Annotated in this window: 104 protein-coding genes and 3 pseudogenes (2 of these 107 running past the window's edge); 51 read left to right on the plus strand and 56 right to left on the minus strand. The window is 56.8% G+C overall.

Going from position 1 to position 115,343, the window contains the following annotated elements:
• From CPY51_RS06615 to CPY51_RS06655, 9 genes are all read left to right on the plus strand, one after another.
• Positions 1-1,016, plus strand: the 3' portion of a protein-coding gene (locus tag CPY51_RS06615; protein WP_111159497.1) for an MFS transporter. The gene continues 493 nt to the left of window position 1, outside the view; 1,016 of the gene's 1,509 nt are visible here — the last part of the coding sequence; its start codon lies off the left edge, out of view; the stop codon is at positions 1,014-1,016.
• 350 nt (positions 1,017-1,366) lie between these two features.
• Positions 1,367-2,395, plus strand: coding sequence for an ABC transporter substrate-binding protein (locus CPY51_RS06620; protein ID WP_111159598.1), 1,029 nt, complete (start codon positions 1,367-1,369; stop codon positions 2,393-2,395).
• A gap of 10 nt (positions 2,396-2,405) precedes the next feature.
• Positions 2,406-3,416 (plus strand): ABC transporter permease, encoded by a 1,011-nt coding sequence (locus CPY51_RS06625; RefSeq protein WP_111159498.1) that lies wholly within the window; start codon positions 2,406-2,408, stop codon positions 3,414-3,416.
• The gene (locus CPY51_RS06630) at positions 3,416-4,210 is read left to right on the plus strand and encodes an ABC transporter ATP-binding protein (RefSeq protein WP_111159499.1); all 795 of its coding nucleotides are present in this window, start codon (positions 3,416-3,418) and stop codon (positions 4,208-4,210) included. The genes CPY51_RS06625 and CPY51_RS06630 overlap by 1 nt, the downstream gene beginning before the upstream one ends.
• The gene (locus CPY51_RS06635; protein WP_111159500.1) at positions 4,200-4,496 is read left to right on the plus strand and encodes a hypothetical protein; all 297 of its coding nucleotides are present in this window, start codon (positions 4,200-4,202) and stop codon (positions 4,494-4,496) included. Before CPY51_RS06630 ends, CPY51_RS06635 begins: the two co-directional genes overlap by 11 nt.
• Before the next feature lie 44 nt (positions 4,497-4,540).
• Positions 4,541-5,575, plus strand: a complete 1,035-nt coding sequence (locus tag CPY51_RS06640) for an isopenicillin N synthase family dioxygenase (RefSeq protein ID WP_111159501.1) — start codon at positions 4,541-4,543, stop codon at positions 5,573-5,575.
• 57 nt (positions 5,576-5,632) lie between these two features.
• The gene (locus tag CPY51_RS06645) at positions 5,633-6,994 is read left to right on the plus strand and encodes an O-acetylhomoserine aminocarboxypropyltransferase/cysteine synthase family protein (RefSeq protein ID WP_111159502.1); all 1,362 of its coding nucleotides are present in this window, start codon (positions 5,633-5,635) and stop codon (positions 6,992-6,994) included.
• 152 nt (positions 6,995-7,146) lie between these two features.
• Positions 7,147-7,332, plus strand: coding sequence for a hypothetical protein (locus CPY51_RS06650; protein ID WP_111159599.1), 186 nt, complete (start codon positions 7,147-7,149; stop codon positions 7,330-7,332).
• Positions 7,322-7,942, plus strand: a complete 621-nt coding sequence (locus tag CPY51_RS06655) for a helix-turn-helix domain-containing protein (RefSeq protein WP_111159503.1) — start codon at positions 7,322-7,324, stop codon at positions 7,940-7,942. Before CPY51_RS06650 ends, CPY51_RS06655 begins: the two co-directional genes overlap by 11 nt.
• A gap of 53 nt (positions 7,943-7,995) precedes the next feature.
• On the opposite strand, the gene CPY51_RS32465 is transcribed toward CPY51_RS06655, so the two are convergent.
• A complete protein-coding gene (locus tag CPY51_RS32465) occupies positions 7,996-8,352 on the minus strand; it encodes a hypothetical protein (RefSeq protein WP_154677718.1) in 357 nt (118 codons plus the stop codon).
• Positions 8,353-8,791: 439 nt separating this feature from the next.
• Here CPY51_RS32465 and cysE point away from each other — a divergent pair, with 439 nt between their 5' ends.
• Complete coding sequence (cysE, locus tag CPY51_RS06665; RefSeq protein WP_111159505.1) at positions 8,792-9,637, plus strand: serine O-acetyltransferase; 846 nt, start codon at positions 8,792-8,794, stop codon at positions 9,635-9,637.
• Between the two features lie 25 nt (positions 9,638-9,662).
• Here cysE and CPY51_RS06670 read toward each other — a convergent pair whose 3' ends face one another.
• Positions 9,663-10,067 (minus strand): RidA family protein, encoded by a 405-nt coding sequence (locus CPY51_RS06670; RefSeq protein ID WP_111159506.1) that lies wholly within the window; start codon positions 10,065-10,067, stop codon positions 9,663-9,665.
• Between the two features lie 2 nt (positions 10,068-10,069).
• Positions 10,070-11,452, minus strand: coding sequence for an FAD/NAD(P)-binding protein (locus CPY51_RS06675; RefSeq protein WP_111159507.1), 1,383 nt, complete (start codon positions 11,450-11,452; stop codon positions 10,070-10,072).
• A 300-nt stretch (positions 11,453-11,752) separates the two neighbouring features.
• Between CPY51_RS06675 and CPY51_RS32735 the strand changes: the two genes are divergently transcribed.
• Both CPY51_RS32735 and CPY51_RS06680 read left to right on the plus strand, forming a co-directional pair.
• Positions 11,753-11,929 carry a hypothetical protein gene (locus CPY51_RS32735; RefSeq protein WP_195909441.1) on the plus strand — a complete coding sequence of 59 codons (177 nt, stop codon included), beginning with the start codon at positions 11,753-11,755 and terminating at the stop codon, positions 11,927-11,929.
• Positions 11,930-12,040: 111 nt separating this feature from the next.
• The gene (locus tag CPY51_RS06680) at positions 12,041-13,111 is read left to right on the plus strand and encodes an LLM class flavin-dependent oxidoreductase (protein ID WP_111159508.1); all 1,071 of its coding nucleotides are present in this window, start codon (positions 12,041-12,043) and stop codon (positions 13,109-13,111) included.
• Between the two features lie 211 nt (positions 13,112-13,322).
• Here the strand turns inward: CPY51_RS06680 and CPY51_RS06685 are convergent, their stop codons facing one another.
• Positions 13,323-13,964 carry a GntR family transcriptional regulator gene (locus CPY51_RS06685; RefSeq protein ID WP_111159509.1) on the minus strand — a complete coding sequence of 214 codons (642 nt, stop codon included), beginning with the start codon at positions 13,962-13,964 and terminating at the stop codon, positions 13,323-13,325.
• 187 nt (positions 13,965-14,151) lie between these two features.
• Between CPY51_RS06685 and CPY51_RS06690 the strand changes: the two genes are divergently transcribed.
• The 7 genes from CPY51_RS06690 (at position 14,152) to CPY51_RS06720 (ending at position 21,386) form a co-directional block, all read left to right on the plus strand.
• On the plus strand, positions 14,152-15,576 hold the full coding sequence (locus CPY51_RS06690; RefSeq protein ID WP_111159510.1) for a M20 family metallopeptidase: 1,425 nt from the start codon (positions 14,152-14,154) through the stop codon (positions 15,574-15,576).
• Positions 15,569-17,254: a M28 family peptidase gene (locus CPY51_RS06695; RefSeq protein WP_111159511.1), complete on the plus strand. Its 1,686-nt coding sequence runs from the start codon at positions 15,569-15,571 to the stop codon at positions 17,252-17,254. Before CPY51_RS06690 ends, CPY51_RS06695 begins: the two co-directional genes overlap by 8 nt.
• A 74-nt stretch (positions 17,255-17,328) precedes the next feature.
• Positions 17,329-18,183, plus strand: coding sequence for a transporter substrate-binding domain-containing protein (locus CPY51_RS06700; protein WP_111159512.1), 855 nt, complete (start codon positions 17,329-17,331; stop codon positions 18,181-18,183).
• Positions 18,184-18,277: 94 nt separating this feature from the next.
• Positions 18,278-18,997 (plus strand): ABC transporter permease, encoded by a 720-nt coding sequence (locus tag CPY51_RS06705; protein WP_111159600.1) that lies wholly within the window; start codon positions 18,278-18,280, stop codon positions 18,995-18,997.
• A complete protein-coding gene (locus tag CPY51_RS06710) occupies positions 18,997-19,722 on the plus strand; it encodes an ABC transporter permease (protein ID WP_111159513.1) in 726 nt (241 codons plus the stop codon). The genes CPY51_RS06705 and CPY51_RS06710 overlap by 1 nt, the downstream gene beginning before the upstream one ends.
• Positions 19,723-19,727: 5 nt before the next feature.
• Positions 19,728-20,495 carry an ABC transporter ATP-binding protein gene (locus CPY51_RS06715; RefSeq protein ID WP_244598508.1) on the plus strand — a complete coding sequence of 256 codons (768 nt, stop codon included), beginning with the start codon at positions 19,728-19,730 and terminating at the stop codon, positions 20,493-20,495.
• Positions 20,496-20,528: 33 nt separating this feature from the next.
• Positions 20,529-21,386: a transporter substrate-binding domain-containing protein gene (locus tag CPY51_RS06720; RefSeq protein WP_111159515.1), complete on the plus strand. Its 858-nt coding sequence runs from the start codon at positions 20,529-20,531 to the stop codon at positions 21,384-21,386.
• 147 nt (positions 21,387-21,533) lie between these two features.
• On the opposite strand, the gene CPY51_RS06725 is transcribed toward CPY51_RS06720, so the two are convergent.
• The 4 genes from CPY51_RS06725 to CPY51_RS06740 form a co-directional block, all read right to left on the minus strand.
• Complete coding sequence (locus CPY51_RS06725) at positions 21,534-22,646, minus strand: 3-deoxy-7-phosphoheptulonate synthase (RefSeq protein ID WP_111159516.1); 1,113 nt, start codon at positions 22,644-22,646, stop codon at positions 21,534-21,536.
• Positions 22,646-23,173: a hypothetical protein gene (locus tag CPY51_RS06730; RefSeq protein WP_111159517.1), complete on the minus strand. Its 528-nt coding sequence runs from the start codon at positions 23,171-23,173 to the stop codon at positions 22,646-22,648. Before CPY51_RS06730 ends, CPY51_RS06725 begins: the two co-directional genes overlap by 1 nt.
• A gap of 290 nt (positions 23,174-23,463) precedes the next feature.
• Positions 23,464-24,741, minus strand: a complete 1,278-nt coding sequence (locus CPY51_RS06735) for a type II toxin-antitoxin system HipA family toxin (RefSeq protein ID WP_111159518.1) — start codon at positions 24,739-24,741, stop codon at positions 23,464-23,466.
• A complete protein-coding gene (locus CPY51_RS06740) occupies positions 24,738-25,037 on the minus strand; it encodes a helix-turn-helix domain-containing protein (protein ID WP_244598497.1) in 300 nt (99 codons plus the stop codon). The genes CPY51_RS06735 and CPY51_RS06740 overlap by 4 nt, the downstream gene beginning before the upstream one ends.
• Before the next feature lie 495 nt (positions 25,038-25,532).
• Between CPY51_RS06740 and CPY51_RS32470 the strand changes: the two genes are divergently transcribed.
• The 7 genes from CPY51_RS32470 (at position 25,533) to CPY51_RS06775 (ending at position 32,326) form a co-directional block, all read left to right on the plus strand.
• A complete protein-coding gene (locus tag CPY51_RS32470) occupies positions 25,533-25,700 on the plus strand; it encodes a hypothetical protein (RefSeq protein ID WP_154677719.1) in 168 nt (55 codons plus the stop codon).
• Between the two features lie 113 nt (positions 25,701-25,813).
• Complete coding sequence (locus tag CPY51_RS06750; RefSeq protein WP_111159520.1) at positions 25,814-26,551, plus strand: dienelactone hydrolase family protein; 738 nt, start codon at positions 25,814-25,816, stop codon at positions 26,549-26,551.
• Positions 26,552-26,794: 243 nt separating this feature from the next.
• On the plus strand, positions 26,795-27,739 hold the full coding sequence (locus tag CPY51_RS06755) for a substrate-binding domain-containing protein (protein WP_111159521.1): 945 nt from the start codon (positions 26,795-26,797) through the stop codon (positions 27,737-27,739).
• 69 nt (positions 27,740-27,808) lie between these two features.
• A complete protein-coding gene (locus tag CPY51_RS06760) occupies positions 27,809-28,795 on the plus strand; it encodes an ABC transporter permease (RefSeq protein ID WP_111159522.1) in 987 nt (328 codons plus the stop codon).
• A gap of 3 nt (positions 28,796-28,798) precedes the next feature.
• A complete protein-coding gene (locus tag CPY51_RS06765; protein WP_111159523.1) occupies positions 28,799-29,566 on the plus strand; it encodes an ATP-binding cassette domain-containing protein in 768 nt (255 codons plus the stop codon).
• A complete protein-coding gene (locus CPY51_RS34195; RefSeq protein ID WP_154677720.1) occupies positions 29,563-30,069 on the plus strand; it encodes a hypothetical protein in 507 nt (168 codons plus the stop codon). The genes CPY51_RS06765 and CPY51_RS34195 overlap by 4 nt, the downstream gene beginning before the upstream one ends.
• 301 nt (positions 30,070-30,370) lie before the next feature.
• Positions 30,371-32,326 (plus strand): oxidoreductase, encoded by a 1,956-nt coding sequence (locus CPY51_RS06775; RefSeq protein ID WP_111159525.1) that lies wholly within the window; start codon positions 30,371-30,373, stop codon positions 32,324-32,326.
• Positions 32,327-32,340: 14 nt separating this feature from the next.
• Here the strand turns inward: CPY51_RS06775 and CPY51_RS06780 are convergent, their stop codons facing one another.
• From CPY51_RS06780 to CPY51_RS06810, 7 genes and pseudogenes are all read right to left on the minus strand, one after another.
• Positions 32,341-33,045, minus strand: a complete 705-nt coding sequence (locus CPY51_RS06780) for a DUF72 domain-containing protein (protein WP_111159526.1) — start codon at positions 33,043-33,045, stop codon at positions 32,341-32,343.
• Between the two features lie 204 nt (positions 33,046-33,249).
• Entirely contained in the window at positions 33,250-34,314 is a 1,065-nt protein-coding gene (locus CPY51_RS06785; protein ID WP_111159527.1) for an adenylate/guanylate cyclase domain-containing protein, read from the minus strand.
• A 290-nt stretch (positions 34,315-34,604) separates the two neighbouring features.
• Positions 34,605-35,051: an SRPBCC family protein gene (locus CPY51_RS06790; RefSeq protein WP_111159528.1), complete on the minus strand. Its 447-nt coding sequence runs from the start codon at positions 35,049-35,051 to the stop codon at positions 34,605-34,607.
• A gap of 241 nt (positions 35,052-35,292) precedes the next feature.
• Positions 35,293-35,671 (minus strand): annotated as a pseudogene (locus CPY51_RS06795) (ester cyclase).
• A gap of 290 nt (positions 35,672-35,961) precedes the next feature.
• Complete coding sequence (locus CPY51_RS06800; protein WP_111159163.1) at positions 35,962-36,108, minus strand: DUF1127 domain-containing protein; 147 nt, start codon at positions 36,106-36,108, stop codon at positions 35,962-35,964.
• Between the two features lie 368 nt (positions 36,109-36,476).
• On the minus strand, positions 36,477-38,423 hold the full coding sequence (locus CPY51_RS06805) for a methyl-accepting chemotaxis protein (protein WP_111159602.1): 1,947 nt from the start codon (positions 38,421-38,423) through the stop codon (positions 36,477-36,479).
• A gap of 721 nt (positions 38,424-39,144) precedes the next feature.
• The gene (locus tag CPY51_RS06810; protein ID WP_111159529.1) at positions 39,145-39,330 is read right to left on the minus strand and encodes a 4-oxalocrotonate tautomerase; all 186 of its coding nucleotides are present in this window, start codon (positions 39,328-39,330) and stop codon (positions 39,145-39,147) included.
• Positions 39,331-39,451: 121 nt separating this feature from the next.
• Here CPY51_RS06810 and CPY51_RS06815 point away from each other — a divergent pair, with 121 nt between their 5' ends.
• A complete protein-coding gene (locus tag CPY51_RS06815; RefSeq protein ID WP_111159530.1) occupies positions 39,452-40,336 on the plus strand; it encodes a LysR family transcriptional regulator in 885 nt (294 codons plus the stop codon).
• A 138-nt stretch (positions 40,337-40,474) separates the two neighbouring features.
• Here the strand turns inward: CPY51_RS06815 and CPY51_RS06820 are convergent, their stop codons facing one another.
• Positions 40,475-42,595 carry a carboxy terminal-processing peptidase gene (locus CPY51_RS06820; protein WP_111159531.1) on the minus strand — a complete coding sequence of 707 codons (2,121 nt, stop codon included), beginning with the start codon at positions 42,593-42,595 and terminating at the stop codon, positions 40,475-40,477.
• A 509-nt stretch (positions 42,596-43,104) separates the two neighbouring features.
• A complete protein-coding gene (katG, locus tag CPY51_RS06825) occupies positions 43,105-45,285 on the minus strand; it encodes a catalase/peroxidase HPI (protein ID WP_111159532.1) in 2,181 nt (726 codons plus the stop codon).
• Between the two features lie 205 nt (positions 45,286-45,490).
• On the opposite strand from katG, the gene CPY51_RS06830 reads away from it, so the two are divergent.
• Complete coding sequence (locus tag CPY51_RS06830; RefSeq protein WP_111159533.1) at positions 45,491-46,405, plus strand: LysR substrate-binding domain-containing protein; 915 nt, start codon at positions 45,491-45,493, stop codon at positions 46,403-46,405.
• A 260-nt stretch (positions 46,406-46,665) separates the two neighbouring features.
• On the opposite strand, the gene CPY51_RS06835 is transcribed toward CPY51_RS06830, so the two are convergent.
• Positions 46,666-47,562 carry a LysR substrate-binding domain-containing protein gene (locus CPY51_RS06835; RefSeq protein WP_111159534.1) on the minus strand — a complete coding sequence of 299 codons (897 nt, stop codon included), beginning with the start codon at positions 47,560-47,562 and terminating at the stop codon, positions 46,666-46,668.
• Positions 47,563-47,701: 139 nt separating this feature from the next.
• On the opposite strand from CPY51_RS06835, the gene CPY51_RS06840 reads away from it, so the two are divergent.
• The 4 genes from CPY51_RS06840 (at position 47,702) to CPY51_RS06855 (ending at position 52,132) form a co-directional block, all read left to right on the plus strand.
• Complete coding sequence (locus CPY51_RS06840; RefSeq protein ID WP_111159535.1) at positions 47,702-48,565, plus strand: urea carboxylase-associated family protein; 864 nt, start codon at positions 47,702-47,704, stop codon at positions 48,563-48,565.
• A 629-nt stretch (positions 48,566-49,194) separates the two neighbouring features.
• On the plus strand, positions 49,195-50,400 hold the full coding sequence (locus CPY51_RS06845) for a hypothetical protein (RefSeq protein ID WP_244598499.1): 1,206 nt from the start codon (positions 49,195-49,197) through the stop codon (positions 50,398-50,400).
• A 274-nt stretch (positions 50,401-50,674) separates the two neighbouring features.
• Positions 50,675-51,226: a carboxymuconolactone decarboxylase family protein gene (locus CPY51_RS06850; protein ID WP_111159536.1), complete on the plus strand. Its 552-nt coding sequence runs from the start codon at positions 50,675-50,677 to the stop codon at positions 51,224-51,226.
• Positions 51,227-51,286: 60 nt separating this feature from the next.
• Positions 51,287-52,132: a helix-turn-helix domain-containing protein gene (locus CPY51_RS06855; RefSeq protein WP_111159604.1), complete on the plus strand. Its 846-nt coding sequence runs from the start codon at positions 51,287-51,289 to the stop codon at positions 52,130-52,132.
• Positions 52,133-52,235: 103 nt separating this feature from the next.
• Here CPY51_RS06855 and CPY51_RS06860 read toward each other — a convergent pair whose 3' ends face one another.
• Positions 52,236-53,177 (minus strand): LysR family transcriptional regulator, encoded by a 942-nt coding sequence (locus CPY51_RS06860; RefSeq protein WP_111159605.1) that lies wholly within the window; start codon positions 53,175-53,177, stop codon positions 52,236-52,238.
• 98 nt (positions 53,178-53,275) lie between these two features.
• Between CPY51_RS06860 and CPY51_RS06865 the strand changes: the two genes are divergently transcribed.
• Together CPY51_RS06865 and CPY51_RS32740 are read left to right on the plus strand one after the other, a co-directional pair.
• Complete coding sequence (locus tag CPY51_RS06865) at positions 53,276-54,160, plus strand: NmrA/HSCARG family protein (RefSeq protein WP_111159537.1); 885 nt, start codon at positions 53,276-53,278, stop codon at positions 54,158-54,160.
• Positions 54,161-54,413: 253 nt separating this feature from the next.
• On the plus strand, positions 54,414-54,566 hold the full coding sequence (locus CPY51_RS32740) for a hypothetical protein (protein WP_195909442.1): 153 nt from the start codon (positions 54,414-54,416) through the stop codon (positions 54,564-54,566).
• A gap of 488 nt (positions 54,567-55,054) precedes the next feature.
• Here CPY51_RS32740 and CPY51_RS06875 read toward each other — a convergent pair whose 3' ends face one another.
• From CPY51_RS06875 to CPY51_RS06885, 3 genes are all read right to left on the minus strand, one after another.
• Positions 55,055-55,876, minus strand: a complete 822-nt coding sequence (locus tag CPY51_RS06875) for a hypothetical protein (RefSeq protein ID WP_111159539.1) — start codon at positions 55,874-55,876, stop codon at positions 55,055-55,057.
• 410 nt (positions 55,877-56,286) lie between these two features.
• The gene (locus CPY51_RS06880; RefSeq protein WP_195909443.1) at positions 56,287-58,215 is read right to left on the minus strand and encodes a diguanylate cyclase; all 1,929 of its coding nucleotides are present in this window, start codon (positions 58,213-58,215) and stop codon (positions 56,287-56,289) included.
• A 709-nt stretch (positions 58,216-58,924) separates the two neighbouring features.
• The gene (locus CPY51_RS06885) at positions 58,925-59,893 is read right to left on the minus strand and encodes an SDR family NAD(P)-dependent oxidoreductase (protein ID WP_111159541.1); all 969 of its coding nucleotides are present in this window, start codon (positions 59,891-59,893) and stop codon (positions 58,925-58,927) included.
• 139 nt (positions 59,894-60,032) lie between these two features.
• On the opposite strand from CPY51_RS06885, the gene CPY51_RS06890 reads away from it, so the two are divergent.
• From CPY51_RS06890 to CPY51_RS06900, 3 genes are all read left to right on the plus strand, one after another.
• Entirely contained in the window at positions 60,033-60,626 is a 594-nt protein-coding gene (locus CPY51_RS06890) for a TetR/AcrR family transcriptional regulator (RefSeq protein ID WP_111159542.1), read from the plus strand.
• Positions 60,627-61,101: 475 nt separating this feature from the next.
• Positions 61,102-61,263: a hypothetical protein gene (locus tag CPY51_RS32480; RefSeq protein ID WP_154677721.1), complete on the plus strand. Its 162-nt coding sequence runs from the start codon at positions 61,102-61,104 to the stop codon at positions 61,261-61,263.
• A gap of 593 nt (positions 61,264-61,856) precedes the next feature.
• Complete coding sequence (locus tag CPY51_RS06900; RefSeq protein ID WP_111159544.1) at positions 61,857-64,205, plus strand: methyl-accepting chemotaxis protein; 2,349 nt, start codon at positions 61,857-61,859, stop codon at positions 64,203-64,205.
• A 278-nt stretch (positions 64,206-64,483) separates the two neighbouring features.
• Here CPY51_RS06900 and CPY51_RS06905 read toward each other — a convergent pair whose 3' ends face one another.
• The 11 genes from CPY51_RS06905 to CPY51_RS06965 form a co-directional block, all read right to left on the minus strand.
• Entirely contained in the window at positions 64,484-64,696 is a 213-nt protein-coding gene (locus tag CPY51_RS06905; RefSeq protein WP_111159545.1) for a hypothetical protein, read from the minus strand.
• A gap of 114 nt (positions 64,697-64,810) precedes the next feature.
• Positions 64,811-65,527 (minus strand): TfuA-like protein, encoded by a 717-nt coding sequence (locus CPY51_RS06910; protein ID WP_111159546.1) that lies wholly within the window; start codon positions 65,525-65,527, stop codon positions 64,811-64,813.
• Positions 65,524-66,708 carry a YcaO-like family protein gene (locus tag CPY51_RS06915; protein ID WP_111159547.1) on the minus strand — a complete coding sequence of 395 codons (1,185 nt, stop codon included), beginning with the start codon at positions 66,706-66,708 and terminating at the stop codon, positions 65,524-65,526. The genes CPY51_RS06910 and CPY51_RS06915 overlap by 4 nt, the downstream gene beginning before the upstream one ends.
• 13 nt (positions 66,709-66,721) lie before the next feature.
• A complete protein-coding gene (locus tag CPY51_RS06920) occupies positions 66,722-66,940 on the minus strand; it encodes a hypothetical protein (RefSeq protein ID WP_111159548.1) in 219 nt (72 codons plus the stop codon).
• 45 nt (positions 66,941-66,985) lie between these two features.
• Entirely contained in the window at positions 66,986-68,848 is a 1,863-nt protein-coding gene (locus CPY51_RS06925; RefSeq protein ID WP_111159549.1) for a hypothetical protein, read from the minus strand.
• A 146-nt stretch (positions 68,849-68,994) separates the two neighbouring features.
• Positions 68,995-69,321, minus strand: coding sequence for a helix-turn-helix domain-containing protein (locus tag CPY51_RS06930; protein WP_195909444.1), 327 nt, complete (start codon positions 69,319-69,321; stop codon positions 68,995-68,997).
• Between the two features lie 360 nt (positions 69,322-69,681).
• Positions 69,682-70,350, minus strand: coding sequence for a glutathione S-transferase family protein (locus CPY51_RS06935; RefSeq protein ID WP_111159551.1), 669 nt, complete (start codon positions 70,348-70,350; stop codon positions 69,682-69,684).
• A 214-nt stretch (positions 70,351-70,564) separates the two neighbouring features.
• Entirely contained in the window at positions 70,565-71,113 is a 549-nt protein-coding gene (locus CPY51_RS06940) for a substrate binding domain-containing protein (protein WP_275540454.1), read from the minus strand.
• Positions 71,114-71,278: 165 nt separating this feature from the next.
• Positions 71,279-73,162 carry an adenylate/guanylate cyclase domain-containing protein gene (locus CPY51_RS06945; RefSeq protein WP_111159553.1) on the minus strand — a complete coding sequence of 628 codons (1,884 nt, stop codon included), beginning with the start codon at positions 73,160-73,162 and terminating at the stop codon, positions 71,279-71,281.
• Positions 73,163-73,350: 188 nt separating this feature from the next.
• Positions 73,351-73,680, minus strand: coding sequence for a LysR family transcriptional regulator (locus CPY51_RS06950; RefSeq protein WP_146260086.1), 330 nt, complete (start codon positions 73,678-73,680; stop codon positions 73,351-73,353).
• 633 nt (positions 73,681-74,313) lie between these two features.
• A complete protein-coding gene (locus tag CPY51_RS06965; protein WP_244598501.1) occupies positions 74,314-74,586 on the minus strand; it encodes an exopolysaccharide production repressor protein in 273 nt (90 codons plus the stop codon).
• A gap of 763 nt (positions 74,587-75,349) precedes the next feature.
• On the opposite strand from CPY51_RS06965, the gene CPY51_RS33735 reads away from it, so the two are divergent.
• The 3 genes from CPY51_RS33735 (at position 75,350) to CPY51_RS32750 (ending at position 76,648) form a co-directional block, all read left to right on the plus strand.
• Positions 75,350-75,475 (plus strand): hypothetical protein, encoded by a 126-nt coding sequence (locus CPY51_RS33735; RefSeq protein ID WP_275540455.1) that lies wholly within the window; start codon positions 75,350-75,352, stop codon positions 75,473-75,475.
• A gap of 696 nt (positions 75,476-76,171) precedes the next feature.
• Positions 76,172-76,375 (plus strand): hypothetical protein, encoded by a 204-nt coding sequence (locus CPY51_RS32745; protein ID WP_195909445.1) that lies wholly within the window; start codon positions 76,172-76,174, stop codon positions 76,373-76,375.
• A gap of 60 nt (positions 76,376-76,435) precedes the next feature.
• Positions 76,436-76,648 carry a hypothetical protein gene (locus tag CPY51_RS32750; RefSeq protein ID WP_195909446.1) on the plus strand — a complete coding sequence of 71 codons (213 nt, stop codon included), beginning with the start codon at positions 76,436-76,438 and terminating at the stop codon, positions 76,646-76,648.
• A 174-nt stretch (positions 76,649-76,822) separates the two neighbouring features.
• Here CPY51_RS32750 and CPY51_RS06975 read toward each other — a convergent pair whose 3' ends face one another.
• From CPY51_RS06975 to CPY51_RS06990, 4 genes are all read right to left on the minus strand, one after another.
• Entirely contained in the window at positions 76,823-78,130 is a 1,308-nt protein-coding gene (locus CPY51_RS06975; RefSeq protein WP_111159559.1) for a UDP-glucose dehydrogenase family protein, read from the minus strand.
• 327 nt (positions 78,131-78,457) lie between these two features.
• On the minus strand, positions 78,458-79,564 hold the full coding sequence (locus CPY51_RS06980) for a glycosyltransferase family 2 protein (protein WP_111159560.1): 1,107 nt from the start codon (positions 79,562-79,564) through the stop codon (positions 78,458-78,460).
• Entirely contained in the window at positions 79,564-81,822 is a 2,259-nt protein-coding gene (locus CPY51_RS06985; protein ID WP_111159561.1) for a polysaccharide biosynthesis tyrosine autokinase, read from the minus strand. Before CPY51_RS06985 ends, CPY51_RS06980 begins: the two co-directional genes overlap by 1 nt.
• Positions 81,823-82,230: 408 nt before the next feature.
• Positions 82,231-83,406, minus strand: coding sequence for a polysaccharide biosynthesis/export family protein (locus tag CPY51_RS06990; protein ID WP_111159562.1), 1,176 nt, complete (start codon positions 83,404-83,406; stop codon positions 82,231-82,233).
• Positions 83,407-84,103: 697 nt separating this feature from the next.
• On the opposite strand from CPY51_RS06990, the gene CPY51_RS06995 reads away from it, so the two are divergent.
• Positions 84,104-86,173 carry an acyltransferase family protein gene (locus CPY51_RS06995; protein ID WP_111159563.1) on the plus strand — a complete coding sequence of 690 codons (2,070 nt, stop codon included), beginning with the start codon at positions 84,104-84,106 and terminating at the stop codon, positions 86,171-86,173.
• A gap of 8 nt (positions 86,174-86,181) precedes the next feature.
• Here the strand turns inward: CPY51_RS06995 and CPY51_RS07000 are convergent, their stop codons facing one another.
• From CPY51_RS07000 to CPY51_RS07035, 8 genes are read right to left on the minus strand one after another with little or no spacing between them, the layout of a single operon-like run.
• Positions 86,182-87,297 (minus strand): acyltransferase family protein, encoded by a 1,116-nt coding sequence (locus CPY51_RS07000; RefSeq protein WP_195909448.1) that lies wholly within the window; start codon positions 87,295-87,297, stop codon positions 86,182-86,184.
• A gap of 11 nt (positions 87,298-87,308) precedes the next feature.
• Positions 87,309-88,421 carry an endo-1,4-beta-xylanase gene (locus tag CPY51_RS07005; protein ID WP_111159565.1) on the minus strand — a complete coding sequence of 371 codons (1,113 nt, stop codon included), beginning with the start codon at positions 88,419-88,421 and terminating at the stop codon, positions 87,309-87,311.
• Positions 88,408-89,355, minus strand: coding sequence for a glycosyltransferase family 2 protein (locus tag CPY51_RS07010; protein ID WP_111159566.1), 948 nt, complete (start codon positions 89,353-89,355; stop codon positions 88,408-88,410). Before CPY51_RS07010 ends, CPY51_RS07005 begins: the two co-directional genes overlap by 14 nt.
• A gap of 43 nt (positions 89,356-89,398) precedes the next feature.
• Positions 89,399-90,307, minus strand: a complete 909-nt coding sequence (locus CPY51_RS07015) for a glycosyltransferase family 2 protein (RefSeq protein ID WP_111159567.1) — start codon at positions 90,305-90,307, stop codon at positions 89,399-89,401.
• 31 nt (positions 90,308-90,338) lie between these two features.
• Positions 90,339-91,709 (minus strand): O-antigen ligase family protein, encoded by a 1,371-nt coding sequence (locus CPY51_RS07020; protein ID WP_111159568.1) that lies wholly within the window; start codon positions 91,707-91,709, stop codon positions 90,339-90,341.
• Between the two features lie 27 nt (positions 91,710-91,736).
• Positions 91,737-93,188 (minus strand): MOP flippase family protein, encoded by a 1,452-nt coding sequence (locus tag CPY51_RS07025; RefSeq protein WP_111159569.1) that lies wholly within the window; start codon positions 93,186-93,188, stop codon positions 91,737-91,739.
• On the minus strand, positions 93,185-94,027 hold the full coding sequence (locus tag CPY51_RS07030) for a glycosyltransferase family 2 protein (RefSeq protein ID WP_111159570.1): 843 nt from the start codon (positions 94,025-94,027) through the stop codon (positions 93,185-93,187). The genes CPY51_RS07025 and CPY51_RS07030 overlap by 4 nt, the downstream gene beginning before the upstream one ends.
• Positions 94,028-94,084: 57 nt before the next feature.
• On the minus strand, positions 94,085-95,353 hold the full coding sequence (locus CPY51_RS07035) for an MATE family efflux transporter (protein ID WP_111159571.1): 1,269 nt from the start codon (positions 95,351-95,353) through the stop codon (positions 94,085-94,087).
• 481 nt (positions 95,354-95,834) lie between these two features.
• Here CPY51_RS07035 and CPY51_RS33740 point away from each other — a divergent pair, with 481 nt between their 5' ends.
• A complete protein-coding gene (locus CPY51_RS33740; RefSeq protein ID WP_275540456.1) occupies positions 95,835-95,957 on the plus strand; it encodes a hypothetical protein in 123 nt (40 codons plus the stop codon).
• A 237-nt stretch (positions 95,958-96,194) separates the two neighbouring features.
• Here the strand turns inward: CPY51_RS33740 and CPY51_RS07045 are convergent, their stop codons facing one another.
• Positions 96,195-96,917 (minus strand): sugar transferase, encoded by a 723-nt coding sequence (locus CPY51_RS07045; protein WP_420820676.1) that lies wholly within the window; start codon positions 96,915-96,917, stop codon positions 96,195-96,197.
• Positions 96,918-97,155: 238 nt separating this feature from the next.
• Positions 97,156-97,941, minus strand: a complete 786-nt coding sequence (locus CPY51_RS07050) for a WecB/TagA/CpsF family glycosyltransferase (protein WP_111159574.1) — start codon at positions 97,939-97,941, stop codon at positions 97,156-97,158.
• Positions 97,942-99,018: 1,077 nt separating this feature from the next.
• On the opposite strand from CPY51_RS07050, the gene CPY51_RS07055 reads away from it, so the two are divergent.
• Positions 99,019-99,798: a glycoside hydrolase family 16 protein gene (locus CPY51_RS07055; RefSeq protein WP_146260087.1), complete on the plus strand. Its 780-nt coding sequence runs from the start codon at positions 99,019-99,021 to the stop codon at positions 99,796-99,798.
• A 1,061-nt stretch (positions 99,799-100,859) separates the two neighbouring features.
• Here CPY51_RS07055 and CPY51_RS07060 read toward each other — a convergent pair.
• Both CPY51_RS07060 and CPY51_RS07065 read right to left on the minus strand, forming a co-directional pair.
• On the minus strand, positions 100,860-101,456 hold the full coding sequence (locus tag CPY51_RS07060; RefSeq protein WP_111159576.1) for a hypothetical protein: 597 nt from the start codon (positions 101,454-101,456) through the stop codon (positions 100,860-100,862).
• 158 nt (positions 101,457-101,614) lie between these two features.
• Entirely contained in the window at positions 101,615-102,082 is a 468-nt protein-coding gene (locus tag CPY51_RS07065) for a transposase (RefSeq protein WP_111159577.1), read from the minus strand.
• Between the two features lie 747 nt (positions 102,083-102,829).
• Here CPY51_RS07065 and CPY51_RS07070 point away from each other — a divergent pair.
• From CPY51_RS07070 to CPY51_RS07085, 5 genes and pseudogenes are all read left to right on the plus strand, one after another.
• Positions 102,830-103,627, plus strand: a complete 798-nt coding sequence (locus CPY51_RS07070) for a metallophosphoesterase (protein WP_111159578.1) — start codon at positions 102,830-102,832, stop codon at positions 103,625-103,627.
• Between the two features lie 64 nt (positions 103,628-103,691).
• A pseudogene (locus CPY51_RS33230) lies at positions 103,692-104,012 on the plus strand (hypothetical protein); the annotation flags it as partial.
• A gap of 97 nt (positions 104,013-104,109) precedes the next feature.
• Positions 104,110-104,235, plus strand: coding sequence for a hypothetical protein (locus CPY51_RS33745; RefSeq protein ID WP_275540457.1), 126 nt, complete (start codon positions 104,110-104,112; stop codon positions 104,233-104,235).
• Positions 104,236-104,381: 146 nt separating this feature from the next.
• Positions 104,382-104,615 (plus strand): hypothetical protein, encoded by a 234-nt coding sequence (locus CPY51_RS07080; protein WP_111159579.1) that lies wholly within the window; start codon positions 104,382-104,384, stop codon positions 104,613-104,615.
• Between the two features lie 591 nt (positions 104,616-105,206).
• Positions 105,207-105,398, plus strand: a complete 192-nt coding sequence (locus tag CPY51_RS07085) for a hypothetical protein (protein WP_111159580.1) — start codon at positions 105,207-105,209, stop codon at positions 105,396-105,398.
• Between the two features lie 106 nt (positions 105,399-105,504).
• On the opposite strand, the gene CPY51_RS34015 is transcribed toward CPY51_RS07085, so the two are convergent.
• Both CPY51_RS34015 and CPY51_RS07095 read right to left on the minus strand, forming a co-directional pair.
• Complete coding sequence (locus tag CPY51_RS34015; RefSeq protein ID WP_420820675.1) at positions 105,505-105,696, minus strand: DUF982 domain-containing protein; 192 nt, start codon at positions 105,694-105,696, stop codon at positions 105,505-105,507.
• Positions 105,697-105,738: 42 nt separating this feature from the next.
• Entirely contained in the window at positions 105,739-106,101 is a 363-nt protein-coding gene (locus CPY51_RS07095) for a DUF982 domain-containing protein (RefSeq protein ID WP_111159582.1), read from the minus strand.
• A 1,357-nt stretch (positions 106,102-107,458) separates the two neighbouring features.
• Here CPY51_RS07095 and CPY51_RS07105 point away from each other — a divergent pair.
• Positions 107,459-107,984 (plus strand): annotated as a pseudogene (locus CPY51_RS07105) (IS6 family transposase); the annotation flags it as partial.
• An 88-nt stretch (positions 107,985-108,072) separates the two neighbouring features.
• Here the strand turns inward: CPY51_RS07105 and CPY51_RS07110 are convergent.
• The 4 genes from CPY51_RS07110 to CPY51_RS07125 all read right to left on the minus strand — a co-directional run bounded on the left by CPY51_RS07110 (position 108,073) and on the right by CPY51_RS07125 (position 112,579).
• Entirely contained in the window at positions 108,073-109,086 is a 1,014-nt protein-coding gene (locus CPY51_RS07110; RefSeq protein ID WP_111159584.1) for an NAD-dependent epimerase/dehydratase family protein, read from the minus strand.
• A 13-nt stretch (positions 109,087-109,099) separates the two neighbouring features.
• On the minus strand, positions 109,100-110,311 hold the full coding sequence (locus CPY51_RS07115; RefSeq protein WP_111159585.1) for a glycosyltransferase family 4 protein: 1,212 nt from the start codon (positions 110,309-110,311) through the stop codon (positions 109,100-109,102).
• Positions 110,312-110,713: 402 nt separating this feature from the next.
• A complete protein-coding gene (locus CPY51_RS07120; RefSeq protein WP_111159606.1) occupies positions 110,714-111,862 on the minus strand; it encodes a flavin-containing monooxygenase in 1,149 nt (382 codons plus the stop codon).
• 144 nt (positions 111,863-112,006) lie between these two features.
• Entirely contained in the window at positions 112,007-112,579 is a 573-nt protein-coding gene (locus CPY51_RS07125) for a TetR/AcrR family transcriptional regulator (RefSeq protein WP_111159586.1), read from the minus strand.
• A gap of 127 nt (positions 112,580-112,706) precedes the next feature.
• Between CPY51_RS07125 and CPY51_RS07130 the strand changes: the two genes are divergently transcribed.
• A complete protein-coding gene (locus CPY51_RS07130) occupies positions 112,707-113,267 on the plus strand; it encodes a DUF308 domain-containing protein (RefSeq protein ID WP_111159587.1) in 561 nt (186 codons plus the stop codon).
• A gap of 157 nt (positions 113,268-113,424) precedes the next feature.
• On the opposite strand, the gene CPY51_RS07135 is transcribed toward CPY51_RS07130, so the two are convergent.
• Positions 113,425-114,705: a serine hydrolase domain-containing protein gene (locus CPY51_RS07135; RefSeq protein WP_111159588.1), complete on the minus strand. Its 1,281-nt coding sequence runs from the start codon at positions 114,703-114,705 to the stop codon at positions 113,425-113,427.
• Between the two features lie 260 nt (positions 114,706-114,965).
• Between CPY51_RS07135 and CPY51_RS07140 the strand changes: the two genes are divergently transcribed.
• Positions 114,966-115,343: the 5' portion of a GNAT family N-acetyltransferase gene (locus CPY51_RS07140; RefSeq protein WP_195909450.1), read on the plus strand. The gene runs 129 nt beyond the window's last position; only the first 378 of its 507 coding nucleotides appear in the window; the start codon lies at positions 114,966-114,968; its stop codon lies beyond the right edge, outside the window.

Raw genomic sequence — 115,343 nt, forward strand, 5'->3', positions numbered from 1 at the left:
AGACGATAGGATGGCAATGGCTGTATTGGCAGGACGCCCTCATTGCACCTGTCATCGGCGTGCTCGTCTTGTTTGGCGCCAAGTCGGTAACGACCGATAAAGGCCTCCTCGAACGCGCCGACTGGGGCGGGATGGCGATCTTGGGCGTCGCGCTGACGATGCTGTTCGTCGCCTTGGACCAGGGCAACAGGCTCGATTGGTTGCAATCCGGCTTCATAGTGTCGATGGCGACCGCTTCGGCGTTCCTGCTCGTCGTGTTCCTGTTAAATGAGCATTTCGTGAGGGAACCCTGGGCGCATATCTCCATATTCACGAGAAACGTCGCCTTAGGTTTCCTGGCAATTTTCTCGTTTATGGCCGCCAGTCTTTCGAGTTCGCTCCTGACCCCGAACTTCCTCATTGCGGTTGCGCACCTGCGTCCGGAGCAAATTGGCAGCTTTTCCGCTCCCCATGCGATCCTGCTTCTGGTTTGCGCAACGGTTGGCGCAGTGCTGCTCGTACGGACGGTTGGACCGCGCGTCACCCTGATCACCGGCTTCAGCTGTTTCGCGTTATCCTCTTGGCTTGGAACGTCGTTGACCAGCCTTTGGTCGCTACCTGAATTCCAATCGATCGTTATCCTGCAGACGATCGCCGAAGAAGTGACCTTCCTTGCAGCCGTCACAACGCTGTTCAGCAACGCGAACCCGGCCCGTGCAACAACCCTCACGGCCTACGTCCAGGTTCTGCGGCTAATTGGCCCTGAGATTGCCGCGACGGTGATGTCGACATGCATACGGCAGCGTGAACAGTTGCATTCATACCTGATCGGATTGCATGTCACTGATGGCACGCTGGGCTTGGATGCCGCGAAGAGGAGCATGGGCACACTGGCAAACGCCGTCCAAAGAGAGGCGAACGTTCTCGCCTACATTGATGGCTTCTGGATTACGTTTTTTGCGGCGATTCTTGGGCTGTGTGCAGTCGCGCTCATGGCACCGTCGCCGCATCATCCACTCACAAAACACCCCGGTTGAGAAGAGAGAGCCGGAGGTTCGAGGTCACATCGGGGCGAGCTCGCCTGCACTCGCTCGCCACTTCGGTCGAGCGAGTTTTAGTGCTATTCAGATAGCGGCTGGGAAGTGTCGACCCAGCAGATCCTCTGTTAAAGCCATCCTCGATTTAACGGGCGTTGAAACGCACCAGTATATCGCTGTCGCATGGAGCAAAGTAACCACCGACGAGGTTTGGAGGCATGGCCCTTTCGCTTTGCAGGCCTGGAGGAAATAAAATTCCCAACAGCCTCCCTCAAATAGTCTATCTAATCTATGGAAAATATCTATTTTAAACTACACTGGCATGGATGAATTTTTGGAAGGGGACCTCCATGACAGACCAAATTCCCACGAACCGCATTTTCTCTCGCCGCAATTTCCTCAAGGCCGCAGGCATTGCGGGAGCCGCGGCTACAGTTGGCGCGATCGGCGCTCGAACGACAAGCTACGCGATCGCCGGCAATCTCGACAAGGTCAAGCTCGAATGGACGGAGGTAGCAGCGTGTCACTCCCCGATCGGCTTTGGTGTTGACAGGGGCTTTTATACGAAACACGGCCTTGACGTGGAGCTGTTCTATCAAGGCGCCAGCGGCCAGACGCTGATCCAGTCGCTCGCCACTCACAAGGCAGAGGCTGGTCCCGGGCTCCTCTACGATTGGCTGAAGCCGATCGAGCAGGGCTTTGACGTCAAGCTCTTCGTAGGTTCACACGGCGGATGCCAGCGGCTTCTTGTCAAGAAAGATTCCGGCATCAAGTCGCTTGCGGACCTGAAGGGCAAGACCATCGGGACCTTCGATGTCGGCTCGCCTTCTCGGGTCGCCTTCTCGGTTGCGCTTGCCAAGGCTGGCATCAATCCGGAGCAGGATGTCACTTGGAAGGTCTTCCCGTTCGACCTGGTGGCAGAAGGCGTGGAGCGTGGCGAGGCGGACGCCGTCGCCCATATGGACCCATGGGCCTTTTCCTATGAGAAGAAATACGACCTCCTGAAGATCTATGACACCCAGACCGGCATCTTCGAAGACCGCGTCTGCTGCGTCCTCGGCGTGAACGGCGAATATTACAATTCCAACAAGGACATCATCCGCCGCGTCGCCGCCGCCAATCTGGATATTCATCAATATACCGGCGAACACCCCGACGAAGTAGCGAAGTGGTATTTCGACAATCTGAAGCCAGGCATATCGGTCGAAGACCTGACCGAAGTCCTCTCAGGGCTCGTCTATCACAAGCACTGGTTCGGCAAGGATCTGACCAGCGAGGTGCAGATCGCCTACGAAAATCTCAAGCTGACAGGTGTAATTGATCCGGGTACCGATCCGGAAGAAATCGCCCATCGCGTAACCCTCGATATCTTCGCGTGAGTTGGCTTCGATGAGCGATGCAGTTCAGGGGAGGATATCCGATCAGGGGAAGGTTTTGGGAAAGGCCTCTCCCGCTTTCTCCAGCAACATCTGGAAGGATGGTCTCTATGCGGCCGCGAGCTGGTTCGCGGCAGCTGGGATCACGTACTTTCTGCCGGATGTTATCGTATGGGGTGACACAGCCCTATTTGCCCTGCTGGTCGCGATCGGCGGCGCGATATTTTTGACACTTGCCGTCGTCGTCCCCAGAACCGGCGGGTCGCGCGGGACGGTCGTCTACTACGGACCATGGTTCATCGCCATCGGCCTGTGGCTTGCCGGCTGGGAACTGGTGACGGCAAAATTCGGGTGGCTGCCAAAGCCATTCTTTTCGCCGCCGCAGGGATTGCTGCATGTTTATCTGACCGACTGGACCCGCATCCTGATCTGCATCGCCTATACCGGGCGGCTCTGGATTCTCGGTTTCACGTCGGGCGTCATTGTCGGCTTTGCAGGCGGCGTGGCGCTTGGATGGTCCAAGCGCTTTGCCTATTGGGGCATGCCTCTTTTGAAACTCATCGGTCCGGTGCCGGCCAGCGCCTGGATACCCTGCGCCTTTTTTATCTTCCCCTCGACGCTCCACGCCAGCATTTTCCTCGTGGCGCTGGCCTCCGGCATTCCGGTCGCCATCCTGACGGCTGCCGGCGTCGGCCAGGTGAACAAGGTTCTTTACGACGTCGCCCGCACCCTGGGCGCCGACAACCGCTACCTCATCTTCAAGGTCGCAATCCCGGCCTCGCTGCCTAACGTGTTCGTCGGCCTGTTCATGGGCCTCTACTATTCCTTTGCTGTGCTGGTCGTTGCCGAAATGCTCGGCTCGAAATATGGCCTCGGCTGGTACCTGCAGTTCAACACCGCCTATTCCGCCTACGCCAATGTTTACGCAGCCCTCGTCGTCATGGCCCTCATCTGTGCGGGTCTGGTCAAACTGCTGTTTGTTGTCCGCGAGCAGCTTCTGGGCTGGCAGAAGGGAATCCTCTGATGGTCGCAGCCCTCGCCCAAAAAATCGCATCCCGGTCCGGCAGCCTGCGGCTCGATATCGAGAATGTCTCCCACGAGTTCGATCTCGGCAACGGTCGGCTGTCCGTGCTCGACAATGTCACGATCCATATCCAGCCCGGCGAATTCGTCGCCTTGCTGGGCCCCTCCGGCTGCGGGAAATCGACCTTGCTTCGGCTTGCCGCCGGTCTTGAAACACCGACGAAGGGCAGGCTTCTCGAAGACGGTTCCCCGATCGAAAATCCAGACCCTTCGCGCATCCTGGTTTTCCAGGAGGCGACGCTGTTCCCTTGGCTGACGGTTCGGAAAAACGTTGCCTCCGGCCTTGATGCACGTGGCCTGCTGAAGCAGGAGGGACATCGCATCGACGAAGTCTTGAAACTGGTCAAGCTCGATGCCTTCGCCGATGCCTATCCGCACCAGCTCTCCGGCGGCATGGCCCAGCGAGCCTCAATCGCGCGCGCACTCGTCAATGACCCGAAGTTGCTGTTGCTCGATGAGCCCTTCGGCAAGCTCGACTCGCTGACACGGCTGAAGATGCAGAACGAACTTCTGGCACTGTGGAAGCGGGAAGGCTTTACCGCACTGCTCGTAACCCACGATGTGGAAGAGGCGATCCTCCTTGCCGACCGCGTCATTTTGTTCAGCGATCGCCCTGCCCGCATCATTGCCGACGTCGCCGTCGCGCAGCCGCATCCGCGCCGGCGCGACGATACCGATCTAGTTCGCTTGCGCCGTACTCTTTTAGAAAAGCTGGGGGTCTCCGATGGCGTCTGACCGACGTTTGCCGATCATTATTTCCGCCGCGGGCGGGCTGGCCATCGCGCTCGGCCTTGCGTGGTGGTGGCTTGTCTTCAGCGAAGTCATCGCCGGCGACTACGTCACCTATCGCCAGGCCGCCTCATGCATCCTTGGCACCAACGATCTATGCAGCCTGGCCCAGGCGCTTTGCAAATCCAATCATTTCCTCGGAATCAAGCGGTACTCATCCGAGTTACTCTGGGTAGGTGTAGCAGTATCGAGTGCTGGGCTTTTCCTCGCGTCGCGGCAGCGGACAGCTTGATCCCTGGACGTCCTAAGAACAAGCCTATTCTAGGAGCTTCTCCCATGTCTGAAACAGCCAGCACGCTACCAATTTTCGACCTTCGTCGTTTTACTCCGGGCCATCCGAAGCGCAACGAGGCGCTTGACGCACTGCGTCAGGTGTCGCGCAGCACCGGTTTCTTCTACCTCACCGGCCATGGCATCGCCCAGGAAGAGATCGATCATCTGACAAGGCTGGCGCGTCGCTTCTTCTCGTTGCCCGCTGAAGAAAAGCTGGAAATCGAAATGCGCAAATCGCCGCATTTTCGCGGCTACAACCGGGCCGGCTTCGAATATACCCGCGGGACGCAGGATTGGCGCGAACAGGTCGATTTTGGTGCCGAACGCGAAAAGCTCCAACTCACATCAGGCGATCCCCCTTGGAAGCGGCTGATCGGGCCAAACCAGTTTCCCACTGCCCTGCCCGAATTGCGTCCCGCCGTACTCAAATGGATCGATGACGTGACCGCGGTCGGCCTGAAGGTGCTGCAGGCATTCTCGGCAGCGCTGGGCCAGAAACCGGACGTCTTTGCGCCCATCTACAGCAAAGGGCCGAACCAGTTGCTCAAGATCGTCCGCTATCCCGGTCGCGACCAGACGGAGAGCGACCAAGGTGTCGGCGCGCATAAAGACGGTGGTTTCGTAACGATCCTGCTGCAAGACGTCGTCGGCGGACTGCAGGTGGACGACGGCCAGGGTGGCTGGATCGATGCGCCGCCGCTGCGGGGCACCTTTGTCGTCAACATAGGCGAACTGCTGGAGCTGGCTTCGAACGGCTATCTCAAGGCCAATATCCACCGGGTTGTGACGCCGCCCGCCGGAGGCGATCGGCTTTCCATTCCGTTTTTCCTCGGCGCCAATCTTTCAGCCAGCATCCCGGTTCTCGATCTGCCGCCGGCCCTTGCGGCGGAGGTTCCCGGCGTTACTCAGGATCCGCTCAATCCGCTCTTTCGCGAGGTCGGCCGCAACGTCCTGAAGTCGCGTCTGCGCTCGCATCCAGACGTCGCCAAGGCCCACCACGCAGATCTGCTGGAGGAAAAGGAAAAAGCACTCTCCTGACCAGCTGTCCCGCGACGCCCCGAAGAACAATGCTCACATTCAAGAGAGGCGAATAGAATGACCATCTACAATCCCCCCGCTCCTGAGGCAGTTGCGCTGCAGCCTGCCGGCACATCCGGGCCCCGTAGCCTCAGGCTGCACCCCGAAACGATTGCGCTGCATGGCGGCAGCTTTCGCTTCGATCCCGCAACCGGCGCGATTGCAGTCCCGATCTACCAGACGACGTCGTTCCAACTGCCGGGTACGGAGGGAGCAGACAAGCTGTTCGCCCTCGAAGCTGCTGGCCATCTCTATACCAGGGTTTCGAACCCGACACAGGACGCCTTCGAGCAGCGTTTGGCCGAACTTGAAGGCGGAGCGGCCGCTCTTGCACTCGGCTCCGGTCAGGCGGCGTCCGCCTTTGCCGTACTCAACCTTGCACGCGCGGGCGACAACATCGTCAGTTCGGTCGGCCTTTACGGCGGCACCTGGGCGCTCTTTGCCTCAACGCTTAAGAATTTTGGCATAGAAGTGCGGTTCGTCGATGCCACCGATCCCGAAGCCTTCGCCAGGGCGACCGATGATCGAACTCGCGCCTACTACGCAGAATCGCTGCCGAACCCGAAGCTCGAGGTCTTCCCGATCGCAGAAGTCGCTGCAATCGGCCGCCGTTTCGGTGTTCCGTTGATCGTCGACAACACGGCAGCACCGCTGATCATCCGGCCACTGGAACATGGAGCCGCCGTCGTCGTCTATTCGACGACCAAGTATATTGGCGGCCATGGCACGGCGATCGGCGGTGCAATCGTTGACGGCGGCAATTTTCCTTGGGCAGATTTGCCAGCTCGCCTACCAACGCTTCATGAGCCGGATCCGAGCTATCAGAACAAGAGCTGGATCGAGAAGGCCGCCCTCATCGATTTCCATCCGTATATCCTGCGCATCCGGGCCGTGCTTCTGCGTGACATCGGTGCCCCTATCAGCCCGCAGAATGCATTTTTGTTCATCCAGGGACTCGAGACGCTTCCGCTGCGTCTGCGCCAGCACAACGAGAATGCCGTCAAGGTCGCAGATTTCCTCCACAGGCATCCGAAGGTATCAAAGGTCATATTTCCCAAGTTCCAGACGGGCATCGCCGCTGAACGGGCGGGGAAATACCTGCGTAACGGTTCCTTCGGGGCGCTGGTCGGTTTCGAATTGAAGCACGGCCGCGAGGCCGGGCGTCGCTTCATCGATTCCCTCCAATTGCTGTATCACGTGGCGAATATCGGAGACGCACGCTCCCTGGCGATCCATCCATCAACGACCACGCATTCCCAGCTTTCGGCCGAGGACCAGCTGGCGGCGGGAGTAACGCCCGGCTATGTCCGTCTGTCGATCGGTATCGAGCATTCCGACGACATCATCGCGGATGTAGCACAGGCGCTCGAGGTGGCGTGAAGCGATAAAAAAGCGGGCCGCAGCCACCTTTGCCGCCGAGTTTGCGATTATTGGTATAAGATTTCCCATTCGACACGACGATTGGATAACGCGCTCTGCCGTTTCGGGGCTGGAAAATATAATCTCTTGCCAAGTGTTACGAGGAGTTGTTCATGCCCGCCCAGACGGCCGATATCGTCGACTTTCAAGCTTACCGGCAATCGCGCAGCAAGTCCGCGAATGTCGAGCACAAAGCAGCCGCGCCAGTGTCGTTCTCGATGCACCCGATGTTGATGTGGATGCCGTTTTGGGGATTTGTGCCGGTTCTGGCAGTGGGCGTTGCGGGATATGGCAGCTGATCAAGCGCTTGATTTCGGCGGCGAAGAAAAAGACTCCGCCGACGGCATCACCGTTCACACGGGCCAGAATTTGCGGCGTATCCGAACCCGCCGCGGCTATTCGCTGGATAGATTGGCGAAAATCGCAGGTGTCAGCCGCGCCATGCTCGGGCAAATCGAAACGGGCAAGAGCAGCCCGACCTTGAGCATCCTCTCGAAGATTGCCATGGCTCTCGGCATACCCTGCGCTGGCCTGATCGCCGAACGCGCAGAAACGTTGATCATCGACGTCCCGCGTTCTAAATCGAAAGTTCTATCCTCTTCCGAAGGGCGGTTTCGGACGCGCGCCCTTTTCCCATTCGAAAGTGATCGGAAGGTGGAATTCTACGAAATCAGGATTTCCCCGCACCACACCGAAAGTGCGGATGCACATCAGCACGGTGCCGTGGAAAATCTTGTCGTAGCCCAGGGGACTGTCGAAGTCATCGCCGGCAAGCAGCCGCCGCATATCCTCGGCGAAGGGGACGCAATCATGTTCGACGCGGCCGTGCCTCATGTTTATCGCAACATGACAGGCACCGAGGCCGTCCTCTATCTAGTGACGACCTATCTCGAGGACATCAGGGTATAAAAAAGCTCCCGTTGCCGGGAGCTCTTGCACCTTCTGTTTGCAGGGCTGACGGCTTAAGCGGCCATCGTGCAGCACATTGTCATGCCGCCGGAAGACATCATCATAGGCATCCCGCCGGACATCATGGACATCATGCGCTTGCAGCATTCCATGAACATGTCCTTGTCCATGCCTTCCATCGGCTTCATTTCGCAGGTCATGCCGTCGGCGGTCATCGTGCAGTTCATCATGCCCATCATCATCGGCATCATCATCATCGGCATGCCGCCCATCTGCATTGGCATTCCGCCCATCATGGGCATCATCATGCCATTCATCATAGGCATTCCGCCCATCATCGGGTTCATTCCCGACATCATTGGGTTCATCATGTTGTTCATCATAGGCATCATGTTCATTGCAGGGTTCATTGTCTCTCTCCGGTCCAATTGCGAGCGTTTCGCCACTTGCTGAATTGGGAGATAAAAGAACTATCCGAGCGAGACAACAGGGAAAAATCTTCTACGTTCTTTTCCTCTGATAGAATGGATCAGTTTCGAAGATACCGTGCAATGTCTGCAATAAAGCGGAATTTCGTCTGCTATAGTGGGCGTCGCAAGGACAGGGATTGCTCACTCAGTGCATCCAGCCGCCTCAGTCGCGACTGAGCGCGAACCGGAGATGACCATATCGGTTTGCCCGATGTGAAAATATTGCTCTCCGCCGTGCGAAGTTGGAATATTTGTGCTCCACAAATCCACATCAAAGAGATGGTATCGCTCGGGAGACTACCGAAGCCGGCTTTCGCCTGTCCCGTCACAAACAAGGCTGCGTACGGGCGAAGAGCCGCGAACCTATGGACATCGGCCGATGCGACTGGAATATCCGACAAGGGAGGAGAGCTCGGAAGACACCGGTAAATCCAGTGTCGGTTTGCTGTGGGACAGGCTTTGCGCCGAGGCTCGCGCCGCTATCGACAATGACCGGGTGCTCGCCCGCTCGATGAATTTGGCTATCCTCGATCATCAGAACTTTGCGAATGCGCTGGCACATCGCATTGCCCAAAAGCTCGCGAGCCCTGACATAAATCAGGCGGAACTGACCTCAATTATCGGGGCCGTCTTTGATAGGGACCGCACGATTGTTACGTGGGCGACGGTTGATCTTCAAGCCGTCCGCGAGCGCGATCCAAGCAACGCGGAAATCCTGACGCCATTCCTGTATTTCAAGGGCTTTTTGGCTTTGCAGGGCCATAGGGTCGGGCACTGGCTCTGGAACCATGACAAGGTCCACATGGCCCGTCACATTCAAAGCCGGATTTCGGAAGTTCTGGGCGTCGACATTCATCCAGCGGCCCGGATGGGTAAAGGGATCATGCTCGATCATGGTAGCGGTCTCGTCATAGGTGAAACCGCGGTTGTCGAAGACGAGGTCTCCATCCTGCAGGACGTGACGCTGGGCGGCACGGGCAAGGAAACCGGAGATCGTCACCCAAAGATTCGTCGCGGTGCGCTGATCGGCGCCGGAGCAAAGATCCTTGGCAACATCGAGATCGGGATAGGCGCCAAGGTTGGCGCAGGCAGCGTCGTCGTATCGCCTGTTGCGGCCCACACTTCCGTCGCTGGCGTGCCCGCTCGGCTCGTCGGCAAGCCGAACTCCGATCTTCCAGGCATCAGCATGGAACAGACTATCATTGAGCCCGAATACGTTATTTGATGCCGCGCACCGGGCGTCGTCGATTCTAGACAGAAGATCGGGCAAGCGTCATTTCTATTTCGACAAGGGCTGCGCGGCCGAGCCTTGCAACGCCGACCGTTGTGCGCGCCGGCAGCGCCTCGTTATCGTCGAAGTATCGATGGTAGACGGAATTGAGCCCGATATAGTCGCGCTCGAAATCGCTGAGATAGATCCGCACAAGGACGGCATTACGCAACTCGTAACCGGCCGCCTCGACGATCAGCTTGAGATTACGAAAGACAAGCTCCGTCTGTTCTTCAATCGTGGCGGCCAATGCCGCATCCGGTGCGTCGGGGTCGATCGGCAACTGTCCGGTGACATGCAAGAAACCCTGGGCCTCCACCGCATGGGAATACCGCGCTGACGTTGGCGGCGGTGCGGCGGATGGAACCTTGATATAGCGCGTCATCTCTATGCGCTATGCGCGCTGAGCGCGCGCTTGCATTCATCAGTCCAAATCTTCAAGGCTGAAGCAGCAGAATGGCTCTGCACGACAATTTCCGGCACCAGATCGATGTCCGGAAGGCTACCGATACCAAGCGGGCCCATGGCAAATAGTCCCTGAAACTGCTCGTGTGTGCCGATCGCCCTACCACTGCGGTCAACGAGAATACCCAGATCAACCTCATCGCGCCTTATGAAGCCCTTGTCGAACAGCGAGTGGAATAAGGGTGAATTGATATCGGCCGGCCGAAAACGGCAATCTATCAGTCGGTCGGCGGACATAACCTCCAAGCCTGATGGGCCGGAAAGGAGGACGCCATTTGTCGCTATGCGCTCTACCTTTCCCTTCCTCACCGAAATTTTACCCTGCGCGATTGCCTCATTCAGCCGCCTGTAGTGATCCGGCGGCAGGCGATTGCGATGGCTGTCGTATATCGCCCTCACGTGGCGCTTGAAACGGCTGCGTTCGGCCGGCGTCAACACCTGCCAAAGATCGCGAGCCCGCGAACGGAACCCATTCATGATGCCCTGCCAGCCGGAGCCCTCCGCGTCCGCGATTTTGGCAGCCTCGCGAAGGAAACGGAACGCGCCTCGCAGCGTACCAGGGAAAGGCAGATTGGAAGCCACCGGCCCAACGGCCGCGCGCGTATGCGATTGCGGCAGGAAGCCCGAAGCGGAGATCAGGGTGACATGAGCAGCTTCTTCGTCCAGTAGCCTCAGTGCCCGATCAACTGCACGAATTCCGCCGCCCATCACCAACACGTTGCGAGCCAATGCCGGCGCGGGTGCCACGCTCTCGGTGCAGCGCACGCCATAGCCGGTCGCCAGGAACACAGCATCCACGTTCGTGTTCCGCTGGTCCGCAGAGGACAAAGTGAATCCGTTGTCTGGATGCTGATCAATGGAAATCACATTCTCGAGACACACTTGAACCACGACATCTGTCCGCTCTCTCAGCGCTTCGGAAAATCGGCGGTACACGTAGGCGCTGAAGACTTCTCCCGGTACAAACGAATGCTCGATACCGACATCGTCCGATGCAGGACGATCACGCCACCTGTCATCCGCTTCCAGCCACTTTTGAAAATCGTCCACCACGTCCGGGTCGATCGAAAGGTCCCTGACACGGCTGTTCAGCAGACTTGCCTGCGACTGGCCCGCCGCCTCGCCACCGTCAATCTTGGGGCTCGGATCAAACATCAACAGGTGGAATGGCCGATCGAACCCCTTTAGCAGCGCGATCGCCGCCATCATTCCCGTAAATCCTCGACCAACAATCCCGATCTTTACGAGATGGCTGCGATCGGTCGGGTTCAGCGTGTTCGCAGAAGGTGTTGAGATAAATGTCATCGGTCAGTTCCCTTTTGCGCTAACCCGCACTTTTACCAGGTTGGGTTTCGTTGGACCTGCAATCCGTTCGATCCGATCAATGCAGCCTGGTTGCCTCCACAGATTTTCCACTCTGCACATGGTGACCAACATTGTCTATCGAAATTATAGATTACTGTCGCGGTCATTTCCGAACGGATTTTCTCCTTTTGAGTCACTCATCCGAAGAAAATAGCTCTACAAAGCCTCTGTCCTCCCCGACAATGCGCTCAACCGAAACCTTGGAGCGTAGTGTATTGCTCGCAGCATGGGGTAAACGAGATGAGCAAGCTACGTCGTTTTCTCTGGCTGGCATCGCTTCGCGACGATCTTGAAACCAGACTGCTTCGCGAGGAGCACCGTTGGTTCTTCAACGACGATCATGTCGATGACGGCAGCGAAAGCGAAATCCGTTCCAGCTTGTCAGAAGTTTCGAGGCAAATGTCTTCTTTGCGGTAGCGATTTGCCCGGCTGGCAGGGGCTGGTTTGCGGCCGCGGGCTACTTCGCCCGATAATCAACCTCAAGGGCGGCAGCCAGGGCCGCCAGACATCCCACGAGGCTTACGGCTCTTGAGCAGAAACTCCGAATTTCTTTGGTATATCCCAAACGATGTAAAGTCCGGCCACCGAGGCGATACCGCCGGTGAAAACCATAACAGCTTGCAGGCGCTGACGGCCCAGGCGAAGGCGCTGGAAGACCACGGATGGAACGGCGCGCTGATTGGGACCGGCTGGGGCCGCCCCGACACATTCACCGTCGCCGCCTGCCTCGCCGCCCAAACCATTGCTTTCGAGCCCCTCATCGCAATTCGCCCAGGCTATTGGCAGCCGGCAAATCTCGCTACAGCAGCGGCGACGCTGGATCAATTGACCGGGGGACGTGTGCGGATAAACATCGTTTCCGGCCAGGACAACCTGTCTGCCTATGGCGACAGCGAGGGAGATCAAGCACATCGCTATGCCCGGACCAAGGAGTTCATGCGGCTGGTGCGCAGGTTGTGGGTAGAGGAGAACGTTTCTTTTGCCGGCGAGCACTTCGGTGTGGTCGGATCAACCGTCATCCCGCGCATTCAGGCGCGCGGCGACCGCCTGCATCCGAAGCTTTATTTCGGCGGCGCCTCGGAGGCGGCGGAACAGGTGTCCGCCACCGAGGCCGACGTCCAGCTCTTCTGGGGCGAACCACTGGACGGCCTCCGCGAGCGGATCGAGCGGCTTAAAATCCTGAGCGTGAAACTGGACCGCGACCACCCTCCGTTGGAGTTCGGTCTGCGGATCACCACGTTGGTGCGCAACACCACTGAGCAGGCCTGGGCCGATGCCGAGATAAAAGTCGCGCAGATGGCTAGACGCAACGGCGAAGGCTGGAACGATCATCGTCAGGCAGTCGCGGTCGGTCAGCGACGGCTGCTGGATCTGCACAGGCACGGCGATGTGCTCGATGAAAACCTCTACACCGCGCCAGGCAAATTCGGCGGTGGTGGGGCCGGTACGACATGGCTGGTCGGCTCAGCTGCGGATGTTGCCCGTTCGCTACGCAGGTACGAGGATCTCGGCATCAGGCACTTCGTGCTCTCCGACACTCCCTATCTTTCGGAACTCAAGCGCCAGGGCGATCAACTACTGCCGCTACTGCGCATTTGATGCCGGAGCAGAGTTGTCATCGCGCACCCGCCTGCTGTCCACTGTCACGACGGCTCCTTCCCTTTGCAACGACGCCCGCTTGCTCTGCGGGGGAATATGATCTCGTCGTACAATGGATGCTCGGCAATTTCCCTCAGGCACTCAGCACTATTTACCCGATCAACACCGCAGCGCAGTTCGCCCGCTTGAACTCTGTCTTGCCGAAGCACACTCACGGCTGCCGGATGTGAAGTTCGACGAGCCGCTTGAAGTCGGCGGGAGAGCGTTTCTCAATCGCATCGATCATCATGTGATGCTCGCGGCCCGATTGCTCGATACGGGCGCGTGTGCGCCATTGCGAAACCGGTGCGGACGAGGTTCGCTGACGGATCTCGGTGACAAGGTCGACGAGCTCCTGGTTTCCACCGAGCGTCAAGAGCTCCCGATGGAACGCGAGATTGGCCTCGTAGAGTTCGAGAACGGTACCCGTCAGCGTCATTTCATCGAAATGGCGGGCAAGCCTGCGCAGTCGGGTGATGCTCTCGGCTGAAGCCCGCGAAATGATCGTGTCGGCGACGGCCGTTTCCAAAATGACGCGTATGTCGCTGACTTCCTGCGCCCGCCGACCGTCCGGCTCGAAGACATGATAACCGCGGTTCGGCACATGTTCGACAAGGCGCTTCTGTGACAGGCGATCAAGCGCGCGGCGCACTTCCGGTCTCGTGCAGCCGTAACGGCGTTCGAGGTCCACCTGCTTCAGCCAGGTCCCCGGCGGTAGCGCGCCGGTCAGAATGTCCTGGAGAATGAAGTCGGTCACGTCGCGTGTGACCGCGATTTCATTTGTCTCGGCAGTTCGCTCCTGAACGTCACTCACAATCTTCTCCCCCGAACAAAGCGATCGATACCATGACCAGTTTCGATTCTGTACTCAATTGGCAGCCGCGAAACTCAAATCGCCATGCGCAAAAAATATCCATGCCCATATATTGCGCAATCGATTTTTGTATCTTAAATTGGCGCCAATTTTGGTAACTATGTAGCGCAGGCGATCCTTAAACACCATGAAAAACTCAACGGCTATCTGGGATATCATCGACGCTAAGCGCGAAACCTTTTTCGAGCTTAGCGATCGCATCTGGGACATGCCCGAGACAAACTACGAGGAGTTCCGCTCTTCGTCCGAACATGCCTCTCTGCTTGAGCAGCAGGGGTTCAAAGTTCAGCGCAACGTCGCCGGCTTGCCCACGGCGGTCATGGGCGAGGCCGGCGAGGGTGGCCCGGTGATTGCGATCCTCGGAGAGTTCGACGCCTTGCCGGGCCTTAGCCAGCAAGCAGGCGTTGCCGAGGAGCGTCCGGTTGTCGCCGGCGGAAACGGACATGGCTGCGGACATAATCTTCTCGGTTCCGGTTCGATGTTGGCCGCCGCAGCCGTCAAGGATTACCTGGCGGCGAATGGCCTCAAGGGGCGCGTTCGCTACTACGGTTGCCCGGCCGAGGAAGGCGGCTCCTCCAAGGGATTCATGGTTCGGGCCGGCGTTTTCGACGATGTCGACATCGCCATTTCGTGGCATCCCGCGGCCTTTGCCGGCGTCAACAACCCGATTTCGCTTGCCTGCAACGAGCTGAATTTCCATTTCAGCGGTCGGGCATCGCACGCTTCGGCCACGCCGCACCTCGGTCGTAGTGCGCTCGATGCTGTCGAATTGATGAACGTCGGCGTCAATTACATGCGCGAACACATGCCATCGACGGCGCGTGTCCACTATGCCATCACCGACGCCGGCGGTGCAGCGCCCAATGTCGTGCAGGCCCGTGCAACCGTGCGCTATCTGGTGCGGGCTCGTACCCTGCCCGAGCTACTGAGCCTTGTTGCGCGGGTCAAGAAGGTTGCCGAGGGCGCGGCACTGATGACCGAAACCACTGTCCGCAGCGAAATCGTCAGCGGCGACGCAAATCTGATCGGCAACGTTCCGCTCGAAGAACTCATGTTCGCCCATCTGGAGCATCTCGGGCCACCGTCCTTCGACAGGGCCGACCATGAGATCGCGGCGAAGTTCCAGGAGACTTACTCCAGGGAGGATATCGCCGCCTCCTATGGCCGTTTTGGATTGACCCCGAAAAAAGGGCAGAGCCTCTGCGACACGATCTTTCCTCTCAACGCCGGGGACGGCACGTTGGTCGGCTCAACCGACGTCGGCACTGTCAGCTGGGTTGTTCCGACGGTGCAGATGCGTGGCGCTACCTACGCGATCGGCACACCGGGCCATTCCTGGCAGTTGGTCGCGCAGGGAAAACTGCCGGCCGCGCACAAAGGCATGGAGCACGCGGCAAAGGTCATGGCAAGCACCGCCATCGACTTGATCTGCAAGCCCGCCCTCATCGAGGCGGCCAAGGCAGACCATGAGGCTCGCCTCGATGGAGTGCCCTTCGTCAACCCAATCCCGGACGATGTCGAGCCTCCACTTCCTGGGAAACGCCATGATTGAAGCTGGCCAAGTCCTGCCCGACACAGACCGGTTGATGGCCCACATCCACGAATTCGCCAAGCGGGTTAAGCTGTCCGGTACGCCGGAGGAGCTTGAAAGCTTCCAGTATCTGCGATCGCAGATGTGGTCCTACGGCTACCGCACGGAGCTTCTCTTCCATGACGCGTTCATAAGCCTTCCTGGCCGGGCCAAGGTCGAGGTAGACGGCGTTTCCCTGCGATGCATCACCCATTCCATGTCGGTGTCCACCCCGGCCGACGGGTTGGAGGCTGCACTCGTTTATGTCGGCGAAGGCACCAAAGAGGAGTTTTCCCGGCTGGATGTCGCCGGCAAGATCGTTGTGGTTGACGGCATAGCGACGGAAGAAGTCGCAGCACTTGCGAGCGCCGCCGGCGCGCTTGGGCAGCTGCACATCAGCCCGACTGAACATCTCTACGAAATGTGCGTGTCGCCGGTCTGGGGCAGCCCGTCGCAACACACACGCGCGCAGCTTCCCAAGACGGTCATCTCCACGATCTCCCGCGATGACGGCAAGCGGTTGCGCCGTCGGTTGACATCAGGTGACGTGGTCCAGGCGAGGATGGAAGCCGAGGTGGATACCGGCTGGAGGAAGACGCCGCTGCTTGTCGCTGATCTCGGACCAGAAGCCGGTGCTGACGGCGCGCCTTTCGTCATGTTCTCCGGCCATCACGACACCTGGCACTATGGCGTCATGGACAATGGTGGCGCGAACGCGACCATGCTCGAGGCCGCAAGGCTGCTAGCCGCGCAGAGATCCGAATGGAAGCGGGGCTTGCGCGTCTGCTTCTGGTCAGGCCACTCCCACGGCCGTTATTCCGGCTCGGCGTGGTACGCGGATGAATATTTCGACGAGCTCGACAGGCGTTGCGTTGCGCATGTCAACGTCGATTCCACCGGTGCAGAAGGTGCTACGGTCCTCACCAACTCAGCTGTCATCGACGAGCTGAAATCGGTGGCTGCCGAGGCGATCGAAACCGTATCGGGGCAGAAGCATGCCGGCCGGCGCCACGGACGCGCTGCCGATCAATCCTTTTGGGGTGTCGGCATTCCTTCGATGTTCGGCAGCCTCAGCCACCAGCCGCCGTCGCCTGTGAAGATGCTGACCGCGCTTGGCTGGTGGTGGCACACGTCGCATGACACGATCGACCACATCGAGCCTGAAAATCTGACGCGCGACACCAGCATCGTCCTCCGCGTGCTGCAGCGTCTGCTGACCGCGCCCATCCTGCCATACGACTACGCCGCATACGCCCTAGCGCTTGGTGATCAACTCGTGAAGCTGACCGAACAGTTGGCCGGTCGGTTGGACATCGCTAAGCTCACGGCCGCGACCAAGGAGCTTGAACAGCTGTCAATCTCGGTGCAGGGCGCCTCTGCGACCCTTTCGGGGGACGCAGCCGATCGCGTCAATGCGGCTCTTATGCGAGCATCCCGATGGTTAGTCCCACTCAACTATACAAGCGGGGAACGCTTCCATCACGATCCGGCTTTGCCGCACCTCCCCTGGCCGTCGCTCGCTGGCATGTGGGAATTGGCGAGGCTACCGGCGAGTTCGCCTGACCTCGCCTTCTACACGGTGCACGCACGACAGACGCGCAATCGCGTTGCGCACGCGCTCAGAGAGGCAAACGCTGCACTGAAGGCAGCCCTCGACTAGATCAACCCAAAAAGGGCGGACAACGCCCTATTCAATCCGCCGCCAGCGATGCGACACCACAGGGGAATGAAGCGATGACCAACAACAAGCTATTTCTGACAGTGATTGCCGCAGCACTCGCTTTCGCGCCCGTCGCCGCCAGCGCCAAGGACTGGACCCATGTCAAGGTTGGTATCGAAGGCGCCTTCCCGCCCTGGAACCTGATGGATCCAAGCGGCAAGCTCGCGGGTCTCGATGTCGACCTCATCAACGACCTCTGCGCTCGTGCCAAGGTCGACTGCGAGCTGATCGCCGGCGACTGGTCGGGCATGATCCCCGGCCTCAATGCCGGCAAATATGATCTGATCATGACCCTCGGAATCAACGAAAAGCGCAAGCAGGTGGTCGATTTCACCGTCCCATACGCCAGCGGCGTCGCGAGCTTCCTATTGCTGCAGGGTGGCACTGTTGCGGATCTGCCGAACACAGGCGAGCGGCTGAACCTCAATGACAAATCAGCAGCCGATCCGGTCATGGCGAAGATTGGCGGAGAGCTGAAGGGCAAGACTGTCGGCGTCGTCCAGTCGACCAGCCAGGAACAGCTGATCAACGCCTACTATGGCACCAATGTCGCTGTCCGCTCCTATCAGAATTCCGCTGCCCGCGATCTCGACCTGAAGGCCGGGCGGATCGACGCCGGTTTCGACAGCGGCGTCTATGCGACGACGGCGCTCGCCAAGCCGGGCAACGAGGATCTGCAAATGTCCGGTCCGCTGATGAAAGGCGCGATGCTGGCAACGGAGGTCGCCATCGGCATGCGTAAGGGCGAGACCGATCTCAAGGCGAAATTCGACGCGGCAATCAGAGACAGCGCGAAGGCTGGCGTCATCAAATCGCTCTCGGAAAAGTGGAGCAAGCTCGACCTGACGCCGAACTTCGAGACGAATTGACGACGGTATCCGAACAACAGGATTTTTCCGAACGCAGGATATACGACATGCGATTTCCAACCACCGCTTCCCGTTGCCGCCGATCGGCCGCAAAATGAGCCAACCCGGACTTCTCGACCTTCTAAGCTTTGGGCCCGAGGGCTGGGCACGCGCCCTGCTGGCTGGCGCGTGGATGACAATCCTGATCGCCGTCTCCGGCTATCTGATCGGCGGCATCATCGGGACGCTGGGTGCCTGGGCCAAGCTCTCCGGCGGCCAAACGCTTCGTGTCGCTGCGGATGCCTATACGACTGTTTTGCGCGGTATCCCGGATCTCCTGGTAATCTACCTGCTTTACTTCGGCGGAAGCGCCGCAGTCACATCGATCGGGCGGCTCTTCGGCGCGGAAGGCTTCATCGGATTTCCCGGCTTTCTTGCGGGTTCGCTTGCAGTCGGGATCACCTCTGGCGCGCAACATACCGAAGTCTTTCGGGGCGCCTTCAGGGCAGTTCATCCCGGCGAGATCGAGGCGGCCATCGCGTGCGGCATGCCCCGATGGCTGCGTTTCCGCCGCATCGTCGCGCCACTCACGCTTCGCCACGCGCTTCCGGGCCTTGGCAATGTTTGGCAAGTGGTCTTGAAGGAGTCCGCCCTCGTTTCGATCACCGGCGTCGCCGAGCTACTGCGCCAGGCGCAGGTCGGTGCCGGGTCGACCGGGCTGCCCTTCGAGTTCTACCTGATCGCCGCCGTGATCTATCTCGCAATCTCCAGCATATCGGGCGGTATCCTGCGCCGGGCCGAGCGCCACTTCAACCGCGGTGTCAGGAGGGGATGATGGACTGGGAATTTACCAAGGAAACCTTTTGGAGCCTGGCTGCGGCTGTTCCGCTGACGCTTTCGCTCGCCGCGACCTCGACAATCCTCGGCGCCTTCCTGGCACTGCTTCTGGCACTATCGCGCCTTTCGGGCATCGCCGTTCTCGACTGGATTGCCCGCTTCTATGTCTTCGTCTTTCGCGGCACACCACTGCTGGTGCAGATATTCCTGATCTACTATGGCCTCAGCCAGTTTCCGGCTGTGAGACATAGCCTGTTCTGGCCGATATTTCGCCAGCCCTATTGGTGTGCAGTTCTCGCGCTGACGCTGAACACCGCGGCCTATGCGAGCGAGATCGTTCGTGGAGGCCTGATGTCGGTGCCGCACGGGCAGGTCGAGGCTGCCCGCTCGGCTGGCATGTCCCGCTTCATGCTGTTTCGCCGCATCGTCCTGCCGCTCGCGATCCGCCAGGCCTTGCCGGGCTATGGCAATGAGATGATCTCGATGGTCAAGGCGACATCGCTCGCCTCGATCATCACATTGATGGAAATCACCGGCGTCGCCGCGAAGATCATTTCGGAAACCTATCGCGCCATCGAGGTCTTCATCGTCGCCGGCGCCATCTATCTCGCGATCAACTTCCTGCTCACGCGCCTTGTCCAGCTCGTCGAATATTGGCTGAGCCCGCATCTGCGCCAACCGCCACAAGAGCTTTTGGCGATCACCGAAGGAGATGCCTCTTGAACGTCCTGATTTCGCCTGCCCGGACAGCGCTCAGCGTGAAAAATCTGCACAAGAGCTTCGGATCCATCAAGGTCCTGAAGGGCATATCGCTCGACGCCAGACAGGGCGACGTCATTTCGATCCTCGGTTCGTCAGGCTCTGGCAAGTCGACCTTGCTGCGCTGCATCAATCTGCTCGAAACCCCCGATGCTGGCGAGGTCTCGGTTGCAGGCGAAACAATCCGCATGCAGTCGGCCGCGAATGACAGCCGGACCGCGGACCGCCGCCAGGTGGACCGCATCCGCGCCAGCCTCAGCATGGTGTTCCAGAGCTTCAATCTGTGGACTCACAAGACCGTGCTCGAAAACATCATCGAAGCCCCCATTCACGTCCAGCGTCGACCGCGCGCGGAATGCATCGAGGAGGCGGAAGCGCTGCTTGCCAAGGTTGGAATAGCCGAGAAACGCAATCATTATCCCGCGCATTTGTCCGGCGGCCAGCAGCAGCGCGCCGCGATCGCCCGCGCGCTGGCGATGCGGCCGCAGGTGATGCTGTTCGACGAGCCGACCTCGGCGCTCGACCCGGAACTGGTGGGGGAAGTACTGCGCGTCATGCGGGCGCTGGCTGAAGAGGGACGCACGATGCTGGTCGTCACCCACGAAATGGGTTTTGCGCGCGATGTCTCGAACCGGGTGATGTTTCTGCATCAGGGCGTCGTCGAGGAAGACGGTAGACCGCAGGACGTGTTCGCCAACTCGAGATCCGAGCGCTTCCGCCAGTTCATCGCGAAATAATCAGTACTTCATAAGCAACAAGGGGACAACCGAATGAAACATCTGACCGCATTCCTGAAGCTACTCTGGCTCCTGACGCTCGTCTTCGCCTCCGGAGCGGCCCATGCCGACGACAAGAAATGGACGCATGTCACCATCGCCACCGAAGGCGAATTCCGCCCTTGGAACTTCACCAAGGCTGACGGCACGCTCGACGGATACGAAATCGATCTCATTAAATATCTCTGCGCCCACATGAAGGTGGAATGCACCACCGTCGTACAATCCTTTGACGGCATGATCCCTGCCCTCAATGCCGGCAAGTTCGATGCGATCATCTCCGGCATGTCGGCAACGCCGAAGCGCGAGGAAGTCATCGCGTTCAGCGATTCCTATGGGACGACCGGTCAGACCTTCGCGACCCTGAAATCAGGTGATGTCGCGCAACTGCCGCTGAAAGGCGAGGTCTTTTCGCTGGCTAGCAATGAAGCAGGCGCGGTCGATGCCGTGAAGAAGCTGGCGCCAATGTTGCAGGGCAAGACAATCGGCGTCCAGGGCTCATCGATAGCGGCCGCATTCCTCGACAAATACCTGAAGGGCATCGCAATCATCCAGGAATACAAGACCACGGAGCAACACGACCTCGACCTCAAGGCCGGCCGTGTCGACCTCATCATGGCATCGACTGCCTATCTCTCGACTGCCGCCGCCAAACCTGGCAACGAGGATATGGTCTTGACCGGTCCACGCTTCCAAGGTGGCCTTCTGGGCCGCGGTAGCTCCGTCGGCCTGCGAAAAGGCGACACAGAACTGAAGACCATGTTCAACGACGCAATCGCATCCGCCAAGGCAGACGGCACGATCAAGGCCCTCTCGGACAAGTGGTTCGGCTTCGACGTTACACCGCGTTGATATTGCAACGAATTTCTCCTGCACCTCGGGCGGAGTTTACCCGAGGTGCAGGAGAATGCTATCCGTGCCATTAATGTCGACGGTCGCTTGGGCAAAAGCCTGAGGAGCTTCCGGAGGCAGGTTTTGACCGATGCAACGGCCGCATCTTCATCGCTGTCCGATCCTGCTATCTCGCCGGGATCTCACCGATTGTGCCAGCACTTCCAACACTTTTACGGTGGTCGACCAGTCGATACAGCCGTCGGTGATGCTCTGCCCATAGGTAAGCTCGTGCCCTGGGTCTAAATTTTGCCGGCCGCCGACAATATTGCTCTCCAGCATCGTGCCTATGATGCGCCAATCGTCCGCGGCAATCTGCTTTGCTATTGCGGCAATGACTGCGGGCTGGTTGTCCGGATTCTTTCCGCTATTGGCGTGGCTGGCATCGATCATGATACGAGGGGGTAGTCCTGCTTTCAGCGATTCCGCCGCCGCCGCCGCGACACTCTCCGCATCGAAGTTTGGAACCTTCCCTCCCCGCAGGATCAGGTGGCAATCCTTGTTTCCCGAGGTCGACGCTATCGCTGCGCGCCCATCCTTTGTCACCGCGGGAAAATGGTGGGGTTGCGATGCTGCCGTGATTGCATCGAGCGCAATTTTCACATCCCCAGTCGTGCCGTTCTTGAAGCCGATCGGGCAAGACATTCCCGACGCCAGTTCACGGTGGACCTGGCTTTCGGTCGTCCGCGCGCCGATCGCGCCCCAACTGACGAGGTCGGCGATGTATTGTGGGGTGATTGTATCAAGCAGTTCGCAGCCAGCCGGCAGTCCCTGGTCGTTGATGTCCACGAGCAATTGCCGCGCGATCCGCAAACCTTCCTCGATTTTGAAACTTCCGTCGAGATGTGGGTCATTAATCAGCCCCTTCCAACCGACCGTGGTTCGGGGTTTCTCAAAATAGACACGCATAATGATTTCGAGATCGGACGCATGTCGGCTGCGTTGCTCGTTCAGACGTGCTGCGTAATCCCGTGCTGCAACTGGATCATGGATCGAGCACGGCCCGACAACCACGATCAGCCGGTCGTCCTGCCCGAAAAGAATTTGGTGCACTGCGTCGCGCGCGCCGGCGACTGTCGCGACAGCGGCCGATGAACATGGAACGTCTTCGATGACGCGCGCGGGCGAACTCAAAGGCGTGATTTCAAGAATGCGCAGATCGTCGGTGGCACTTGTCGGCAGGGGTGCGCCCGGCTGCTGTTGTCGAGTAGCGTCGATCATCATTTCCATTCCCAGAGTTGGCGGGTCGCAAGGGGTCGATGGCCGACGATGAATCCAGCCTGCCCGATTGTGCGGACATATGTGGTCGCATCTTCGTCGTTGTTGAGGCCGATGAAAAGCATCTTCATCGACCGCGCCGCTGGCTGGCCCTTCCGGCGGCAGGAAAAACCCACGGCACAAACAGGATATGTCCAATCGACAGTCAGGAGATTTGTGAACTCGCCTTCGCTGAGGTCGGTCGCTTCGCCCGCCACAGCCAGGAATTGACCCAGAGCAAAGAAATGCTCGAACACGCCAAGGGCGGCATCCTCCTTGAGCTGACTGCGCTTCCCGTTCACCGTATCGTTCATATAAAACAGGCTGTCATTCTGGCCTTTGTGCCTGGAGAGGGCATAACTGATCTGAACCTTCCTGAGCAGGATTTCCATCTGCAGATCATAGACCTGAAACGCGTCGGGGTTCTGGCGCAGATCGTCGATCTGCTTTTTCAGATCGACGACGTAGTCTTTGTAGAATGCGATTTCCATTTTTTATCCATGTGGTCTATGCGCTTGGTCGGCGGCTATTGTAGTCCTTGCGGTATCTATCGTCCCTCCTCCAGCCGATGCGCTCGCCATAAATCGACGAATTAGGTCGCGAAAAGGGCGTCAATCCTCACACTGAGGCGCGTGCAACATTGCGCTAAGGAGACGAAACAGCGCGATCAGGTAGCAACTTCCACCAACTAATAGCTGGAATTCAACGCTTTGGGCTGAAACCACCCGCATCATCATCGTTTACGGTTTTTGCTGCTCGTGTTGGCCTGGAAATGCTATCGTCATTCCGATCGTAGTGCACGCGAAGTGTCTGAGCCGGCCGCGTTCAAGAAATTGTCGAGTTCAGCAGTTCGGGACTTGGATAGTCCCACTTTCTCAGCAAACTGCGGCCACCGGGCTACGGCCGTTCGCACCTGCTCTATAACATCCTTGGCGTCGTAATCCGAGATCGAAGCCCCTCTGGAGACCGCCAAGAGATGAGACATGCCAGGGGCTCTACCTTCCCCAGCTATTGCCGCGCTGTGCTCTCCCCCTGGTCCGGACGAAAATGTAAGATCGTAAGCAGGTGCCAAAGACCAACGGCCGTTTCCGTCCATAAGGAATGCGTGGTTCTTCGCATGGTCGTCGCGATTCTTGGCATGGACATTGAACACCATGTTTCGGAACATCTTGAGGACTTCCGCGGCGTCGCGGGTCATCATATGGGTAAGCTTGTGCAGTTGCTCATAGTTCAGAGAGGCCTCACGATGGCTGGCATTCAACAAACCGCCTGCCGTATGCATGTGGAGCCTGCCGGCAGGTGTCCTGTCAAAACGTTTCGTCGCGAAAAGCCGTCTTCCCTTCCGGGTGTCGAATAGGCCGGTGTCGGCCATCTCCAACCCTGCAGCCACCGCCATGAGGGCATAGGCTTTTTCTTCGACGCCGATCTCCCGCGGATCGTCAGAACTGGGAGCTTTGACCATCCATCTTTCAAACCCGGGATCCAACGGCTGGCCGTAGTCCAGAACGCAGGTATTCAGGGCCTTGTTGAAGCCGATCATAATCTTTGGCCGTGAACCCGCAGATCCACCTTGCGCACCCTGCAAGCTATCGATGTCAGCGACGTCCATTTCCGACTGTACCAACTCCACCTGATCAGCGAACCAATCGAGGTCAGCGTTGGTCGGTTGTTTCTGATCGTCCAGCAAATCAGGAACGTATGTCAGCGCGCCCATTCCTGTTCCACCGACCGCCGAGAGACGGTCGATGGGAGTGAGCTGAGTATAGTCGATGCCCGCTCGTTGGAGACGACGGTCCAGCAATAGGCGACCCCAACCATCAGGCAGGCTGTCGTTGAATAGTCCATGGATACCGTCGAACGGATCGCGAGGCGCCGCAATCAATCCGGTGGCGGCCATCATGTGGAATGGTGAAACCAAGAGGGGCGCTGCGAGAAACTCTGCCGAATACTCGAAGTAACTTCTCCGTTCCTTGCCACTCCACGCGAGGGTGCCGAGCTTCTTCTCGCTTCCCTCGATATCCAGATAAACACTCACCTGCTGGATTGGTTTGAACTTCATTTCCTGCGCACCCGCTGCTTAGGAGGACGATCGACGACATCATCGATATTCTGCGGCGGCCGACTTGGAAACAAGTGGTCGAACTCAGACTCGGCCTCAAGGGCGAAGGCAATTTTCACGAGGCTCTCGAGGGAGATTTTCCCACTTTCTTCAAATAGCCTCAGCGATCCATACGAGACATTCGATCTTGCCGCCAATTCCCTCTGGGTGACTCCGTACTCGATCCGCCGGCGTTTCATTCTTTCCGCCAAGCCTCGAATGACCTCCACCGGCGACGACATGGTAAATGCGAGCATATTATCACCTAACGGTCAAAACTAAGATTTAATGCTAATATACTAGCATTTGAATATATAGCAAGTGTCGATCAGACTGGGCATTCCCGATCGACAACAACCGATCGCCCACCCGCTGTCGTTCCACCGATACGACCTGCGCCCGCAGCTCCTCGATCTTGCTGCCGATCTCGGTTCACTTCCGCTTCAACTCAACTGCCACCAGAACCATCCGCATCCACAACATAGGATCGTCGCGATCCTATGCGGTCAGACCCGTCAGAGTTTGGTGGCAGTTGCAACCTAATTGCGCGAAACAGCAAGGGCAGCAAACGCTCGTCGAAGCTTGGAAGATCGACAATGCAGGCCGTCTATACGGGTGGTGGGCCGCAAATGGGTGGTTGGTCCATCATTGTCAAGATCGGCAGGCGTCGACGCTCGAAGAGGTCGAATGTTTAGTCTATAAAGACATAGGGTATGCCGCAAACCGGCAGCATCAATCGCAAAGGGATAGAAATGACAGACGAAACATCGCCGACGAGAAAATCACTGGCAGGCCTAGGCGATATGCTCAAGAAGCAGGAAAAGGCGGTTGTTGCAATCAAGCCAGACAAGACGACCGAGACGATCGAAACTCCGCAATACACGATTACCTATCGCAAGAGGGCGTTCGGTGAGGGATAAGAATACCCCCGACCTTTGTTCAACAGTTTCGTATCCTGAGCACTTCACTCGCCTTTGCCGGAGAGCAACCACCCGCAGGATGAATGTCCCCATGATCACCAAGGGATTGGCAGATGAAACGCGATATTGAGATTGCGACAGCGGACGGCCTCGCCAAAGCATCTATTTTCCGCCCGGACAATTCAGTCGGCAAAGCGTTGAGCGGCATTGTCTTCTATATGGATGCGATGGGGCCGCGCGATCCGCTTTATGCCATGGCGCAGCGACTGGCCGATGCCGGTCATGTCGTTCTTCTGCCCGATCTTTTCTATCGCTTCGGCGAATACGGGCCTTTCGACGGCGGTTCCTTTGCCAACGAGGCCGCGCGCGCCCAGATTATCAAGATGATCAATGAGACCACACAGGAAATAACAAAACGCGATTCTGCTGCCTTCCTGGAGGTCCTGGATGATGAAGGCGTTGTCGGTCCGATCGGTGTTGTTGGATATTGCATGGGCGGAGGCCGAGCACTGACCGCAGCGGCCACCTACTCAAATCGCATCGGGGCGGCAGCAAGTTTTCATGGCGGCAACCTCGCCAGCGAAAGACCCGATAGCCCACACCGCCTTGCCGGCGATATCAGGGCCCGCCTCTATGTCGGCGTCGCCGGGGTGGACGGTAGCTTTCCTCCCGAACAATCCGCTCGGCTTGCCGAAGCGCTCAGAACTGCAGAAGTTGACCATATCATTGAGAACTATGTCGGCATGTCGCATGGCTGGACCGTTCCCGACCGCGGCGACGCCTACAACGAAGCCGGCGCTGAACGACACTGGAAACGATTGCTCGATTTTTTCGAGGAAACGCTCGCCTGATCGCTCGCAAATTCATCTCAGACCATGGGCGAATACCTCAAAATGACTGTTCAATTCATCCATGTACTTTGTATTCAGCTCCCGTGGCCCGATTCGACACGGGAGTCGCTTGACATCTCCTTCAACCTACGGCTCGCTTCGAACATCAGAATGGCGCGCGTGTGCAAATCATTTTGATGCTGACTGGGAGGTCAGCAAAATAAGCCGCTCGGCTGGAGACCGGGCCAAGGGAGGAGTTCCAACGTGCTGAAGAAAGCTATCACGATACTATCGGCGATCGTCATTGCCGCAGGAGCAGGCTTTGTTTCGACGGCCTGCGCTCAGGGTAAAACCTACTACTGGATTTCGCATGGCTCACCGGCGGATCCTGTCTGGACCTATTTTCTGGCTGGCGCGAAGCTTTGGGCCGAGGATACGGGCAACAAGGTCAATACGTCTTTCCAGAACGGTGATGTTCCTGCCCAACAGGAAGCGGTCAGGGCCGCAATTTCGGCCGGAGCGGCGGGGATCGTGACCACCAGCCCTGACCCAGGTAGCCTCGTTCAGGTCGTCAAGGAGGCCAATGCCGCCCACATACCGATCATCAATTTCAATACGCCCGATCCCCAGGCGAGCTTCGACGCCTATGTCGGCGGCGACAACGTAAAGTTTGGCACGGCCTGGGCACAATATCTGGTCGACAAGAAGCTGGTGAAATCGGGTGACTTCGTCTGGATGCCGGTCGAGGTCCCGGGCGCAACCTATGGCGTGCAGGAAGAGCAGGGAATTGCCAGCGTCTTCAAGCCGTTGAACATCACGTGGGAAGTCACGGATGCGACACTCGACCAGGCTGAAATCATCACCCGCATGTCGGACTACCTGACCGCCAATCGCTCGAAGATCAAGGCAATCATCGGGCTCGGCGATCTCGTCAACGGCAGCATCAAGCGGGTGTTCGATCAGGTGGGCGTGAAGCCCGGTGAAATTCCGGTCGTCGGCTGGGGCAACTCGACCGATACCACGCAGGAAGTTCTGAACGGATACGTAAATGCCGCCCAATGGCAGGATCCGCAGGCAACCAGCTATATGGCCCTGTCTATCGCAGCCATGGCGGCAGGAAAGATCCCGCCCGGCTTTAACATTATCACCGGCGCCCTTTACGAAAAAGACAAGGCCGAAATCTACGACAAAATTCTCTCCGGCAAATAACGTCGTCGATAGTCTTACTGGCTGTGTCACCCGTTCACCCGGGTGGCACAGCCCAACCGGTGAGCATCAATGGAACAACGTTCTCTTCTTCAAAGCTTCGTTTCGAAGCCGGAATTCGGTCCGCTCGTCCTGCTGGTCCTCGAGCTTGTAGTCTTCTGGTCTTTCAATTCGGATTTCCTCTCGCTTCAAAACATCAGCAACACGCTTTCGTTCACCGTCGAGCTCGGCCTTATCGCGTTGGCGATGACATTGCTGATGACCGCAGGGGAATTCGATTTGTCCGTCGGCTCCGTGTTCGGCTTTTCCGCCGTCTTGATGTGGACGGTGTTCAACAGCAATCTGATGCCGCTCGGTGCCGCGTTCCTCGTCGCGCTCGCACTCAGTCTCTTCATTGGCTTTGTTAACGGGTGGTTCGTGACAAAGCTGAACATCCCCTCCTTTCTCGTCACGTTGGGCATGCTCCTGGTGGTGCGTGGAACCGCCCTTTACGTCACCGACGGCTTCCCCCAACACACCTGGACAGCTGGAGGCAACTGGTTTGCCAACGCACTGGCGGGTAGCTTCTTCATCGGCAGCTTCCGCATGTACATGTCGGTGCTTTGGTTCGCGCTCGCAGCGATCGCAGCCCATTTCATTCTCACCCAGACCAAAGCGGGAAATTGGATACAGGCATCGGGCGGCAACCCCAATGCGGCACGAGCTCGCGGTGTCAATGTCAGCCGAACCAAGATCTACCTGTTCATGGCATCTTCCGCGATGGCCTCGCTTGCAGGGGTGATCAGTTCGATCCGTACGTCGGCGGCAAATCCCAATAGCGGAACCGGTTACGAGCTTGAAGTGATTGCGATGGTCGTGATTGGCGGGACGGTATTGACGGGTGGGCGGGGTACCATCGTCGGAACGGTGATCGGCATCTTCATCCTGCGTATCATGCGAAACGGCATTGTGATGGTCGGAGTACCCGGGCTTGCCTACAATATTTTCATCGGCGCGATCATACTCGGCATGATGGCGCTGCATTCAGGGCTCGAAAAACGCCACAACGCGGGAGTGTAGACGATGGCCGAAGAGCTGATCCGAATGGAGAAAATCAACAAGTTCTACGGCCGCATCCATGCGCTTCGCGACGTCAGCCTTACCGTCAGAACGCATGAGGTCGTTGGGCTGCTCGGCGACAACGGCGCGGGCAAATCGACGTTGATCAAGGTGCTGTCCGGCGCCGTGCCGCTGACGAGCGGAGACGTCATCATCAAGGGTCGGAAAGTCGAACTCAAGAGCACCGCCGATGCCATCGCCCACGGCATCGAAACCATTTTCCAGGATTCGGCGCTCGTCCCGCAGCTGTCGATCGCCCGAAATCTCTTTCTTGGGCGCGAACCTGTCAAGGGAAGCCGTTTCTTCAACCGCCTGGATCAGGCCGCCATGAATGCCTCCGCCCGCGACCTTTTGAAGCGAGTGGGCATCACGAAGGACATTCCGCCCGATACCGCGATCTCGTCACTGTCGGGAGGGGAGCGTCAAGCGGTTGCAATCGCCCGTGCGATGCAGTTCGACAGCGACCTTATCATTCTTGATGAGCCCACCAACAATCTGGGAGTCGCCGAGACGCAAGGGGTCTTGCGCTTCGTTCGTGAAGCACGTGACACCGGCCATTCGTGTATTTTCATCGCCCACAACATCCACCATGTCTTTCAGGTGGTCGACCGGATTATCGTCATGCGCGGCGGAAGGGTTGTCGCGGAGGACATCAATCCGAAGACGACCACCATCGAGCAGGTCGAAAGGATCATCACGGGGGAGGAAATGCTCAGCGCCATAACGGCGTGAAGCAGGCATGCGATATCGTCGGCCAAACATTAAAGCTGCAAGCCGCCATTGCGCTGCCGGTACATCACGCCGCATTTCGCGACCGCAATTCATTCGCGCGTCCCACTCCCCGCAGGAGCATTGGCAATTTGAGATCGTCGTACGTTCGCCCCAAGCACCGCTTCCAGCGGATCGCCGCGGTGAGAGCCACGATCCGGTTTCTTGAGTGCGATCGAGTGGATGCGCGGTCAGACGACTGCGTTGTGGAAGCCGTGAAGGCCACCCACCAGCCACAAAATGATCAAGATGGCGAGAACGAGGCCAAGAACACCACCAAGACCGCGGCCACCATATCTGCCATGCGCGTAATAGCCGCCGCCACCGCCAAACAGCACAACCAAAACTACAATTATCAGGATCGTTCCCACAGGCATGTCTTTCGTTCGTGGTCGGGGAGCCCTGGTCATCTCCATCGCGCTTGGCTGCGCGGTGCGTTGCCTTTATGGAACCCCGACGATGAGTAATGTGCGGCAGGGGGTTTCGTTCCATTTCAGAGCGCGTGCCGCAGCGGCAGGCGAGTTGACCATCTATCGCCAAGATAAGCGCTCAACGTCGACGGCGTTGGTCACGATTGGTGTCGGGCTCATCATGACTTGGCCGCCGCAGGTGCACTTGCTCCCATCCCGGACAAAGGATTTGGCAATCGCCACCGCAGCGAGGACCAACTTCAGCGTTCCTTGGCTGGCTTGGGCGAATATTCATTGTGACCCTGATGGATGCACTATAGCTTCGCATCGCCGTCCAACATGAGAACACGAGAGCGCCGTGAGCCCCGTCCTTCCGCATCTATATTCTCCATTTACCATCAGGCGCACGGTCATCAAGAACCGGATCATGTCAACGGGCCACGACACCACGTTGCCAACGGCGTTTGCGCCGAACGATGCGCTGATCGCCTACCAGCGAGCGCGGGCTGAAGGCGGCGTCGGACTGATCGTTTTGCAGGTCGCGGGCGTGCACGAGACCGCCCGCTATACGTCGCACTTGCTGATGGCGACCAGCGATGACTGCATTCCCGGTTACCGGAAGCTGGCCGAGGTCTGTCATCAAAATGGCACGACCGTTTTCGGTCAGCTATTCCATCCCGGTCGGGAAATCATGGAGACCAGCGAAGGGACAGCACCGGTTGCCTATGCTCCCTCGGCAGTGCCCAACCAGCGTTTCCACGTCATGCCGAAAGCACTGCCGCCCCGAATGATCGACGAGATCGTCCAGGGTTACGGCGAAGCCGCCCGGCGACTGCAGGAAGCAGGACTCGATGGTGTGGAAATCGTCGCGAGCCACGGATATCTGCCGGCCCAGTTCGTCAACCCACGCGTCAATCTGCGCAATGACAACTACGGAGGTTCGATTGGCAATCGCTTGCGTTTTATTCGTGAGGTCGTCGAAGCTGTTCGTGCCGAAACGAGCCCGGACTTCATCTGCGGCTTGCGGTTCAGTGCTACGGACAACGACCTGGACGGGATGACCACGGATGAGGTGTCAGAGATCCTTATCGCTCTCGACGGCATCTTTGACTATTTCAACCTGACGATAGGATCCTCGGCGAGCTTTGGCGGCGCTGTGCATATCGCGCCACCGATGGCGTTTGGGAGCGCTTACGGTGCCACGACCGCCGCGGCGATAAAAAGGAAGGTCACGACCCCGGTATTTTATACCGGCCGTGTCAACCAGCCTCAGGACGCGGAACGACTTCTCGCCGCGGGCGACGTCGACATGGTGGGGATGACACGCGCGCTGATTTGCGATCCGGAGATGCCTGCCAAAGCGCAGGAAGGACGCTTCGACGATATTCGCGCCTGCATCGCTTGCAACCAGGCCTGTATTGGTCATTTTCAGCTCGGCGTTCCCATCTCCTGCATTCAACATCCCGAAACAGGACGCGAGTTGCAGTATGGGCGGCTGACACCTGCCAGGGTGGCAAAACGTGTCATCGTGGCGGGCGGCGGCCCCGCGGGCATGAAGGCAGCAACTGTCGCGGCGCAACGCGGGCATGACGTCACACTTTACGAGGCGTCGGATCGCCTGGGTGGGCAGGCGCTTCTGGCTCAACTGATTCCACGGCGGATGGAGTTCGGCGGCATCGTCACCAATCTTGCGCACGAGGCTGAACTGGCGGGCGTCACCATAGTCAAGAACACGGCGGTCGATCGCGCTTTGGTCGAGCGGCTGGACCCGGATGCCGTGATCGTGGCGACGGGGGCCAAGCCCCGGCTTCCGGATATTCCCGGTGTAGAAACCGCCCATGTCGTGACCGCCTGGCAGGTTCTTCGCGACGAGGTCAACGTCGGCAGTTCGGTGCTGATCGCGGACTGGCGTTGTGACTGGATCGGTATGGGAATCGCTGAGAAGCTGGCGCGTGCGGGCTGCAAGGTTCGCCTCGCGGTCAACGGCTACATGCCCGGTCAGCGCATTCAGGCCTATGTTCGTGATCAGTGGGCAGGCGTCCTGCATGATCTCGGTGTGGAGGTCATTTCCTATGCCGACCTCTACGGCATCGACGGCAGCACGGTCTATCTTTCGCACGTTACCGGAAAAGAGCCGATCATCGTTGATGGCATCGATACGCTCGTCACATCTCTGGGCCACGACGCGGTGAACATCCTTGAGGCGGAGCTTTCCGAATTCGAGGGCGATCTGCACATTATCGGGGACTGTCTGACGCCTCGGACGGCGGAAGAGGCGGTGCTGGAGGGACTGAAGGCCGGCTGGGCCATCTGACGTTTTTTGGCACGCTATCGTCTTGTCTCACGGTTTTGAACCATTTCGAGGGCATTCTCGATCGCTGCGTCTGAGGCCGTATTGTCAAAAATACACCAGTCGTTCTGGCTGAGCATTTCGGAAAACGCGCCAATCTCCAGACTTGAATAAGACGAGTAGTAAATCTTGGGTTTGCCATGGAGGCGGAGATATCGAAATCCTTCGTCAGCCGGCACCATGCCAGCGATTTTGATAGGATCTGCAACAACTCGATCAATCGTCAGCTCGTCGAGCAGATCGCTCGCGCCATCGGATGCCCACGATTCATGCCGCGGTTCAATGACAATCTCACCCCCATGCTGTTTCCGCATGAACCTGAGACCGCTGTTCACTTCGGACCCTCCGAACTCCAGCGTGGGCGGCAACTGGCACAGCAGTGGACCAAGCTTTGCTCCCAGGGGTTCGATGTCGCTTAAGAAGCGCAATAACGGCTGCTCCAGATCAGCCAATCTCAATTCGTGCGTGATCTGCTTGGGAAGCTTCACCGAGAAGCGAAAATCCTCAGGCACGCTGTTGGCCCATCGCTGAATTGTCTGCAGCTTATGCCGGCGATAAAATGTCGAATTTATCTCGACGGCGTTGAACACCGCCGAGTAACGCGCCAACGCTGAACCCTCTGTTGGAAATCGAGCGGCAACTGAACCGGGGATCAACCATCCGGCGGTACCAACAAATGGCAAATGCTACCCTCCCGAAACGCCTGTTCTTAAACCTAGCGTCCGCTTTCAAGACGGCGAGGAAATAGCACCAGGGGATCGACGCGCGCACGGGTGTTGCCTCACCCTCGTCAGTATCGACCTCCTGGCTCGCCATGGGACCTTCAGCGCTAGGACCGCTTTTCGCCTCGCTGGCGCGGCCGGCGTTCGCCGGGTGACGGGCGGGGCTCAATCTTCCGGCAGGGTGAAGACCGCGCAGGGATCAGCAATACCGCGCATTGAGTGATCGCCCAGAGGGATCAAAGCTGTCGTCGTCTCCGCTGCGATCGCGCCCGAGATGAGCACACTACGACCAAGGGGCTTGCATAGTCCTTCGAGGCGGCTCACCAAGTTGACCGCAGGGCCGATGGCGGTAAAATCCAGCCGATCGGCCGCGCCGATATTGCCCCACAGCATTTCGCCGAAATGCAGTGCCGCACCAAAGGGTAGCGGCGGCAACCCCTGCCCCTGTCGCACCGTGTCTAGATGGGCCATGCCGGCGCGGGCAGCAACGACCGCGCGAAGCGCCGCCTCGCAGGCCTCGCCCGTGGCGCCGGTGACCGGGAAAATCGCCAGAACGCCGTCACCGATGAACTTCAGCACCTCGCCCCCGAAGGCGTGCACCGCCCCGGCGACCCGGTCGAACCAAGCGTCGAGGGTGGCGATCATTGCTGCTGGCTCCGTCGCCTCGGACAGCGCGGTGAAGTCGCGCAGATCAGCACAGAGCAGCGCGGCGCGAATGGTCTCCCCAGTGCCACGGCGCAGCGCACCGGCCCGCACCCGGGCGGCACTACGCCGGCCAAGATAGGCCTCGAGCAACGTTACCAGCGCCGCCCGGGCCGTCAGAGCGGCCAAGGGCGCTGCAGCAAAGCGCGCAACCTCGCGCAGTCGACTGGCCTCGGCGGGGTCGAATGGGCGGGTCCCGGCCCAGCCTAGCACCGGACAGTCCGACGCGGAGCCGATCGTCTCCTCCTCCACCGGACCAAGCCCCGCCAGCCAGTCGCGCCCGGCTTGCCCAGGCAGATCGCCGGCGCCGGCGAAGCCTAGCGTCTCGATCACCGCCCCAGTCTCTGCTCGCCATAGCCAAGTGCGGCGGGCGATGATCGGATGCGGCACCGCCAGCGTCAAAGCTCCGCCGGCCAGCGGCAGCTGGTCGGCCAGCAGCTGGCGGCCGAGCTCGGCCAGAAACCATTCAGGGCTGGGCGAGGCGCCGGCCCCGTCAACCAGCCAGGCGAGAGGGGCGGCTAGTTTCATACTTCGATCATGCCATGGCGGCCAAAGGCTGTCATCCGCGCCGTGGCGACGGTGCTTCCATTGTGGTCGGGTCCCGACACACTAGGACACGGACATCGCTAGAAGAGTAGACAAGTAGAGAGCGACGTTCGGGGCGAGGCTATGAGCTGTCACAACGAGCCATTCACATCCGCTACAGGCGCCAGGCACGCGGTCCAATCCTCGGGGTGATTGCCTTCGAAGCGCCTGCGAGCTCTTGCTTATCCCTAAGCACCCGTATCAGGAGCGGCAATTTCGAGAACGGAAAGCAGTCACGTTCTGCCCGCCATGATGTCCGGACCGGGGTCGCGCCCGGCGGCAACCTCGGTCAGCCGACCAAGGTAATGAGCCCAGCCTTCAGCATGGCCGACGCATTGCTCGGCGCTGGGCAGGCCGGTGTGGGTCAGGCGCAGCAGCGTTCCGTCCGGCTGCTCGATCAGGTCGATTTCGACCAGGCTCGAACCGGGCGGCACCACCTCGCTACCATCCCAGCCGAAGCTGTAGGCCAGGCGGTGTACCGGCACCACTTCGCGAAAGGAACCGCGAGCAAAGCGTGCACCCGTGACGTTAACAAGATAGAGCCCCCCCGGGTGAAGCTCGGTTTGCGCTTCAGTTCCCATCCAGCGCAGAATCTTCTCCGGATCGGTCAGGAGGGCGAAGACCGCGGCCGGCGGCGCCGGAATGTGTGTCTCGCGGCGGACGACGAAAGCGTCTTGCATTGGTCTCTCCTATGGTTGCCGTGAGCTGCCCCACCTAGGGCGAGGGACGGACCGACGGACGTGATCCTATCGTACGACTTGCCCGCGGGACAGGATGTAGGCAAAAGTTCACCTTCAGCAAGAGTACCGCCCAGCACCAACGATGGCGCCACAGGCGCCGAAGATGATCAACCGTCGCCATTGGCGGGTTCCGATCTGAACGGATTCGTCTTCAGCGGTCTGCAGATGTGAGCTTTTGGTACTAAAGCTGAGATTCGATTGCGGCCTGGTCTACGACCGACCATACTTTCTCAATGCGTGCGTCTCGAAACTCGTAGAATACATTTTCGGTAAACGAGACCCTTTGCCATCTACATGAAGGCCGGTTCCTTTCGGCCTGCAGTCAAAGCGCAGGCGGCTCGCGACACGCGGTGGCTCGCAGATTACCAGATCGATGTTGAAACTAAGGTCTGGTATCGCCCGAAAATCTCCCTCAAGCATCTCGCGGTAGCCTGATAATTCGATCCGCTCGCTGTTGTAGTGGACGTCCTCGTGAACGAACCGCGCCAGATTGGCCAGTCCTGTCTGTTCAGGCAGGCAATGTAGTCTCGGTAAATGTCCGAGAGATGGGCTCTCGTCACGGCAGTTGCACCCGTTTTCCTTCACCATTCCAAGCGCAAAATAGGGCGATGCAAGAGTTCTGCAACCGAGACAAATGTCCGATCCTCCATTTTCGAGTGGAGGAGATCAGTGTTAACCGACGGGCGCGGCGCTTAGCAGGGATGCGCACGGCAGCTATGCAAGAGAAGACGAACTGGGAACGCCGACGGCGAAACGGTGACCAAACGGTCTCCGACATGACGCTTGAAAACAAAAACGCCCGCTTCATGAGCGGGCGTCGTGCAATATTAGGCGGTGCCGTCTGGCGCGACTAGCGAGAAACCGATGCGCGGGCAACGCTGCGGATATCGGCGCGGTCGATGCCAAGGTCCTGCAATTCGCGGCTGGACATGCGGCCAAGTTCGGTAACGGTCTGACGGAACTTGCGCCAGTTATTGAAAGAGCGTGCTACGTTCATGATAATCCCCTTTCCTGAGGGCTGCCTGACGTCAGCAACCGTGCTTGGCTCCGGCGTCATTTGGATGGTTGAGATATAGGCGTTTCAATCGGTTTAAAACAGCGACAATCTCTCAGCCCACCTATGCGTTTGACGCACGGGTCCCGTCGTTTCGGCGGGAGGTGATCGTTTTTTAGGCCACTAAGCGGTCGAATGCCGTCAGGCGCATGATCGGCGGATCGGCGTCCGGGTAGCACAAAATCTCGGCCCTGAGTTAACTGAACTCAGGATCAAGCGCTTCATCGTCAACGTCGATCCACCAAGAACTCCGACGGCCGTCGCTTAGACCAGCGACAGCCCCGGGGATCTCACGGGTCAGCACCCGATTATCAAAACTCTTCCCAGTGATCAGCACCCGCGGTTGCTTTTGCGCCGAAAGCTGCAGCCACAGTATTGGCCATTTTGCGCGCCGGAGAAATAGCCGGCTTGTGGAGCGTGCTAGCAGCAACAGCCAGGGCGGCAGGTCTGCGGCGCGGCGCTGCCTGCGACGTTCTTATCCCGCCGAGTTGGAACTGCCCGATCAGCTCTCGCAGCCTGGTCGCCTCGTCGGCAAGCGTCGCGCTCGCCGCGTTTGTCTGCTCGACCATCGCAGCGTTCTGCTGGGTTACCTGGTCCATCTGGTTGACGGCAGTGTTGACCTCGGAAAGGCCTACGGATTGCTCCTTCGCTGACGTTGCAATGGCGTCCATATGTTGGTTGACGGTAATGATATAGCCCTCGATAGTCTTCAGTGCCTCGCCCGTCTCGCTGACGAGCTTGACGCCGTTCTGCACTTCCACGCTCGAGCTGCGTATGAGATCTTTGATCTCCTTGGCTGCCTTGGCTGAGCGCTGGGCGAGCTCGCGCACCTCCTGCGCCACAACCGCAAAACCCTTGCCGGCCTCCCCTGCTCGAGCAGCCTCGACACCAGCGTTCAGCGCCAGGAGGTTTGTCTGGAACGCAATCTCGTCAATCACGCCGATGATGTTGGCGATCTGGTGGGATGACTGTTCGATCCTCTCCATTGCATTGACGGCATTTGAGACGACGACGCCCGAGTGTGCCGCGCCGGCATTTGCGTGCGCAGCCACGGCGCGTGCCTCATCGGCTCTCTTTGAGGAATTCGAAACGTTGACGGTGATTTCATCGAGGGCCGCGGCTGTTTCCTCGAGCGACGCAGCCTGCTGTTCAGTTCGCTTCGATAGATCCTGCGCGCCCTGGCTGATCTCGCTCGTGCCGACATCGATGGCGCCCGTCGCTTCGGCAACCGCCCGCAGCGTCTCAGCAAGCTGGGTCGTGGCAGTGTTAAAATCTGCCCGTAGGCTTTCGAGTTCCGCAACGAATGGTTCGGTGATCTGGCCGGTCAGGTCTCCACGAGACAGCTGCTTCAGACCCTTGCCGAGTTGTGCCGTTGCGTATGCCATAGCTTCGGCTCTCACTCCCTCAAGCTTCGCAATACGGTCGCGCTCCTGCTCGGAAATTGTTCGCTGGGTCGCAACTTCCCGTTCCAGTCTTTGATTGGCAAGCGCACTTTCACGGAAGACTTCCAGCGCTGCTGCAATCTTCCCGATTTCGTCAGCGCGTGAACGGTAGGGAATTTCGCGATCAAGTTCCCCCTCTGCCAGCTGCTTCATCGAGCCGGTGATCCGGGTCAGCGGCAGCGAGACGATCCTGACCGCATAGTAGATGCCGAAGCCGCTCAGCCCGAGAATAACAACGATGGTCGCGATGGAAATTTCCATTGCCGAGGAGAATGCCTTTGCAGCGCGATCGACGGTTTGATGGGCAGCGTCCAGGTTGACATCCTTGAGTTGCTTGAGCAGTGCGCCGTTCTTGGTGGCTTGATCCCGCATCGCTCCATTGAGGATAGCAGCAGCCTCTTCGTTTTTGTTCTGCCGCGACAGAGCGAGCATCGGCGCTGCGAGAGTGTCATAGGCCGCAACACCCGCATCGATCTGGTCGATCAGCTTCAGTTCGACATCAGACGGGGCGAGAGCACGAAAGGCCGCGATTTGCTCGGCTGCTCTTTGCTTGACGTCATTGATGCGTTGCTCCGCCTTGGACATTGTTTCGTCCGTCAGCGACAGGATGTGCTGCGCATAGGCCAGTCGTTTGTCAGTAAGGGCGGCTTCCAGGTCGCCGATAGTCCTAACACTCGGCAGCGAGTTCTTGCCGAGGGCGATCGTCGATGCGTTGGTTTCGTTCAACCCGACCAACGACACAAATGCGTTGCCGCAAAAGGCAAGTGCAAGCACGATAAGGAGTGATGTCAGTCCCGTCTTGATAGAGATCTTCATTTCCGGCCCCCTCGCCATGGTAAATTTTCGCTAAATTAGCAGGCAAAGATGGTAAATTGCTTAATTGGTTGCCCGTTGGCATCGTTACTGTCCTAGGCACTGTCCAAGCCATCGCCAACGACAGGAAGCTGCGTGCCGTGAGGGATCAGCCCGATGAAGGTGAATTTTAAGTCCCCAGCCATGACCAGCAACATATTCTTTGGTGCGGTTGACGTTTTGCGTCGTATGCTGGCGACTGGTTCCGCTCATCGGGAGCCGCCGCGGTTCGATGAAAATGGCCCCCGCCCAATATGGCTGGCCTTGAGATGTTTTACAGAATGGGCGCCGTTCCCCTCCTGGTCCTCCTATTGGCTTTCCTCGTCTGCCAAGCGTTGGCCAGGGATGCAATACCAGACACCGCGCACATTCATTTTGGAATGTGCTAGATGGCAAAGACCCGCAGCGGGCGAAGTGACGTGCGATTTCGATAGGCAGCGTATCCTTCTGAACAGCACGCAGCCTGCCCTCCGCCTCGACGATGTCGATCGTTTTTTAGTGCGGGTGGGGTCATCATAGACGGCTATCGCGACCCCACTCTGTTTTCAAATTGCTACGAAGAAGCAGCGCCTCATGCTGTCCTGAAGAATGCCAACCTTTCGGTGCAGATCACAGGCCTAGCGCACCATTTTTCAGTTCTGAGCCCTCTGCTGGGTTGTTTCCTAGCGGCTGCTCCCAATCGGTTTCAACCATCCGATTTCAACGTCCCTGCCGTCGCCCAGGCATCTTTCGGAACTTCGGTGATAAGGATCTCTACGCTTTCGGGCGGGCAGACCAGCGTCTCGACGACAACTCGGGTTGCCTCGCGCGCAAAGGCTTTCTTCTGCTCGGCCGTACGTCCAGGGTGCATTTTTAGATGCAAGATTGGCATGACATATCCTTTGCAAATAGCGCATCAGGACGAGGCGCTGACGCTGCGAACTATCTAATGGCTTGCGACAGGGATAAATGGGCGCCAGATTGCATCATTCAAAACCAACGGGTTCTTAATCATGGACAAGCTGGCCGGCATGAGAATGTTCATTAAGGTCGTCGATAGCGGAAGTTTTGCCGCTGCCGCTGAGGCTGATGGTGTATCGGCAACAATGGTCGCAAAGCATATTCGCACCATTGAGCAGCGCCTCGGCGCGCGATTGCTTCACCGCACGACGCGTCGGCATCAACTGACCGAGGTCGGTCGGCTTTACTACGAGCGTAGCAAACACGCTCTCGCGGAGGTGGACGCCGCCGAAGCAAGTGCTTCAGAACTGCAGTCAAGTCCACGCGGCCGGCTGAGGCTGGTGGCGCCGGTCAGCTTTGGAAGTGAAAGCCTTGTACCTGCACTCGTCCAGTATCTAGACCAAAACCTGGAGGTCGGCATTGAACTGACCCTAGACAACCGCGCCCCGGATTTGATCAGCGAGGGATACGAGTTGGGCATTCATATTGGCGAAATGAATGCCTCCGACCTCGTTGCTCGGCCGTTGAAGCCCTATCGTCGGATACTCGCAGCCGCACCGTCTTACCTAGAGCAACACGGAAGGCCAGAAAGGCCTGCACAGTTAAGCACGCATCAGTGCCTCGGCCTGTCATACTGGCGCAAGCAGGGAATCTGGCATCTGGTTGGACCAGATGGTGAAATCTGTGAGGTACCAGTGAGGGGCCGCTTCACGACAAACCAGGGCGCGGCTTTGCGTGTCGCGGCAATATCCGGAGCTGGTATCGTCTTGCAGCCCGAGTTGCTATTGGCTGATGACCTTGCCGGCGGGCGACTTGAGCCCGTTCTGCCGGCCTGGTCGTATAAATCGGTGCCCATGTATCTCGTCTATCGGCAGGATCGCCGGCCGACAGCGATGCTTAGAAGCGCAATTGACTTTCTGATCGCACGCTTCGGCTGATCTTGCCAAGACCGGGAACTTCGCGGGTCCCCCGGTCTTCCACCGATTGTCGTGAGCAGAGCACAATCATCGCAGACGTACACGGCTGAGAGAGATTTCAAACCACTGACCCCTTTGATGGCCAATGGCTCAAATTGACTATTTTCCGTCCGCATTTCCCAATTGTCGTGTGGCGGCCTTTGGCACAGCTTCCTGTAAATCCGCCTCGTCGGCAAGAATGGAGGCGGCCTCCTTCAGCAAGACGTCTTTCGCGCTCTTGCGGGCATTTTCAATGGCAATATCAGCACTCAAGCTACGCTCGTCTGCTTGCAGCCCATCGTCTTCACCAGGGTCCACACCATCGTTTATTTGCTCGCGTGACCTGAGGCGACTTGCTTGAGCCGTCAATTCATTGCGACGTTCGGTTTCATTGAGAGAGACAACCTGTTTCTCGCGCTGCGCCTTCAGTTCGGCAATGTCTTGTTCAAAGCGCTGGAAATCCTGATCGTTCTGCACCCGAGCATCATGACGGCTCTGCAGTTGGGGCAACAATGCCATTATATTTCCGGCAGGCGCATAGTTCGCAGGCTTGACCTTTGTCCACGGCAGCGCGTTGTCGTAACTCGCCTCACCAAAGCGCTTGGGGTCGGAAAGGCCGGGTAAGCCGATATCAGGCGTCACGCCGCGCAGCTGTGTCGTACCGCCATCGACACGGAAGAACTGGGCGACTGTTAGTTTCAACTCGCCGAATTTCGGTTTGCTGTTGTGGGCCACCTGGTCAAGATTGACCACAGTTTGCACGGTACCTTTACCAAAACTGGTTTCGCCGACAATGACACCTCGACCGTAATCTTGTATCGCTGCGGCAAAAATCTCGGAAGCCGACGCCGAACCGCGATTGATCAACACACCAACCGGACCTGTCCAGGCAGGCGTCGGAAGATCATCACTCTGAATGGCCACCTTGCCGCCAGCATCGCGTTGCTGAACCACCGGGCCTTTGCCGACAAACAGGCCTGTCAAATCGATTGCCTCGGTCAACGAACCGCCGCCATTATTGCGCAAGTCAATCAGAACGCCGTCGACCTTGTCCTGTTTCAGTTCAACAAGAAGCTTGGCCACATCGCGGCTTGCACTTCTGTAGTCTCTGTCGCCTTTTCGCCGCGCCTCGAAGTCCTCATAGAACGCGGGTAGGGTAATCACTCCAATTTTACGCGTGGCGTCGCCATCTTTTAGGGACAGGATGGCCTTCTGGGCAGCCTGCTTTTCGAGGCTGATTTTGTCGCGCGTCAGGCTGATGAGGCGATGGCCGCCATCTGCTCCGGCATCCGCTGGCAAGATGTCCAAGCGCACGACAGAATCTTTTGCCCCTCGTATCATTTGCACGATTTCATCAAGGCGTGTGCCCACAACTTCCTTTACCGTGCCGTCCTCGCCCTGACCAACACCGATAATGCGGTCCCCGACCGCGAGCTTGCCGGACAATTGCGCCGGGCCACCCGGCACGAGTTCACGGATCGTCGTATAGTCATCGCGTTCCTGTAATACCGCCCCAATACCAACCAGCGAAAGCTTCATTGAAATATCGAATTCGGCTGACGCGGTCGCGCCGAAATAGTCCGTGTGCGGGTCAATCGACGTTGTATAGGCGTCCATGAATGACTGGAACACATCGTCGCTTTTGTACTTGTAGGCGCGCTCAAGCGAGTTTTCGTAGCGCTTGTCGAGCGTATCGCGAATGGCCGCGTCAGTTTTGCCTGCGAGTTTCAACCGCAGCCAGTCGCTTTTGACGCGTTTGCGCCAAAGTTCATTGCTGTCGGCTTCAGATTGCGGCCAAGGGTCTTTGTCGCGTAGCAAGGAATAGTCTTCCTGCACGCTGAAATCGAAGTTCTGCTTTAGCAGGTCACGCGCGTAGCTGATGCGGTCGACAACTCGCTGCTCATAAAGGTTGAAAATCGAGAACGGGATCTGCAGGTCCTCCCGGTTGATGGCGTCATCAATCTTGGCGCTGTCGCCCATGAACTTGTCAATGTCCGCCTGCAGGAAGAGGACCCGGTCCGGATCTAGAGACTTGATGAACCGGTTCATGATCTTGGCCGACAAGGCATCGTCGAGCGGAACGGGCTTATAGCTGAAACGCGTGAGGAATTGTGCGCTCAAATGAGCGGCTTGAGCCTGCTGCTGTAGTGGCGCCAAAACGGGCGGTGGTCCGACTTCCAGAGCATATCCCGACGGTGCAATTGCCAGGAAAACGCCGAGGAAAATATATCGTATGCGCATTCGACTTTGATCCAATTCTCTATCACGACTTTTATGTGCGATGTTGGTGGAACAATTATGTTCTTTTGGCAACTCAATGGATGCGTTACGTCTTTTTCCGGCATAAATGCTGGACACACAAGCGTGGCAATTCCCGGCCCCAGCATCCGACCGCCCTTCACAACGAGCGAAAAAACATCCGCCTGAAGACCTTGCGCAGCATGTAGACTTCGCGCTTCCGGTCAGTTGAGCACAGCTGTAATAGTCGGCCCGCGAGACAGGGGATCCATCGAAGGTCTTGAGATCCCATCAGGGGTGAGTAGCGGCCTGCACCGTGGCAGGGTGAGGTCGCTAGAATACTCTTTGGAGGCCAATCCTGCCGAAGACAGCAGACCAAACGCAAGCACAGACCACTCCCCGCAACCCGCAGAGCTTGCTTCATCCAAAACGACGACGTCTGCTGATGAAAATTCCGTGTGATGATCCTTGGACGTAGCCAAAAGGACTACGTCCAAGCGAGCTTTTGCCGATCAGTCGAGATCGAAGCGATCGGCGTTCATCACCCGGGTCCAAGCTGCGACGAAGTCCTTGACGAACTTCTCCTTCGCGTCAAAGGAAGCGTAAACTTCCGAGAGGGCGCGAAGCTGCGAGTGTGAACCGAAGATCAGGTCGACGCGCGTAGCCGTCCACTTGACCTCGTTCGTCTTGCGGTCGCGTCCTTCGTAAATGCCGTCCTTGCCATCAACGGGTGACCACAGCGTGCCCATGTCGAGCAGGTTGACGAAAAAATCGTTCGTCAACGTTTCGGGGCGCGCTGTAAACACGCCATGTTCGGGCTTGCCAACATCCAGCACGCGCAAGCCGCCGACGAGCACGGCCATTTCCGGCCCGGTCAACGTCAGGAGTTGAGCCCGGTCGACGAGGGCCTCTTCCGGCTTCATGAACTGCCGGCCGCCGACATAATTGCGAAAACCGTCGGCCCGCGGCTGCAGCGCCGCGAAAGACGCGGCATCCGTCTGTTCCTGCGACGCATCCATGCGGCCGGGCGTGAATGGCACGGCGATGTCCTGGCCGGCAGCCCTTGCCGCGTTCTCGACGCCTGCGGCACCGGCCAGAACGATCAGGTCGGCCAGCGAGATCTTCTTGCCGCCCGATTGGGCGGCATTGAAATCCGCCTGGATGCCTTCAAGAATGCCCAGAACCTTTGCCAGCTGTGCCGGCTGGTTCACATCCCAGTCCTTCTGCGGCGAAAGTCGGATGCGTGCTCCATTGGCGCCACCGCGCTTGTCGGAGCCGCGGAAGGTCGAGGCGGAAGCCCAGGCGGTGGAGACCAGTTCCTGGACCGAGAGGCCGGTGGTGAGGATCCTGTTCTTCAGGTCGGCAATATCGATGTCGTCGACGAGCGGATGATCGACGAGCGGTATCACATCCTGCCAGATCAGGTCTTCTGCCGGGACTTCCGGGCCGAGGTAGCGAACCTTCGGTCCCATGTCGCGGTGGGTGAGCTTGAACCATGCGCGGGCGAACGCATCGGCGAACTGGTCCGGATTATCGAGGAAGCGGCGCGAGATCTTTTCGTATGCCGGATCGAGGCGGAGCGCCAGGTCGCTGGTCAGCATGGCGGGACGATGCTTCTTCGACCCATCGTAGGCATCCGGGATGGTGGCCTCGGCATTCTTCGCCGTCCACTGATGAGCACCGGCGGGGCTCTTGGTGAGCTCCCACTCGAAATTGAATAGGTTTTCGAAGAAGTGGTTGCTCCATCGAGTAGGCGTCTGTGACCAAGTCACTTCCAGACCGGCGGTGATGGCGTCGGCACCGATGCCGGTACCGTACTTGCTTTTCCAGCCGAGACCCTGATCCTCGATTGCACCACCTTCCGGATCAGCGCCGATCAGCGACGGATCGCCAGCGCCATGGGTCTTGCCGAAAGTATGGCCGCCCGCGATCAGCGCCACGGTCTCTTCATCGTTCATCGCCATGCGGGCGAAGGTTTCACGAATGTCGCGTGCGGAGGCGAGTGGATCGGGATTGCCATTAGGACCCTCCGGATTGACGTAGATGAGCCCCATTTGCACGGCACCGAGCGGCTCGGCCAGCTCGCGTTCGCCGCTGTAGCGCTCGTCGCCCAGCCAAGTGCCCTCCGGACCCCAGAAGAGCTCCTCCGGCTCCCACACATCGGCGCGGCCACCGGCAAAGCCGAAGGTCTTGAAGCCCATTGATTCCAGGGCGACGTTACCTGTCAGGATCATCAGGTCGGCCCAGGAGATCCTGTTTCCGTATTTCTGCTTGATCGGCCAGAGCAACCGGCGGGCCTTGTCGAGATTGGCGTTATCCGGCCAGCTGTTGAGCGGCGCAAAACGCTGCTGGCCGGCGCCGGCGCCGCCGCGGCCGTCGGTGATACGGTATGTGCCGGCGCTGTGCCACGCCATGCGAATGAACAGGCCGCCATAGTGGCCGAAATCTGCCGGCCACCATTCCTGCGAATCCGTCATCAGTGCGTTGAGGTCCTTCTTCAGCGCGTCAAGATCGAGCTTCTTGAACTCCTCAGCATAGTTGAACGCCTTGCCCATGGGATCAGAGCGACCGGATCCATGATGAAGTATCTGGACGTTCAGTTGGTGAGGCCACCAGTCGCCGTTTGATCTGCCGCCTCGGGCCGTATTATGAGCGACGGGACATTTGCCCGCGCTGTCGGTTTGCTGGTCCATAGTCTTCTCCCTGCTAGCTGCTGATGTCGGTTTGAGAAGCGGCATCGCCTCGTAAAAAAATCGGTACGGTTGCGCTATCCAGACCGTTACTCCTACTTGTCGATCGGACGCATATGTCGACGCGCAACCTTCCTGGACTCTTCCTTATCGGAAGAACCCTATAAATTTAAGTTGGATTTACTGATCGTCGCGATAAGGTGAGATTATGACGAACTTCACACTGAAACAACTTCGCTATTTTGAAGCGCTGGCACGAGACGGCCGCTTCCGGCGCGCAGCGGACGCCTGTTCGATATCGCAGCCAGCATTGTCAATGCAGATCAAGGAACTCGAGCAGGAGCTAGGCAGCGAGCTCTTTGAGCGGACCGCGCGCGAAGTGAAATTGACGGCATTCGGACAGATGTTCGCGCTCCGGGTTCGCGACATCCTTCGCGCTGTGGAGGAACTTGGAGATCTGGCACGCGCTTCGCGAGATCCGTTCCTGACACGCCTGCGCATCGGCATCATTCCAACGATTGCGCCCTATCTGCTACCGGCAATCATAAACGATCTAAGCAGGACGTTCGATGGTATCCAGATGCAGGTGCGCGAGACGCAGACATCAAAGTTGATTCAGGAACTGACGCGCGGCGAACTTGACATGGCAATCGTTGCGTTGCCTGTGTCGGAACCCGCCTTCACGGAACTCAAGCTATTTGAGGAGGAGTTTGTCCTCGTCCGACGACGCGAAGACGAAGGCAAGCCGGTCCCTGAACGCGATGCGCTGCGCGAAATGCGATTGCTGCTGCTTGAGGAAGGGCACTGTTTCCGGGAACAAGCTTTGTCATTCTGCAAGATTGGCTCGACGCGCCCTCGCGAAGTCATGGAAGGTAGCTCTCTGTCCACATTGGTCCAGATGGTAAGTGCCGGCATCGGTATAACCTTGATCCCGGAGATGGCGGTGTCAGTGGAAAAGCGCTCAGCACAGGTTTCGATCTCGCGATTTCCGTCTCCCCAACCCTCGCGTACGATCGGAATGATTTGGCGCAATTCAACCCCCCTGATCGCACAGTTCCTGCAGATATCCGAAGTCGTTCGCCGCTCAGCCGAGACCATGCGCGAGCACCATGCTGTCCGATGACCGCCGTTGTAACGATGCAAACCTCAGATCGGCAAGTTTCACCTCATTCCGGGTTGTCGCTCGGCGGTCAATCGTTAGAAATTTATTTCAACGATATCAGATATTTAGCCTCGTACGCAATTTGAGAATTGGCATTTGATAGCAAACGACGCCCGCTTTTACTGAAACTGAGATTGGCTGCGGCGCCCATGATGGCCGAACATCTTAAGATGGGCCTAGAACTTCGAACACTGCGATGCGTGATCGCTTCGGGGTTGCATTTAAGTATCAAACTTGGCCGGGACGGCCGCATTCTCACGATTGACTGCCGAGCAACACCATTCCCGAAGGATGATCGCCGGTCGAGACAAGTTTTTTGCGCCAATAAGCCAATAGGCCTTGTCCATATCCGCCGGGAGATCAAAGAGGGTTACCAGCGAGCCTTGTGCGAGTTCAGTCGCAATCAGCGCTGTGGGACAAAGCGCGACACCCTGACCGCCGATCACCGATCCAATCAGCAAACTGAAATCCGCGAAGGTCAGGCCATCTTGAGGCCTCATGTTGATCCCAGAATTGGCAAACCATCGTTCCCATGCCGCAGTCGTCTCATCATGAAGCAACTCGGTATTGAGAAGGTCGGATGGGGAAGCGAACGGACCATTGCGGGCTAGAAAATCAGGCGAGCACGTCGGGCGCGTTTCCGCGCTGAGAAGCCTTATCGCGTCCATGGCCGGCGAACAACCGTGGCGTATCAGGAGATCAACGCCAGCTGCCTCCGGCGTTTCCGCGTCCAGGGCATAGGTAACGTTAAACAGAATGTCGGGATGGGCCGCCCGAAAGGCTGGCAAACGCGGAATAAGCCATCTTGTCGCCACGGATGCTATGCAAGCAAGACTGACCGGCCTGGCTTCACCCGTGGGTGCAACACGCTGGGCTGCCAAAGCGATATGCCTCAGTCCGTGGGTCACAGCGCTGCCGAATTCTTGCCCCTCCTTGGTCAATGCGACCCCTCGTGGATGGCGGATGAACAGCGCTGTTCCAAGCCAATCCTCCAGGGCCCGAACATGTTGGCTGATGGCCGTCGCCGTCAAATTGAGCTCGGACGCGGCCCTGGCAAAGCTCTGATGGCGAGCGGCCGATTCAAAGGCTCTGACACCGTTAAGGGGCGGAAGTTTCATGCGTCATGCATAAGCCAGGCTTGGCCTTAGAGCAAGAATTACTCTGTTGCCGGGAACCGACGCCGACTGATATCTGATATCTGATAGGGAGGGTGAGATTGCCCGACAGCCCGACAACGCAAATTCAGGAAATCAGAATATGCCGCCAACGACAGATGTTTCGCCGCCGAGCGACGCAGCGCAGCGACGAGCCAAGCCACCTGTTGTCGTCTACCCTGTCGAGACGCTTCGGCTGCGTGACATGGGCATGTTGAATGCTGCCAGGGAGAACATGGCAAGGATTGATGAGATCATTGTTCCTGCCAGAGACGCACGCGCCTTTCGAGTGCCAAAAGGACATTTCTTCCGCGTCATTAGCCTCGAAGGCTCACAGGTCGGCGATCTCAACCTTTGGAATGCCCAGGATCTATCCGAGCAGTTTTTCAGCGGCAAGACCCGAGCCCTTCATGCCACCCACGTGAACGTCGGCGATCGGCTGTGGAGCAGCTTGCCAAATCTCCGGCCGATGGCAACGATAACGCATGACACACTTGCGTGGTATGGTTGGGATGACGACGGCGCTGGTATTCACGATGTGATTGGCACCCGTTGCGATCCCTATACGAACCGACTCCTCAAAGGGGACGACTATCACCATTGCTGCCATTCAAATCTCGCTCGAGCACTTGCCGCGGAAACGGGGATGACCGTTCAGGACGCCGAATCCCATGTTCACGATGTGCTGAATGTGTTTATGTGCACCGGCTTCACGAAAGACACCCATCGGTATTTTATGAAGGCAAGCCCGGTCAGACCTGGCGACTTCATCGAATTCTTCGCGGAAATCGACCTCCTCGCAGCCCTGTCCGCGTGTCCAGGTGGCGACTGTGGCACGGGCCATTCCAGCGATGAGGCGAAGTGCTACCCGCTTCTGGTGCAGATATTCCAGCCCGATGCCGGGTCACTTTCCGATTGGCGATCGCCTGATAAAAGCACCTATTCGCGTGCGCATGGGCTGAGCTAGAGTGCCAACAAGATGGGAACCATTGTCGCGCCCAGTTGTTATCTGCACACGAGACCTCCATTCGGTTTCAGATTCGCCGTCTCCCTCCAAGATCTCGGCGCGACAAAAAGCCCGCTGTCCCCCTGCAGCGGGCTTTTCCGTGGTCTGCACGTCCGCTCTGCGCTCTACGTTGCCTGTCGATAAGGGGCAAAGGTAGTCGGCTGCGGGGAGAAGCGACGCAGAAAACCAGATTTGAGCGTTTCGATATGAAGTGGGAGATCGACGGTTCGTCGACGGTGTTTGATCTATTCACGGGCATGCCAGTCATCCTCGCTGGTGAGGCCGTGCGAGGTCTAGAAAAAGAAATATCTCAACAGTTGCAAGGCCGCCAGCGTTCTCGCTGACGACATATGGTTGCGGTGAGGCGCTGGTTGGGCAACGGCCCTGTCCACTCGATCGCCGTCGAACGGTCGCGGATTGGATCGCCGGAGCCAGTCGGCCGGGGCACTGATCACACCGTCATCCGTTAGGCTCTTGTTCTCCAATCCACACGTCCGGTCAAACCTTCTGCAAAGGTGCGCCGTTTTAAACATATTGTGTCGTTAGTACGGGTTTTTGCACTCGCTCATTCATAAAGGAATTGCCGAGGGATGGCAGCCAAAATTGCAGTAACCCGCATAGTTGGGATTGATGTTGCCCGTTCCTGTGCGATTTTCTTAGCGATGGCAAGCCACGTCTGGGTGGTGAGCAAATCCGCAGCTTTCTTTCAGGGAACCTACGTTGACGCACTAAAATTATTGATGGCGCTCGCAACGCCGACCTTCATCGTGCTCTTCGGTACGATGCTTGAGGTGGTCTACCTGCCCCGCTTTGAAACTGGCAAGCGCAGTATATCAATAGCTCGCCTGTGGTCACGGGCAATTCAATGCTGGTTGCTATACAGTCTCTCTGTCGTCGTTCTGTTTTTCGTCAAGCCAGAATACTCATTCTTTTTTTCTCTATCGACAATTAGCATGCTGGGGGTGACCCCATTTACGGACATTCTGAAGTTTTACGCAATCGCTCTTACTGTGGCTCCTGCCCTCTTGTGGGCTCGCAAAAGCCTGGGCTTAATCCCGCTTCTTATTCTAGCCGTCGCCGTTCACATTCTTCATCCAGTCGTGCGAGGGCTGCCAAGCCCCGTGGACCTTGGTCTTCCAATGGAAATGGATCGGCTTGCGATGTTCCTTTTTGGAATAGGCGGAGCCAAGCTAGGTGGGCCGTCCGTCTTGCACGGCATGACGCTCGTCATCTTTGGAATGGCACTAGGGAATATCTTGGTCGGCGCGGCATCGAGCGCGTCGCCAGGAATTGCCCGGCGTGCTTTGTTTGTGCTTTTTGGCGCCGGACTACCGCTTATCGCAGGCGCTTGGTTCGTTGATATTGAAACGAAAAAAGGCCTTGGCAACATGGCGATGCGGATGGACAGCGATCCTCTCTACTTCACTGCCGGCATTCTCGGGGCTTACGCCATCACAGCCGCCACTGTCCTGATTACAATGCGCCAGCCAGCTTCATCTGCTGCGCTTTGGAAATCGCAAACATTCTTTGGCCGGACAAGCCTCTTCACCTTTGCCTTTGGGAACATGCTGCTCTATTGCGTGCAATTTGAGCCAACCACTCGAATCCAGTCGATGCTACTCGGCGCGCTGCTGATGTCGGCGATTACGGTGCTCAGTTTTTGCTTTGACAGGGTAGCACAGCAGAATGGTCGGATGGCAAACGCGGTTTCCAGTATCCAAAATTGGATCAACCGCCTTGCCACCATCCTGTCAGACCGCGGATCGCAGCTCCGTCGCCAAATGAAAACAAGGTAGCTGCCGCGGCAGGTCAGAAGGCCTGTACTTCAACAGGTCTTCGTTCGGCGGCTTTCAGGTCCGCATGGATTTGAAAGCGGCTCTGACCTCGCGTTGGCGCGATCCATCTGAGCCACTTGGGCAACAGTAGGCCACTTGGCCAACAGCAAACCGCGCCTTGCTGAAGTGATTACCTCCCAGGTAATTGAGATTATACCGATTTTTTCAGATGGTCGGATCAAGCGCGGAGCGGACGACTGCGCGATTTGAGCCCTGATATCTGAAAGGTCATGCAATGCCTCATTTTCCAATCCATACCATTGAGACGGCTCCCGATGCGTCAAAACCGGCTCTGCACGGTCTGAATGATGCCTTCGGCTTCATCCCAAACATCGCAGGTGCCATGTCGACGTCTCCGGTTCTCATCAACTGCCTGGCAGCGCTTTTCCAAAACGTGCATGGAGGCAGTTTTACCGAACCGCAAATCCAGATATTGCTGCTGACCGACGCCGTGACGAATGGCTGCGAATGGGCGGTCGGCTTTCATACGCTTCTGGCAATCCGGCAAGGCATTCCCGCCGCAGATATCGAGGCAATTCGAAGCGGCGCGTTGCCGATGGAGCCGAAGGCTGCCGCCCTTTCGCTGTTCGCCCGGACACTGATCGAAACCCGCGGGCGATTGACGGAAGCAGACAAAGACGCGTTTCTTCAGGCCGGTTTCGGCAAGGACGAACTCCTCGAGGTGATCGCTGTCGTCGCCGCCTCGACGATCACCAATTATACCGGCAGTGTCACCCGTCCAGTTCTTGAGCCGCCGTTTGATGCATACGCGTGGGTGAAGCCCTGATATAGAATGGGTCAGGCCGCCCCTGGCGGCCAGCCCGCCGCTACGGTTTATTCGGACACCATGACCAAAGCTTTTTCGGCCTTGCAGCCCTCCCATCCCACGACAGCCGGCACACAGCTGCGCCATTGGCGAGAAATCCGGGGCAAACCGCAGCTGGAACTCGCCCTGGACACGGGTATCTCGCAGAAGCATGTGAGCTTCGTCGAGACCGGGAGATCGACGCCAAGCCGACAGATGATCATCGACATCGCCGATGCGTTGCAGATTCCCCTACGCGAGCGCAATCCCATCTTTGTCGCGGCAGGATACGCGCCAGTTTACCGCGACGAACCGCTCGATGCACCTTCCATGCAGAGCATTGATCGCGCGATAAAACGCGTGTTGCGCCAGCATGATCCATTTCCTGCGATCGTCATGGATCGCTATTGGAACGTCATCGAGACCAACACGTCGGCCCCAGCCTTCTTTAGTCGGTTCATCGACCTCTCGGTGCGACCGAGGCCACGCAATCTTCTGCACCTCATGTTCGATCCCGAGGGGATGCGGCCCTTCCTGTTGTGCTGGGAGGAAACGGCTCTCAGCCTTCTGTGGCGCGTCCAAAGGGAAGCGATCGGTCAAGTTTCCGATGAACGCACGCAGATGCTCCTGGCAGAGCTCATGGCCTATCCTGATATACCGCAGGACCCGCGTTCCAGCCTGGAGACGCCTGTGCTGCCGATGATCCCGCTAAGGTTTCGGGCGGAACGCTATACCCTCAACCTATTCTCTATGATCACCACGGTCGGCACACCGCAGACTATAGCGGTCGAGGAAATGCGCATCGAAACGATGTTTCCGGCCGACGAAGAGACTGAAGGCTTCTATCTGGACTTCATGAGCAGGAATGACATCGGCAGCGGCAACTGAGCGGCAAGACGCCATTCGGGCTACGATAGCAGAAATGACCGGAACGGACCGAGAATAGTCGCCCGACTTTCATCTATGTGGTAACGGGCTCATAGCCTATTCATCAGCCGGACTGCTCTGGTTCGATACCAACCACGGCCTCATCGCTCTCGCTGATTCCGGCCGCACTCCACCGCTCAACTGCAAGCTCGATGAATGCCTTGACCATGGGCGAAAGGTGTCGGCCGCTCGGGTATACGACGTACAGTCCGCCGACCGCTGTTGTGTAATCGTCGAGAACGCGGCTCAACCGCCTGTCCTTGATAAAAGCCTCGGCGACCTGATGGGGTACTTGGGCGATGCCGTAGCCAGCGATCGCAGCGGCAATGACCGCCTGCATTTCGTTGGCGGCGAAGCGTCCCGACACCGTTACTGTTTCCGAACCATGCGAGCCCTCCAACAACCAGTGCGCATTGGCTGTCGACGGGCCCGGGATGACGCAGTGATGGCGGGTGAGGTCCGCAGGCACGACTGGCACGCCATGACGCGCGAGATAGTTCGGGCTGGCGCACAGAATTCGATGCGTAGAGCCGAGCTTGCGGGCCATGAGCGTGGAGTCTGGAAGGGTTCCCGTGCGGAATGCGAGGTCTATACCGTTCTCGACCAGATTGAGCCTGTCGTCGGTCAGCCGCAACTCGACATTGGTCTTGGGATACGTCGTTAGAAAATCGAAAATCGCGTCGGACAGAAAGTGACCGCCAAAGCCGACTGGAGCCGATATCCGTATTGTGCCGGAAGGCTCTGCTCTCGCTTCCGCCAGCCGTAGATTTGCATCTTCAATTGTCCTTAGCGCCTTGTTGCTCTCCTCGTAGTAGAGACGTCCTGCGTCGGTTACGTTGAGGCTGCGTGTGGTGCGCTGGAGCAGACGGACGCCGACCTCGCGCTCAAGCGCGGCAATGCGGCGGCTAACCGTCGTCTTGGGCATGCCCAGCAGACGCGCAGCAGCGGTGAAGCTACCGGCCTCGATAACGCGAGCGAACACCATAATGTCGTTGAGATCGAGCATTGTATCCACCATTGGGACGATGTTTCCCAACTATAGACTATTATGGTTTAATGCGACATGTCTTAGCTTTGCTCCATTGGAAACGAAGGAGCACGCACATGACAACCAAACGAAACGTTCTGGTTACCGGCGCTACTGGTCAGCAAGGTGGCGCGGTTGCGCACGCGCTGCTATCGAGAGGACATCGCGTCAAAGCACTGACTCGCAAGCCCGACAGCGATGCCGCACGGCGACTGGCGTCGGCAGGCGCTGAGATCGTGGTCGGCGATCTCGGCGACGCGACATCCGTTCTGAAGGCTGCAAATGGCGTCGAGACGATGTTTCTGATGGGCAACAGCTACGAGGCCGGGGTGGAGGAGGAAACCCACCAGGGGATTCTTGTCGCCGACGCTGCGAAGGCTGCCGGCGTCGGGCATTTGATCTATTCATCCGTCGCCGATGCCGACAAGAAGACAGGTATCCCGCATTTTGAAAGCAAGTATCTGGTCGAGAACCATGTCGCCGGGCTCGGCATCCCCTATACAATCAGTGCGCCGGTCGCCTTCATGGAGAATATCGTCGCGCCGTGGTCGATCGGCGCGCTGCGCCAGGGCACGCATGCTTTCGCGATGCCTCCCAAACGCGTCCTCCAGCTGGTAGCCTTGGCAGACATTGGGGCTTTCGTTGCCGCCTTGGTCGAGCGGCGCGAGCTGGTATTCGGCAAGCGTTTCGATTTCGCCGGGGATGAGTTATCCGGCGAGGAGCAGACGAAAATCCTCTCGCAAGCCATCGGCCGCACGATCACCTATCAGGAGATCCCGATCGCCGCGGCTCGGGAGCAAAGTGAGGATGTGGCACTGATGTTCGAATGGTTCGATCGTGTCGGCTACGACGTCGATATCGCCGCCTTGCACAGGGATTTTCAGGAAGTCCACTGGCACCGTTTCGCCGACTGGGCACGCGAATTTGACTGGGGCGCCCTTGATCCGACGCCTTCTACCTGAGTTCCCAGAGCATCTCGGACGATAGACCGGGCGGAAGCGGATCAACGGCAGCCAGTAGACTCGGGTCCGCTTCCCATCCCATTGCTGCCGTTCGATCTCACGCCGGCGAGAGTCCGCTCCGGGCCAGCGCGCAACCTTGCGCCATGTCTTTCGCTAAACGAGCAGATCAGCGATACTACAGTCCAGTAGCGACATAGCCACCTGAACAATCTATAGACTAAATTCCGATCTCGATTTGTTGTTGTGGATGAGCATGGACGATAACGTCATCAAATTTCGAAAGCCAAAGAAGCCCACTGCGACACCGAAGCCTGCGACCGCTCGTCGGAAGCTGCTCATCATCGGCGTCATGATCCTCGTCTTCATTGTCGCTTACAAGTTCTTCGCTGTGACGCCGCGAGGCTAGTGAGACCAGCTGTGGACACTGACCTGCCAGTAGCCGCCTTGATGGATGGGAACCGCCGGTCAACTTGTAAAATCGTATGCTTACGGTCCCGCAACCGTGGGCCGCTCGCCAATGGATGGCCCGCACAGGACCAGAGGCTTAGATGGTCGCGTTGAAGGTATCCGCGTCGCCGACCTATGGACTTGTTGGGCTCTTCACTCGGTTGCAGACAAGGGATCGGTGCCTTCGCTATCTCCGAAGAGATTGAAGCTGAAAATTTTCGGCACATTGAAAGATGCGCTGCCCTGATTGCTGAGATCGACGCGATACTGGCCATATATCACAGGCTTTTCGGCATGGAAGTATTCGAAGACAACCGGTTTACGCCGCGTGCCGATCGCCTCGTCACCCGAGCATCAGCGGTCGAATCTGGCTAGACTTGTGAAATACTTCTGTTCGAGCAACATCAAGTGGCTCATCTCGCCAATGGCTTTGGTTCGCTGCGCTCGCTACTGATCCGCCTGACATTCTCCTGCTATGTCAGCCCCCGAGGTACTCACGACCAAATCGTTGTTATTTGCACTGTTGACAAATTTTTCCGTGTATTTGTCTGCATAACATGCACAAAAGTTGGGGTTACCCGCGGAATAGCTGGTGCTTGAGCTGTCCCCGCCGTAAATGGCAATGCATCTGTTCTTCGCTTGAGCGTTAACCGATTCTGGAAACACACAGGTAAATTGAATGAATGTTTCAATAGCTTGGGTAGACCAATCTGGCTTTTGCAGACGGACGTTCAAATATTGATCCGACAGGCATTGGATGTCGCGAACGACTGCGTACTCTCCGAGCGACTCTTCTTGTTTTCGATAATTCTCGACCTCCAAGTCGATTGAGCTTCGATTGCCGGCGCTTAGCGATTTATATGCTTGGCTTGCGCGAGGGTTGTCGCCTTCTTTAAGAAGGCTGGGTTTTGTCGCCACCGTGCCGCCGTCGATAGTGGCGGACCAGTTAAAAATGCCACCACCACAGCTGGCAGTTCCAGATACAGCGATGGGAGAACTTTGCTTTATGCCTAGAGAGCACACGGCATCGCCTTGTATGAGAAATTGCCGCCGACTGCCGAACACGCGCGCTGATCGTTTCACATCGTCAGCGTCGATGACTTGCGCCAATCCCTGGATGGACTGGTCGTTGCTTCGCTCCAGTGTCAACTCAGCGCTTTTTATCTGACCGCCTTCACCTTTTAAATGCCAGGTTTCGGCAAAGCACGTGGTTGAAAGTCCATCCAATAATGCAAAGCCCAGGATCGTCGCGACTGTCATTGGCGGCATGTCAATCTCACTTCTGAGTTGATTGAACCAAATATCGAGTGCCGCGAGATAGTATACATTCGATATTTACGGTCAATAACCAAGATGCTGTACTTCGATATTACCAAATATGATTACGGTTCAGCCCTTCAAATCCTAATATTCCGCGATATTACTTTGATATTTCGCCATAAATATCGAATGCCGACTCCGACCGGACGACACAATTTCCGGGTTACCTCATCTGGACATCTATCTCTGAGCGGAGGCGCGCATGACGTAAGCGCCGTCCTGGCTTTCTTACCCGCTTACGCCATGTCGTCAGGACCGGATTCGGACGCATGACCTGCATAGGCCGGTACTTGTCTCCAACCATTCGAAAGCGATCGATGGACCGAGGCCGCTTCCCGGCAGTTCTGCCCGTCTCCTAATCAGCTGGCGTATTTCTCTGCGACCGCCGCTCCATCCGACACAGCAACCTGATCGCGGCCGTTTCGTTTTGCAGAATAGAGCGCTTGGTCGGCCTCTTTCAAGAAGCGCGATGCGGTGATTTCCGGCGCGTGGCTATTCCTCGTTGACACCCCAATACTTACAGTCACGTGACCGAACTCGCTTGCAGAATGAGGCAGGTGCAGCGCATTCAAGCGATTTCGAAACGCGCGCGCGACCTCGAGCGCGACGGCCTCGTCGCTTCCAGGCAGAAGTACCACGAATTCTTCGCCGCCGAACCGGGCGACGATATCGGTGTCGGGCCTTACGACATCCCGAAGGCAATCGCTGACAGTCTTCAGGCACTGGTCCCCCGCGAGGTGGCCATAGGTGTCATTGTAGAGCTTGAAGCGATCGATATCGATCATCATCACGCTTAGCGATGTCCGGTTTGTGATGCTATACGCTAATTCGGTAGCAATCGCCTCATCGAGCGCGCGCCGATTGACCGTCCCCGTCAGACCATCGGTCTCCGCCAGATACTTCATCTGATCGGCGACCATCCTGAGAGACTGTTCCGCCTGCTTCATGATCGTAACGTCCGAGGCGACAACAATCGCCATTCCGTCGGCGGTTAGTCGCGTTCGAAGGCTAAGCCACCGCCCATCATGGAGATCGATCTCCTCGTCTTTGTCCCTATGGAGATGCGCCGCAGCATTGTCGATCCACTCGTCTGTCGAATGCGTCGGCAGCCCTCGGCGCTCATTCGTCTCCACGACCTTTCGAAGAATATCCTTGATGTTTGATCCGGCTACCCGGAGCCCTCCTGACAGTGGAAAGAGGTTGGAATACTGGATGTTGCAGAACACCAGCGTCCCCTTTTGGTCAAACATCGCAAAGCCATCCGACATCCCTGCCATGGCGTGAGACAGCATGTTCCGGTTCTCTCGCAGCTCCTGCTCGACCCGCCGTTCCGCTGTGATGTCACGCGTGACGCCGGCCATCCCGATAACCGAACCCTGTCGATCGCGCAAAGGAACTTTTGTTGCCGAATACCATCGCTCGTCTTCGCCTTCCTGCAGAAACTCGACCTTGTCGATCTGAGTTTCGCCGCTGTGCATCAGCTCTTGTTCTTCAAAATAGAGTGTCTCGGCCCGCCGTTTGGAGGTGAGGTTGAAGTCCGTCATACCAACCATCTTTGCTGGAGAGGTGAAATGGTTGTGTGTCGCCATGTTTTTATTGACGATGACGAATTCGCTTTCACGATTCTTGACGTAGTGAAAATCGGGCATTTGCGTAAGGGCAGCGGTTAAGAGATCGCGTTCGAATGCGATGCGGCGGAACTGCAGAAGAACCAGTGCGGCTATCACGATTGAGAGTGAATTCAAGAGAACGGCGGGGAGCACGACATTTCTAAACGTGGCTGCGTCCCCCCGGCCCGAAACCGCGATGATAGTGACGAGCAGTGCAATGCCAACCGTGATCGAGAGCGCCAGGATGTCAATCAGCTTGATCACGCGACCCCGAACGACGGCATAGCCCCCCATGCCAATGGTCGCAACAATCACCATGCTTACCACACCGACGAAGACGCCGGTGCCACCCTGGAGCAACCTGTAAGCGATCGCGATGGCGCCCGTCGCAAGAACCGAAGCCGGTCCGCCGAATATTGCGGAGATCGCAATCAGCGAGAAACGAAGATCGAGAAATGCTCCTGGCCTGACGGGAACTGAAAGTATCATCGACACGATGGCGCCAATCCCCATGACCAAACCGAACATCAGTCTGGTTTGAAGATCGGAATACTCTCGAAGCCGATGGTACAGGTGGGCCCAGATCGAGATCACCAGCGCAACCGTGCCAAGATTGCCGATCAATATTTGCCAGGTCGCGCTCATCGTCACCAGATTAAAGTTATGGGAATATTCCACTCTCCTTTTATGCTCTTTTCCTTTCGACCTGCTTAACCCAGCTTCAGACGTTGACCGGCAATCCGATCGATTTGCCAACCGACAATGAAAGCAGACCTTCATGAAGATGCCGGACCAGAGTAGGAGACACCGGAAACCATCAAATGCCCGGTGCGGTTCGATCCAGCGCCGGCGGACCCGCTTTTGGGATAGATGACGCCAGGCGTCAAAGCAGGGCTCCACGCCCCGGTTTCCGATGTCACGCAGAAGGTCAAGGGCGCTGCCGTGCTGGTCACCGAGCACCCGCAGCCATGCCGGGACCGGCGACCCAGCAAGGGGCTTTAAAGTGCACTCAAGTGGCTGGCCGCCGATGTGCCCGGTTAGGCTGTCGATGGTATCCGACTTGGACAGTAGAAGATTCATGCTGACAAAAGATTCGACGATGGAACGGTAAATGCCGCCCCATGGTGATAGCATTCCTGCTGAGACCTCATGCGACCTTCGAAGCACAGATCGGAAACATACTTCCGTGATGCGCAAGCGGGGAGATATATTATGGAACTTATCTGCTCGTAGCATCGGTAGAACGCGCCGCAAATGGCAACTTGCGCAACTCAAAGACGCCAAGGTCTTTTCAGAAGTTACGGCAAGAGTTTGAATCAGCTCAGCGACCGTTGGCTCGTCTGCGGTGCCTTTCCGGCTCCGCAGACGAGCTCGATGACAATAGCGATCAGAAGCGCTCGCCGATCATCTCTTCGCTTTTGGCCCAGAGCGCTTTGGCGTGTTCGGGCTCGAGCGCGTAGGCGCGAACGCCCTCGCTGACCGGGCTGATAGTGCCATCCACCAATGTAGCAACGTGGCAGTTCTCACAATATCGGCCGGCGACTTCGTCGGCGGCGGCAACCACACCCGCCCAAACCGAAGTGGCGGCACCCTGCGGAATGGTCTTCAATTGATATGGCGGCTTGCCCTCGGCGGCGAGATCGGAATTGATCTTCTCGACCATCGCCTCGAGTGTTCCATCATCAAGATGGCGTACAAGTTCGGTGCGGATGCCCCCTGGATGTACCGCCGTGGCTCGCACGCCGTGAGCCCTATGTCGCCGGTCGAATTCGACGGCGAACAAGATGTTGGCGGTCTTCGACCGGCCATAGGCAATCCATGGGTCGTAGGGGGTTTGCTCAAAGTTCGGGTCATCGAGATCGACATCGGCGAAGCGATGACCTGAAGAAGCGACGTTGACCAGCCGCCCGCCTGATGCGATCAATGATGCAATGCGATTGACAAAAGCGAAGTGCCCCAGATGGTTGGTTCCAAATTGTGTTTCGAAACCATCGGCCGTGTGACCGAAGGGGGCGGCCATAACGCCTGCATTGGCAATGACAAGATCGAATGGACGCTTGTCCGCCAGCAGCGCGTCGGCGCAGGCGCGAACGCTTCCAAGTGAAGCCAAGTCGAGCTGAACCAACTCCAGACGGCCGCCGTTCGCAGCCTGCGCACGGACCGATGCAGTAGCGGCCTCCGCCTTGGCTAAATCGCGGGCCGCACCGACGACCTCCGCCCCATGCGCGGCGAGCGCGCGTGCCGTCTCAACGCCGAGGCCGGCCGAGACGCCGGTGACGAGCACGCGCTTGCCGCGCAGATTGACCCCAGTCAGGACGTCGTCCGTGGTGGAATTTGCTCCAAAAAGTCCCGTCATGAAAAGTCTCCTTGTGCTGTCGAAGCAATGACACCAGTGCGATGAACCCATTGTCCACCGGACGCGAATAGAATAAAAGGAGGGTGCCTCCGGATTAGATACGGAGGAAGCCTCCGTTTATCAATGGGTAATTTGTCGTTTGACGAAAAAAGATGTGCCGCCCCCTGCCCGTAAACCGCGCGCCGACGCTGAACGTAACCGGCTCCGCCTTCTCGATACTGCAAAGGCTGCCTTCGCCGAGAAAGGCACAGATGTAAGCCTGGAAGAAATTGCGCAAACGGCTGCGGTCGGGATCGGGACCCTCTACCGTCACTTCCCAAATCGCGACGCGCTGATCGAGGCCGTCTACCGCAACGAAACAGAACAGCTCGCCCGGGCCGCCAAGCAACTGGCCGAAACGCATCCACCTGTCGAGGCGCTGCGGGAATGGATGTTCTTGTTCATCGACTATATCGCCACGAAACATGGGATGTACGCCGCGCTCAACTCGCTTGTCGGCGGCACGTCCGCTCTTTATGCGAAATCGGGTACGCAGATAAGCGAAGCAATCGAGCTGCTGACCTCGCGGGCCGTGGTAAACCACGATATTCAGTTGGATATCGACCCTCTCAACCTGCTGCGCGCGGTTGCTGGTGTTGCGAACGTCAGCCCGGGTCCACATTGGAAGTTGGCGGCCACACGACTTGTAGACATCATGATTGCGGGGCTGAGAAAGGACCGTAGATCGGAATGATCGACATTCCAGACAAGCTCCCGTCCAAAAAGGTGATAGCGGAAGTATCGGGAGCGCCGACATGGCCTCGTCATTCTCGACAGGAATGCGCCGGCCGTGGGTCAAGCTCGATCGTCACAACGCTCTCCTTATACCACGTCGCGGCGGTGATTTCGTCTCCACAGGATCCGGCGCTAGCAACGCGCCGCCAGGTTCGAAACCGCCGGATTTATCCGAGTGCGCAGCATGCTCCTATCCGATGGCTTAGGAGCATAAGGGCGCTAGGTATTTCCCGCGCGCGAACAAGATCAGGAGTTTGAAAACCTTCGGAGAACCTGTTGTAAATTGCGGTATCTCGCTTCAACTACCGCGCGATGGAGCCGTAGCTGACTGGCACTCCCAATCATCGCAGCAAACGTGCAATGGGGCGGCGAGCAACCAATCAGGCATATAAACATTATCCATGACGACAACTGAAACCAATCAGGACTGCGACATGGGAAAAATTTTGAGCGAGTTCTTGACCAAGCGGGCCGAAATCATCGCGAAAATGCAAACTGGCGGATGGGACGAGACGTCACTGTCGGCGCTTGCCACTGTTCAGAACGCAATTGCGGCTGTCCAGGCTGAGATCGCTCGAAGCAACAGTGGCGAGTAATTTCCAACGTGTGGCGGCGTTATAATATCTCGTGCGCGAACGACATTCAGTCGGGTCAGGTGTGCCCTTTGACGACAGAGTATGGGAGACACTGAGATCCCGCTGGCCGGTCGCCACAAATAGCGGAGGTACCCGCAAGATATGCAAGTATCGCCGCCGGCCAAACGATCCCGCCCCAGGGAAGCCGTATCGAAAGCGGCCGGTCGGTTAGCCGTTTGGATCCGGCTTTCGCCGGCGACATGCAGTTGCGGCGACTGCCACCCCAAATGGCTGATAAGGTCTCGTCGGATGGGTCGTACGAGCTGTAGCGCGTCGAGCACCAGGCGTCTCGGTCCAGCGATGAGTTGTCTGCGAATTCGTCGCGAAAATTGACCGCGTTCGCGCTCACATTCCTAATTTCGTTAATGCTGTTTCAATAAAACCATCGCTATCCTCCGACACAATTGGACTGGCCATGATGAGCCTGTGAACGAGCAAAAACTCGGCGGCCAGCGGATTGCTTCTGTAGCACTGACGCGAGCGGTTCCAGCACATTCGGCAGTCGGGATGCGAACCAGCAGCCAGACGCCGGCAGCAACACAAGTGGGGCGACTATGACTTTATCTATCCGCAATATTCTGGTTGGAATATGCCTTCTTCTGAGTGCGGCAATCTGCGTGCTCACTGCATCATCCGCTATGGAGGCTTACAATAAAGAGCGGGTCTTCAGCGACGTATCGAAGCTTACCGCTCTCGATCGAGCGCTCTTCCAGACGCTTGCGACCTTTCGCAACGAGCGTGGCGACGGTTCGTCCGCTGCCAAAATGGAAACAGACGCCCTCACCGGGACTCTGGCTTCGCTGACAAAGGATCGCGGATTGGTGGACAACGCCATGGCCGAAGCCAAGGCGATTTACGCTGGCATCAATGACGACGCGATCAAGGCGCCGATCGCCGACGTCATGAACACGTTCGACCAAGTGCTGTCATTCCGCTCAAAGCTTGATGGTGAGCTCACCAAAAAGCTGGCAGACCGTGATCCCGGCCTGCAGGACAACACCCTAAACCTCGGACAGCAGCTGCTGACGGCGCTGGAAAACGGCTCGACAGCCACCGAAGCCCGGATTCGCGAGAGCGATCCGTCGATGACGGCAATGATCCAGATCCGCTCGCTGGCATGGTCCACGCGGGCACTTGCAGGAGCAGCCAACCTCCAGCTCAACATCACGCTCGGCGCAGGCGCGACGATGACGGCCGAAGAGTTCCGCAGGATTCAGCTCAACGATTACACCGTGACCTTCGCCTGGAAACAGGTCGGCATCCTCGTCAACCATCCGGACACGCTTCAAATTGTGAAGGACGCCTACCGGGCGGCAGAGGCCGGCTATTTCGGCGGCGATTTTGCTCCGAAGCGCGCTGCACTTCTCGAAACATTCGCTGCCGGCAAGAAAGCGCCGATGTCTCTCGACGCCTGGCGGCCAATGGGCAATGACGCCCTCCTCTTCATCACCAATACGGCTGCAGCTGCCGCAGATGGCATGGTCGCCGCTGCCGCTGCCAGACAGTCCCAGGCCTTCACCGATTTCGTTATCTATGCACTCACCTTCCTTGTCGCTGCTATCGTCAGCGTCGTCGGCATCTGCGTCATTGTCTTCCGCGTCACCAAGCCGATCGGCGTCATCACTCAATCCATGGCAGCCTTGGCGCACGGCGATCTAAAGATCGCGGTCGCCGGTGTGGATCGTCGCGACGAAATCGGCGAGATGGCGCGCTCGGTCGAGGTCTTCCAGCAGGCCGCGATCAGCAACAAGGCGCTCGAAGAGCAAGCGGCCGAGGCAAGGGTCTCCTCGGAGCGCGAACGCATCGACGTCCAGCGCCGCGCCGAAGCCGAAGCCGAAGAACGCCTGATGCAGGCCACCGGCGCGCTGGCCGCAGGACTGCGCCGTCTCGCAGCCGGTGACCTTGTCTGTGAAATTGACGTGGCTCTCGCGCCGCAGTTCGAGTCACTCCGCCACGACTTCAACCTATCGGTCAGCCAGCTTCGCGATGCCATACGTGGCGTCGGCCAGACTGCGTCGCTGGTCAATAGCGGCAGCTATGAGATCTCGCAGGCCTCCGACAATCTCTCCAAGCGGACTGAACAGCAGGCCGCTTCGCTCGAGGAAACCGCCGCCGCACTCGAGGAAGTCACCGCCAACGTCCAGTCGACCTCCAAGCGCGCCGGCGATGCACGCGATCTGGTGCGCGGTGCCCGGTCTCGTGCCGAGAACTCCAGCCAGGTCGTCAACAATGCGGTCAGCGCCATGGGCAAGATCGAGCACGCGTCCCGGCAGATCAGCCAGATCATCGGCGTCATTGACGAGATCGCCTTCCAGACCAACCTGCTCGCATTGAATGCCGGCGTCGAAGCCGCCCGCGCCGGTGACGCCGGCAAGGGGTTTGCGGTCGTCGCCCAGGAAGTGCGGGAGTTGGCGCAGCGCTCGGCCAATGCCGCCAAGGAAATCAAGAGCCTGATCGGCAATTCGGAAGTCGCCGTCAGCGAAGGCGTCCGCCTCGTCAACGACACCGGCGAAGGCCTATCCGCCATCGCCGAACTTGTGCAGCAGATCAACCAGCACATGGACGCTATCGCCACAGCTGCCCAGGAGCAGTCCATGGGTCTGTCCGAGATCAACAGCGCCGTCAACCATATGGACCAGGCGACACAGCAGAACGCGGCCATGGTCGAACAGATGAATGCAGCCGGCGCAGGGCTTGCGCAGGAAAGCAGCCGATTGGGTCAACTGCTCAGCTCCTTCCAGACCGGCAACGGCAGCGCACCGGCCGCGAGTAACCGTACCCCGGCTCCGTCCCGAACCGTAACCCCCGCCCCGGTCCGGGCGTCAGCGTCGGTCTCGCGTCCCCCGGCCGCACGGGGCAATGCAGCGCTCAACAAGCTGCAGCAGGAATGGACCGAATTCTGATCGCAGCCAGCGAAGTTATCACTCCAGGCAGCAATGCCCGGGGTGATTCATGTCAGGACCCTGGTATTTCCTCGCCACTCAGGCATGGGCTGAGTATGATTTTTGACGGCCATTCAACCACGCCGACCTTAGCTTAACTAAGGTAAGTACGCCTAAATTGGCCAGTTGACCGCCCGGAGGAAACGAACCGGAGATCCTTCGATAGACGGCAACATCGCGCAAATTTCGTCGTGAACATTGCGGCGTGCGCAAATTCAGGTTGCCGCGGCCGGATTATATTAGTTGAATATGATTTGTTTTCTGATCGGAGGTAACATCGCGGCGTCTAGTTCATATACAAGTGTACCAAGTGCGATATCCAGCTTGTTCCGCGCATCTTCTGCGCCGAGGTCACCAGCAACCTCGCGTGCATAGGTGACGAGGCGGGCCAACGCCGCCAGTTGCTTGTCCCGCTCCTCTGAGGTAGTCGCAATGTCGACATCAGCTTTCATCGTGCTACTCCATCCCAAATACCATCAAGGTCTTATGATAGTGGGACTTTTGGCAAAGTGCGCGTGACTTGAACGTGACGCATCTTTGAGACGAGCAAACCATAAGGACTTCGCTCACAGGGAATTGGTGCCTAGAGCGCTCCACATGCTGGTAGCGTGGAATTCCCAAGTCAGCTGTACAGTGGAGCGTTCCGACGGTGCCGCAGCCAAGCGATCGAGAAGCAGACGAGCGTCGGATGCTTTGGCGTTGACGGTCGATGAGCGCAACATTTGGAGCAGATGGACCCGTTCGGTTGAGGGGGTCAGGTCTGCTTGTTCAACGATGCCGGCCCATGTGCGATCCTTATAGAAGATTCGCCCCGCAGCTTCAGCCAAAGCGGCGACCTCATGGGCCGAAAGCCTATCCCGCGCCGAAAGCCAATCCAGGGTCGCCGTGACATTGACGATGGGAATTGTCAATGGAATCCAGTCAAGCTCGGGCGGTCCGTGCAAGAGAGCGACGTCCGCGTCGTCGAACAGGCGCCCGCTGACGTAGCCCTCGTAGATCTCTCCAACTCCCACCATTCCAAAGGCGGCACATTCGGCAGCACGAAGAGCGCCCATACTTGCTGCACCTAACACTTGAACGCCCATAGACAGAGCGAAGAGAATTTCCTTATGCCAGACCGGCGCGACCGACTCGAAATTGCCGTCGATCAGACCAATAGCGCAAGCACCTGATTTCACAGCGGCCAGAATGTCTCCTTGTATCGCGGGTGGCCGAATCTCTATGTCGGCCCGAGCGACGGCTGCAGCGTCTGGCAAGCTTGGACCGACGAAGACGCGCTTCATGCAAGCTCCAGGCTGCGCGTCAAAGCGCGTTGCCCGAACCGATGCTTCCGCAGGCCATCCGGATTTTCGAGATCGGGGACCAACATCTTCACGACGGAGAACGGGACATCGTCGCCAGCGAGAGGAACAGAAATTGCCGACCGGATTCCACAGGCAGCAAGTCTATCGCTTACAAAAGCCAGCAGTTGCAGCAAGCCTTGGAATCTTGGACCGGTCCGCAACTGAGCATCATGTGCGGAGGCCTTGAACAGGGCGAGCGTCTCAGGTGGAAGCGGCCGTGTGTACGTCTGATGAAAGACATCATCGCGTGCGCCGCTAATATAGGTTAGCCTGGATTGTGCGGCTTCTGTGATGGCCCTTATCACCGCCCGACACGGGTCTGGATGCGTACCGTGTCCGACCGTGGCATCGTGAAACCGCGGTGTCGGGCGCTCGAGGATATCGCGCGCCGCAAGGAATGTCGAATAGCTCGGAATGCCAATATCGCTGGTAATGTCGAAGAGCTTCAATTGAAGCCCCGCCTCCTCGATCTTCGTTGTCAAATTGTCGATGACGGGATCCGAGAATGACCAGGCATTGACGCATAGCCGCTCTCTGATGCCCGCCGGCGCAACGCTCCATAAGACATAGGCATCACGCTCGATACGCTCGAGCAATCCGTGGAGAATTGCCTCAGTTTCGGTATTGCCGGAGGCGAGCCCATCCGATGACTGCCAATAGCGGCTGTTTAAGCGCGTTCGGTCCAAGACGACCGCGTCAAATGGGACCCAGACGGGCCTATTGTTGAGAATGTCAAAGCCTCTGACCCAGTCGAGGTTCACGTCGTCAGTGAGATCCTTTTTCCCACTGCCGAGAAGGCAGGCGAGCGTTTGTGAACGTTCGCCGGCGTCCGCAAGTTCACGTCGCGAAGACGATCGTCGGGCGATCGTCGACGAACACGCAAGCGAACGCTCCAACGCCTCCATGGCGGCGGAAACCTTGGCGTCAATGTCCGTGATACCCTTGCCTTGGTTGATCACGATCGAGCGGGCGTTCGGTGAAACCGCATTCCAAACAGGAATGCCGATCCGATCCAGTCCGGTCAGACGGCCTAGGCGGGTGACGCCCGCCGGAGCAAGATAGGGCTCAATCCGCCGGAATGTCTCCTCGGCAGGACAGGCACGATCGGAATAGTCGTCCACTGAACTCTACCGATCAGCCGTCCATGAAACCGCCGGAAACGGATGCGGTCGACTGTGCTGTCACGGCGAGGTTCACACCTTTCGTGATGACTACGCCGGAAGCCCGAAGTTGGTCGGCGGAAGCAAGCGCCCCCTTCGTTGGAGCAGGGATCTTCGCGATCGTGCCGGCGTCAAGATCGGCGAGATAAAGACCATCTTCTCCAGCGACACCAATAACCAGAACCTTAGCCATAATTAATACGTTCCTCTGTTTGCGATTTGCAGGGTGGCTGCCTTGCTAGCGAAAGCCCGCCTTCCGCAGCCCCTCGACATAATGTTTTTTCTGCCAGTCGTCCTTGAACGGCACGATGGCCATCCATTTCTCGAGGTCAAATCCTGGATGAACTTCAAAGGTCCGGGAGATGAATTGCTTGGCCTTTCGAGCGTTGCCCAGCATGCCCCAACTCGCCGCAGCCAAGCGATCTGCCGGTAGCTTATCTTTCATTTGATTAATGTAGCCAAGCGCCTGCTCGTATTCGCCGAGCGAATAACTGGCTCCGGCCGCGGTCCAAAAATATTCGTCAGGCGCCAATGGATTGAGATCGAGTGCCAGTTTGATTTTCTCGAGACCCTCTCCGGGGCGGGACGCCTGCACGAGCGTATCGGCATGGCTGGCGATGACATTGGCATAGTTCGGGCTGAGACTTTCAGCCTGTTGCAGGAATTCGATACTTTCGTCGTATCGCCGCTGATAAAGCTTGACGACGCCAAGCTCCCGATAGCCTGCCGCCAAGGACGTATTGGCTGTAATCGCATCCTTTGCAAACCGCTCTGCCGTCGTCAGCAGTTCTCCGTCTCCGCGCGCGGTCAAAAGCCATTCGAAGAAAAAGCTGCGGGCGACGCCACTGAGGGCCGGTGCAAATTGTCCATCTGCTCGCAACGCTTCGCGAAAGTGTCTCCGAGCTCGCCGTACCTGTGGAAGATCGAGGCTGTTGAGTGTCTGCTGGCCGAGCAGGAAATTCCTGTAGGCAGCACCATTTTCTTCGAAAAAGATGCGTTGGAATTCGTTGCCGGTGATCTGGTCTGAAATAGCAGACGCGATCTTGACCGCGAGTTCTCGGCGTGAACCCGTCAGCGAGGCATCTGCAATATCGAAGCGTTCTGCCCAAATGATCTCGTCGCTTCCAAAGAAGATGAGCTGTGCAAACAATGAGCATCCGCTGCCTTCCTCCATGAGGCGCGTATCAAGAACATAGCTGATCGAGTAACGCTCGTATGTGAGCGGCTTGTCAGTTCGCTGACTGATCTGCGCAGCCGTGTAAGGTGCAAGGACGGAAACCGAGCGAAATGCACACAGTCCAATCGTTACGTCCTCGACCAACGCGGTCGCGTAGATAGCCGCAGGGTGCTTAGAGGCGGCCGGCGGCAACAACACGATTCGCGGCGACCGTTTGGTGACCTGCTCGATCGACGCTCCTGCCGCTTGGGGGGATAGTGTCGAAAGGGCTGCTGCGGGAACTCTTTTTGGACCGTCTGCTGCCATTCCGCTTTGGGTGACGCCAAGATCGCCATAGACTTTTGTGAGAGCCGTCCGGACGGCTTCATCGGCGGGATACCGATCGAGAATCTTCAACGCAGCCGATTTGAAAGTCGTCATGTGGGCTGGCTCATCCAGATCACTCACCTTCAGCAAAGCGTGGCGCAATAACAACAGGTGCTCTTCGCGCTGATGCTCGATCCAGTTCGTCAGACCCTCGCTCTCAAACGCAACCTCGACGAGGAAGTCGCTTTCCAACGTGCCTGCGACCTGAAGAAAATACTCGAGCGGTGCAATCTTGTCGGTTGGCAGCAGATTGTCCACATCGGAAGCATAACTGTTCGCCGAGACACTGATGGTGTCTCTGGAGAACTGTAAAATTGATATACCGAGTTCCGTCTGTTTCGCCAAAATACGAGCGACGGCTTTTCGCAGACTGGCGTAGGCTCTTGCCTGATCAACATCTCCCCAGAACAAACGTGCGATCTCGGCTCGGGATTTCTGTTCCCAACGATTGGTGCGGGCATGGCAGAGAATTAGGAGCGCTTTATCCGGAAAGGCCACAGCCTGCCCCAGCTCATCGAAAAGCTTTAACTGTCCGAAAGTTACCAATTTATATGTCATTAGCCATTCCGCCGGGAGCGCTTCCGAAAGGGAGCCGCCGTAATTGTACGTGCCGCGTCAATTCAAATACCGAACAAGTGTTTCACTCGTCAGTCACTCACATCATGAGAACAATTTTTTACCTCCGGATCGCTCACTAGCTAGGATCAGCGCTCGAGAGCTTCTTCGTCCTCCAAAGGGCGGGACGACATCGGCACACGCAAGCAGTCTGGCTTTCCGATGCCATACATTGAGAACGGAGATGTAGAGTCTTGCGCGAAAAAGAAATCCGGCGAGACCCTCAACACCTTTTCAACTTTTTGAAGTTGAGTGACGCTTATTCGCTCGTTGCCGCTCTCATGATTCTCAACCTGGAGCGCCGTTATTCCGAGGGAATCGGCAAGCGTCTTTTGATCTATGCCGAGTTCTAAGCGTCGAGCTTTTATCCTTGATCCCACGAAGATGTCGATTGAATTGCGTTGGTCCGTGCCCACGTTCGCCTCCGTGTCTCCCAAATCGCCGCGCCGATATCTTGCTTTAGTCACGATATCTATGCAATCGAAGAATGCCAACGCTTGTCGATTTGCCATCGTTCTCGGGGAAGGCTAATCGCAATATCAGAGCTAGATTGATGGCTTGCACGTCAGCCTCCGGTGAGGGCCGTAGGTTATGCCGCTTGAACGTCGATGGCCGGCGGAGTCCAATTCCACGGAAGCCGTCGCTCCACAGCGACATCACTGACGAGCATGACGTAGGTAGCCACCCACTCCTGCCGGCCAAAACATTTGTTCGATCCGGTGCTTCTAGACGGAACGAGATGCACCATGTCAGGCACACCTCGTTCCGAATTTGTGTTAGAACGCAATGCCGAGGGCGTTCATGAACGTGTCCATGCGCTCATCCAAGTCACGCTTGGTTTCTGCCCATGCCGGAACTGTTTCCAGAAGACGCTGCTGCCACGCCCAGAGGTTCGGGAATTCGGCAAAGGGCACCTTGGTGCGGTGAACCTGTGAAAACGGAGCAGCGATGTCGATGTCGGCCAGCGTTAATTCATCGCCGACGATGAACCGTCGGCTGGCGAGATGAGCGTCGAGAACCGAGGCAGCTGCCCGGATATTCTTGAGCAGGAGATCGACGATTGAGAGGTTCTCGACTTGCCCCATCGCGCGACCGGCGACACGCTCGTTGAACATCAGCGTCGAGAAGACGCGCCACTGCTCGCCTGACCAAAACATCCACTGCAAGACCTCGTAACGCTCACTTTCGATCTTGCCCACGAGCGGCGAGTTGGCTTTCTCTGCGAGGTAGAGATTGATCGCCGATGCCTCCCAAATGATCGTGTTGCCATCCTGCAGGACCGGTGTCAGCCCATGGGGGTTGAGCTTTAGAAACTCCGGCGTATGGCTTTCACCCTCGAAAAGGTCAACGTTCACGCGTTCGTAGTCGACGCCCATGATCTTAGCTGCGGTGGTAACACGGCGCAGGCTGCCCGAGCCTAGGTCGCCATAGATTTTGATAGACATTATCTAATTCCCTAATTCGGCCCGTCGACGGAGCTGCCCATAGGTAATTTATTCCACGCCGATCGATTAGTCGGAGAAATCGAATAAAATATATTCCCCTCAGGAATGGTAGCCGATCCCAAATCTTGTCGCGTTGACCTGTATTTCAATGAACTCAACAAGTGCCCGGACCTTCGCGCTCGTGCGTGGCCCAGCAGGCATGACCGCCCACAGATCAAGATCCGGCAAAGTCCACTCTTCGAGGACTTCCCGCACGGTGCCGCTGTTCAACTGCTTCGAACATCCACTCCGTGGAAACTGAAAGACCTGCCCCCGCAAGGACCGCAGACCGCACGCCTTCTGTCGCGTTGATCCGCAGCCTGGGCCTGACCGAGATAGACTTCGTCCCGTGCGGACCCTTAAAAGTAAAACGGTCACCGCCCTCGCCTTGCGCAAACACGACGGTCGTATGTTCAACCAGCTCTTCCGGCGTGTGCGGCTCCCGATGCACCTCAAGATACGATACCGCGCCCACCACGATGCGCCTGCAACGTCCGATCCGTTTCGCAACGAGACCGGAGTCATTGAGCTGCCCCATTCGCAGGGCTACGTCGATACCCTGTTCGATCAGCCCGACATTTCTGTCATCAAGATGGACTGAGATGTCGATGCCCGGATGGGCCTCGAGGAACAGTGGCAGCTTGGGAATAATGTACTGGCACATGAAAGTGAGTGTGCCGCTGATCCTGATCTGACCAGAGAAATTTTCGCAATTATGTGGCAACTGCCACCAATCTGGTCTTCGGGGGACGACCGCTTCAAATGCGATGATGCACGGTCAGACTACGCATATAGTTTGAGCACGATCTTGCCGCTTTGAGGCACGATGGCAACTAGGAATCGCAAGAAAGCGCGCCAGGCCCGTGTCCGACCCGCGCGCCGCCGTTGCTCATTTCTCGGGCAGCCCTGCCGCGACCAGGTCGGCGACCTGTCTATCGATGACGGCGGGGTTGATGTTGAATGTCATGTCACGCCACCGCGTAGCAGTGTACCACGGCTGCAGAGCACGCGCCTTGGCGACTTCGCTTCGCGCCTCGTCGGGTTTCCCGATATGCATGAAATTGATAGCGCGAAGTAGCGGGACGCCTATGAATACATCCGCGGTGCCATTCACAAGCGCAGCGGACTCGGCATACTGCTCGACATCCGTCAGCGCGAACGCCTTCATGGCAAGATAGTAGTCGGCGTTTTTGGGATCGTTCTTAAGCGCATAGTCGCCCCGTTCGAGAGCTTTTTCCGTCTTGTTGCTCCAGCTCGCGGCCCCTGAAAGGTCGCCGATCAGAAAGGCGTCGCCAGGAGCAAGGTCGACGAGTTCCTCGGACGTGCGCAGGGCGACGTCGAAGTTGCCCTCATGGGCGCTGACATAGGTGAACGACCATAAGCCACTCTTTCGCTCATCCGGTCCAAGATTGGGCCTGGCGAGAGTCTTGTGGAGAATCTCGGATGCGCTCCGCCAATGTTCCGCCGGCGTTCCGTCAAAGCCGTAGTTCGCAGCCAGAACGTGGTCCCAGGCGAGCCCAAACGACAGAAGCGAGGAGTCGGGGTACTTGGCAAGACCCTCCCTGATTATCTTCGTCGCCTCGACCAGACTGTCCGGGGTGAACTGCTCGAAGAAGAAATTTGAGCGGAGAAAATAGTCGTATTCCTCAAGCTCTGTCGGGGGCTTCTGCCACACCTTCTTGTATTCGCTCTCGTACATCTTGCCGCGCTGACCACTCAGCGTGGCAATGATCCGATCAACTATTTCATCCTGCAATGCAAGCGGGTCGGTCCCTTTCAGGTCAAGCCTTTCCGCCCACGAATTTTGGCCGGTGTGCGCGTCGATCAATTGCGCGGTAATGCGCACCCGGTCTGGCTCCTTCCAGATGCCTCCCTCGATCAGGTACGCCACGTTCAACTCGCGCCCGACCTGACGTACGTCGGTCGGCTTTCCTTTGTAGACGAAGCTCGAGCTGCGCGAAATCACCTTCAGTTCCGTGACCCTTGCCAGCATCGATATCAGGTTATCCGTCACGCCGTCCGTGAAATACTCCAGCTTCGGATCGCCGCTCATGTTCGCGAAGGGCAGAACGGCGATCGCGGGCACCCCGACCTTGGCCTGCGCCATAAGTCCGGGTGCAGCCGTGACGCTTCCCGTCGACGACCTCTGCCACCATGCCAGGCCAGCGGCAGCCACGGCGCATAGCAAGACGACCGACATCATCGCCGTCAAGGTCGGTCTCCACCGCCCTGGGGCCGGTCGTCGCGGTCTCGCCAGCCCGTCCAGCGACACCCGATACGCTTCCACGGGCTCGGTTATGTTCTTGACCTTCTGCGCGCCCATCGCCTCGAAGCCGAAAGCTAGCTTCTTTTCCGCCTCGCGCGCCACCTTGGCGGAGACCCAGACGCCTCCCGGCTCGGCAAGCTGTTCCAGCCTAGCCGCAATATTCACGCCCTCGCCGAACCGATCATCTCCCTCGATGATGATCTCGCCGAGATTGATGCCAATGCGGACATTCAGGTGCTGTCCGTCCGCAACTGCGGCATTCCGCTCCGCCAGCCCACGCTGGAGCGCCACTGCGCACTCAACCGCCTCGACGACCGACGAAAACTCGGCCAGCAACCCGTCGCCCATTGTCTTGAAAATGATGCCGTGATGCCGCGCGATAGTTGGTTCGAATAGTTCCCTCCACCCCGCGCGCAGCCGCTCGTGAGTGCCAGCCTCGTCCCGTTCCATCATCGCGGAATATCCCACGACGTCGGCAGCAAGGATGGCGGCAAGCTTGCGGTCCATCTGCGGAATTCTCCGGGGTGGCCTAAAATCGAACATTGCAAAGGGCGATGCACGACATGTCGCTCGAACGCGCAAACCTTACGATGCAGCAATCGGGCAAGGATCCTCGACAACTATAGGCGCATGCGCCTTCCTCGACAACTATAGCGGCATACGCATTTCCCGATAAGCGAAAGGGACGGATCCGATTACCGCACGTCGAACCATCGCGACATTGGTATGAACTCACATTCTGAGAGTCTGGTGGCGGTTGCTACCGAATTGCGGAAATTTTGCGACTTGCTCCCGACGGCGGAAAGCGCAGCTTCAGCATCCTCGACGACCTTGACTGCGTGTTCGTAGAAGACCCTGCCAGATTCGGTTGGTGTGAGCTGTCGCGTCGAGCGGAGAAACAGTGGCGCGCTGAGTTCACGCTCGAGTTGCGCAATGGTTTTGGAAATGGCCGATTGCCCGACCTTGAGAGACTTTGCCGCGGCGCTGAACGAGTTCGTGTCGTAGACGCGGATAAAATAACGCATTGAAGTGAAAAGATCCAAGTTCTGCCTCCCGCCACTGATCGGGCCCCTATCGCCGCTGCAGACGTGCGTTCCGCAAGGAGATGTGACCCAGATAGTGATCAGAGACAATGTCCGCCAGCCAACGGAGAGATATCAGCCGGATCGGGATCGGGACGCAGAACGAAGGCCATCTATCAGATGATCAATCAAAACGCGTACTTTCCTGGAGGGCTGAGGCCAGCCGGATAAACGGCGAAAACGTCGACGGGATCGATGGTATAGTTTTCCAGGACGCGCACCAATCTGCTGTCGGCGCGCTCCTCAGATGACATCACATCGGAGACGATTGGTAAACCTAGCCCCTGGACACTTCCTGCTATAATGCCCGGCGCGGAGTTGATGAAAAGTTTACCGCGGATATCGATCGAAAGGACGGTTCACCGCGCTTGAACTGCCAGCTTCCGCCGGTCGCCGCGGTGGTCATGATGATAAAAAACGCAACGACGTTCGACGCCCCCATGCCGAGGTATGTGTCGATACGGACGCGCATAAACTCGGGTTCAGCCTGTGCCGGCGCACGTTCAAGGGGCATGGCCTGCGGCGCTCTTCGATATCGAGACTGCGGCCACAGCTTTGATAGGTGAGAAAGGCGACCTAATATTTGACTGGATCAGTGCGGTTCATCGTCGCCGGAGGAAGGCTGCCGGATTTCTCATCGCTGTGGTTGGGGCCGACGCCGGTAGCAACACTCGCACCACTTAGGGCCTCCCTCCTGCCCTTTTCGCTGTTGCGGATCAAGAACAAGACCCCGGCAAAATAACCAGTCTGCAGTAGAATGGCACAAAGCGCCGTTTCGAGAAATGTCGTTGAGAGCGACTGCGTAATAAAATAGGTCACAATGGCAAAAAATACCAAAGTAGCGATCATGCTAACCAATACTCGCGGTGCATACACAACCTTCACTCCCGCTGCCGCCCGCTATAACCAGCCTCATCGGAAGTGCGCTTTTCTACCAACGGCTTTAAATTAAACCTAATTTAATAGCCGTTGGAATTCAACTGATTAACGAGACTATTTTCGCATCGACTGCATCTGAAGAATTCGCCATTGGGGCCGGGTGTCCTTCTAAGCGCGCTGTCCGGCTCGTTGCGAGGAGATTGCGATCTTGCCTAATAACTCGTGTTACTTAAAATTGTCGCGCTTGCGCAGTTCCAATGCGACCCATCTGCTACACAAATGCCGTCAACGGGCACAATCACCCTACCGGTTGTCAGACAACAGCAAGCGCCAGTGGAATTGCCGCGCTTGTTGACTGCCCCCAAACATTCGCTTGTTCGACACGTCGGGTGATACAGGCGCAAAAGTGCAGGTCGTGCGAGACCTCCACCCAGAAGTCCGCGAGCGAGGATTCGGCATTCAATCCATATTGACACACAATATCGGGAGAAACGCCGATCGTTGGAAGAAGTAGGCGATCGGAGAGTTCCGGGTTTTCCACAGCGGCTTGGATCGCATTCGGACAGATTGGACTGACCCGGAACAGGATAAAGCGATTTTCCGGGCTCCTTTGCCTGCCCGATGCCGAAGGGGCAGTTCCATTTAGCTTGCGATAACCATTAACCGGAGATGACCCCAGAGGACGACGTCCGATTGATAGAAGAGAGCATATCCAAACGATTCGGAGATGCGAATGACGGCGCGACTGAAATACCTCCTGATCGCGATGACCTTTTCGGTCGGCCTGTGGATGCTGACGATCGCCGGGACCTTTCTTGTTTGGCGAGCTATCCAATTGGTATTTGCAGCTGTGCCATGATTGAAACCCGGAGGATCTTCAACAATTTTTCGGACTGGGGCGAGTGTCTGGCGTACTTTGTGGCCGGCGCAATTCCCAACGGCTCGAACTGAGAATACCTTTGGGGCAGCCATTGTCGCGAGCGCGTGTTGTTGGGCGCATTCTGAGTGTGCGCTGTTGGGTTATCCTAAAATCAAAATCATTTCTCTGCATGTAGCTGGTTGGTCTGGGGTACAAAAATTAGCGCTGTCTCTGACCTCTTATCCAAAGGCAACCTCCGGCGCGGGAGAACCTACGTTGTGTCTCGTTCGCTCGACATAGTCTGCAAAATTGAGCGTCTTCGGTGATTTCACTGTATCGAGACGACCTCGTGATCGTCGATAGGTTGGCCTCGGCTGAGGTTAGTTAAACCTATAGTTATTGTCGTTGCCGGCATTGACCCCACCTCTTTTGTTCCAAGTTATATGAGCAAGCTGTCAAGGTGGTAGCCAATAGCCAGGAGGCGATCCGGCACCGGGCGGTATGAACCCTCGCCCTAATGTGGCTCGACTCCCCGGGTGAGAATTCCAGTATGAGTCTCACCCAAATGCGTTGGCTTTAGAACGGGAGGACCTGTTGTGACCAATCGACTAAAATGGTTGCTTCTCGCATTTCTGCTCTCAATAACCTTGTGGGGTGGATTGATGGCGGGCGGTGCGATGGTCATGAGTAGCTTCAATGAGCAACTCGATCTTCACCCAACAGCTGGCGTCAAATGAAGCGGGTCGCCGCCTTCGTGATCAAGACATGGCTACCCTCTGTACGAGCAATGATAAACGTATTCGCCAATGCTGCATCGAGATTGAGCCGCTTTCAGACGTGATGCCGCTTAACTCGGCCGCGCACGACATTTCCCAAATGAGCGGCCGCGACACCCAGTAACGCACCAGTTGCCTTTACAACTGCGTCAGCCATATCAGGGTCACGACTGGGAGACAGATATTGGAGATCTTCGATCACGAAAGCGCTGGCAATGCACAAGACGCCTACGATCAGCCAGCGACGGGGGGACGCGATGACAAAGAAAGCGCTCAAGAGAAAAAACGCCAATGCACGATCAACTTGGACAGGCAGGTAATCGTGTGGTCTGTCCCCTATCGGCGAGACCGTCGCAAAAATTATGAAGGCGAGCAACAGCCAAGCCAGGACGCGTGAAATACGAGTTGTCGTCATTCAGTCATATTCGGCATCGCATGGTGCAATGCAACAGGATAGTTGGGATTTGGCGGATGCCGGAACCTGCTTTGTAAAGTGATTCCGGCATCATTGCTATCGAGACCAAGTCGCTTTGCCCGCGCCGTTTCCTTCTTCACGGGGATCGGAAATCCGCTAGCCTTTCTTGCCAACCGAAAAATAGCTGAACCCGTGCTTGCTGACCTCCGAAGCCGGATAAATGTTGCGCAGGTCAACAACGACAGGTTCGTTCATGCTGAGCTTCAGGCGTTTGAAGTCCAGCGCTCGGAACTCATCCCACTCGGTGACAATGACAACCGCGTCTGCATTCTCCGCGATCTCGTAGGGATCGCCACCATAAACCACAGCGCCTAGCATCTCCCTTGCTGCTTCCATGCCTTCCGGGTCATAGGCATGAACGATCGCACCACCGTCGAGCAAGGCTTGGATGACAGTGATAGACGGGGCATCCCGCATGTCATCCGTATTGGGTTTGAAGGTAAGGCCGAGGATCGCGACCTTCTTGCCCCGGACGTTCCCGCCGCAAGCGGCGATAACCTTGCGCCCCATGGCGCGCTTGCGATTGTCGTTGATCGCGACTGTTGTCTCGATCAGTCGTAGGGGGCTGCCAAAATCCTGCGCAGTCTTAACGAGCGCCAAAGTATCCTTGGGAAAGCACGATCCACCATAGCCAGGACCCGCGTGCAGAAACTTGTCGCCAATCCGCTTGTCCATCCCGATGCCCTTGGCCACCTTTTGAACGTCTGCCCCAAGCTGCTCGCAAAGATCGGCGATTTCATTGATGAAGCTGATCTTCATCGCCAGAAACGCGTTGGCCGCGTATTTGATCAGCTCGGACGTGCGACGTTCGCAGAAGTAGAGCGGCGCTTCGTTGAGATAGAGGGGACGATAGACCTCGCGCATGACCTCGATGGCGCGAGGTTCCTCGGTACCGATAACGATGCGGTCCGGGCGCTTGAAATCTGTGATCGCTGCACCCTCGCGCAGAAACTCCGGGTTGGAGACGACGGCGATGTCCTTGCCGGGAAACTCCTCGCGGAAAATGCGCTCTATCTCATCACCCGTGCCAACGGGCACCGTCGACTTCGTGACCACCACGGTAAAGCCACTGACGGCCTCAGCAATCTCGCGGGCAGCCGCGTAGACATAGCTCAGATCCGCGTGACCATCGCCGCGGCGGGATGGTGTGCCGACAGCAATGAATACAACATCCGCCGCGGCGACCGGGGCAGCGAGTTCCTTTGAAAAGCCGAGCCTGCCAGCGCCGCGATTCTGTCGGATGATCGCCTCCAGCCCGGGCTCGAAAATCGGCACCTTGCCAGCTTCAAGTGCATTGATTTTTTCTTCGGACTTGTCGACACATGTTACGTCATGGCCGAAATCCGCCATGCACGCACCCGAGACGAGACCGACATATCCCGAACCTACCATCACAATACGCATGACGTTCTCTCTCCGAATTCAAATCGTTAAGTATATCTGACAATTGGGATAGATGCTGCATCGCAGCAAATCAAGTCAAAACTGGATGATTTGAATAGCAATTCCGCTCATTTTGCATTGAATTTCGACCGATGCGCCGGCTATTCCACAAAACGCATTTCGCAATGCCAAATCCACCTCAAACGACAGCTCGCCAGTCTCAAATGGGGGCGTTTCGTTACAGTACAGCACGGGGATAAACGCGCATGAAATAGGTCACTTCCGACCACGGTGCTGGCACGAATGTGGCAACGGCAGGCGCCCTAAGAACGTGCAAGCCTGATGGAATCAACGCCCGTGCACGACGGCGTATTCTGCATGCCGATGCCCGAGCAAAGCGCCAACCTTGCCTAGAACCCTTGCCCCGAGCCGTGCGCACTCGAAGCGCTTGGCTGGATGCCAAAAGAATAAAATGAATGTCGCGGCCACGACGAGCACCGTGCCGCATATCCGAACTGTCTCACTGAAAAACCCGAAGCCGGGGGGATGATGCTTTAGATGGACAAGGGTATAGGTGTTGCCAATCCGGTAGGCACGCTTGAGCATCCAACTGGCCGAGCAGCGAGAAATGGGCATATCCTCCATTACCATCGCATCGTCGGCCCAGGCGAATTTCGTTCCTGCCAGCTTAAGACCGAGAAGCATGTCCGTATCTTCACCGCCAAGCAGGCCAAAGCCGGGATCAAACCAAGGTGCGGAGCGTCTTCGCAGAAGTGACGCCGTGAATAGAATGTTACTGGTTGCGTCGACCCAATCGATCGGTCCTGTTGCGATCTTGGAGAAGTCCGGCAAGTTGGCCTCCGCCAAATGCCGCGGCACGGGCTTTTGGAAAATACGCCTTACCGGTCCGCCGATGACGTCTGCACCAGTGATCTGTTGGACATTCAAAAGCGCTTCCAACCAGTCTTCGACCGGCCATTCATCATCATCGATCATCGCGATGAATTGAGCGTGCGGGTACGTTAAAGCCTCGGCAATTAGTGCGTTTCGTGTTTGGGCAATGCCACGCTCTTCCACCGAAATGGCCACAATCGGAACGCTGAAACCGGTGGCCATCAATTCTTCGCAGATGGCGATACCTTCTCTGCCGTCAGAATCATTGTCAGCAACAATGACTTGAAAAGGCCTATCTGTTGCCAAGACTGATATTGCCTGAAGGCACCGTGCGAGACCGGCAGGACGCCGGAATGTCGGTATGCAGATCACGACATTGTAGCCTGACATTTTGACCCTATTCGATATCCGCGCCGGAAATGCGAAGATTTTTTGCGCAGCGCTCAAAACGCAACGATCATCTGAACGGATAATTCGTCCGGCACGCACCTGTCGCGCAGATCTCATGCACATTGAACTCTGACAGGACCCCATCGAGCAGACAGCAACGCTCCCACCCATCACCCTTCATGATAGTAGGCAGAATAGCGCGAGTGGTAATACTCATCCGAGCCGAAATCGCGATAGAGCTTCATCTTCTTGGCATCGACCTTGTTGAGAATAACGCCGGCGCATTTGTCATAGAGGCGCGCTTCGTTGAGAAGCGTGCTGCGAACGACCTTGCGCGACGTGCGCCCCCATTCCACGACCATAAGCACCGTATCGAGCAGGGGGCTGATCGCCCGCGCGTCCACAACTGGACCAAGCGGCGGCAGATCAAGCACGATGTAGTCGAAATTCGATTTCGCCTCATCGAGCAGCCTGATCATGGCCGGTGAGACCAAGAGCTCTGGCGAGTGCGGGACGCGCCGCTTCACCACCGCAGGAAGAAAAGTAAGGTTAGTCTTAGGATCAACGAAGAACGTCTCCTTCATTGGCCTTTGTCCTATCAGGACCTCCAGGAGACCATCCTCGGCGCTCAGTCCAATTCCGCGGGTTGCGCCAGGATTGCGAAGGTCAGCGTCGATCAGCAATGTTTTGGCGCCCTGCATCGCAAGCAGTTCAGCAAAATTGACTGCGATCGTCGACTTCCCCTCGCCTGGCAAGGTCGACACCACGCCAATTATCTTGCTGCCCTTCTCGCTGCCCTGAAGATCGACGGCGATCTTGGCACTGCGCATGGTTTCGGCGAAGGCGGAATGTGGATGCTCCACCACGTATCGAAGGAGATCGTTGTTTGGCCTAACGACCCGGAGATCACCGGCTAGCGCCGGCTCATTGATCGGCTTTATCTTTTCGACAAGAAGAGCCGCGCCGAGATATTCCAGATTAAGATTTTGCCTTACCTGCTCGCCAGTACGGAAGAACCGATCGCGGAATTCTCGAAACGCGCCGAGACCGCCACCCAAGGCAATTCCGAGAAAGGTAGCAATCGCCACGACAAGTGGCTTCTTCGGCTTGCTCGGCTTGATCGGCGGGGTAGCCTTTGTGATTATCCTTGCTTCCGTGATTGGAAACGACTGTTGCTGTGAAGCCTCTTGAAAGCGGGCAAGGAACGTCTGCAACAGGTTCTTATAGCTATCCGCGGCACGCTCAAGCTCCCGGAGCTGAACCTGTGTTTCCCCCGCAACGGCAGATACGCCTGTTGCCTGGGACACGTTTAATCGCAATGCGTCTTCTTTTGCTTTTGAGACTTGCAATTCGCTATTGTAGCTTTCAGCAATGCGACCAAGTTCTTCGAACATCTGTCGTTCATATTCGGCCATCTCTGCGCGCAAACGGACCGCCTGGATGTGATCAGGACCCAGGCGATTGGAGATCTCCGCCTCGGTCTTTGAGGCCGCCAGGTACTTCTGCCGCAAATCGTTCGAAACGGAACTTCCAAGGACGTCGGTGACGATGGCATCGGTTCGTTTTGCGTCAATAATGGCCTTGATGCGGTCGTATTTTGCGCGGGCCTGTGCGGTCTCAGACTGCGCCACGATCAACGCACTATTGAGCTCAGACAGTTGCTGATCACTGATGAGGCTGCCGTCCTTTGCCGACATCAGACCATGGGTCGTCCGGAATTTTTGAACCTCGAGATCTGATTCCGCGGCCTTCTGCTTGAGTTCGTCGATGCGTTCCTGAAGCCAATCACTCGCCCGCCGTGTCGCCTCATACCTCGAGTTGAGTTTGTCGACGATATAGGCGTCGGCATAAGCGTCAGCAATCTGGGCGGAAAGCTCGGCATTGGGCGACGTGAAGTCGATATTCATGACATAGGATCGGCCGACACGCTGGACGTCCATGTTGTTCAGGAGCACTTCCTTGGCGATCGTCTGAGCGTCCTGCTGCTCACCACCTACCCCAAACCAAGCCTTGACGTTCACTAGCGACCGAATGTAGCCAAGCAGGGAATTTTCCGATGCCATGAAAATGGCATTGTTGGTCAAATCCAGTTTCTTGATGACGTCAAGCGCGATGGTATCCGACTTCACAATCTCAAGCTGGCTAAGGACAGTCGACTCGTCATCAACCGTCACGCCGGCGTCCGAAAGCTGGGTAACAATGCCGCTATTGCCACGCTCGATCAGCACGCTGGTCTCGGCTGTGAATTTCGGCGACGCCGTGAGCGCAAAGGCTACACCCATGACCATAAAAATGACGGCAAAACAGGCGACGAGACGCCACTGACGGCGTGCGATCGCAAGCAACCGATCAAAATCTAGCGCTTCTATCGGGCTGTTGCTCTCCCACATGTTGTCGCTGCGAGAGGAGATCTTATCTGGAGACAGCATTCGGTACTCACGTTTTGAAGGGTTCAATTTGACTTCAATTTCGAACAGCCTGACCTTTGACCAGGTCTAACTGCCAAGTTCATTACGTTCGCCGTTGGCTGCGAACGCCTGTTTGACTTCCGCAAGCACACACCCTCCAATGTCTGCCGCATGTCCCCTGACCCCTCTCATCGCCGCTGCCGCGGTTTACTCGTGCCCGGGTACTGATCTTCACCTCAACCGGCAAGGAAACGACCATGTCTCGCCTCCTGGCCACGCTCACAGCAACGCCGCTCCATCTGAACCAGCTCAACACCTATCCAGGTGCTTTTCCAAAACAGATCGACTGACCCGAGGAGCCCAACTGACAAGATGGTCATCCTCCGCCGTCTCGTTCCGCAACGCCTCACGCCCGCACGCCATCCGAGTTTATTTCACTGCATTGTTCGCCTGGGATGCCGACGAAGTCACCGTGCTTGCAATATCGAGAAACTTCACAAGTTCAACAGAAGACGCGTTCGAGACATAAAGGACGTCTTTATCCTGCATTGCAAACTTCTGCGCGGTGAACAGGCCTGCCGGATCTCGCAGATTGGCGCGGAACACGACAGGAATGACCTGCCCCTTAAAGCTGGAAACGTTGACACCCATTCTTTGCAATGACTGTCGCCCGACCGTTCGATAGACGAAAACCTGCGCCGGGTTCGCCTTGCTGTCCAGCAAGCCACCGGCCTTTGCCAACGCATCGCTGAGCGTCAAATTGGTGTCGGCGAAGTCAAACTGGCCATTGAGCCCAGACGCGCCGAAGACTGTGTAAGTGCGGCGTACGTGATCCGCGATGACGGTATCGCCCGGCGACAGGAAGATGTTCTCGGCCGGGTTATCTAGAATAGCGCGATAGCCGACGGTTGCAGTCTTATTTTGACGCTGCAGCGTGATATTCGTCTCCAGGCCAGCTGCAGACAGACCGCCAGCCTGGGAGATCGCATCAAGGACACGCTCGCCTGCAGCCGTGAGTTCAAATTTCGCAGGATTTTTCACGTCGCCGAGCACGGCAATCTGGCTCGATCTGCTCGTCACCGTCGTTACCACGACTTGCGGTTCGATCGCGCGATTCTTAAGCTTTTCGACGATGTCGCTCTCGACCTGTTCCTTGGTGCGGCCGACAGCCCTTATCTGCCCTGCATAGGGGATACTTATGGTGCCGCCACGATCGATTGTCTGATTGGGAAGGGTAACATAATTGCCCGGGCGGCTGCCCGCATCCGTTGGGATAAACAGGCCGCCTGATTGCGCTTCGAAAATCGCGACCTGAACGACGTCACCATATCCGAGTGGAACATCATGCGGGCTACCGCGGCGGCCACCAAAACTGCTCCTCAAGGAGACTGACCCCGGCGCTTCGAAATACCCCAAAGTATTCTCATTGAGATCGAGCAGCGCGTAGTCGATGCCGACTTTGCGATCTTCCTTTGCTACTGTAATAGCAGCTTTGCTTTCGACCACCTGACCATCCGGGCCGGAGCGTGGAAGTGATGTGCAACCGGAAAGCAACAGCAAGAACGCAACAAGAAATGTATTTTTGCCAGCTATGCTCGTAATCATATGGAGTCCACTTAATTCATTTACAACGCCTTTACCCGATCAATTTCGCAAATACCAGAGGGCCAAGAGGTCTTTGCGGCATGTAGTAAATTACCGGGCATACATGTGGCAATGAAACAACATAAGCGCATGAAAGCGCTGAATTTGTTCACACGATTCTTGAAGAGGGACGTTTTCGATTGATAAGAGACTGTTACAATGTATTTCGATTGCCACCCCCACAGACCTTCCGGTCAGTATTCTGTGATTAGAAGGGTCATGATGGTTTTTTACTCATTCTTAGCCATCATTGCCTATTTAATAGACAATAAATTCTCCAAGGACGGGAAGAATGGAACCGCGCTACTATTGCGATCACAGGGCGAAATTCTGGATGTGCAAGGATTGGAAGTTGGCGGAGGTATCGCTCCTCTGTCGCCTTATCGTCTGATGCCCAGGGTGGAGCGATTGGCGCCAGCGTCGTCATCGCCGGGCGGGAAGATACTGCGTCTGAGCGGCTCGACCGCGGGAGCGACATCGGCGAGCGGGCGCATGTTCAGGGTATTGGCAAATCGTATGAACTCCCTCTGAATCGACATCGGGAAATTAAATGGGGGCACGAGCCGATAGCGCGGCTCCCCAAGTGACCGCCGGTTGTCACTTGGCCAATCAGGCGATCTACACATCATGATACGCAAGGGCAGCAAGGTGCAATTAAATGTCGGATGAACTGGCTGCGGCCGGCGCGGAATTAACCGAAAATCGTGCCGTCGAGCGCACGCCACCCCTTCACAAGAAAAATGAAGTGTCGAGGCACGCGCCTCCTTTGGCGGAAAGCGCTTATCGACCTGACATCGATGGCCTACGTGCCATCGCGGTCTCGATCGTGTTGATTTATCATGCAGGCATCAGCACCTTCAGAGGCGGCTTCATCGGTGTCGACGTTTTCTTCGTAATCTCAGGTTTCCTGATCACAAGACTGCTTCGCGCGGACCTGGAGCGAGGCACTTTTTCCATCTCCCGCTTTTACGAACGGCGTATCCGCCGGATTTTTCCGGCGCTTATCGCCGTGGTCGCGGTGACGCTCACCGTTGCGCCATTCACGCTATTTCCAGTCGAGCTGAGAACGACGGCACTCACCGCAATTGCCGCTCTCAGTTCATTTTCAAATCTCTATCTTTTGAATTCCGCCGGCTATTTTGCAGCCGACGTCACCTCCCAGCCCTTGATCCACACCTGGTCTCTGGGTGTGGAGGAGCAGTTTTACCTCGCCTTCCCTCTGCTGCTCGCAGTCATTGGCGCATCGCGCGTGCGCGCGGCACGGTGGACGATCGTCGTCCTGGCGCTCGCTAGCCTCCTTGGTGGCATTCTGTTGACGGCAGCGGATCGAGATATCGCCTTTTACTTTCCGCTCACCCGCGCATGGGAATTGTTGCTTGGCTCCCTCTTGGCCTATAGCGTCGTTCCACAGATGCCACGCCTCCTCCGGGAGTTTGGCATGTTTGCCGCGCTCCTGCTGCTCCTGGTAAGCAGCGTCAAATTTCACGCCGGCCTTGCCTTTCCTGGCTATTTTGCCGTCATTCCATGCGTTTCAACCCTGGCGCTGATCGGTATCGGCGGACAAGGTCCAACGACCGTAAAAGGCCTGCTTTCGTCGTCGCCCTTCGTTTGGGTTGGCAAGATTTCATATTCTCTCTATCTCTGGCACTGGCCGATCTTTGTGTATTATCAGTTGATCCGCGGAACGGCGCTTTCGGCGCCGGAAGCATTGGCGCTCATCCTCCTTAGCGTCCTTGCGGCATATCTGTCTTGGCGCTACGTCGAACAGCCTTTCCGCGAGCGCAAGATTTTGGCAACGCGGGCCGAGCTATTGCGATGCGCGGGCGTCGCCTATCTGATCTTGTGCGTGGCGGGCATTGGCCTGTCATATGGTGCTGCTCGCCTGCAAATTCCCAATGGTGATGGCAATCACTTCGCAAGCTATCTCGACTATGATGATACGAGTGTCTACCGCCGCGGCGTGTGCTTTCTTATTGGTCACATCAACCATTTATCGGATTATGATCGCGACACGTGCCTGAAGCCTTCCCTGGATAAGCCGAATATATTGCTCATTGGCGACAGTCATGCTGCAGATTTGTGGAGCGGGCTGACCGCAGTGATGCCGCAAAGCAATGTGATGCAAGCCACATCCAGCGGATGCAAGCCGGTGATTTCATCCAAGGGCGAGCGTGGCTGCACGGATCTGATGCAGATGGTCTTTAGCGACTTTCTCAAGAAGCATCGTCCGGGCATCCTCATCCTGTCAGCTCGCTGGATAGAAACCGACATTCCGGATGTCGTGCGTTCGCTCGAGGCGCTTCGTGGCCACGTTGATCGGATCGTGGTCTTCGGACCCATCGTCGAATACCACAAATCCCTGGCGCGATTGCTTGGCCAGGTCGCCAGCGGCAGGAACGCCAGCTTGCTTGTGACAGCCAGAAATACCGAACAAATGAAGACCGATAGCGAAATGGCCGCAGCGGTAGAAGCCGCGGGCGGCGTCTATGTCTCCACATACTCCCTGCTTTGCCCTCCAGACGGCACGGCTTGCGCGACGCAGGAGAACGGCATTCCTTTGCAATGGGACTACGGCCATCTGACTGCAGCTGGATCGGCCTTTGTCGCAATGAAGGCCCAAATGACCGGGGCGTTTGATGTTCCTGGAAAATTCCAACTCCTGCTGGCCCAAATTCGGGGGCACTTCAACTCCAACCCATCCCGTGCCTCGCGTCGGAGACCTTTGTGAGGAAAATACTATCGGTTCATTTGTGATTTTATTTTGAGATTGATCGTCCGCTCAACAAAATAATAAAAGAGCAAACCAAATATTACTGCACCCGAAAACACAAATACGATCGCGACGGATATAAATGAAGGGCTATATTTATGAATTCCCAGCAATTCAATTAACTTTGTACATCCAAAATATATGAAAGGGACGTGCACTAGGTATATCGAATAGGATGCATCGCCGAGAAATACTATTGGGGCGCTCCACCTAATAACTTTATTAAATTCAAAGCTAATCATCCCGCCTACAAATAAAGCGGATGGTGCTCCCCAAACAATGAATCTATTGTCGTCGCTGGCGCTTTCAAAAATGAACAAGCTGAAACCAAGGAGGCATATCAGTATCAACAATGATTTATGGAATATGATGCTTCCAGAAACGAAGTATCGCGCAATTATACACCCAAAAATAAATTCAATTGCAATTGAGTTCTGCAAGAACTGCGAAACTGCCCCAGGCAGATCCAACAAGCGCGAGAGCGCAATGATAGACACTATCACCAACGCCATTGGAACCAAAAAACGACCTCGGAAAAGTGCGATCGAGGCTGCAAACACGATGTAAAAATATACTTCGAAACTAAGCGTCCAACCAACGCCCAGGATCGGTTGAACCTGTCCAAGTTTATTGAAGTCTGGAATGAGCGTAGCGGAGGTGAAAAGGCGCTCCCAGCTCAGATCAAAGGATAGGTGTCCTGTGATCACGTAAACAGCGACCAAAGGAATTACGAGAGCTACGGTAACCAGCAAATAGGACGGATAGATCCGCAAGGCTCTCTTTAGAAGAAAATCACTTAGCGGCTTCCTGCCATCTATGTATGGCGCTGCCACATACGTCATGATGAAGCCGCTTATGACAAAAAATATGTCAACTCCGACGGCCAATCGTTCGTAGAGCGCCGGGAAATCGAACAGTAGCGGCCGCGTCCAATCGGCTGGCGCGTTCGCGGTGAACAGGCGGATCGTATGATGAAAAACCACCAGTAGGCATGCAAAGCATCGCGCAGCTTGCAGGGATGATAGATTATGCGCGGATTGAGATCGGATATTGGGCTTTATGGCAGCAGCGGCAATCGACAATGAACACGCTCCTATTGCATTCGGTTCGCGGCTAAATCGAAGGCGTTCGATATCGCGTCCCACATAGGCTTTCGTGCAAGAATGCCATCGAGCGGAAGAGCACGCGGCAACTGGCCATCTGGCCATTTATATTTGTCGCTCGTTGAGAGCCATGTGTAGCGATCAGTTAGACCCCACGTTAAGACGCCAAGCGTTTGATGACTTTCGAGCGCGACATTCAGAAAATCTTTGGTTACCGCGGCCACGTCCGCGTCCCTCTTCTGCGGGTCGTCAGGTCCGCCTCGATCGCTGACATCAAGTTCAGTAATCATCAGCTTGATGCCATAGCCTTCGAGATCATGGATAAACCGCGCAAACACCTTGGCGTCAAAACCATCTCGATATGGATGCAGGTGGCCCTGAATGCCGAAAGCTTCTACGGGCACATCCTTACTTTTCAGGCGGTCGAGCAAGTTCAAAAGGGCTTTTCTGCGACGATCGTTCCAGCGAATCGGCGCTTCAACACCAAAGTCATTCAAGAACAGCAGCGCATGCGGATCCGCTTGTTTTGCGGCATGGAACGCCAATGGTATGTAATCCTCGCCTAGAGCTTCGTACCAAATACTCTGACTACGCATTCCATCCGAGCGCCCGTTATCTGGTTCCACCGCTTCATTCACGACATCCCAGGAATGCATTCGACCAGCATACCGTTTGGTCACGAACGCAATATATTCCGTTAGCAGTTTCGCTTTCGCCGCTGCGGTCGTTGAATCATTCAAGGCGTTCGGAAGCCATGCCGGGTTCGCATCATACCATGCCAATGTATGGCCCCGCGCCTTCTGATCATCACGCGCGGCAGACTGGAGAATGAAATCGACAGCAGCGAAATCATATCGATTGGGCTCCGGCTGAATGAACTGCCTCTTCAACTCATATTCGGGAACAAGGATGCCCGCTTCATTGGCGACTGCTGCGCGAAATTGAGCATCGTCACGTAAATTGCGAGACTTGACCGCGCATCCATAGACAAGGCCCCTGGCCTCAGCTTTGTGCCTGAGAGAATCCGCTCCGGCCTCGGCCAATTTCGGAACGAGTGAACACGCAGCACCGGCTGCCGCGCACAGAAAGTCACGCCGCTTCAAATTTGCGCCCCCAGGTCTTTAGGAATAGTAGCCACTTATCGGTAATGTTTCGATACTGCCGATCCGGCAGAACAATCTGTAGAAATACGATCCCAGCCAATCGGGGGGAATAGGCACCGTGAAGAACAGCGGCCAGGTAGAGCATCATTGCCTGCCACGCGTTCTTTTGAGCCATGCTCTTTGCAAAATGCCAGCCTCTGTAACCATAGTATGCACGCACTGGTATTTGAGGGCGAAGGTCTTCAAGCCAGCGTAAATCACCGATCGGCGTACGGCCGGTAGAGAGCCGGTCATGTTCGACGTCGTCTGCCCAAACGACTGTCGGGCTTTCTGCCATTTCAAAGCGGCAACCCGCCAATTGCAAACGAATGGCAAAGTCCGTGTCATCACCGAATATTGCATCCTCCCGGTATTTGACGCGTTTCGCGGTTTCGCTTCGCAAAGCAAGCCCGCTCGTTTGCACAAACCCCCGATCACAAATCAGGTAGATTGCCATATCTTCATCCGAGCGGATCGCACGCGGCGGTTTGACGAATGCGCGGCCACTGCCACGGCGAACGATAACCGGGGCATAAGCTGCTACATCATCTGATTTTTCCAAAAGAACCTTCACCGTTTCGAGATGGTGCGGAAGGAACAGGTCATCAGAATCGAGAAATGCGATGTAGCGACTGCTGGCTAGGTCAATTCCGGCATTACGCGCCGAGCTTGCGCCCGCGTTGGATTGTCGGAAGAGCCGAATTCGCTGATCTTGAACACTCAGTATCGAGCTGGCGACATCGTCAGTAGAACCATCATCGATGATCAGTATCTCGAAGTCTTGCAATGACTGATCAAGGACCGATTTAATCGCATTAAGGACGAGATCCGCCCTATTGTATACCGGTATGACAACAGAAAAGATTGGACTGTTAGAAAGCATTTTATTCAGCATGCTCCGAGTAGCTCCGGGGCTTCCATTCCCACTCAGAACGCGCCTAAACTCTTCCGAAACGAGCGACGAAACTGTTCACGATGGCCCTGTACATTGCTCTGGGCATATACGCGCGAAGTAGCTGTCTCGCAATGGTCCTTGAGGAGACGCCGGCAAATGCCCATCCCTTAAAAAAATCTGCAGCAGCTGCAAAAGGTTTCACCGGTGCCAAATGGTACCCTAAGACCGTCGCCCTATATCCCAGCAACGCCTTCCTCGTGAGCAGATGTTGGCACTTTTCAAGCCATTTTGACGACGACTCGTATCCCGAAACATATGACGTTCTGCCCGCCTCCGTGTTGTCGAGCCAAATTGTCAGAGGCTCCTCGATCATTCTGAACTTTGCACCCGCCGCTTGTAAGCGGATACAGAAATCAAGGTCCTGCCCTCTGCGCAAAGTCGGATCAAACATGACCCTCTTGGCGAGTTTTGTTGATAGAACTATAGTCGACGTCTGAATCAATTGGTTCGCACAAAAAAGATACTCGCCAACGTCCTCATTTTCCCGGATCGCACGATCCGGCCTTATCCAGAACTTCTCCACGCCGCGATCCACGTTCATCGCCGAATAGAGGACCAGATCATCCGAAATCGGGAATTCTCTGGCGCATCGAGACAATTTGTTAGGCAGGAATGAATCATCTGAATCAAGAAAGGCAATGTACTGCCCGCGAGCGTTTTGAATTCCGTTGTTTCTCGCAGCTCCACCGCCTGCGTTTGGTTGCCGTATCAGGCGCATCCGATCGTCATTGAACCGCGCTACAACCCTGCCTGGATTATCATTGGAACCGTCGTCAACGATAACGATCTCAAAGTCCTGAAGATCCTGCTTCAACACAGAGTTGATCGTTCCTTCAATAAGGTGCTCTCGATTAAAGGTTGGAATAACAACGGTAAATAACGGCTCGGTCATTTTATGTTCCTCAAGGTCAGGAATTATCTAGCTATACGTTGTTCTGAGGTGAAATCTCAGCATTTCTTCTTGTCACAATGTATCTCCTATCAAGGAAGTATTTACTTTTTATTTGAACAATCAATATTGTTGTAACGAACACAATCCAGACCTCTCTGTCGCGTGTATAGAGCTGTGTCTCCATCAGATTCTCAAGGAGACCGAAAAACCAGAGGGAAAATAACAATGAAAAGAACTTTATGTCGTTGGCACGCGGCGCAAATAGAAACTGGAAGAGTGGTACAACTAGTGCAGCGACCAACGCTAGGGTCAGCCCGGGAATTCCAGTGGTCGCCAACATCTCCAAATACCCATTGTGTGAGTGGACGATCGCTTCCAGGAAGGCATCCGTCATATATGGCAGAATGGGAGGCGCGCTACTTACCGCCCATAGAGAGCTATAACCGGATCCCAGCCAAGGGTGGTCAGCCGAGAATGCTAGCGCGGTATCCCAAATCGCAACTCGACCGGTGAATGATTGAGGATTTGAAAAAAGTTCCGCCAACTTGTCAGAGTAACCCGATACGCCGACTGCAACCAAGGCTGCAGAGCTTGATATGAACAATAAGACTAGCAGGCGGCCTAAGGCACTATGCCACGCAGCCCTGTAGAGAAAGCCAGCGGGTACGACTAGCAACAACAGGCCTAGTGGAGTCTTAGCCTTGCAGCCCACGAGGAAAACTACACAAATGGCTAAGAAGAACCAATCATACCAGCGTCTCCGTGCCATGCCGTAATGCAGGAAAATTATAGTTGCCATAGCGCAAACGGCGCCAGCAGTATTCTTATGAATAAAAACTCCCTTCCATCCGCCAACTATGCTTTGATCTACCTCCGTTGGTGGATGAATAGCAAAAGAAGGAAATAGAAATACCGATATCAGAGACGCCGTCATGCAGGCAGCTAGCGCTTTGTACATGACGTCTAAGCTTCGAGTTGGCCCCAAAAAATCGACTGATATAGCTATGCTTGCAAATACGAAGACAAGCAATACAGCGCGCCGGAACGACACGTTGGGGTCATAGGCCCAAGTTGTGCTTAGAATGATCCAGCCAATCAGCAAAACCTGCATCAATGAAATGCAACTCGGCAAGCGGAGGCCCCGGAGGCGGATCCACAGGCCGAGGAATGTTATGAACGCCAGCGTATAGGCGGCTTGCTTTACGCGATCACCCGCTTCCGTGGCGTCCAATCGCGCAAACCGAGCGTCGACCGAATCAGACTCGCCCATGGAAACTCGGACAAGAACAACTAGCAAAAATATAAAGAAGAGGACTTCGATCAGTCTTACCAGCCTTTCGGATTGCCCGATTGCGGTCGCTGACAGCGATTCAAAATTCGTTTTCTTTGTAGACAGTTTCATGAGTTGCCCTGGGTAACGCGGATAAATTTATGCAAATTTTCGTTCCGAAAAGCCCGCCATACCCAACATTGCGTCGCACCATGTCCTATTGAGGAACCAACTGAACGCGACATAGGCGAGTCCCCCAACCGGTAGACCGAGAGCCAGCCTGAGGAGGTCCGTTGTTAGGCGGCAAGAGGCCGCCAATGCAACTGCTACGGCCATAATCGTCACTAGCAGTGGGACGGCCCATTGAAGGGTATATTCGACTATTCCAGCTCCGGTAATCTTGCGAACAATAAACAGCCAGACCACGAAGACGAACAGCACATAGAAGATTGTCAGGGCCGTCGCCACTCCCATCGAGCCCCACAGGCCGCCAATGTAGATCGTGGGTACAATAGCCGCGGTCACGCCGAGGCTTTGGACAAGGGCGAGCCGCGAATGGCCGGTTCCGTAAAGCAGGCTGCCCACAGGATTGCCGAGTGCCCTGAACATCCCCCAGACCGCCATGACGCCGAGCAGGTCGGCGGACTGGGACCAGTTCGGCCCGAGCACGACTTGCACCGTCTCATGGCGAAACGCCGCAATGGCGGCATAGATCGGAAAATTTATCGCTGACGTCATCCTGATGGTCGCAAGATAGATCTTGCGCAAAAGCACTTGGTCGCCCTGAGCCTTGGCGATCAACGGTGTTCCGACCCTTGTGACAATTGGGTTTGTCGCGAACATAACTTTTAAGGAGAGCTCGCGCGGAACCGTATAAAATCCAAGCGCCGCGCTACCGAGCATTCTCCCGACGACCATTACATCGGCCTGAATTGTCGCGGTGTTGGCTAAACTTGCCCCAAGCAGGTAGAGACCGGATTTTAGATTGGACGACGCTTCTCCGACCCGGAAGTGAAGGCCAGGTAACCAGCCGTCACGAACGAACAGCCAGTAAAGCAGACTATTTCCCGTCGCCAGCGCCGTGACCGCAACCACGAGAGAATAAACCCCGCCCCCCAGATAAGCGACTACGATGGCAAGGACCGTGCTTATGATCGCCGAGATCAGCTCGACGATCGCAATCGGGCGGAATGCGAGCCGCTTCTCGGCCAACACCTTCACTTGTTGGCCGATCGCAAGAATAAAGAAGGAGCTTCCGGCAAGGGCGAGAGGCGTCTGCAAGCCCGGCGTGCTGTAAAAACTCGCGACCCAGGGGCTCGCCGCCCACACCAGGCCGGAGAGTAGGGCGCCCATGAAGACATTTAGCCAATAAAGCGTTGATAGAACTTCCTTCGAAATTTCGCGCGAATATATGATCGTCGTGCTTACACCCAGATCACCAAAGAGCTGAATAAACGCGGTGACACTGAGGATCATCGCCATCATACCGAAATCTTGTGGCGAAATCAGCCGTGCAAGCACGATGAGTTGCAGCGTCTGCAAGACAACGCGGCCCACCGTAACAAAGGTAGTCCAGCGCACGGCGGAGAATGCTTCGGTTTTGACGCTCATTGTGCTGTCTCCGGAATGCCGTAAGCTCGGACAAGATTGGCGATCTGCGCGTCGTTTCCGCCGTTCTGGCCCCGGTTGCTATTTTGCAACGCGACACCCTGGGAGCCCGGCCACTCATAGAACCGAATCCACCTGCTAACCTTGCGAACCGTCGCCCCGTTTAGCCGGACCATCCAGTTGAGCCATACGTCGTCCGTCGTCGGGCAGAGTTCGAGAATTTTTGCGATGTTGTTGACGTCAGTGTGCAGGACGCCAGGTGGATAGAGAACGCCGCCGACGCCGGTAAAGAAAACGTCGGACGCGCTACGGGCCTTCCTGATGTTGAAGTGCCAGCTGTCATAGGGTTGAAAACCACCATCGCTTCTGCGCGTCAGGTGAGCTCGGTGGCAGAGCACTTCCGGCACCCCTGCCCTGTACTCTTCCACGAGCCTTCGCAGCCAGGATGGCGGATAGTAGACATCGTCATCAGCTGTGACGATGATCGCATCACCATAGTGTTCGAGTGCCGGGATGATTTTCTTGTAGGAGCGCAGGTCTTCCGTCGCGCGGATTGTCAGTCCCCCGCGTTCCAATTCCCTGATCGAGGGCGGCAGCGCCGTGATATCCTCATGTGCAATCCACAGAAGAACCTCGTCGGGAGCAAGATCTTGCGTCAATATCGTCTTGAGCGTCAGCTCGAGAACGTCGTATCTCTTGGGATAGGACGTCAGCGAGACCACGAGGCGATGCGGCAACCCATGGCGCGCAGCAACCTTTCTGCGCCGCCAGCGCCGTTCCGTCCAAGCTTCCAGCCCCTTCATGAAAGCCGGCTTTGCTAAGGATTTGATCCGCGTCAGCAAGGGGAAAAGGTCCTTTCCAAGTCGTAGACGTCAGCTTGAGATATATGACCGCCAGCCCTAGCCACTAACATTGGCGACCTCCCTCAGGCCCTGCGGCACCTTGTCGGCGCGAACACTCGAAACAATTCCAAAGGTCATGATGAGTTGGCCTGCCAGCACCCCAATCGTTGCATAGACGGGTCCGACCGTGAGCAGCAAGGCGACAACGCCTGCCACCGTCACAAGGCATGCCTTCATGCTCGCATCAGCAAGCTCGCGAAAGCGCCCCTCCGCCTGAAGAAAGACGTTGAGTGGCGTTTGTACGCACTGTACCAGGCAAATGATCGCCCAGAGCCCGAACGCCACCAGAACGAGCTTTATTTCGAGCCCGGGCTTGAACGCTATTCCGGGGTAAAAATGCAAGGTGGTCGCGGTTGCGACAATGGTCATCGCCCAGATCAGTACCAGCACGGCCGTAAAACGCACGGCGTATCCGGTCGCGCGCGCGCGATCGTTCGCGGCAAATGCACGAGCCATGGCGGGCCGCTCGATCTGGGTCAGGGAGACCATGCAGACGCCGATCGGCCGAAGGAACAGCATCGCCGCGGCGATGGGAGCGAAGGCCGCCGGACCGGCGATTAAGGTCACCAGATAGGAATGAGCATTGGCCGTGGCCTCCGTGGTCACCAGGCCGACCACCGCCCAACGCGACTGGTCCCTCCAGATTGGCCTGTACGCCGAAACCGTCGAGCGCCAGTCGCCTTCAAGGTGCCTACGCAGGAAAGACATGCCAAACGGGATCATCCCGGCAGTCCCGGCCGCCACGAAGATCATGGATGCGGACGCCAGCGACAAGCCTTGAAACCAGGAAAGGCCGAGGCCGATAAGAAGCGCCACTGAATAGGCGATATCCGATGCAGCTGCCTTGACTGGCTTGTGGGTTGCGTACGCTTCCGTGCGACCGAACCACCGTATCGTGAAAAGCGCACTTGCCAACGCGAAGCACACTGCTATCAGCCAACTGGTGCTCCCGATCCAAAATGCCGCCGCTGCAGCGAGCGCACCGTTCAAGAGAGCAAGTCCGGCATTCACAGCGAAGAAGCAGGCAGTTGAATTCTCATCCTGGGAACCAGCACTGATCGCTACGGTGTAGGGCGCCGCCACCACCGAATTGCACAGACCGGAGCCAAATTGCATCAGCGTCAACAGGAATGCTATCAACCCAAACTCGGCAGATCCCAAGCTGTGGAGAACGGCAAGCTGAATGAGAAGATGGCTGGCCGATACAACAGCCGTTGCAAACGTCGCTAGCCCATAATTGCCGATCAGCAGAAAAGTGTTTTTCATTCATATGGCCGGGTTGATGCTTATTCTTCATATTGCACATCCATGCTGCAATGCAACAAAGCGAGACTGCTTTTACAGAGATAATTTCGAGTTTTCGTTATCTCGAAGAGACTAACGTGATCAGCCTTCATTGGGCTGACTATATTCTCGCGAATAACGGATACCGCGAGACTAATACGAACTGATTGACGCCAACCAATACGGCAACAGACTAGAGCTTCGGTTGCCTCATCTCGCCTTTTGCACAGGAAACTTGGCGAAGGCGACCTCTTTCCACTCGAAGTGACTTCGTCGTTCCAAGCATTGACGAGGAAACTTGACCTTCCCTTCGAGTTCAATCGACTTTTGTGCTCGCCCCATCGGATCGATCGGCGAGCAAAATAGTTCACACCTCTCCCAATCTCATGCGCCTTAGGCGAAGTCGAAATGCGATGCCCGTCGCGCTGAAACGGGAGATCGGTGTCCCGAGTACAATTCTCAGATGTTCATCGTACAAGACGCCAGGGGCTGCATGGGAGATGATTTCCTCTGGTATCGATGGTGGCACATCGCCATAGATGCGAAGACCACCGGTACGCATTTCAAGGGCGAGGTGTCGGCGTGAACGGTCGTAGTATAGCCTGCGAAGAACTCTAGATCGCAGCTCTACCTTCAGGATTCCTGCAATGGTTGTTTGCTGAACAATTTCCATTGTCACGAAATTCCAAATTCAGTCTTGGTCGTCAAGCGAATGCCCTTGGTTTGGTTACCCGGTAAGGTTAGCAGCCATTCCCGGTTCAATAATTCAAACCGCCAAAGTCGACCGCAGCGGCATGTCCGTGTTCGGTTATGATCTTCAATGCTAGAAGCCCTGGCCGCCACGCAGTTCGTTCGCTATCGTCCCAATCAGGATCTTCACATCCAGTAGCAGAGAGAAATTCCGGACGTAACGAAGGTCCGAAGCGATGCGCGCGCGCGCTTTTGCCGCCTTGTCCGTCGGTCCACGCAAACCGCGCATTTGGGCAAGACCGGTCAATCCTGGACGCATCGAATGCCGGTTGTGATATTCGGGCACGAGCTCCTCATAAAGCATCCCTCCAGCCAGCATCCCGATCGCATGGCAACGCGGACCAACGAGGGACATATCGCCGCGCAGGACATTGTATATCTGCGGAAGTTCGTCGAGGTTCGTTCGCCGAAGAAGAGCGCCTACTCTCGTTATTCTTGGATCGCCTTTGATCGTTTGGGCAACGCCGGTAGGATCACCTAGGTCCGAGCGCATCGAGCGGAACTTAAAAACAAGAATTTTTCTGCCGTCCTTCCCCCAACGGATCTGTGAAAATAGCGGCGACCCTTTGCTTTCCACGCGTATAGCAACTGCGATAACGACCAGCAGGGGCGCCAATATCAAAAGAGCGGCTGCGGAAAGGACGATATCCATCGCCCGCTTTCCCAGCAGGTGAATGTAGCGCTTTTCGCCGGATTCCCTAAACCTCCCGGTAGGAGCCGACAGGATCGGCTTTACATCGCGCCCGACAAATGCCGACGGGAATGTTTCTGCGCTATTACTTTCTCGTACAGCAATATACACTTTGAGCTCCGTTATGACGGGATCGCTAAATCAGATGCTTTCAGTACAAAGAACGTAACGTGACGCCGCTCCTTGTAAGACTCGCTAACTTAAGGGGAACCTTTTCGCACCTACTCGACGCCTACCACTGTCCCGCAACGGGCTTCTCGCATGAACCGATCCGGCGAAGCGATGGCATGCAGCACGTAGGAAATTCGAACACGAAACCGCCCAGAGAACTGCGACATACCAGTCAGGCTCCCGCGGTTCTTCCAGGCTTGATCTGGTCACCCGTTCTTGCCAGTAAGAGGAACAGGGCAATCGGCGTTGTTGAAAGATAACGCCACAAGAGCTTCCTTGGCTGAGTTATCATTCGGTGCATCCATTCTGTACCAGTTCGCTGCATCCAAACTGGTGCGCGCGCGTATGAACCCGTCACATAATTGAAACATCCGCCACAGGTTACGAGCCATTCGGCAGAAATCCTTTCGCGGTTGCGAACACAGAAAGCTTGCTCTTTAGGCTTTCCAAGGCCAACCCAAACGATGTCGGCACCCGAAGCATTGATCTCGTTGCATACGTCAGCCTCTTCAGTGGCTGAAAAATAGCCATTTCTCATACCGACAATGACCAACGAAGGATAAAGGCGCTGCATCTTTTGCGCGCATGCCGTGACGATTTCTTGGCTCCCGCCGAACAAAAAGAATGTCTTCCCACTGCGTTGCGCCGCTTCGGCGACGTCATGAAACAGATCCGTCGTGGCACTTCGCTCGGGCACGGGTGACTTGGTCAATATTTTGGAGGCAGTAACCAGAGGCTGGCCGTCGGCATGGATAATATCGGCTGCGTTCAAATCTTCGCGGTATTTCTTGTCGAACAGCGACATTGCAAGACCGTGGCCATTGATATCAAACAGTAATCTCGGGCGGGCCACATTGTGAGACTTGCTATCGACAAGCATGAGGTCGACTAGGTCGTTGCGCGAAACGCAGGCTGTCGAAACCCCGCCAATAGTTACTCGATGAATCTCTGCCGCCATTTTTTCCCCGGTGCGTTCTTGTAAACATTTGTCGCGGCCAGCCGTCTCGTGGTTAACCGCGACGCATGGTTACGAAAAAGTTAACTGGACTTTGCCAAATCGTTTCTCGCAGCGCAACCCGGTTGCCAAGCTTTTTTTGCATTGCAACAAGAATATCGCTATGCGCGCTGAGATTTGGGCCAAAAGATCGACTCAAGCGATCTAAAGTGGTGATGAAAGCGCTAAAGGTTTTCCTGACTTACTATTATTTTTGTCCCAGATTGCTACTCTAGTTGAGAATCGGAATATTGCTCTACTTAAGGGGGTCAAGAACAAAATCGACCTCTGAAACTCTTACAAAGAAGTGCGGGCGCACAGGCGCCGGGGCACACGACAAGAACCAGCGCATCAACAGCAGGGGTAGTTGTTTAAGCGCTCCGCTTTCGAGCGTATCCGGCGAGAGCTCAGATATAGCCGGCGATTTTGAAGGGAGTTTTGGAGTTGAACTCCAGGGGGAAGCGGTTGAGACAGGCGACTGACTGACACGCCCATTCAAGCCGCTTCGCAAGTCCGTGCGAATTGCCTAGCCAGACGATGTGAGGAAATTTCGCCGTCCCGCGCATTGGGCTGCGGTACCGTGAATTTAATGCGTGCTTGCGGTTTCTTGCCGATCGATTCCCGCATCGAATTGGCCAGCAACCCATCTGCCGCTTCCGACGATGCCGCCCCACATAGCGACGGAAACTCCAACCGCGGCAAGTAGTGACTTTAATCTTAAACTCAATTGTCCATCTCCTTCCACGGCTCACCTTCGATCGTGATGCCGTCGCCCCCAAACGCTATTCTCCTCCTGCTACCAATTCCTTTATCACTTTAGTCCGCGTCGATAGAAGGTTAATTTAGAGTTAGCTCGTACTAATCTGTCCTGAAATGCTCTGGATTAATCCGATACTGCCCCTTATAGGGAATATCTGCCTCAAGCGCGGTCCTAAGACTTTTAACACAACAATCCACGTTGTCGGCTGATCGTTCGCTGAACCATCCGCTGTTGCCGCTGGAATCAATCTTCGCTCAACGAATTCCTGAGGAGCTGAATCTTTGCGCGATTTAACCCAAGTGCTTCTGCTCGTTGTGCTGTGCATTCTTGCAGACAATGACGTTTTTGCTGCGAGTTTTGTGCCTATATGGCGTGACGATTTCGACGGTCCTTCGATGAGCAAATTGGACAGGACGAAGTGGGTCTATGAGGTTGGCTACGGTAACAGCCTCTGGGGAAACAACGAATATCAAACCTATACGGATCAAATTGGTAACATCAGACAGGATGGCCAAGGGCACCTTGTGGTCACGGCACGCAAGGAGTCCGATGGGCGTTACACGTCCGGCCGCATCAAGACCAAAGGCCGCTTTGCTCTCAAATTCGGGAAATTCGAGGCCCGCATAAAGATCCCCCGCGGCCCTGGCCTCCTCCCCGCCTTTTGGCTTATGGGAAGTGTGGGTCAATGGCCGGACAATGGCGAGATCGATATTATGGAAAATGTCGGCCAGTCCCCGAGCACCGTGTTCAGCAACCTACACGCCCCCGGTTACACCGCCGTCGGCGATCAGACAGTTCCGCGCGATCTTTCGGACGATTTCCACGTTTACGCGATCGAATGGACACCGGGGCGGGTTTCTTGGCTGCTGGACAACGTCGTCTACAAAACCGTCACCAAAGATGACATTCCCGCAGGGAAAAGGTGGGTGTTCGACGACCAGCCATTTTACATGCTGTTGAATGTGGCGGTGGGCGGAGATTGGCCGGGTCCACCAGTCGACAACGCCTTGCCTCAGGACATGGTTGTAGATTGGGTGAAGGTCTCGGCTTATACGCCTTGAGTGGAGAGAAGCGAAAGTTCGGCTCAGCGCGGCAACCGACCGTTCCGTGGGCGAACTATTCTTAAAACTCCGTACTGAGACACGTTTCACCGCTGTGTTGAGAACACATCGATTCTACGACCTTCGACAGCAATGGCAGAAGAAACCTAAACATCCCGTCTGGTTCATGGCAGGCATATGACTTCGAGCAGGTCTCGTCCTGGCCTGATTGCTGGATCCTCGCGTTCATCGCTGCAAAAGCGTTGAGGTCGGGAGATGGTAAACAAAATCTTGACCCATTTCGGGACGCCTGTAATGTTGCCGATATGACAACTCAGATACCGCCGCCCGTTCTCGCAAACAAGCTTGCCTCCTTCATTATGGTGGAGATAGGTGTCCTATGCGTTTATTTGATCGGCCTATTGGGTTTGATCATTTGTCTTCCGGCGCTGACGTGGCGTGGCTTGCGCCGGATGTTGCCGCGGCCGCGCGGCTGGTCGTCCGGGACCAAAGCCTAGTAAAATTTAGCTGATTGCGATAGGTTATACCCGTCTATACCGAGATGAGACGATCGCGATCCTTCAGGAGTTTAGCGTCGCGGATCTAGCCGAAATCGCCCGGAAACCTCCAGGACCAAGTTTATCAAGTGTGACGCGGTCCCGCGGCCGATCGTAGGCAATATTGGGTGGGACGAGACGCGCAATCGCCGGCAGACCGGCGCGCCAAAGCACGCAGTCGCGCTGCTCTACCGTCAATCTCGGCGATTTGCGCCCGTGATACCCCTGACCGCTCCCAGAAGAACGGATGGCGCCGTACGCGAGAGAAATAGTTGTAGAGGATGGCGCAGCGATCGCGGGATATGACAGGCTTGCCGCGATGATATTGGCTGTCGGTGTCGCTGAAGATCACGGTTCCCGCGGGTCCGGTGCATGTCATGACGTCGCGGTCGCTAATCGGCCCGCCAAGTTTTTGCTCCAGCCTTTCCTGGCTGAGCACTGTTCGGGAAGGCTGGAAGCTGGGTTGGGAATCGTAGAGCCGCCACTGCCTGAAGATGCCCTGCCTGTCTTCGTCTTTCCGGACTCTCAACCGGCATCGAACCGCTCAAGCATTCTTCTGATCTGCACGTTTTGGGCACGAAGGGCCTCGGAAAGCATCTTCCTGAGTCGCCTATTTTCTAGATCGAGCGCTGCCACCTCTTGAAGAGAAACCGCTTCCGCGGCAGGCACTGACTGCGCGCTTAAATCCTCGTTGATGCGGTCCTCGCCATTGATCGCTTGGGTGACAGTATGGTGAGCACGCTTTCGAGCTGTGTCCTTCAATGGTTTGCGAGGCTGCTGCACTCTCTGGCTCACGGGTGCTTGCGCAATGGTGTCCACAGCCGCCAAATTGTCCTCACGCTGCTTCGGCGCCTTTGCCTCTTGCTCATCGACAGCCAGCAACGTCGTGCGTGCAGCGTCGGCTGCGCTGGCCGAGCCCAAATTCATCGGTTGAGGCGATATATGTCCATCATCAACTGACGAACCGCGCGCTTCTTTTGGACCGAACAGATGCGGCGCGTCATCTTCCGCCTTGCGGACAAAAGCCTTGAGGTCGGTGTCGCCCCAGATCGACTTTGTCTCCGCTCTTTGCCGTCGTCCCGATTTGAATTCAACAACGAATTTCCGTTGTGGCGTTTTCATATGCTGTTCAACCCGATCAATCCACACACACCCGCGCCGATTCGCGCGGCCGCGCTCGTGTGACGAACCTATATATTGTCTTAAGGCTCGGCTCAAATGGTGATTGACGGCAGTAATCTATCCGGAACCGGAACCGCTGAGGTGGTTCCTTCCTTGGATTAGCTTAGTCCCAGCCTCTTGCGCAGGTCGGCATTTTCCGCACGCAACTTTTCCGCCAGGGTCTTACGGAGCCTCAGGTTCTCCTGTTCGAGCTGAACAAGATCTACCAGCTCATCGCCGGCAGGGGCGGGCCTGGGATCACTCTGCTCACCGGGGTTCGCGGTCCGTTTCCAGTTATAGTAGGTTTGCTCCGATATGCCGGCGGCCTTGACGGCGGCCTTGAGCGTGCTGACGCCTTTGTTGACCTGATCATTGATCGACGCGAGTTTCGCCACGCGTTCTTCGGCGCTATAGTTTTTGGCACGCGAGGTCTGGGGGGGTGCCGCCGCATTTGGAGCAGCTCGAACTGGTTGAACAGGCATCTTTTGACGCCGAGGCGATCTCTGCTTTTTGTCAGTCGTTGCCTTTGCCTCGGGATCCTTACCCGCGATCACGGCCATAGGTTCGACGTTATTCTCGTCTGCCATCAGTTAGCCCTCTTTAGCGATCGCCTGTTGTCGGCTGGGTGAACTTAAGAGTCAACATGAACCCGCCTGCTTCAGGCTTGCGCGCTGGGAAGGTCCGCCGTTTTGCTGTCATATTGATGCCAAGAGTTCCTACAGTGGCCTTTCGAAAAGGCTCTGAAGGGCTGCGCCTGGAATCCGAGCTCGGAGCTAATTGCGAGCGGCATGCCCATGGCGACCTTTTCGGCGGGGTGCCGCAGAAAGATCATCCGCCCGTTCAGTGTGGTTGCATGGAATGTCACCCTTCAACCACTCCATGCCAATCGCGAACGCGGAGGGAGCTGTCATCTGTCATCAGCTTGGTGGTGTCGCCGGACGGAATTTAAATGATGCCGATGACCAGCAGTTTCCTGTGCGCGGTCACCGTTTTTGGCGTCGGCGCGGACTTCTGTTTGAAACTTGACGACGTTATCGTCCATGTAAAATGCCCACCAGATCAGGTTCCGATGTTATCGAGGCATGCTACCGGATGGATCTGACATTCGCCGTCAATCTACGGTGACGCGACAATGCGAGACCTCGCGACACCAACGGCCATGTAAGGCCCGTATATGAAAAATAGAATGAGGCTGTGATGGCCGTAATTGGGTCAGATCGGTAAAAGCTTATTGAGTTGCTTAAGACGGTGCGAACGTTGCCACGAAGTCTTTGAATTTGATCGAGACTTGGCCATCTGCCAGTGAAAAAACGTTCTCCATCAGGAGAACGTTCATGACCAATGGCAGCCATGTTTTTGCGATCGGCGACGTCCACGGAAGAGAAGACTTGCTTGTTGCCTTGGTTGCTGATTGCAGGCTTCGGAGCGAGGACCAAGCTTTCAAAGCAAAGTTTGTCTTCTTGGGTGACATCTTCGACAAGGGGCCCAAGAGCCGAGGCGCGCTGGACTTCATTCTCAGCATGATGGACGATTTTCCAAATACGGAGCTCATCCTTGGCAACCATGACGAGTTCATCCTGCGAATTCTGGATGAACCCGATGAAATAAAGCAGATGCTGCGGCTAAATTCCTGGATGGTGAGCGCGGGTGGCCTGGCTACGATCCGGTCTTACAAAATTCCGCTCGATGAAAACATCCTGACGTCGCTGCGCGACAATATTGACAAGGCTCACCTCGCCGCGTTGCGGAGCGCGAAGAGATACGTGGAAGTCGGGCAATACATTCTCGTTCATGCCGGGCTTCGTCCCGGCGTTGCGCTCGAGGATCAAAAGCCCCGCGACCTGACGTGGATCAGAGAAGAGTTTCTTTATTCTGACTATGACTTTGGAAAGATCGTCGTCCACGGGCATTCCGTGACGGACTCATACAAGCCAGAGGTATATCCAAACCGGATTGCCATCGACACCGGCGCATATGAATCCGATCGCTTGACCGCAGCTCATATCCGCCCAAACGGCGACATTTCCTTCATCGCGACCGTGCCGGGCAAAAGAAGGATCGACGTAGAGGATATCCTACCGTTGCGGTTCGGTACCTGGGCACAGGCAGAAAAACTCAGCATTTTTAGATAAAGCCGACCCCGCACGCCGGCCCCATGTTTCGAAGCCCAGGCCCTAGTGCCGCTCTAGTCTCATCGGCCCACGGGTCGTAGATAGCTCTGGAGCAATTTCGCGGCAGCAGTGAACAGCGATGGGCGAACGATCAATGTCGCGTCACGTCTGGAAGATTTGAATAAGCAATTCGACACGTCGATCCTGGCGAGCCCCCGCCATACACGACGCCGTTGCCGGTCGCTTCGACCTTCGCCCGCTGGGCCTCACGCAGATAAAGGCGCGCGCCGAGAAGATCGATGTTTGGGAACTTATCGGGGAAAGCCGCAACGAGCGCAACCCAGCAAAAGTGTTCAGCCGAAGAGCACGGCGCCGAATGCAACGCCAGACACGATGCCGACGATGACGAGAGGTCATCTGCAATGTGACTCCCTGAAATCATCTTTGAAGCGACAAGCGAGCGAGTTCGTTTAGGCTGATCTCAAAATGGTGGGGAGCAACCGATGAAATCGACCGACGATCAAGAACATATGCCACTCCTGGAAGTCGAATGGATCAGCGCCGTGATGGTGCTGACATTGCCATTGGCCATTTTCGCTGTGGCACTCGGATGCTCGTTTTTCGTCTAGCGCCCCGACCAGGGGAGCAACACCATCTAAGGATGAAGCCCACATGAACGCCTGCGTCACGCTTCGTTCACTTCCCCAGGATTATCTTCGAACCAACGTCCCTCGATGACGTTGCAGAGAAGCAAAATTCCAATCGGAGGAAGCCAATGAAAAAGATCCTTGTCGCTTCAGCAATAGCCTTGGCATCGCTGGCAGCAAGTGCCCTTCCATCGAATGCCACTACGATAGTCATTGGCGACAACGACTCAAACTACCGTCGTCACTACGACGACCGCCGCGATTGGGACCATCACCGCCACCATCACGACTGCTACACCAAGAGGTACACCGGGTGGCATCACGGGCATAAGGTTTATCGCGAAGAGCGTGTTTGCCGATAGTTGTTGCAATAAAGGCCCTGTCATTTGCTGGTCATTTCGCAAGGAGCGGCTGTCGGATAAAGACTTCAGTCCAAAAAGCCGCCTACGGAAAATTTGAATGCGTAGCCAGTGTTTCTTGGCATTTGATTGTGAGAATTTTTCCGAATATTTTAGGATGCGGCCTTTCAGATTTTCATCTTTAATGCCAAATCCGATAGCGCAGCAGCATTCTCATATTCAAATGGCAAGCGACACCTGATTGCGGACTGTCACCAACTGCGCGAACAGCTCGCCATCGCTTCCGGCAATCAAAATCACGTTGCCACCATACACGGCGGCGTAAGGACAAACCCCATCGCGATCGCGCGGCCGACAATTCCCATTCCGGCAAGTGCGGTCGTTCCGAGATGAGCAGCAGCGCGGTGGGATTCAACGGGGTGCCTAGATCACCGGATCTTGATTATCGATCCCGGTCTGCCGGACAACTTCGTTGAGCAACAATCGCAGGCGGCGGGGTGTCGATCAGACAATCACCGCCAGCAGCAATTTTGATTTCAAAAATGCGGGAGAGACAAATGATGCCATCAAGGGCTATTCGTCGCGGAGGTTATTATGAATGACCTTGCTGAGAATTGGATGCACGCCAGCGCCGACGTCATTTGCGAAGCGCTGACCAAATGGTGCGTCCAAAGCCAAAGCGAGCCGGACCACTTCCTAATGTCCCGCGCGATCAAGCTATACAATCGCGGCAATGATACCCCCGACCTTCTCATCGGAGCGCTGAAGTCGGAGCTTATAAACTAGACCTGACCGATAGCTCGTGGCTCCATCTAAAACCTCGGTTCACCGCCCGATGCAACCATCAGTCGAGGGTTGTCGGTTGCGCCTTGGGCGCCTGGTCACCTAAGTTCTAGTCGAGATGAGCCGCTGTAGCAGCATCTAGGAGAGCCTGGCGAACTTCTTCAGGCGACTTCTCTTCATTGAAGACATCTAGAACGGCCATCTCAGCCTTGTGTCGCGCCGCGCCCGCTTCGTTTGGCCAATGCTCCAACGCAGCTTGCTGCCCCCACGACCGTCCTGACTGTCTTATAGCGGCCGGCAACGAGAATGCGGACCGATCGAAATGTTCTCCGATCCCTCTCCATCATGGCCTTCTGTAGATCCGTTGGCTGCGCTTCTTCGGGCGGGGTTTCATGTCGGTCTTCTTTCCACCGGGATCGGGCAGTATCAGCGTCATATGCCGGGGAAACCTGTCGGCTACGAATATTCCCGCCTCCTCTGCTGCCAAGACGAGGGCGTGCCGGGCCTCGTCGGGCGGCAGCTGGTCGTTCAAAACACTCGCGCACGTCTCGAGTGCGTATCTGAAAGCATCGCCGCCTTGGGCGGGCCAGCGGTATAGGAGGATATCCTGTGCCTCTCGGGTCGACCCGACCACTCGATATTCACCGTGCTTGCCGAGCTCCATATAGACGCCATCGGACCAAATTTTATCGGTTACCAAAGCCATGTGATGCACCCATAGAAACGCGGACCTGCGATTCAATGGAGACAGCGTCGATTCGTTCCCTGGTTAAGCCATTTGGATGGTGGGCGATCACAGGGAAGCGGCGATCGGGCCGATGACTGGACGTCCAGCCATCCGAGTTTCCGACAGAGCTCTTCGCCCGCCGCGACACCCACCTTGCGGTCGAGGTATGGACCTGGAAGATATACGACCTTCCCCCGGAAGCTCCAGAAGCGCTGGTTGTGGCCGTCAAGGCTGGCATTGCCCTTCGGTAGGCGATCCGCGGCGGCCTGGAAACAAAAAGAGACCCGCCACCGGTTAGGATGACGGGTCAACATTCAATCGGCGGGCGTGGGGACGTCCTTTGAAGATTTGCACAACTGTAGATGACAACAATTACACGCCATTTGCCCTGTCACCAAGCTGCGCTGCTGGCTTCCTCGCTCCAAGGTTAGCGATCGATGAGTGAGCCCTTCGGCTAGTCCGATATCGCACAGGAAATCTGTGCCTACTCGGCGTAGCGGATCAATTCCGTAGGCTCAATGAGATCGAACACGCCAATTTCATGCTCGTTGAGAATAGCCACAACGACCTCCACGGAACTGGTCGGAGCGCGACGCGATTGATCGACGTGCGCGTCGGCAAAGCTCTTGGTGTTGGATCGGCGAAGACAGTCGCTCGATGTTGTCTCGCCGCCTTATTGGCTGCTTCCTCAATGCCCTCGTAGCCCATGGCAGATCCCGTGCCCAGCGGGAAAGAGTATACTGTGAAACCGCGCGTCATGGCCGCTAGGATAGCAGTGTCTTCGCTATGGATAAATGGCGGGACGGTCCTCGTGTTCATCGCGCTGGCACTAGGTCTTGCGCTTCCGAATGGGCTTTTTCGGAAAACCGCGAAATACAGATGGACCGCCTTTTACAAGCAGAAAAATAGTGCCGGCGCCCTCAGATCCCGCGCAGCGACGCGACGGCTTGATCATTGCAACGAGGGAGGGTTTCAGTCGATCGCGCGTAGAGCGAGACAAGATCGATGCTCCGGTTAGATTGAAGTACCGAAAACATCCAACTGCAGCCCGCCCTTTCATGTGACTAGTAGGGCGGATGATCGAACGATGCGGCGTTCAAGTCGTGAATGGTTAATGGTTTCGGCAGAACCATGCTTGCCTTGAAACGCCCTTGCAACTTCCCAATTCGTCCGATTGAGCAGCCGAACGAGGTATGTGCTGTAAAGTCGGCGCAAATGGTGGGTGATTGTTCCACGTGGGTGCCAACGGCGCGTATCAATCCCACTTGTAGCGTCGCCTTAGCATTTTACGGCGGTACCCACTGGCATCAGCTTGAAGCTGCCGGCCGATGTTGCGAGCGTCGCGTTCCAGACAGTCGTGGAATGGGCTGCCAAGTTCGGCCGAGAATATGCCTGTTCCATCCGGCGGCGGACCAGGAGAAGTTTTGCCGACAAGTCGCATCTCGAAGAAATGCTCGTTTCTATCAAGGGCAGAAAATACCGGTTGTGGCGGGCTGTTGATGCCGATGAGTATGTTCTTGACGCTTTGATCCAGAGCCGCCAGGACAAGCAGGCGGCCTTGAAGCTGATGCGAAAGCTCCTTAAGGGCCAATACATCACACCGCCTGTCATGATCACCGATAAGCTCAGATCCTACGACGCAGCCACAAGGGAAATCGTGCCCGGTATCGGGCTCGTTCGCATAAGGGTCCGAATCATCAGGCGGAAAATTCGCATCTCGCTGTTCGACGACGAGAGAGAGGCAGGATCCGGTTCAAATCGGCACGACAATGCCAGCGCTTCGTCTCCATCATGGCTCGATCGCCAACCTCTTCCATCTTCACCGCAGCCGGACGACCACTGTTAAACATCGCAAACTTTGAAACGCCGCAATGCGCACGTGGCGCGAAATCACCTTGTCGACCCCGGCATAAACTGGCTCCATCCTGGCCATCCTGTGCCCGACCCACGTTAAGGCGATGCTACCGATTGATCCTCGTTGAGATGGCTCGCACTCATGGCGCCTGCTAGCAGATGCTCTAGCGTCCGCGCGATCCCCTCTTCCAGACTGACCAGCGGCGTCAGTCCGTAAGAGCGTTGCAGGGCCGTATCACCGCAGCGGTAGAAAACCCCTTCGGGATGGCTCGACCGGCCGGTGACAGCCGGATGCCAGCCGATCTGCCGACTAATGACCTCGGCCAATTCGATGAAGGAGGTAGCAATGCCGGTCGAGAGATTGAGGCTGGCGCCGTCGGGAAGCAACTCCTTCGTCTGCCAGATAGATTCGATACAGTCGGAAATATGGATGAAATCACGGCATTGACGGCCTGAGCCCCAAACGAACACTTCTGGTGCGCCTTTTTCCGCAAACAACCGGCGACAGATCGCCGGGAATGGATAGGCGAGGTCCTGATCCTCGCCGTAGCCGCTGAACGGTCTATAGGCGATGGCCCGTCGGCCGCAGCGCTCAACGTAGAGCTTCATCAGATATTCGCCGGTCAGTTTCGCCCAGCCATAGCTGAGGTCAGGTACGCCGACAGCGGTGTCGAAATTGATCATGTCCTCCGACAGCAGCCGATGATTTTCGACCGTCTGTAGCGATACTGGATAGGCGGCGCTCGAGCTAAAGAATACCACCGAACCCGGCTTGGCGCGTGACGCCCACTGCCATAGCTCCGCATCGACCGCCAGATCCTCCGCGACATCGAGCGCCCGCGTCTCCAGCGTCACGCGACCGCCGACCAGCGCGGCGAGATGGAAGACATAGTCAAAATGCTCCGGCGGGCGTGCGAAGAAAGTGCGACAAGCCTCATGGAGGAAAGTAAAGCGGGAGCGCCCAAAACGCTGCCACAGATCAGGATGAAGCGCGCCCGTCCCCACGACCAACGAATCAACGCAGACGACATCCAGCCCTTCAATAAGAAGCCGCCGGATAAGATGTCGGCCGACGAAACCGCAGCCGCCCGTCACCAGAGCACGTGCCATTGTCCACCCCCCACTAAAGCGCAGAAAAACTGCTGCGCCCCATATAGATGTCCACCATTCGGCGCGCCCATTCCGCCCTGCTCGGCGCGATGCGTTGGCCAAGGGAAAATGCGGCCTCGCTCAACCTTCGCATCAGGTCGTCGTCATCTGTCGCCGCCAATTGATCTGCCAGCGAAGCTGCATCGCCGCTATCAAAAACCAGACCGGCGCCGTTGTTTGCGACTTCCGTCGCAATCAGCGCACTGCTGCTGACAATCACCGGAATGCCGGACATCAATGCTTCGGCCGCCACCAGACCGTAAGGCTCCGGCATGCGCGACGGCATGATGAAAACGCGCGCTTCGCCCGCGAGTCTCGCTACCTCTTCATCGCTCAGCCAGCCGGGCACGAAACAATGCGGCAGCGCACGCTGCATCTCCACAAGCAATGGTCCGCGCCCGATGAGCGTAGCCGTCCTCCCCGTTTTGTTGAGCGCATCCGCCAGCGTCCGTACCCCTTTCTCCCAGCACATACGGCCGAGAAAAACGATGCGGCGGTTGCGCCATACTTCCACCGGTCCCGGCGTCAATGGCGCCGTCGGGGTGCGCAGCGTCGTGAAATGGCGCAAAGGACCGTAGCGGAGATACGCCTCCATTTCTTCATGGACCAGCACGATGCCGACGCGGCTCCAAAATTCCTCGCCGACGCCCCACTGGGTCAAGGTACGGCGGAAGCGCCAGAGCTTATGGAAATAATTGCGCTTGTCGCAATTGGTCGCCAGACATGCGGCAGACAGCGGCTTGATATGGCAGACATCGCCGCTGTGGAAATTGATGAGCCCGCCGTTCGGACAATTCAGGAAGAAATCATGCGCCGTGACGATGACTTTGACCTCATGCTTGGCAAGCGCATAAAAGATCGACGGCGACAGGATTTGCGACCAGCCGTGCACATGCACGACGGTCTCTTCCTCCGATTCCTGAAGCAACCCCTCCATCGCCTCGAAGGCGCGCCTGTTGTAGTTCTTCGCGAAGACATCGGTGAAAGTCGGACCATCCCGAAGTGGCCGCTCGCCTAGCGCAACTGTCCGGATGCCAGCAAACTGCGGCTTGAGACCTTCACCATCATCGCCGACCAGTATGGCGCAAGTCAGACCAGCGTCCTTGCTTGCCTCAAGACATTGCAACGCCACCTTGGTCGCGCCACCACGAACGGTTGAAACGTCATTGACAAGTATGAGACGCATGACACCAGACGCCCGCTTGCATTATCTGGGCGGACGAGAGAAATGGGTCTCTCACGTCGCGCACCTAGCATATATAAAGCGGCCAAACGCAGCGGTATTTCAATTCATCCATTCGCACGAGGGCATCCCGCTTTCAGATTGGTTCAACAAGATCTCATAGATTCAAAAGACTAGAGCGCGTTGCGGTGCCCCTATTCGGTCACTACTCCAGGACAGCTTGACGGAGCGAAGACGGAAATTGGCAGGATCGATTGACAGCCGTCGCGTGTGCACCAAAGAGGCGCTCAACTTCGACGCGGAAGCGATCGATCCCCGCCAATCGGACCCTTGCTGGGATGAATTCGAAAGGACTGGTGACAAATTGGAACTCATGAAACCAATCAGTCTCCGGTCTTTGGAGGGTTAAATCACCCTCCCCAAATAGTTGCCTTGATGCCGCCGAGCGATAGACGATGCGATCTTTTGCGCCTCGATGCCTATCTGACGAAGGAGACCCGTCGTCGCAGCATTGTAGCCGCAGAAATACAGGCCATCTCCCGCGGGGTGCAGGTCGCCGCTCGCGGGTCTGCCCGCAGCGGGGAACCTCTCCCAAAGGTCGGGCAGGACTTCCTCGAGATTGGGGCGATAGCCGGTTGCCAAGATGATGGCGTCGCATGCGATCGATTGCCTGTCCTCGAAGTGAACGACCGAACCCTCCAGTCTCTCGACACCGGGAAACACCTTGATGCGGCCCTCCCTGATCTTCGCAATCGTTCCAACGTCTATCAAAGGGGTGCGCCCCAGTTCGATCATCGTTGTTAGCGGTCCCCTACCCGCTCGTCTCAACCCGAATCTCTCCAGATCGCCATAGCGCAATCGGAGAAACGGCGCGTTGAACCCATCTGCCATCTCATGCGGGAAATGCGACAGGGCGATGGCGATCGTTGCGCTGGGTATCCCGAACATCTCGCGCCCGACGACGTTCACGGGCCCGCGGACCGACATTGCAACGTCAAGGCCCGCTTCGGCGCATTCGAGAGCGATTTCGCCTGCCGAATTGCCGAAGCCCACCACAAGGACCCGGCGCGCCTTTAGCGCAGATGCATTGCGATACTCAGACGAATGCAGGATCGGCCCCATGAAACTATTCTGTCCGTGCCATTCTGGCCGGATGGGCGTGTTGGAGAGACCGGTTGCGATGATGACCGAACGGGATTCGAACAAGTCACCGTTCGCGGTTTCAACCATCCAGTCGACCGCTCTTCGAACGGACACGGCTTGTCTTCCAAAGAAAATGCGAAGGTCTTTCGTTCGGGCATAGTCTTCAAGATAGGCAATGATCTGCAAACGAGAGGGATAGCGGGGGAAATCGGCCGGCATTGGTTTACCCGGCAGTGCCGAATGGGCTTTCGACGTGTGCAAGTGAAGTCGATCGTAGTGTCTGTGCCAAGAGGCGGCCGGGCGGTCCGCCGCCTCAAGAACGACGGGCCTGCGACCGTTTGACGAAAGCGCCGCCGCGCATGCCAGACCCGCCGGTCCCGCCCCGATGATGATCGTCTCCTCAGTGGTCACGCCGCCCTCCTCAATCACCGGACTTGCAATGGGTGGATCAGTTAGTGTGTCGCGAATTATCCATGAGCAACACGACACGCTCATACAAGCAGGCTGTCCCTGATCAGCTGGCGTCGTTTGCCAGGCAATTTGACGACCCGATCTTCAGGCCCGCAGCCTTGCCACTTGCGGGCCCAAGATGGCGAGAAAGAGCTTGGCGTCGCCGAGCGCGCGAGCAGACAGCAACGCACCATGGACGGAGGCCACAAGGATCTGCGCCTCCTCCCCTGGAGAGACATCAAGCTGGAACGCGCCTTGTTCCTCGCCGGATTTCAAAACCGACGCCAGCCATTCCGCCAGGCTCTGGAAGTGGAGGCGAACCTGCCGCGCCACCTCGTCGGGAAGCATTTGCATTTCACTCGCAAGCATCGCGCAGACGCAGAACGGCTCCGACGAGTCGATGACACACTTCTGCCAGTAGGCCAGATAGGCATCGAGCTGATCGACAGGATCCGGGACGTGATCGCGCAGAGACTTCAAACCTTCCTGGGCCTGCCGTACATATCTTCCGACGAGGACTGAGACCAACGCGGCCTTCGTGGGGAAATGGTGATGAATGCTCGCCTTCCGGATGCCGATGGCCTCGGAGATGTCGGCATAGCTGAAGCCGTTGTAGCCGCCGGCCACGACGAGAGACTGAGCAACGTCCAGAATTTTTTCTGAGGTCGATAGTTCCATTCTTTCTGCCTACCTCTTAGTAGGGAGACATGTCAAGTTGCCCAGCAAATCGTGTGTTCACCTTCCCCGGTTGACACGCGTCCGATGCCTACCTATTAGTAGGAAGACAACATAAGAGGAGCCTTCCGTGCAAGTCCAACCTTCAGCGCAATCCGACTGGCTGCGGTCCTACTACTATACGCGCGCCCTCTTCTCGGTCTTGTGGGTCGCCGCCGCTATCGCGGCCGCCGGCCATTTCGCAGTCGCCTCGCTACTGCTGGTCCTCTACCCGGCGTGCGACGCCCTTGCGAACCTCGTCGACGCCCGCTCGAACGGAGGTATGGCGGCCAACAGGTCCCAGACCCTGAACGTAGTCGCCAGTTCCATCGTGACGGTGATCGTTGTCGTCGCGGTGATGAAGGACACCTATGCAGTCCTGGCTGTCTTCGGCGTCTGGGCGATCCTGTCCGGACTGCTGCAACTCTATACGGCGGTCCGACGCTGGCGGTCTTACGGCGCGCAGTGGGCCATGATCCTGAGCGGGGCCCAGTCGATGCTGGCCGGCGGTTTCATGATCAAGCAGTCGGTCGGCATCGTACCACCGTCCATCCTCGATATCGCTCCATACGCATCATTCGGCGCATTCTATTTTCTGGTATCGGCAGTCTGGCTTACGGTCGCGTCCTATCGAAGAAAAGAGAGCGCCTGAACGCGAGCGAGGAGTTCTGCGTTTGGAGCGAATGGACGTTTACGGAGGCTTATCCGAACAGATGGGCGGCATCTACCCAACCACGGCTTCGGCCTGACAGTTGCCGCCGGTCAGCTTCCGGTTCGCGCCAACAGCGGTCGCTCCAAGCGAAGACCGCCTAGTTGGTCGCGAACTGCTTGAGCACAGCGTTCCAGAGGCTGAATACTTCGGTTTTCGGTAAGTACGTTGTGTCCGGTTGGACGGCTGTCTGCACAAGCACCAAGTGGGTTGTCGGATCAACAATGATATGTTGCCCTCTCAATCCATCCATCCAAAACATGCGATTGGGTCCGGGGAACAGCCACGTCAAATACCCGTATCCAAACGGAGGGGTTGCACCGTCGAAGGCTCGGAAAGAACCCTGCTCAACAGGTTGCGTCGCATCGATCAACCATTGGCGCGGGATGATCTGGCGACCATTCCAAAAACCGTCATGGGCAAGGAGCAGACCGAAACGGGCGTAGTCTCTTAGAGTTGCACTGAACGAGGCGAATGCTTGTTCCTGATCAGAATTATCAATCACCCAGGTTGCGGAAGACTCTGCTCCCATTGGCTGCCATATCCGCGTCTGCAAGTATTCGGACATTGTCATATGGGTCGCGCGGGTAAGAACCAAGCCCAAAACCTCGACGTCAAGGGCCTTGTAATGCCAAAGGGTATCTGGAGGAGCAATTCGTTTATTGAATTGCGACACAGCTTCAATCGTGCTGATTTTTACTTTGCCAAATAGGAGGTGAAGGAGCGTGGCGTTGTCATCTGTTCCGCTATAATCCTCGGTAAAAGCGATACCTGACGCCATATGGAGCAGAGCGCGTATCGGGGTGCTGCCAATCTCAGTGCCCTTTAACTCAGGCACGTAGGTCTGAGCGGTGTCATCCACGGAGTGGATTGCACCTTCCGAAATCGCAATTCCAATGAGCATGGCAGTGATGGTTTTAACCATCGACTGCGAAAGAAATCGGTCTTGGTCGGTGCGACCGTACTGGTAATGCTCGTATAGAATAGTCTGATCATGCGCGATCAGCAGTCCCGTCGCGGGGTTACGGGCGAGGTAGTCGGGCAAGGTAGCCGTAGAGGTCGCGAAGGTATAGGTGTCACCGAAGGGGTAAGAAGCCGTGATCTCGTTTTGAGCCCGCAACAGCGGCGACGGTTTTTCGGCAGCAGCTATCGTACGGACTGGTGCCAATTGGTCGAAGTGACTGTAGTCGCCGACCATGTTTTGCGGTTTATCAAGAGGCCAACCCACCGGATAGCCAAGCTGCTGGCCGTAGGTTTCGGCGTTGGGTCCGGTGTTCGAGAAGACAGGATCAGCTTTCGGTGCCTCTTGCGCATGGGAGACGGGTAGCCCAAAAAAGAGCACCAATACGACTGCCCGTGCCATGCTTTGCCAACCGAACATAGCCTTCCCCCTCGCTTAAGATGGGGGGACATTTACAGCAATCAGGCTTCCACTTTTGTGACGACTGCTGTTGGAAGGATTTCTAAAATGGACTTCGTCCGCTTCGGGCAAACTCCTGACGCAGGTAGGCTTCCGGATCGCGCTACATCGCGAACATGTGCGTTCCGACACACGCAGATTGTCGTAAGTTTGAACCGGCGTCACGTGACCGTTGCAATTTGAGGGCTAGGCCTCCCTTTTAGAAAACCAAGGACATACCTGTGTTCCCGTACAAACTCCGCCGTCTCGACCGGAACGATACGTCGTCCTTTAGAGACATTCGCCTAGAGGGCCTTGCGAACCACCCAGAGGCATTTGGAGCATCATGGGAAGACGAGCAGAACGAGCCCGAGGCACGCTTTGCCGACCGGCTTGAGAATGGTCATGTGATTGGAGGCTTTTCCAAAGACGGCACGCTTGCCGGGATTATCGGCATATCTCGATCCCAAGGGATGAAGACGCAACATATCGGATCAATCTGGGGGATGTATGTCCGCCAGACGGCACGGGGTACGGGTCTTTCGCGCCTGCTGCTTGCTGCTGCCATTGACGAGGTTGGTACGACGCTGCGTTCGCTCCGGCTGTGCGTCGTGTCATCC

Origin of the sequence: Arminella tubonensis (assembly GCF_003240585.1) — a bacterium.
GTDB classification, from domain to species: domain Bacteria; phylum Pseudomonadota; class Alphaproteobacteria; order Rhizobiales; family Rhizobiaceae; genus Rhizobium; species Rhizobium tubonense.

Excerpts from the sequence above, each read along its gene's own strand:
- CPY51_RS06620 (WP_111159598.1), top strand. The coding sequence starts at position 1,367 with ATGACAGACCAAATTCCCACGAACCGCATTTTCTCTCGCCGCAATTTC.
- CPY51_RS06625 (WP_111159498.1), top strand. The coding sequence starts at position 2,406 with ATGAGCGATGCAGTTCAGGGGAGGATATCCGATCAGGGGAAGGTTTTG.
- CPY51_RS06630 (WP_111159499.1), top strand. The coding sequence starts at position 3,416 with ATGGTCGCAGCCCTCGCCCAAAAAATCGCATCCCGGTCCGGCAGCCTG.
- CPY51_RS06635 (WP_111159500.1), top strand. The coding sequence starts at position 4,200 with ATGGCGTCTGACCGACGTTTGCCGATCATTATTTCCGCCGCGGGCGGG.
- CPY51_RS06640 (WP_111159501.1), top strand. The coding sequence starts at position 4,541 with ATGTCTGAAACAGCCAGCACGCTACCAATTTTCGACCTTCGTCGTTTT.
- CPY51_RS06645 (WP_111159502.1), top strand. The coding sequence starts at position 5,633 with ATGACCATCTACAATCCCCCCGCTCCTGAGGCAGTTGCGCTGCAGCCT.
- CPY51_RS06650 (WP_111159599.1), top strand. The coding sequence starts at position 7,147 with ATGCCCGCCCAGACGGCCGATATCGTCGACTTTCAAGCTTACCGGCAA.
- CPY51_RS06655 (WP_111159503.1), top strand. The coding sequence starts at position 7,322 with ATGGCAGCTGATCAAGCGCTTGATTTCGGCGGCGAAGAAAAAGACTCC.
- CPY51_RS32465 (WP_154677718.1), bottom strand. The coding sequence starts at position 8,352 with ATGAACCCTGCAATGAACATGATGCCTATGATGAACAACATGATGAAC.
- cysE (WP_111159505.1), top strand. The coding sequence starts at position 8,792 with ATGCGACTGGAATATCCGACAAGGGAGGAGAGCTCGGAAGACACCGGT.
- CPY51_RS06670 (WP_111159506.1), bottom strand. The coding sequence starts at position 10,067 with ATGACGCGCTATATCAAGGTTCCATCCGCCGCACCGCCGCCAACGTCA.
- CPY51_RS06675 (WP_111159507.1), bottom strand. The coding sequence starts at position 11,452 with ATGACATTTATCTCAACACCTTCTGCGAACACGCTGAACCCGACCGAT.
- CPY51_RS32735 (WP_195909441.1), top strand. The coding sequence starts at position 11,753 with ATGAGCAAGCTACGTCGTTTTCTCTGGCTGGCATCGCTTCGCGACGAT.
- CPY51_RS06690 (WP_111159510.1), top strand. The coding sequence starts at position 14,152 with ATGAAAAACTCAACGGCTATCTGGGATATCATCGACGCTAAGCGCGAA.
- CPY51_RS06695 (WP_111159511.1), top strand. The coding sequence starts at position 15,569 with ATGATTGAAGCTGGCCAAGTCCTGCCCGACACAGACCGGTTGATGGCC.
- CPY51_RS06700 (WP_111159512.1), top strand. The coding sequence starts at position 17,329 with ATGACCAACAACAAGCTATTTCTGACAGTGATTGCCGCAGCACTCGCT.
- CPY51_RS06705 (WP_111159600.1), top strand. The coding sequence starts at position 18,278 with ATGAGCCAACCCGGACTTCTCGACCTTCTAAGCTTTGGGCCCGAGGGC.
- CPY51_RS06710 (WP_111159513.1), top strand. The coding sequence starts at position 18,997 with ATGGACTGGGAATTTACCAAGGAAACCTTTTGGAGCCTGGCTGCGGCT.
- CPY51_RS06720 (WP_111159515.1), top strand. The coding sequence starts at position 20,529 with ATGAAACATCTGACCGCATTCCTGAAGCTACTCTGGCTCCTGACGCTC.
- CPY51_RS06725 (WP_111159516.1), bottom strand. The coding sequence starts at position 22,646 with ATGATCGACGCTACTCGACAACAGCAGCCGGGCGCACCCCTGCCGACA.
- CPY51_RS06730 (WP_111159517.1), bottom strand. The coding sequence starts at position 23,173 with ATGGAAATCGCATTCTACAAAGACTACGTCGTCGATCTGAAAAAGCAG.
- CPY51_RS06735 (WP_111159518.1), bottom strand. The coding sequence starts at position 24,741 with ATGAAGTTCAAACCAATCCAGCAGGTGAGTGTTTATCTGGATATCGAG.
- CPY51_RS06740 (WP_244598497.1), bottom strand. The coding sequence starts at position 25,037 with ATGCTCGCATTTACCATGTCGTCGCCGGTGGAGGTCATTCGAGGCTTG.
- CPY51_RS32470 (WP_154677719.1), top strand. The coding sequence starts at position 25,533 with ATGACAGACGAAACATCGCCGACGAGAAAATCACTGGCAGGCCTAGGC.
- CPY51_RS06750 (WP_111159520.1), top strand. The coding sequence starts at position 25,814 with ATGAAACGCGATATTGAGATTGCGACAGCGGACGGCCTCGCCAAAGCA.
- CPY51_RS06760 (WP_111159522.1), top strand. The coding sequence starts at position 27,809 with ATGGAACAACGTTCTCTTCTTCAAAGCTTCGTTTCGAAGCCGGAATTC.
- CPY51_RS06765 (WP_111159523.1), top strand. The coding sequence starts at position 28,799 with ATGGCCGAAGAGCTGATCCGAATGGAGAAAATCAACAAGTTCTACGGC.
- CPY51_RS06785 (WP_111159527.1), bottom strand. The coding sequence starts at position 34,314 with ATGAAACTAGCCGCCCCTCTCGCCTGGCTGGTTGACGGGGCCGGCGCC.
- CPY51_RS06790 (WP_111159528.1), bottom strand. The coding sequence starts at position 35,051 with ATGCAAGACGCTTTCGTCGTCCGCCGCGAGACACACATTCCGGCGCCG.
- CPY51_RS06800 (WP_111159163.1), bottom strand. The coding sequence starts at position 36,108 with ATGAACGTAGCACGCTCTTTCAATAACTGGCGCAAGTTCCGTCAGACC.
- CPY51_RS06805 (WP_111159602.1), bottom strand. The coding sequence starts at position 38,423 with ATGAAGATCTCTATCAAGACGGGACTGACATCACTCCTTATCGTGCTT.
- CPY51_RS06810 (WP_111159529.1), bottom strand. The coding sequence starts at position 39,330 with ATGCCAATCTTGCATCTAAAAATGCACCCTGGACGTACGGCCGAGCAG.
- CPY51_RS06815 (WP_111159530.1), top strand. The coding sequence starts at position 39,452 with ATGGACAAGCTGGCCGGCATGAGAATGTTCATTAAGGTCGTCGATAGC.
- CPY51_RS06820 (WP_111159531.1), bottom strand. The coding sequence starts at position 42,595 with ATGCGCATACGATATATTTTCCTCGGCGTTTTCCTGGCAATTGCACCG.
- katG (WP_111159532.1), bottom strand. The coding sequence starts at position 45,285 with ATGGACCAGCAAACCGACAGCGCGGGCAAATGTCCCGTCGCTCATAAT.
- CPY51_RS06830 (WP_111159533.1), top strand. The coding sequence starts at position 45,491 with ATGACGAACTTCACACTGAAACAACTTCGCTATTTTGAAGCGCTGGCA.
- CPY51_RS06835 (WP_111159534.1), bottom strand. The coding sequence starts at position 47,562 with ATGAAACTTCCGCCCCTTAACGGTGTCAGAGCCTTTGAATCGGCCGCT.
- CPY51_RS06840 (WP_111159535.1), top strand. The coding sequence starts at position 47,702 with ATGCCGCCAACGACAGATGTTTCGCCGCCGAGCGACGCAGCGCAGCGA.
- CPY51_RS06845 (WP_244598499.1), top strand. The coding sequence starts at position 49,195 with ATGGCAGCCAAAATTGCAGTAACCCGCATAGTTGGGATTGATGTTGCC.
- CPY51_RS06850 (WP_111159536.1), top strand. The coding sequence starts at position 50,675 with ATGCCTCATTTTCCAATCCATACCATTGAGACGGCTCCCGATGCGTCA.
- CPY51_RS06855 (WP_111159604.1), top strand. The coding sequence starts at position 51,287 with ATGACCAAAGCTTTTTCGGCCTTGCAGCCCTCCCATCCCACGACAGCC.
- CPY51_RS06860 (WP_111159605.1), bottom strand. The coding sequence starts at position 53,177 with ATGCTCGATCTCAACGACATTATGGTGTTCGCTCGCGTTATCGAGGCC.
- CPY51_RS06865 (WP_111159537.1), top strand. The coding sequence starts at position 53,276 with ATGACAACCAAACGAAACGTTCTGGTTACCGGCGCTACTGGTCAGCAA.
- CPY51_RS32740 (WP_195909442.1), top strand. The coding sequence starts at position 54,414 with ATGGACGATAACGTCATCAAATTTCGAAAGCCAAAGAAGCCCACTGCG.
- CPY51_RS06875 (WP_111159539.1), bottom strand. The coding sequence starts at position 55,876 with ATGCCGCCAATGACAGTCGCGACGATCCTGGGCTTTGCATTATTGGAT.
- CPY51_RS06885 (WP_111159541.1), bottom strand. The coding sequence starts at position 59,893 with ATGACGGGACTTTTTGGAGCAAATTCCACCACGGACGACGTCCTGACT.
- CPY51_RS32480 (WP_154677721.1), top strand. The coding sequence starts at position 61,102 with ATGGGAAAAATTTTGAGCGAGTTCTTGACCAAGCGGGCCGAAATCATC.
- CPY51_RS06900 (WP_111159544.1), top strand. The coding sequence starts at position 61,857 with ATGACTTTATCTATCCGCAATATTCTGGTTGGAATATGCCTTCTTCTG.
- CPY51_RS06905 (WP_111159545.1), bottom strand. The coding sequence starts at position 64,696 with ATGAAAGCTGATGTCGACATTGCGACTACCTCAGAGGAGCGGGACAAG.
- CPY51_RS06910 (WP_111159546.1), bottom strand. The coding sequence starts at position 65,527 with ATGAAGCGCGTCTTCGTCGGTCCAAGCTTGCCAGACGCTGCAGCCGTC.
- CPY51_RS06920 (WP_111159548.1), bottom strand. The coding sequence starts at position 66,940 with ATGGCTAAGGTTCTGGTTATTGGTGTCGCTGGAGAAGATGGTCTTTAT.
- CPY51_RS06925 (WP_111159549.1), bottom strand. The coding sequence starts at position 68,848 with ATGACATATAAATTGGTAACTTTCGGACAGTTAAAGCTTTTCGATGAG.
- CPY51_RS06935 (WP_111159551.1), bottom strand. The coding sequence starts at position 70,350 with ATGTCTATCAAAATCTATGGCGACCTAGGCTCGGGCAGCCTGCGCCGT.
- CPY51_RS06945 (WP_111159553.1), bottom strand. The coding sequence starts at position 73,162 with ATGGACCGCAAGCTTGCCGCCATCCTTGCTGCCGACGTCGTGGGATAT.
- CPY51_RS06950 (WP_146260086.1), bottom strand. The coding sequence starts at position 73,680 with ATGCGTTATTTTATCCGCGTCTACGACACGAACTCGTTCAGCGCCGCG.
- CPY51_RS06965 (WP_244598501.1), bottom strand. The coding sequence starts at position 74,586 with ATGATCGCTACTTTGGTATTTTTTGCCATTGTGACCTATTTTATTACG.
- CPY51_RS33735 (WP_275540455.1), top strand. The coding sequence starts at position 75,350 with ATGACGGCGCGACTGAAATACCTCCTGATCGCGATGACCTTTTCGGTC.
- CPY51_RS32745 (WP_195909445.1), top strand. The coding sequence starts at position 76,172 with ATGAGCAACTCGATCTTCACCCAACAGCTGGCGTCAAATGAAGCGGGT.
- CPY51_RS06975 (WP_111159559.1), bottom strand. The coding sequence starts at position 78,130 with ATGCGTATTGTGATGGTAGGTTCGGGATATGTCGGTCTCGTCTCGGGT.
- CPY51_RS06980 (WP_111159560.1), bottom strand. The coding sequence starts at position 79,564 with ATGGGTGGGAGCGTTGCTGTCTGCTCGATGGGGTCCTGTCAGAGTTCA.
- CPY51_RS06985 (WP_111159561.1), bottom strand. The coding sequence starts at position 81,822 with ATGCTGTCTCCAGATAAGATCTCCTCTCGCAGCGACAACATGTGGGAG.
- CPY51_RS06990 (WP_111159562.1), bottom strand. The coding sequence starts at position 83,406 with ATGATTACGAGCATAGCTGGCAAAAATACATTTCTTGTTGCGTTCTTG.
- CPY51_RS06995 (WP_111159563.1), top strand. The coding sequence starts at position 84,104 with ATGTCGGATGAACTGGCTGCGGCCGGCGCGGAATTAACCGAAAATCGT.
- CPY51_RS07010 (WP_111159566.1), bottom strand. The coding sequence starts at position 89,355 with ATGCTGAATAAAATGCTTTCTAACAGTCCAATCTTTTCTGTTGTCATA.
- CPY51_RS07015 (WP_111159567.1), bottom strand. The coding sequence starts at position 90,307 with ATGACCGAGCCGTTATTTACCGTTGTTATTCCAACCTTTAATCGAGAG.
- CPY51_RS07020 (WP_111159568.1), bottom strand. The coding sequence starts at position 91,709 with ATGAAACTGTCTACAAAGAAAACGAATTTTGAATCGCTGTCAGCGACC.
- CPY51_RS07025 (WP_111159569.1), bottom strand. The coding sequence starts at position 93,188 with ATGAGCGTCAAAACCGAAGCATTCTCCGCCGTGCGCTGGACTACCTTT.
- CPY51_RS07035 (WP_111159571.1), bottom strand. The coding sequence starts at position 95,353 with ATGAAAAACACTTTTCTGCTGATCGGCAATTATGGGCTAGCGACGTTT.
- CPY51_RS33740 (WP_275540456.1), top strand. The coding sequence starts at position 95,835 with ATGTTCATCGTACAAGACGCCAGGGGCTGCATGGGAGATGATTTCCTC.
- CPY51_RS07050 (WP_111159574.1), bottom strand. The coding sequence starts at position 97,941 with ATGGCGGCAGAGATTCATCGAGTAACTATTGGCGGGGTTTCGACAGCC.
- CPY51_RS07060 (WP_111159576.1), bottom strand. The coding sequence starts at position 101,456 with ATGAAAACGCCACAACGGAAATTCGTTGTTGAATTCAAATCGGGACGA.
- CPY51_RS07065 (WP_111159577.1), bottom strand. The coding sequence starts at position 102,082 with ATGGCAGACGAGAATAACGTCGAACCTATGGCCGTGATCGCGGGTAAG.
- CPY51_RS07070 (WP_111159578.1), top strand. The coding sequence starts at position 102,830 with ATGACCAATGGCAGCCATGTTTTTGCGATCGGCGACGTCCACGGAAGA.
- CPY51_RS33745 (WP_275540457.1), top strand. The coding sequence starts at position 104,110 with ATGAAATCGACCGACGATCAAGAACATATGCCACTCCTGGAAGTCGAA.
- CPY51_RS07080 (WP_111159579.1), top strand. The coding sequence starts at position 104,382 with ATGAAAAAGATCCTTGTCGCTTCAGCAATAGCCTTGGCATCGCTGGCA.
- CPY51_RS07085 (WP_111159580.1), top strand. The coding sequence starts at position 105,207 with ATGAATGACCTTGCTGAGAATTGGATGCACGCCAGCGCCGACGTCATT.
- CPY51_RS07095 (WP_111159582.1), bottom strand. The coding sequence starts at position 106,101 with ATGGCTTTGGTAACCGATAAAATTTGGTCCGATGGCGTCTATATGGAG.
- CPY51_RS07110 (WP_111159584.1), bottom strand. The coding sequence starts at position 109,086 with ATGGCACGTGCTCTGGTGACGGGCGGCTGCGGTTTCGTCGGCCGACAT.
- CPY51_RS07115 (WP_111159585.1), bottom strand. The coding sequence starts at position 110,311 with ATGCGTCTCATACTTGTCAATGACGTTTCAACCGTTCGTGGTGGCGCG.
- CPY51_RS07125 (WP_111159586.1), bottom strand. The coding sequence starts at position 112,579 with ATGGAACTATCGACCTCAGAAAAAATTCTGGACGTTGCTCAGTCTCTC.
- CPY51_RS07135 (WP_111159588.1), bottom strand. The coding sequence starts at position 114,705 with ATGTTCGGTTGGCAAAGCATGGCACGGGCAGTCGTATTGGTGCTCTTT.